The organism is Pseudomonas sp., assembly GCF_030690725.1.
In the GTDB taxonomy this organism is placed as follows: Bacteria; Pseudomonadota; Gammaproteobacteria; order Pseudomonadales; family Pseudomonadaceae; genus Aquipseudomonas.
This window is the reverse complement of record NZ_JAUYGD010000032.1, coordinates 1-114178: the sequence shown is the minus strand read 5'-3', so window position 1 is coordinate 114178 and position 114178 is coordinate 1. Positions and strand designations below refer to the sequence as shown.

100 protein-coding genes, 1 tRNA gene and 1 pseudogene are annotated in these 114178 nt (G+C 62.3%); 50 read left to right on the top strand and 52 right to left on the bottom strand.

Annotated features, from left to right (window positions below; genetic code table 11):
- The first annotated feature begins 84 nt into the window (after nt 1-84).
- From miaA to Q8O69_RS06220, 9 genes are all read left to right on the top strand, one after another.
- Nucleotides 85-1062: a tRNA (adenosine(37)-N6)-dimethylallyltransferase MiaA gene (gene miaA / locus Q8O69_RS06260; RefSeq protein WP_305590482.1), complete on the top strand. Its 978-nt coding sequence runs from the start codon at nt 85-87 to the stop codon at nt 1060-1062.
- A gap of 101 nt (nt 1063-1163) precedes the next feature.
- Nucleotides 1164-1424, top strand: a complete 261-nt coding sequence (gene hfq / locus Q8O69_RS06255) for an RNA chaperone Hfq (RefSeq protein WP_090249679.1) — start codon at nt 1164-1166, stop codon at nt 1422-1424.
- 14 nt (nt 1425-1438) lie between these two features.
- On the top strand, nt 1439-2740 hold the full coding sequence (gene hflX / locus Q8O69_RS06250; RefSeq protein WP_305590479.1) for a ribosome rescue GTPase HflX: 1302 nt from the start codon (nt 1439-1441) through the stop codon (nt 2738-2740).
- A gap of 96 nt (nt 2741-2836) precedes the next feature.
- On the top strand, nt 2837-3994 hold the full coding sequence (gene hflK, locus Q8O69_RS06245) for an FtsH protease activity modulator HflK (protein ID WP_305590477.1): 1158 nt from the start codon (nt 2837-2839) through the stop codon (nt 3992-3994).
- The gene (hflC, locus tag Q8O69_RS06240) at nt 3994-4863 is read left to right on the top strand and encodes a protease modulator HflC (protein ID WP_275960555.1); all 870 of its coding nucleotides are present in this window, start codon (nt 3994-3996) and stop codon (nt 4861-4863) included. Before hflK ends, hflC begins: the two co-directional genes overlap by 1 nt.
- Before the next feature lie 100 nt (nt 4864-4963).
- Nucleotides 4964-5149, top strand: coding sequence for a DUF2065 domain-containing protein (locus tag Q8O69_RS06235; RefSeq protein WP_160016276.1), 186 nt, complete (start codon nt 4964-4966; stop codon nt 5147-5149).
- Between the two features lie 37 nt (nt 5150-5186).
- Nucleotides 5187-6374, top strand: coding sequence for an ATP phosphoribosyltransferase regulatory subunit (locus Q8O69_RS06230; protein ID WP_305590474.1), 1188 nt, complete (start codon nt 5187-5189; stop codon nt 6372-6374).
- Nucleotides 6375-6438: 64 nt separating this feature from the next.
- On the top strand, nt 6439-7734 hold the full coding sequence (locus tag Q8O69_RS06225) for an adenylosuccinate synthase (RefSeq protein WP_090249662.1): 1296 nt from the start codon (nt 6439-6441) through the stop codon (nt 7732-7734).
- Between the two features lie 137 nt (nt 7735-7871).
- Nucleotides 7872-9806, top strand: a complete 1935-nt coding sequence (locus tag Q8O69_RS06220) for a methyl-accepting chemotaxis protein (protein WP_305590471.1) — start codon at nt 7872-7874, stop codon at nt 9804-9806.
- Between the two features lie 105 nt (nt 9807-9911).
- On the opposite strand, the gene Q8O69_RS06215 is transcribed toward Q8O69_RS06220, so the two are convergent.
- Nucleotides 9912-9998 (bottom strand) — tRNA-Leu (locus tag Q8O69_RS06215).
- A 215-nt stretch (nt 9999-10213) separates the two neighbouring features.
- Between Q8O69_RS06215 and rnr the strand changes: the two genes are divergently transcribed.
- From rnr to dnaB, 7 genes are all read left to right on the top strand, one after another.
- A complete protein-coding gene (gene rnr / locus Q8O69_RS06210; protein WP_305590469.1) occupies nt 10214-12760 on the top strand; it encodes a ribonuclease R in 2547 nt (848 codons plus the stop codon).
- Nucleotides 12757-13512: a 23S rRNA (guanosine(2251)-2'-O)-methyltransferase RlmB gene (gene rlmB / locus Q8O69_RS06205; protein WP_305590467.1), complete on the top strand. Its 756-nt coding sequence runs from the start codon at nt 12757-12759 to the stop codon at nt 13510-13512. Before rnr ends, rlmB begins: the two co-directional genes overlap by 4 nt.
- A 229-nt stretch (nt 13513-13741) precedes the next feature.
- A complete protein-coding gene (gene rpsF, locus Q8O69_RS06200; protein WP_090249650.1) occupies nt 13742-14164 on the top strand; it encodes a 30S ribosomal protein S6 in 423 nt (140 codons plus the stop codon).
- A 28-nt stretch (nt 14165-14192) separates the two neighbouring features.
- Nucleotides 14193-14423 (top strand): 30S ribosomal protein S18, encoded by a 231-nt coding sequence (gene rpsR, locus Q8O69_RS06195; protein WP_069519637.1) that lies wholly within the window; start codon nt 14193-14195, stop codon nt 14421-14423.
- A 36-nt stretch (nt 14424-14459) separates the two neighbouring features.
- Nucleotides 14460-15353, top strand: a complete 894-nt coding sequence (locus Q8O69_RS06190; RefSeq protein WP_305590464.1) for a hypothetical protein — start codon at nt 14460-14462, stop codon at nt 15351-15353.
- 21 nt (nt 15354-15374) lie between these two features.
- Nucleotides 15375-15821: a 50S ribosomal protein L9 gene (gene rplI / locus Q8O69_RS06185; protein ID WP_305590463.1), complete on the top strand. Its 447-nt coding sequence runs from the start codon at nt 15375-15377 to the stop codon at nt 15819-15821.
- 119 nt (nt 15822-15940) lie between these two features.
- Nucleotides 15941-17335, top strand: coding sequence for a replicative DNA helicase (gene dnaB / locus Q8O69_RS06180; RefSeq protein ID WP_090249643.1), 1395 nt, complete (start codon nt 15941-15943; stop codon nt 17333-17335).
- 32 nt (nt 17336-17367) lie between these two features.
- Here the strand turns inward: dnaB and Q8O69_RS06175 are convergent, their stop codons facing one another.
- Nucleotides 17368-18069, bottom strand: a complete 702-nt coding sequence (locus Q8O69_RS06175) for a YafY family protein (protein ID WP_305590460.1) — start codon at nt 18067-18069, stop codon at nt 17368-17370.
- 63 nt (nt 18070-18132) lie between these two features.
- Nucleotides 18133-18498, bottom strand: coding sequence for a VOC family protein (locus tag Q8O69_RS06170; protein ID WP_305590459.1), 366 nt, complete (start codon nt 18496-18498; stop codon nt 18133-18135).
- Nucleotides 18499-18748: 250 nt separating this feature from the next.
- Between Q8O69_RS06170 and alr the strand changes: the two genes are divergently transcribed.
- The gene (alr, locus tag Q8O69_RS06165) at nt 18749-19828 is read left to right on the top strand and encodes an alanine racemase (RefSeq protein ID WP_305590457.1); all 1080 of its coding nucleotides are present in this window, start codon (nt 18749-18751) and stop codon (nt 19826-19828) included.
- Nucleotide 19829: 1 nt separating this feature from the next.
- Here alr and Q8O69_RS06160 read toward each other — a convergent pair whose 3' ends face one another.
- The gene (locus Q8O69_RS06160) at nt 19830-21734 is read right to left on the bottom strand and encodes a diguanylate cyclase (protein ID WP_305590455.1); all 1905 of its coding nucleotides are present in this window, start codon (nt 21732-21734) and stop codon (nt 19830-19832) included.
- 132 nt (nt 21735-21866) lie between these two features.
- Nucleotides 21867-23777 carry a diguanylate cyclase gene (locus Q8O69_RS06155; RefSeq protein ID WP_305590453.1) on the bottom strand — a complete coding sequence of 637 codons (1911 nt, stop codon included), beginning with the start codon at nt 23775-23777 and terminating at the stop codon, nt 21867-21869.
- A 202-nt stretch (nt 23778-23979) separates the two neighbouring features.
- Between Q8O69_RS06155 and Q8O69_RS06150 the strand changes: the two genes are divergently transcribed.
- Nucleotides 23980-26295: a YgiQ family radical SAM protein gene (locus Q8O69_RS06150; RefSeq protein ID WP_305590531.1), complete on the top strand. Its 2316-nt coding sequence runs from the start codon at nt 23980-23982 to the stop codon at nt 26293-26295.
- 217 nt (nt 26296-26512) lie between these two features.
- Here the strand turns inward: Q8O69_RS06150 and Q8O69_RS06145 are convergent, their stop codons facing one another.
- The 4 genes from Q8O69_RS06145 to Q8O69_RS06130 form a co-directional block, all read right to left on the bottom strand.
- Nucleotides 26513-27778, bottom strand: coding sequence for an Hsp70 family protein (locus Q8O69_RS06145; RefSeq protein ID WP_305590451.1), 1266 nt, complete (start codon nt 27776-27778; stop codon nt 26513-26515).
- A 158-nt stretch (nt 27779-27936) separates the two neighbouring features.
- A complete protein-coding gene (locus Q8O69_RS06140) occupies nt 27937-28890 on the bottom strand; it encodes a YbhN family protein (protein WP_371136054.1) in 954 nt (317 codons plus the stop codon).
- A 146-nt stretch (nt 28891-29036) separates the two neighbouring features.
- Entirely contained in the window at nt 29037-29474 is a 438-nt protein-coding gene (locus Q8O69_RS06135; protein ID WP_305590447.1) for a YqaA family protein, read from the bottom strand.
- A gap of 24 nt (nt 29475-29498) precedes the next feature.
- Complete coding sequence (locus Q8O69_RS06130) at nt 29499-30227, bottom strand: VC0807 family protein (protein ID WP_305590445.1); 729 nt, start codon at nt 30225-30227, stop codon at nt 29499-29501.
- 289 nt (nt 30228-30516) lie between these two features.
- Between Q8O69_RS06130 and Q8O69_RS06125 the strand changes: the two genes are divergently transcribed.
- The 7 genes from Q8O69_RS06125 to Q8O69_RS06095 all read left to right on the top strand — a co-directional run bounded on the left by Q8O69_RS06125 (nt 30517) and on the right by Q8O69_RS06095 (nt 36149).
- A complete protein-coding gene (locus Q8O69_RS06125; RefSeq protein WP_305590443.1) occupies nt 30517-31431 on the top strand; it encodes a substrate-binding domain-containing protein in 915 nt (304 codons plus the stop codon).
- A 106-nt stretch (nt 31432-31537) separates the two neighbouring features.
- A complete protein-coding gene (locus tag Q8O69_RS06120; RefSeq protein WP_305590441.1) occupies nt 31538-32299 on the top strand; it encodes an ABC transporter substrate-binding protein in 762 nt (253 codons plus the stop codon).
- Nucleotides 32300-32352: 53 nt separating this feature from the next.
- Nucleotides 32353-33108: a substrate-binding periplasmic protein gene (locus Q8O69_RS06115; RefSeq protein WP_371136053.1), complete on the top strand. Its 756-nt coding sequence runs from the start codon at nt 32353-32355 to the stop codon at nt 33106-33108.
- Between the two features lie 72 nt (nt 33109-33180).
- Nucleotides 33181-34179, top strand: coding sequence for a type II secretion system F family protein (locus tag Q8O69_RS06110; protein ID WP_305590439.1), 999 nt, complete (start codon nt 33181-33183; stop codon nt 34177-34179).
- Between the two features lie 136 nt (nt 34180-34315).
- Nucleotides 34316-35179 (top strand): oxaloacetate decarboxylase, encoded by an 864-nt coding sequence (locus tag Q8O69_RS06105; RefSeq protein WP_275960577.1) that lies wholly within the window; start codon nt 34316-34318, stop codon nt 35177-35179.
- 74 nt (nt 35180-35253) lie between these two features.
- Nucleotides 35254-35520: a DksA/TraR family C4-type zinc finger protein gene (locus tag Q8O69_RS06100; RefSeq protein WP_305590438.1), complete on the top strand. Its 267-nt coding sequence runs from the start codon at nt 35254-35256 to the stop codon at nt 35518-35520.
- An 86-nt stretch (nt 35521-35606) separates the two neighbouring features.
- Entirely contained in the window at nt 35607-36149 is a 543-nt protein-coding gene (locus Q8O69_RS06095) for a transposase (RefSeq protein WP_305590436.1), read from the top strand.
- Nucleotides 36150-36248: 99 nt separating this feature from the next.
- Here the strand turns inward: Q8O69_RS06095 and ureC are convergent, their stop codons facing one another.
- From ureC to Q8O69_RS05950, 29 genes and pseudogenes are all read right to left on the bottom strand, one after another.
- The gene (gene ureC, locus Q8O69_RS06090) at nt 36249-37949 is read right to left on the bottom strand and encodes an urease subunit alpha (protein WP_305590434.1); all 1701 of its coding nucleotides are present in this window, start codon (nt 37947-37949) and stop codon (nt 36249-36251) included.
- 110 nt (nt 37950-38059) lie between these two features.
- Entirely contained in the window at nt 38060-38368 is a 309-nt protein-coding gene (locus Q8O69_RS06085; protein WP_305590432.1) for an urease subunit beta, read from the bottom strand.
- Entirely contained in the window at nt 38365-38895 is a 531-nt protein-coding gene (locus Q8O69_RS06080; protein ID WP_305590430.1) for a GNAT family N-acetyltransferase, read from the bottom strand. The genes Q8O69_RS06085 and Q8O69_RS06080 overlap by 4 nt, the downstream gene beginning before the upstream one ends.
- The gene (locus Q8O69_RS06075) at nt 38895-39413 is read right to left on the bottom strand and encodes a GNAT family N-acetyltransferase (protein ID WP_305590428.1); all 519 of its coding nucleotides are present in this window, start codon (nt 39411-39413) and stop codon (nt 38895-38897) included. The genes Q8O69_RS06080 and Q8O69_RS06075 overlap by 1 nt, the downstream gene beginning before the upstream one ends.
- A 4-nt stretch (nt 39414-39417) precedes the next feature.
- Nucleotides 39418-39720 carry an urease subunit gamma gene (gene ureA / locus Q8O69_RS06070; RefSeq protein ID WP_269379893.1) on the bottom strand — a complete coding sequence of 101 codons (303 nt, stop codon included), beginning with the start codon at nt 39718-39720 and terminating at the stop codon, nt 39418-39420.
- Nucleotides 39720-40553: an urease accessory protein UreD gene (locus Q8O69_RS06065; protein ID WP_305590423.1), complete on the bottom strand. Its 834-nt coding sequence runs from the start codon at nt 40551-40553 to the stop codon at nt 39720-39722. The genes ureA and Q8O69_RS06065 overlap by 1 nt, the downstream gene beginning before the upstream one ends.
- Nucleotides 40550-40966 (bottom strand): hypothetical protein, encoded by a 417-nt coding sequence (locus tag Q8O69_RS06060; protein WP_305590421.1) that lies wholly within the window; start codon nt 40964-40966, stop codon nt 40550-40552. The genes Q8O69_RS06065 and Q8O69_RS06060 overlap by 4 nt, the downstream gene beginning before the upstream one ends.
- A gap of 63 nt (nt 40967-41029) precedes the next feature.
- Nucleotides 41030-41728 (bottom strand): urea ABC transporter ATP-binding subunit UrtE, encoded by a 699-nt coding sequence (urtE, locus tag Q8O69_RS06055; RefSeq protein WP_305590419.1) that lies wholly within the window; start codon nt 41726-41728, stop codon nt 41030-41032.
- A 142-nt stretch (nt 41729-41870) separates the two neighbouring features.
- Nucleotides 41871-42722 (bottom strand): urea ABC transporter ATP-binding protein UrtD, encoded by an 852-nt coding sequence (gene urtD, locus Q8O69_RS06050; protein ID WP_305590418.1) that lies wholly within the window; start codon nt 42720-42722, stop codon nt 41871-41873.
- Complete coding sequence (urtC, locus tag Q8O69_RS06045; RefSeq protein WP_305590416.1) at nt 42722-43813, bottom strand: urea ABC transporter permease subunit UrtC; 1092 nt, start codon at nt 43811-43813, stop codon at nt 42722-42724. The genes urtD and urtC overlap by 1 nt, the downstream gene beginning before the upstream one ends.
- Nucleotides 43813-45384, bottom strand: coding sequence for an urea ABC transporter permease subunit UrtB (urtB, locus tag Q8O69_RS06040; protein WP_305590414.1), 1572 nt, complete (start codon nt 45382-45384; stop codon nt 43813-43815). Before urtB ends, urtC begins: the two co-directional genes overlap by 1 nt.
- A gap of 206 nt (nt 45385-45590) precedes the next feature.
- Entirely contained in the window at nt 45591-46856 is a 1266-nt protein-coding gene (gene urtA, locus Q8O69_RS06035) for an urea ABC transporter substrate-binding protein (RefSeq protein WP_305590412.1), read from the bottom strand.
- A gap of 95 nt (nt 46857-46951) precedes the next feature.
- The gene (locus tag Q8O69_RS06030; RefSeq protein ID WP_305590410.1) at nt 46952-47683 is read right to left on the bottom strand and encodes a GntR family transcriptional regulator; all 732 of its coding nucleotides are present in this window, start codon (nt 47681-47683) and stop codon (nt 46952-46954) included.
- A gap of 1 nt (nt 47684) precedes the next feature.
- Nucleotides 47685-51314, bottom strand: coding sequence for an urea carboxylase (gene uca, locus Q8O69_RS06025; protein ID WP_305590408.1), 3630 nt, complete (start codon nt 51312-51314; stop codon nt 47685-47687).
- A gap of 146 nt (nt 51315-51460) precedes the next feature.
- The gene (gene atzF / locus Q8O69_RS06020) at nt 51461-53260 is read right to left on the bottom strand and encodes an allophanate hydrolase (protein WP_305590406.1); all 1800 of its coding nucleotides are present in this window, start codon (nt 53258-53260) and stop codon (nt 51461-51463) included.
- 289 nt (nt 53261-53549) lie between these two features.
- The gene (locus Q8O69_RS06015; protein WP_090249576.1) at nt 53550-54146 is read right to left on the bottom strand and encodes a MarC family protein; all 597 of its coding nucleotides are present in this window, start codon (nt 54144-54146) and stop codon (nt 53550-53552) included.
- Nucleotides 54147-54221: 75 nt separating this feature from the next.
- The gene (locus Q8O69_RS06010; protein WP_305590403.1) at nt 54222-57002 is read right to left on the bottom strand and encodes a hybrid sensor histidine kinase/response regulator; all 2781 of its coding nucleotides are present in this window, start codon (nt 57000-57002) and stop codon (nt 54222-54224) included.
- 102 nt (nt 57003-57104) lie between these two features.
- Nucleotides 57105-58394 carry a phosphoribosylamine--glycine ligase gene (purD, locus tag Q8O69_RS06005; protein WP_305590401.1) on the bottom strand — a complete coding sequence of 430 codons (1290 nt, stop codon included), beginning with the start codon at nt 58392-58394 and terminating at the stop codon, nt 57105-57107.
- Between the two features lie 115 nt (nt 58395-58509).
- The gene (gene purH, locus Q8O69_RS06000; protein ID WP_305590399.1) at nt 58510-60117 is read right to left on the bottom strand and encodes a bifunctional phosphoribosylaminoimidazolecarboxamide formyltransferase/IMP cyclohydrolase; all 1608 of its coding nucleotides are present in this window, start codon (nt 60115-60117) and stop codon (nt 58510-58512) included.
- Between the two features lie 89 nt (nt 60118-60206).
- The gene (fis, locus tag Q8O69_RS05995; RefSeq protein ID WP_160013071.1) at nt 60207-60527 is read right to left on the bottom strand and encodes a DNA-binding transcriptional regulator Fis; all 321 of its coding nucleotides are present in this window, start codon (nt 60525-60527) and stop codon (nt 60207-60209) included.
- The gene (gene dusB, locus Q8O69_RS05990) at nt 60524-61522 is read right to left on the bottom strand and encodes a tRNA dihydrouridine synthase DusB (protein WP_305590396.1); all 999 of its coding nucleotides are present in this window, start codon (nt 61520-61522) and stop codon (nt 60524-60526) included. The genes fis and dusB overlap by 4 nt, the downstream gene beginning before the upstream one ends.
- A 179-nt stretch (nt 61523-61701) precedes the next feature.
- Nucleotides 61702-63045, bottom strand: coding sequence for a DUF3426 domain-containing protein (locus Q8O69_RS05985; protein ID WP_305590394.1), 1344 nt, complete (start codon nt 63043-63045; stop codon nt 61702-61704).
- Nucleotides 63046-63121: 76 nt separating this feature from the next.
- Nucleotides 63122-64000 (bottom strand): 50S ribosomal protein L11 methyltransferase, encoded by an 879-nt coding sequence (gene prmA / locus Q8O69_RS05980; protein WP_305590392.1) that lies wholly within the window; start codon nt 63998-64000, stop codon nt 63122-63124.
- Nucleotides 64001-64143: 143 nt separating this feature from the next.
- Entirely contained in the window at nt 64144-65493 is a 1350-nt protein-coding gene (gene accC / locus Q8O69_RS05975) for an acetyl-CoA carboxylase biotin carboxylase subunit (protein ID WP_305590390.1), read from the bottom strand.
- A gap of 17 nt (nt 65494-65510) precedes the next feature.
- Nucleotides 65511-65972, bottom strand: coding sequence for an acetyl-CoA carboxylase biotin carboxyl carrier protein (accB, locus tag Q8O69_RS05970; RefSeq protein ID WP_304869465.1), 462 nt, complete (start codon nt 65970-65972; stop codon nt 65511-65513).
- A 22-nt stretch (nt 65973-65994) separates the two neighbouring features.
- Nucleotides 65995-66444, bottom strand: a complete 450-nt coding sequence (gene aroQ, locus Q8O69_RS05965) for a type II 3-dehydroquinate dehydratase (RefSeq protein WP_305590388.1) — start codon at nt 66442-66444, stop codon at nt 65995-65997.
- A 121-nt stretch (nt 66445-66565) separates the two neighbouring features.
- Nucleotides 66566-68332, bottom strand: a complete 1767-nt coding sequence (locus Q8O69_RS05960; RefSeq protein ID WP_305590386.1) for a protein-disulfide reductase DsbD — start codon at nt 68330-68332, stop codon at nt 66566-66568.
- 137 nt (nt 68333-68469) lie between these two features.
- Nucleotides 68470-68985 (bottom strand): annotated as a pseudogene (locus Q8O69_RS22120) (methyl-accepting chemotaxis protein); the annotation flags it as partial.
- A gap of 1617 nt (nt 68986-70602) precedes the next feature.
- The gene (locus tag Q8O69_RS05950; protein ID WP_305590382.1) at nt 70603-72222 is read right to left on the bottom strand and encodes a PleD family two-component system response regulator; all 1620 of its coding nucleotides are present in this window, start codon (nt 72220-72222) and stop codon (nt 70603-70605) included.
- A gap of 308 nt (nt 72223-72530) precedes the next feature.
- Here Q8O69_RS05950 and Q8O69_RS05945 point away from each other — a divergent pair, with 308 nt between their 5' ends.
- The 4 genes from Q8O69_RS05945 to speA all read left to right on the top strand — a co-directional run bounded on the left by Q8O69_RS05945 (nt 72531) and on the right by speA (nt 76826).
- Nucleotides 72531-73604, top strand: coding sequence for a DUF2333 family protein (locus tag Q8O69_RS05945; protein ID WP_305590380.1), 1074 nt, complete (start codon nt 72531-72533; stop codon nt 73602-73604).
- Between the two features lie 3 nt (nt 73605-73607).
- Nucleotides 73608-74144, top strand: coding sequence for an NUDIX hydrolase (locus Q8O69_RS05940; RefSeq protein WP_305590378.1), 537 nt, complete (start codon nt 73608-73610; stop codon nt 74142-74144).
- Nucleotides 74145-74416: 272 nt separating this feature from the next.
- The gene (locus Q8O69_RS05935; protein WP_305590527.1) at nt 74417-74788 is read left to right on the top strand and encodes a translation initiation factor Sui1; all 372 of its coding nucleotides are present in this window, start codon (nt 74417-74419) and stop codon (nt 74786-74788) included.
- Nucleotides 74789-74912: 124 nt separating this feature from the next.
- The gene (gene speA, locus Q8O69_RS05930; protein WP_170049405.1) at nt 74913-76826 is read left to right on the top strand and encodes an arginine decarboxylase; all 1914 of its coding nucleotides are present in this window, start codon (nt 74913-74915) and stop codon (nt 76824-76826) included.
- Between the two features lie 142 nt (nt 76827-76968).
- Here the strand turns inward: speA and Q8O69_RS05925 are convergent, their stop codons facing one another.
- Nucleotides 76969-78324: a 3-oxoacyl-ACP reductase gene (locus Q8O69_RS05925; protein ID WP_305590375.1), complete on the bottom strand. Its 1356-nt coding sequence runs from the start codon at nt 78322-78324 to the stop codon at nt 76969-76971.
- A gap of 301 nt (nt 78325-78625) precedes the next feature.
- Here Q8O69_RS05925 and Q8O69_RS05920 point away from each other — a divergent pair, with 301 nt between their 5' ends.
- Nucleotides 78626-79903 carry an acetyl-CoA C-acetyltransferase gene (locus Q8O69_RS05920; protein ID WP_305590373.1) on the top strand — a complete coding sequence of 426 codons (1278 nt, stop codon included), beginning with the start codon at nt 78626-78628 and terminating at the stop codon, nt 79901-79903.
- 104 nt (nt 79904-80007) lie between these two features.
- Here the strand turns inward: Q8O69_RS05920 and ada are convergent, their stop codons facing one another.
- Entirely contained in the window at nt 80008-81048 is a 1041-nt protein-coding gene (gene ada / locus Q8O69_RS05915) for a bifunctional DNA-binding transcriptional regulator/O6-methylguanine-DNA methyltransferase Ada (protein WP_305590525.1), read from the bottom strand.
- Nucleotides 81049-81208: 160 nt separating this feature from the next.
- Between ada and Q8O69_RS05910 the strand changes: the two genes are divergently transcribed.
- The 3 genes from Q8O69_RS05910 (at nt 81209) to Q8O69_RS05900 (ending at nt 87214) form a co-directional block, all read left to right on the top strand.
- Complete coding sequence (locus Q8O69_RS05910; protein WP_305590371.1) at nt 81209-82435, top strand: hypothetical protein; 1227 nt, start codon at nt 81209-81211, stop codon at nt 82433-82435.
- A gap of 68 nt (nt 82436-82503) precedes the next feature.
- Nucleotides 82504-86010, top strand: a complete 3507-nt coding sequence (locus tag Q8O69_RS05905) for a response regulator (protein WP_305590369.1) — start codon at nt 82504-82506, stop codon at nt 86008-86010.
- Between the two features lie 13 nt (nt 86011-86023).
- Nucleotides 86024-87214 (top strand): HD domain-containing phosphohydrolase, encoded by a 1191-nt coding sequence (locus Q8O69_RS05900; protein ID WP_305590367.1) that lies wholly within the window; start codon nt 86024-86026, stop codon nt 87212-87214.
- Here Q8O69_RS05900 and Q8O69_RS05895 read toward each other — a convergent pair whose 3' ends face one another.
- Nucleotides 87215-87496, bottom strand: coding sequence for a DUF2218 domain-containing protein (locus Q8O69_RS05895; RefSeq protein ID WP_305590365.1), 282 nt, complete (start codon nt 87494-87496; stop codon nt 87215-87217).
- 25 nt (nt 87497-87521) lie between these two features.
- Complete coding sequence (locus tag Q8O69_RS05890; protein ID WP_305590364.1) at nt 87522-88163, bottom strand: NAD(P)-dependent oxidoreductase; 642 nt, start codon at nt 88161-88163, stop codon at nt 87522-87524.
- 100 nt (nt 88164-88263) lie between these two features.
- Here Q8O69_RS05890 and Q8O69_RS05885 point away from each other — a divergent pair, with 100 nt between their 5' ends.
- Nucleotides 88264-89154 (top strand): LysR family transcriptional regulator, encoded by an 891-nt coding sequence (locus Q8O69_RS05885; protein ID WP_275960616.1) that lies wholly within the window; start codon nt 88264-88266, stop codon nt 89152-89154.
- 3 nt (nt 89155-89157) lie between these two features.
- On the opposite strand, the gene Q8O69_RS05880 is transcribed toward Q8O69_RS05885, so the two are convergent.
- Nucleotides 89158-89562 (bottom strand): DUF2218 domain-containing protein, encoded by a 405-nt coding sequence (locus Q8O69_RS05880; RefSeq protein WP_346015620.1) that lies wholly within the window; start codon nt 89560-89562, stop codon nt 89158-89160.
- 347 nt (nt 89563-89909) lie between these two features.
- On the opposite strand from Q8O69_RS05880, the gene Q8O69_RS05875 reads away from it, so the two are divergent.
- Nucleotides 89910-90797, top strand: coding sequence for a PA4780 family RIO1-like protein kinase (locus Q8O69_RS05875; RefSeq protein WP_275960617.1), 888 nt, complete (start codon nt 89910-89912; stop codon nt 90795-90797).
- Nucleotides 90798-90992: 195 nt separating this feature from the next.
- On the opposite strand, the gene Q8O69_RS05870 is transcribed toward Q8O69_RS05875, so the two are convergent.
- Nucleotides 90993-91862 (bottom strand): neutral zinc metallopeptidase, encoded by an 870-nt coding sequence (locus Q8O69_RS05870; protein ID WP_305590362.1) that lies wholly within the window; start codon nt 91860-91862, stop codon nt 90993-90995.
- Nucleotides 91863-91938: 76 nt separating this feature from the next.
- Complete coding sequence (locus Q8O69_RS05865; RefSeq protein WP_305590360.1) at nt 91939-92376, bottom strand: DUF411 domain-containing protein; 438 nt, start codon at nt 92374-92376, stop codon at nt 91939-91941.
- A 143-nt stretch (nt 92377-92519) separates the two neighbouring features.
- On the opposite strand from Q8O69_RS05865, the gene Q8O69_RS05860 reads away from it, so the two are divergent.
- Nucleotides 92520-92906: a DUF4345 domain-containing protein gene (locus tag Q8O69_RS05860; RefSeq protein WP_275960620.1), complete on the top strand. Its 387-nt coding sequence runs from the start codon at nt 92520-92522 to the stop codon at nt 92904-92906.
- Nucleotides 92907-92908: 2 nt separating this feature from the next.
- On the opposite strand, the gene trmA is transcribed toward Q8O69_RS05860, so the two are convergent.
- The gene (trmA, locus tag Q8O69_RS05855; protein ID WP_305590358.1) at nt 92909-93997 is read right to left on the bottom strand and encodes a tRNA (uridine(54)-C5)-methyltransferase TrmA; all 1089 of its coding nucleotides are present in this window, start codon (nt 93995-93997) and stop codon (nt 92909-92911) included.
- 54 nt (nt 93998-94051) lie between these two features.
- Nucleotides 94052-95344, bottom strand: a complete 1293-nt coding sequence (locus tag Q8O69_RS05850) for an NCS2 family permease (RefSeq protein WP_305590356.1) — start codon at nt 95342-95344, stop codon at nt 94052-94054.
- 185 nt (nt 95345-95529) lie between these two features.
- On the opposite strand from Q8O69_RS05850, the gene Q8O69_RS05845 reads away from it, so the two are divergent.
- On the top strand, nt 95530-96084 hold the full coding sequence (locus Q8O69_RS05845; RefSeq protein WP_257776980.1) for a DJ-1 family glyoxalase III: 555 nt from the start codon (nt 95530-95532) through the stop codon (nt 96082-96084).
- On the opposite strand, the gene Q8O69_RS05840 is transcribed toward Q8O69_RS05845, so the two are convergent.
- Nucleotides 96081-97307: an MFS transporter gene (locus Q8O69_RS05840; protein ID WP_305590352.1), complete on the bottom strand. Its 1227-nt coding sequence runs from the start codon at nt 97305-97307 to the stop codon at nt 96081-96083. The genes Q8O69_RS05845 and Q8O69_RS05840 overlap by 4 nt on opposite strands.
- 272 nt (nt 97308-97579) lie before the next feature.
- On the opposite strand from Q8O69_RS05840, the gene Q8O69_RS05835 reads away from it, so the two are divergent.
- The 8 genes from Q8O69_RS05835 to Q8O69_RS05800 all read left to right on the top strand — a co-directional run bounded on the left by Q8O69_RS05835 (nt 97580) and on the right by Q8O69_RS05800 (nt 106689).
- Entirely contained in the window at nt 97580-100408 is a 2829-nt protein-coding gene (locus Q8O69_RS05835) for a xanthine dehydrogenase family protein molybdopterin-binding subunit (RefSeq protein ID WP_305590350.1), read from the top strand.
- Nucleotides 100401-100940 carry a (2Fe-2S)-binding protein gene (locus Q8O69_RS05830; protein WP_275960626.1) on the top strand — a complete coding sequence of 180 codons (540 nt, stop codon included), beginning with the start codon at nt 100401-100403 and terminating at the stop codon, nt 100938-100940. The genes Q8O69_RS05835 and Q8O69_RS05830 overlap by 8 nt, the downstream gene beginning before the upstream one ends.
- 2 nt (nt 100941-100942) lie before the next feature.
- On the top strand, nt 100943-102151 hold the full coding sequence (locus Q8O69_RS05825) for a cytochrome c (protein WP_305590348.1): 1209 nt from the start codon (nt 100943-100945) through the stop codon (nt 102149-102151).
- 16 nt (nt 102152-102167) lie between these two features.
- Nucleotides 102168-103139 carry an XdhC family protein gene (locus tag Q8O69_RS05820; protein ID WP_305590346.1) on the top strand — a complete coding sequence of 324 codons (972 nt, stop codon included), beginning with the start codon at nt 102168-102170 and terminating at the stop codon, nt 103137-103139.
- Between the two features lies 1 nt (nt 103140).
- Nucleotides 103141-103707: a nucleotidyltransferase family protein gene (locus Q8O69_RS05815; RefSeq protein ID WP_305590343.1), complete on the top strand. Its 567-nt coding sequence runs from the start codon at nt 103141-103143 to the stop codon at nt 103705-103707.
- Between the two features lie 237 nt (nt 103708-103944).
- Nucleotides 103945-105384, top strand: a complete 1440-nt coding sequence (locus Q8O69_RS05810) for a cytochrome ubiquinol oxidase subunit I (protein WP_305590341.1) — start codon at nt 103945-103947, stop codon at nt 105382-105384.
- Between the two features lie 2 nt (nt 105385-105386).
- Nucleotides 105387-106394, top strand: a complete 1008-nt coding sequence (gene cydB / locus Q8O69_RS05805; RefSeq protein ID WP_305590339.1) for a cytochrome d ubiquinol oxidase subunit II — start codon at nt 105387-105389, stop codon at nt 106392-106394.
- A gap of 151 nt (nt 106395-106545) precedes the next feature.
- Nucleotides 106546-106689, top strand: coding sequence for a DUF2474 domain-containing protein (locus Q8O69_RS05800; RefSeq protein ID WP_108486883.1), 144 nt, complete (start codon nt 106546-106548; stop codon nt 106687-106689).
- Between the two features lie 9 nt (nt 106690-106698).
- On the opposite strand, the gene Q8O69_RS05795 is transcribed toward Q8O69_RS05800, so the two are convergent.
- The gene (locus Q8O69_RS05795) at nt 106699-107823 is read right to left on the bottom strand and encodes a class I SAM-dependent methyltransferase (protein ID WP_305590327.1); all 1125 of its coding nucleotides are present in this window, start codon (nt 107821-107823) and stop codon (nt 106699-106701) included.
- A 392-nt stretch (nt 107824-108215) separates the two neighbouring features.
- Between Q8O69_RS05795 and Q8O69_RS05790 the strand changes: the two genes are divergently transcribed.
- Both Q8O69_RS05790 and Q8O69_RS05785 read left to right on the top strand, forming a co-directional pair.
- Nucleotides 108216-109211: a TRAP transporter substrate-binding protein gene (locus tag Q8O69_RS05790; RefSeq protein ID WP_305590325.1), complete on the top strand. Its 996-nt coding sequence runs from the start codon at nt 108216-108218 to the stop codon at nt 109209-109211.
- Between the two features lie 109 nt (nt 109212-109320).
- The gene (locus Q8O69_RS05785) at nt 109321-110094 is read left to right on the top strand and encodes a ferredoxin--NADP reductase (RefSeq protein WP_305590323.1); all 774 of its coding nucleotides are present in this window, start codon (nt 109321-109323) and stop codon (nt 110092-110094) included.
- 59 nt (nt 110095-110153) lie between these two features.
- Here Q8O69_RS05785 and mscL read toward each other — a convergent pair whose 3' ends face one another.
- Together mscL and Q8O69_RS05775 are read right to left on the bottom strand one after the other, a co-directional pair.
- Nucleotides 110154-110567 (bottom strand): large-conductance mechanosensitive channel protein MscL, encoded by a 414-nt coding sequence (gene mscL, locus Q8O69_RS05780; protein WP_305590321.1) that lies wholly within the window; start codon nt 110565-110567, stop codon nt 110154-110156.
- 67 nt (nt 110568-110634) lie between these two features.
- Complete coding sequence (locus Q8O69_RS05775) at nt 110635-111318, bottom strand: EAL domain-containing protein (RefSeq protein ID WP_305590319.1); 684 nt, start codon at nt 111316-111318, stop codon at nt 110635-110637.
- A gap of 199 nt (nt 111319-111517) precedes the next feature.
- On the opposite strand from Q8O69_RS05775, the gene Q8O69_RS05770 reads away from it, so the two are divergent.
- From Q8O69_RS05770 to radA, 3 genes are all read left to right on the top strand, one after another.
- Nucleotides 111518-111760 (top strand): YdcH family protein, encoded by a 243-nt coding sequence (locus tag Q8O69_RS05770; protein ID WP_275960640.1) that lies wholly within the window; start codon nt 111518-111520, stop codon nt 111758-111760.
- A gap of 84 nt (nt 111761-111844) precedes the next feature.
- The gene (locus Q8O69_RS05765) at nt 111845-112123 is read left to right on the top strand and encodes a YdcH family protein (RefSeq protein ID WP_305590316.1); all 279 of its coding nucleotides are present in this window, start codon (nt 111845-111847) and stop codon (nt 112121-112123) included.
- A 68-nt stretch (nt 112124-112191) separates the two neighbouring features.
- Nucleotides 112192-113556 (top strand): DNA repair protein RadA, encoded by a 1365-nt coding sequence (gene radA / locus Q8O69_RS05760; protein WP_305590314.1) that lies wholly within the window; start codon nt 112192-112194, stop codon nt 113554-113556.
- Nucleotides 113557-113594: 38 nt separating this feature from the next.
- On the opposite strand, the gene Q8O69_RS05755 is transcribed toward radA, so the two are convergent.
- On the bottom strand, nt 113595-113966 hold the full coding sequence (locus tag Q8O69_RS05755; protein WP_090376549.1) for a PilZ domain-containing protein: 372 nt from the start codon (nt 113964-113966) through the stop codon (nt 113595-113597).
- Nucleotides 113967-114178: the final 212 nt, after the last annotated feature.

Sequence of the window (114178 nt, the reverse complement as noted above, 5' to 3'; positions counted from 1 at the left end):
CGCCTGTTTTTGCCTTGCCTCGGCCGCCTCGCCTACATTTTCAACGGCCTGCTAAGCCGCCGCGCCATTTAGAGAGTTATAAGCATGTCCGAGCGCCTGCCTCCGGCGATTTTTCTCATGGGGCCGACTGCGGCCGGCAAGACCGATCTGGCCATCGAGCTGGCGCGAGTGCTGCCGTGCGAGTTGATCAGCGTCGATTCCGCGCTGATTTACCGTGATATGGACATCGGCACGGCCAAGCCGGATAAGGCCACGCTGGCCGAGTTCCCGCATCGGCTAGTCGATATTCGCGACCCGGCCGAGAGCTATTCGGCGGCCGAGTTCCGTGCTGATGCCCTGGCGGCTATGGCGGAGATCACTGCGCGCGGACGTATTCCGCTGCTGGTGGGCGGCACCATGTTGTATTTCAAAGCATTGCTCGAAGGTCTGGCCGAAATGCCCAGTGCCGATGCAGCGTTGCGCGCCGAGTTGGAGGCGCGCGCCCAGGCCGAAGGTTGGGAGGTGCTGCATGCCGAGCTGCGCGCGGTCGATCCAGAGTCGGCGGCACGTATCCACCCCAATGACCCGCAGCGCTTGATTCGTGCCCTTGAGGTCTATCACTTGAGCGGGCACAGCATGACCGTTCATCGCCAGCGCCAGGCGACAGAAAATACTGCCGGTGGCGCATCGGCAGCGCGGCAATTCCCCTATACTGTGGCGCAATTGGCCATTGCCCCGGCACAAAGGCAGCTGTTGCATGAGCGAATTGCCCTGCGATTTCGCTTGATGTTGGAACAGGGGCTGGTTGCCGAGGTCGAACGCCTGCGTCAGCGAAGTGACTTGCACGTTGGGCTACCGTCTATACGGGCGGTGGGTTATCGCCAAGTCTGGGATTATCTGGACGGCAACCTCGACGCTGAACAGATGCAGGGGCGCGGCGTTATCGCCACGCGCCAGCTGGCCAAGCGACAGTTCACCTGGTTACGTGGTTGGCAGCAGGATGTGCACTGGCTCGATAGCGTCGATTGCGACAATCTGCCGCGTGCCTTGAAATACCTGGCAGCGGTCTCCATATTGACCTGAGACCTTGCCGTTGGCCGTCTATCCTTGGGGGTATGACGGCTTTAAGCCGTTCGTTGGTTTACTAAAATTATTGAAAATTGATCCTTAAAGGAGTGCGGCACATGTCAAAAGGGCATTCGCTACAAGACCCTTACCTGAATACCTTGCGTAAGGAACGCGTCCCGGTTTCTATTTATTTGGTTAACGGCATCAAGCTGCAAGGCCAGATCGAATCTTTCGACCAGTTCGTGATTTTGCTGAAAAACACTGTCAGCCAGATGGTCTATAAACACGCCATTTCCACTGTAGTGCCTAGCCGTCCGGTGCGTCTGCCGAGCGCCAGCGAAACCGAGCAAGCTGAAGCTGAGCCTGGTAACGCCTGATTTAGGAGGCTGCATTGTTCTTCGAGCGCCATGAAGGTGGAGAGCGGGCCATTCTGGTACATCTGGACGGCCAAAATTCCGAGGCGCGCGAGGACCCGCAAGAGTTTCAGGAGCTGGCCATCTCGGCCGGTGCTGAAACTGTCGCGTTCCTCAGTGTTCCGAGCAATCGGCTGACGGCCAAGTACCTGATCGGCAGTGGCAAAGTTGAAGAGCTGCGTGATCAGGTCAAGGCCGCTGAGGCTGATCTGGTCATCTTCAATCACGTCCTCACGCCCAGTCAGGAACGTAACCTTGAGCGTGCTTTCGAGTGTCGGGTATTGGACCGTACCGGTCTGATCCTCGACATTTTTGCTCAGCGCGCGCGTACCCATGAAGGCAAACTGCAGGTTGAGCTGGCCCAGCTCGACCACATGAGTACGCGTCTGGTGCGCGGCTGGACCCACCTTGAGCGGCAGAAGGGTGGTATCGGTCTGCGCGGCCCGGGTGAAACCCAGTTGGAAACCGACCGCCGCCTGCTGCGCGTGCGGATTCGTCAGATCAAGCAGAAGCTGGAAAAGGTGCGCAGCCAGCGTGAGCAGGCTAGGCGCGGCCGTCAGCGTGCGGACATTCCTTCGGTATCGCTGGTGGGCTACACCAACGCCGGCAAGTCGACCCTGTTCAATACCCTGACCACCTCGGACGTATACGCAGCCGATCAGCTGTTCGCCACCCTCGACCCCACTCTGCGTCGTCTTGAGTTGGATGATCTGGGGCCGATCGTGCTGGCTGATACTGTGGGCTTTATCCGGCATTTGCCGCACAAGCTGGTTGAGGCGTTCCGTGCGACCCTTGAGGAGTCGAGCAACTCCGATCTGTTGTTGCACGTAATTGATTCCCACGAGCCCGAGCGCGATCAGCAGATTGAGCAAGTGTTGGCGGTGCTGAGTGAGATCGGTGCCCATGAGCTGCCGATGCTTGAGGTGTATAACAAGCTCGACCTGCTTGAGGGCGTGGAGCCGCAGATTCAACGCGATGCCGATGGCAAGCCGCAGCGGGTCTGGTTGTCTGCGCGGGACGGGCGTGGTTTGCCGTTGCTGCGTCAGGCCATTGCCGAGTTGTTGGGCGATGATCTGTTTATCGCGACATTGCAGTTGCCGCAGCGCCTTGGGCGTTTGCGTGCGCAGTTCTTCGCCTTGGGCGCAGTACAGAGCGAATCGCATGCCGAGGACGGTAGCAGTCTTCTGGCCGTGCGTTTGCCGCGCATTGAGCTGAATCGGCTGGTCAGCCGTGAAGGGCTGAAGCCGCAGGAATTTATCGAGCAACACACTTTGCAATAAAGCCTGCATCAGCGACTTTGCCGCTGGTTGCATGCATTCTGTAGCATTGGCGGGCGCGCCGTGGGCGCGTCTTTGCTTTATCAGATGGAGAGCGCTATGGCTTGGAATGAGCCGGGTGGCAACTCGAATAATCAGGACCCATGGGGTGGCCGTAAGAACGGTGATCGCAAGGGGCCGCCGGATATCGATGAGGCCTTCCGCAAGCTGCAGGAGAGCCTGAATGGGCTGTTCGGTGGCGGCAAGAAACGAGGCAGCGAGACGGGCTCGGGCAATAGCGGCGGCTTCGGTCTGCTGTTCGTGGGTCTGGGGTTGTTGGCTGCGGTCTGGCTGTACAGCGCGATCTATGTCGTTGATGAGCAGGAGCAGGCCGTGGTGCTGCGCTTCGGCAAATACTACGAGACGGTCGGCCCGGGCCTGAATATCTATTTCCCGCCGATTGATCGCAAGTTCCAGGAAAACGTCACCCGCGAGCGTGCTTATAGCAAGCAGGGGCAGATGTTGACCGAGGATGAGAACATCATCGAAGTGCCGCTGACCGTGCAGTACAAAATCAGCAACTTGCAGGATTTCGTGCTCAACGTCGATCAGCCGGAAGTCAGCTTGCAGCATGCAACTGACAGTGCCGTGCGTCACGTGGTGGGTTCCACCGAGATGGACCAGGTGCTGACCGAAGGTCGCGAACTGATGGCCAGTGAGGTCAAGGACCGCTTGCAGCGCTTCCTTGATAACTACCGCACCGGTATCGCCGTGACCCAGGTCAACCTGCAGAGCGCAGCTGCACCGCGCGAAGTGCAGGAAGCCTTCGATGACGTGATCCGTGCCCGTGAAGACGAGCAGCGTGAGAAGAATCAGGCGGAAACCTACGCCAATGGCGTGGTGCCGGAAGCTCGTGGTCAGGCGCAGCGCCTGATTGAGGATGCCAACGGTTACCGTGATGAAGTGGTTTCCCGCGCACAGGGTGAGGCGGATCGCTTTACTGCATTGGTGACCGAATACCGCAAGGCGCCTGAGGTGACTCGCGAGCGTCTGTATCTGGACACCATGCAAGAGCTGATGACCAATACCAGCAAGGTGCTGGTGACCGGCGATAAGGGGCAGAACAACCTGCTTTACCTGCCGCTGGACAAAATGATCGATGGTCGTAGTTCGTCTGCGCCTAGCTCGATATCCGGTGCTGCGAGTAGCGCGGATACTGGTTCGCGGCTAACTATTGATCCGCGTCAGGTTGAGCTGCGTACAAGGGAGAGCCGTTGATGAGCAATAAATCGCTGATCGCCCTTATTGTTGGCGTGGTGCTGGCGCTGGTCGCCTGGAACAGCTTCTACATCGTGGCGCAGACTGAGCGTGCGGTGCTGTTGCAGTTCGGTCGTATCGTCCAGCCGGACGTACAGCCGGGCCTGCATGTGAAGATTCCGTACGTCAATCAGGTGCGCAAGTTTGATGCTCGCCTGCTGACGCTGGACTCAACCAGCTCGCGTTTCCTCACTCTGGAAAAGAAAGCGTTGATGGTTGACGCCTTCGCCAAATGGCGGGTGCTGGATGCCGAGCGTTACTACACCGCAACTTCCGGTATGAAGCAGATTGCTGACGAGCGCCTGGCGCGTCGTCTGGAAGCGTCGCTGCGTGACCAGTTCGGTAAGCGCACCCTGCATGAGTCGGTGTCCGGTGAGCGTGATGCGCTGATGGCTGATGTAACCGCATCGCTTAACCGTGCCGCACAGCGTGAGCTGGGTATCGAAGTGGTAGACGTGCGCGTCAAGGCCATCGACCTGCCGAAGGAAGTTAACCGCAGCGTGTTTGATCGCATGAGCTCCGAGCGTGAGCGTGAGGCTCGTGAGCACCGTGCCAAGGGTAAGGAGCTGGCCGAAGGTATTCGTGCCGACGCCGACCGTCAGCGTCGTGTGTTGCTGGCCGATGCCTACCGTCAGGCTGAAGAGCTGCGCGGTGAGGGTGATGCCCAGGCTGCGGCGATCTATTCCAAGGCCTACGGCATGGATCAGGAGTTCTATTCGTTCTATCGCAGCCTGAGGGCTTATCGCGAGAGCTTCGCCGATAAGCGTGACGTGCTGGTGCTGGATCCGAAGAGCGACTTCTTCCGCTATCTGGAGAAGTCCAAGCCTTAAGTCATCACCCCGGCGGGCAGCCGCCGGGGTGATCCTTGTGGAAAACGTGGTATCATGCGGCAGCCGGGAAAATCCCGGCTTTTTTGCGTCTGTGGGAAGCATGTGGCAGGAATTAGGCATCGCGTTGTGTCTCGTGCTGGTGCTGGAAGGCATCCTGCCCTTCCTATGTCCGCGCCATTGGCGTGACACGCTTTTACAACTGACGCAGTTGTCTGACAGGCAGCTGCGTCTGCTGGGGTTGGCCAGCATGTTGCTGGGAACAACCGTCCTTTATTGGCTTCACTGAAGGCTTGTGCCGCCCGGTTCAAGAGGGGAATGGCGAAATGGCAACGGTAGACCGCTGGCTGCTGCCAGATGGCATCGAAGAAGTACTGCCACCGTACGCAGGGCGTATTGAAGTGGCGCGCCGCCAGGTGCTGGATCTGTTCCAGCGCTGGGGCTATGAATTTGTGGTCACCCCGCATATCGAGTACCTGGAATCGCTGCTGACTGGCGCTGGCCAGGACCTGGATCTGCGCACCTTCAAAGTGACCGACCCGCTGTCCGGCCGGCAGATGGGCTTTCGTGCTGACATCACGCCGCAGGTGGCGCGCATCGATGCGCATACCCTGCGCCGCGAGGGGCCGAGCCGTCTGTGCTACGCCGGCAGCGTGGTGCATGCCCAGCCGCGTGCGCTGACCACTTCGCGCAGCCCGATTCAATTGGGTGCCGAGCTGTATGGCGACGCCAGCCCGGCCAGCGATGTGGAAGTGATCAGCCTGCTGGTCAACACCCTTGAGCTGGCGGCGGTGCCGGATGTCCACATGGACCTTGGTCATGTCGGCATCTATCGCGGCCTGGCGCGCGCCGCCGAGCTGTCTGGCGAGGTCGAGCAGCAGCTGTTTGACGCGCTGCAGCGCAAGGCGATGGATGAGGTGGTCGAGCTGACCGAAAGCCTGCCGGATGACCTGCGCAAGATGTTGCGCGCGCTCAGCGAGCTATGTGGTGGTCGTGAAGTATTGGACCTGGCTCAGGCTTGCCTGGTCGATGCGCCGGACGATGTGCATGCCGCGCTGGATGACCTGATGGCGATTGCCGATGCGCTGAGCTTGCGCTACCCGGAATTGCCGCTGTACTTCGATCTGGGCGAGCTGCGCGGCTATCACTACCACACCGGTGTGGTGTTCGCGGCCTTCGTTCCGGGTGTGGGGTATGCCATCGCCCAGGGCGGTCGTTATGACGACATCGGCGCCGACTTCGGTCGCGCCCGTCCGGCGACAGGTTTTTCCACCGACCTGAAAACCCTGGTAAGCCTGGGGCAGATGCAGTTGGGTGAAGAGCCTGCCGGTATCTGGGCGCCGGATAACCATGATGTGTTTTTGTGGCAGGCGATTGTGCGCTTGCGCCAGGACGGTCAGCGCGTGGTTCAGGCATTGCCTGGCCAGGTCGCGGCTGACGCCGAGGCTGCAGGCTGTGATCGTCAGCTGCTGTTGCGTGATGGCCGCTGGCAGTTGGCTGCACTGACAGCCTAAGCGGTCGTGCGAAAAGTTTCCGTCGGCTATGGCCGGCATCAAGTTTGCGAAGAGGGTTAGTGTTATGGGTAAGAATGTCGTAGTCCTGGGCACCCAGTGGGGCGATGAAGGCAAGGGCAAGATCGTCGACCTGCTGACCGAACAGGCTGCAGCTGTTGTGCGTTACCAGGGCGGTCACAATGCTGGCCATACCTTGGTGATCGACGGCGAAAAAACCGTTCTGCACCTGATCCCCTCCGGCATCCTGCGCGAAAACGTGCAGTGCCTGATCGGCAACGGCGTGGTGGTTGCCCCTGACGCGTTGATGCGTGAAATCATCAAGCTGGAAGAGAAGGGTGTGCCGGTGCGTGAGCGTCTGCGTATCAGTCCGTCCTGCCCGCTGATCCTGCCGTACCACGTGGCCCTTGATCAGGCCCGTGAGAAAGCTCGTGGTGATGCCAAAATTGGCACCACCGGTCGTGGTATTGGTCCGGCTTACGAAGATAAGGTGGCGCGCCGCGGTCTGCGCATTGGTGATCTGTTCCACCGTGAGCGTTTCGCTGCCAAGCTCGGTGAGCTGCTGGATTATCACAACTTCGTACTGGTCAATTACTACAAAGAGCCGGCCATCGACTTCCAGAAGACGCTCGACGAGTGCATGGAATACGCCGAGCTGCTCAAGCCGATGATGACCGACGTGACCGCTGTGCTGCACGACATGCGTCGTGAGGGCAAGGACATCATGTTCGAAGGCGCCCAGGGTTCGCTGCTGGATATCGACCACGGCACCTACCCCTACGTCACCAGCTCCAACACCACCGCGGGCGGCATCGCCACCGGTTCCGGTTTTGGTCCGATGTACCTGGATTACATCCTCGGTATCACCAAGGCCTATACCACCCGTGTTGGCTCCGGTCCGTTCCCGACTGAGCTGTTCGACGAAACCGGCGCGTTCCTCGCCAAGCGTGGTCACGAATTCGGCTCTACCACAGGTCGTGCGCGTCGTTGCGGTTGGTTTGATGCCGTGATCCTGCGTCGCGCCATCGAGATCAACAGCATCTCCGGTCTGTGCCTGACCAAGCTGGACGTGCTCGACGGTCTGGAAACCATCCGCATCTGTGTTGGCTACAAAGACCAGAATGGCGACGTGCTGGTTGATGCGCCGACTGATGCCGACAGCTACCTGGGTCTGCAGCCGGTTTACGAGGAGTTGCCAGGCTGGAGCGAATCGACCCTGGGTGCCAAGACTCTGGAAGAGCTGCCAGCGGCTGCGCGTACTTACATCAAGCGTGTGGAAGAGTTGGTTGGTGCGCCGATTGATATCGTCTCCACCGGCCCGGACCGCAACGAGACTATTGTGTTGCGTCATCCGTTTGCCTGATAGTCACAGGCAGTGCACAAAGGGTCGCCAATTGGCGGCCCTTTGTCGTTTCTGGTCCGCGTAAAAATATCCGAGCTAGCCTTTATAAATCAGCTTCCCCGCCGTTATAGGCATTACCGCTGTTAGGAGTGTCTGCCGTGTTTGCCATTATTTCTGTGCTGCGCAGTCGTTTGTTGTTGCCGGTGTTTCTGGCGCTGGGTGTGGCCTTGCTGGTTCAGGTTGTCGTGGCGGTGGCGTTGACCCGTACCACGGTGGCAACGCTTGAGGCCGATCTGGCCAAGGGCATGCAGGCTGATACGGCGCGTCTGGTGGATGAGCTGGCCAAGGCCGGCGATGAAGTGCGCGGCGGGCTGGACAGTCTGTCTGCCAGCACTCAGGCGCAGTTGGCCAAAGGCCTTTCCGCGCGGCTGGCTGAGGAGCAGGCGCAGATTCGCGGCGTGCTGGACAGCAACCTTAAGCGTTCCGCTGATGAGTTGGCGCAGCTGTTATCGGCTGTTGCGCCCAAGGCAATCTGGGATGCCGATGTACCGGCGCTGACTGAGTTGGCGCGTGGCGCGCATCGCAATCCTGCGGTGTTGTTTGCGGTGTACCTCGATGCACAAGGCGCGCGGCTGACGCGGCACCTCAATCGGCAGGACTCTCGCGTGCGTGCGCTGATGGCCAAAGGCGAGGGCGATGGCGCGCTGGATAAGGTGTTGCAGGCCGCTGCCAGTGATCCGGGTGTGTATATCGCCGAGGCGACGATCAGCCCGATGGGTTCGGATATCGGCAAGGTTCTTTTGGGGGTTTCCACGGCGTCAGTGGATGAGGAATTGGCGAAGCTGGATCAGCGTTTCGTCAGCCTGATCGACAGCAGTGGGCAGTTGGTTTCCGACAGTTTGAGTGGTGCCGCCACCAGCAGTGCGGACGCCCTGGCGGCGCGGTTGAGCGTGGCGCGTGAGGCAGCCGGCGGCATGGAGCAGAGCAGTCGCGAGGTGGTGCAGCAAGCTGCAGCCGGTTTGCGCTGGAATATCAGCATGGGCCTGGTGGTGGTTGCGGTGGTGATTCTGCTGGTGTTGGCGCTGGTGCTGGGGCGGCGAGTGGTCAGCAAGCTGCATACATTGATTGCGGTACTGAATGACTGGGCTGCGGGCGAGGGGGATTTGACTCGCCGGGTCGAGCTCAATAGTCGTGATGAAATTGGCGATATGGCGGCGGCGGTCAATCGCTTCGTCGCCAAGTTGCAGCCGATTGTGCGCGAGGCGGGTGAGGTGGCATCGCTCACCGGGCAGGAAATCGGCAATCTGGCCTCGCGCAGTGCGGCGGCCGAGTCGGCTGCCGAGCGTCAGCGCGATGAGGTGGCGGGCAGTCTGCAGGCGCTGGCGGAAATGGCGGGTGAGGCGCAGGCGGAAAGTCACGCCATGCGCGAGGCGTTACAGCGCGTCGGGGCGATTCGTCAGGCCGCGGATGACAATGCCGCGATTGCGCTGCGTGTGGGTGGCTCGATTGAGGAGTTGGTGCGGCGTGTGGAAACCGGCTCGGCAGTCATCGAGCGGCTGGCCAAGCAGAGTGAGCAGATTGAGGTAGTGCTGACGGTGATTCGCTCTATCGCCGAACAGACCAACCTGCTCGCTCTGAATGCGGCGATTGAAGCGGCGCGAGCGGGTGAAAGCGGTCGCGGTTTTGCTGTGGTGGCGGATGAGGTGCGCGCGCTGGCGAGCAAGACGCAGCAGTCCACCGGCGATATCCAGACCCATATCGGCGCGCTGCAGCAGGGCGCGCGCGAAGCGGTTGAGGCTATTGGTCAGGCGGGCAAGCAGGCGGATCAGGGCTTGGCGGCATTGCGCGAAAGTGCGCGGGTGCAGCAGTCGGTGCGTGAGGCGGTGGAAGAGGTGCATGGTGCAATCAACGCCGCGACCGAGGCGGCCGCGCACCAGGCGGAGGGCGCGGATGCTGTGCGTGGGCGTGTCGAGGTGATTCATCGCGAGGCGCAGCGGGCGGCGGAGGCTGTGGCGGCGACGGCGAATAGCGGTCGGGTGCTGGATGGTTTGGCGAAGAAACTCAAGGCCAGTCTGGGGCAGTTTCGCGTTTAAGCTGGATCAGGGTGGGCATGCGTAAGTGCCCGCCGAATTGATTGCGCTGTGATGGGTTAAATCGCAGGCAATAAAAAACCGAGCCAGTGGCTCGGTTTTTTGAATTGGTGCCCAGGAGAAGACTCGAACTTCCACGACCGTAAGGTCACCAGCACCTGAAGCTGGCGTGTCTACCAATTTCACCACCTGGGCATTGATTGCAAAACTTGCTTATTTGCTATCAACTACAACTCGGTTAACTTCGTTTCCCGTCGTTGTGGCGCGCATAATACGGACCGAGTTTTTACTTGTAAACCCCTGTTGTTAAAAAATTTTATTCTGTGTGCCGGGCTGACCTGGACAGTGGTTTCGCGCTTCAATAGGCACATGGCAAACCGAATTTGTGTAGATAAGGTGAATTACCTCTAATGGCCGATTGGCAATCCCTCGATCCCGAGGCCGCTCGTGAAGCGGAAAAATACGAAAACCCCATTCCAAGTCGCGAGCTGATCCTGCAGCACTTGTCTGACCGTGGCTCCCCGGCGAGCCGTGAAGAGCTGGCTGATGAATTTGGCATGGCCACTGAAGAGCAGCTCGAAGCGCTGCGTCGTCGTTTACGCGCTATGGAGCGCGATGGTCAACTGATCTATACCCGTCGCGGCACCTATGCCCCGGTCGACAAGCTTGACCTGATTCTGGGTCGTGTCAGCGGTCATCGCGATGGCTTTGGCTTTCTGGTGCCGGATGACGGCAGCGATGACCTGTTCCTGAGCCCTGCGCAAATGCGCCTGGTGTTCGATGGTGACCGTGCGTTGGCGCGGGTTTCCGGCCTTGACCGTCGTGGTCGTCGTGAAGGTGCCGTGGTTGAGGTCATCTCCCGCGCCCACGAAAGCATCGTTGGTCGTTATTACGAAGAAAGCGGTGTCGGCTTTGTAGTCGCCGACAACCCGAAGATTCAGCAGGAGGTTCTGGTTACGCCAGGGCGTAATGCCGGCGCCAAGCAGGGTCAGTTCGTTGAGGTGAAAATCACCCACTGGCCGACGACGCGCTTCCAGCCCCAGGGTGATGTGGTTGAAGTGGTTGGCAACTATATGGCGCCGGGCATGGAAATCGACGTTGCCCTGCGCAGCTACGACATTCCCCACGTCTGGCCCGAAGCTGTAGTGAAAGAAGCGCGCAAGCTCAAGCCGGAAGTCGAAGAGAAGGACAAAGAGAAGCGCATCGATCTGCGCCATCTGCCGTTCGTCACCATCGACGGTGAAGATGCCCGCGACTTTGATGACGCTGTGTACTGCGAAAAGAACGGCAGCAACTGGCGGTTGTTCTCCGGCGGCTGGAAGCTCTATGTCGCCATCGCCGACGTTTCCCATTATGTGAAGATCGATTCGGCGCTGGATGCCGAGGCTCAGGTGCGTGGCAACTCGGTGTACTTCCCCGAGCGGGTTATCCCGATGCTGCCGGAAGAGCTGTCCAACGGCCTGTGCTCGCTGAACCCGCATGTCGATCGCCTGGCCATGGTCTGCGAGATCAGTATCTCGAAGACCGGCAAGATGACCGATTACCAGTTTTACGAAGCGGTCATCCATTCCCACGCGCGCCTGACCTACAACAAAGTTAGTGCCATGCTTGAGCAGCCCAAGGGTAGCGAAGGCAAAGCTCTGCGTGGTGAATACAAAGAAGTGCTGCCGCACCTCAAGCAGTTGTATTCGCTGTATCAGGTGCTGTTGGCTGCGCGCCATGAGCGCGGCGCCATCGATTTTGAAACCCAGGAAACTCGGATCATCTTCGGTGCTGGTCGCAAGATCGCCGAGATTCGCCCAACCCAGCGCAATGATGCGCACAAGTTGATCGAAGAATGCATGCTGGCCGCCAACGTAGCCACCGCCGCCTTTATGCAGAAGCATGAAATTCCGGCCCTGTATCGCGTGCATGATTGCCCGCCGCCGGAGCGCGTAGAGAAACTCAAAGCGTTCCTCACCGAGCTGGGCCTGTCGCTGCACCGTGGCAAGTCCAAGGACGGTCCGTCGCCCAAGGACTACCAGCTGCTGCTGGAAAGCATTCGTGAACGTCCGGATTACCACCTGATCCAGACCGTGATGCTGCGCTCGCTCAGCCAGGCGGTGTACAGCGCTGACAACCAGGGTCACTTCGGTCTGAATTACGAGGCCTATGCGCACTTCACCTCGCCAATTCGTCGCTACCCGGATCTGTTGATCCATAGGGCGATTCGCAGCGTGGTCCGTTCCAAGCTCGATACCCCGCACGTCAAGCGTGCCGGTGCGGCGATCATGCCGCGTGCGCGGATCTACCCATACGACGATGCGATTCTCGAGCAGCTCGGCGAGCAGTGCTCGATGTCCGAGCGCCGCGCCGATGAGGCGACTCGCGATGTAGTGAACTGGCTCAAGTGCGAGTTTATGAAGGATCGCGTCGGTGAAACCTTCCCGGGTGTGATCACGGCTGTGACGGGCTTTGGTCTGTTCGTCGAGCTGAAGGACATCTACGTCGAGGGCCTGGTGCACGTCACCGCCTTGCCGGGCGATTACTACCACTTTGACCCCGTGCATCACCGTTTGGCGGGCGAGCGCAGTGGCCGCAGTTTCCGCCTGGGCGATAGCGTCGAGGTCAAGGTCATGCGCGTTGATCTGGACGAGCGCAAGATCGATTTCGAGCTGGCTGAAGGCAAAACGGCAGTGCCGGCCGGTCAGCGCCGTGGTGGTTTTGAATCGGCTGCGGGTAAAACCGGGCGTCGCGGTGAGCGTACCGCGCCAGGTAATACCGACGTAGAAAAGAGCCGTGCGCTGAAAAAATCGCTGCTCAGTGATTCGAAGAGCAAGGCCGGTAAAGGCGCGGCCAAGGGTGAGTCGGCCAAGCCGGCCAGCAAAGCGGGCAAGCCGGGCGCGCATCGCAAGGGTGCGCCTGCAGGTGGTGCGCCGGCTTCTGGTGGTGCACGCAAGCGTAAGGCGAAGTCATGAGTCAGCTGGAAAAAATCTATGGCGTGCATGCTGTAGAGGCGTTGCTGCGTCATCATCCGAAACGGGTCAAGCAGATCTGGCTGGCCGAAGGGCGTAATGATCCGCGGGTTCAGGTGCTTCTGGCGCTAGCTGCGGATGCGCGGGTCGCGGTTGGCCAGTGCGAGCGCCGCGAGATGGATGCCTGGGTCGAGGGTGGTGTGCATCAGGGCGTAGTCGCCGATGTCAGCCCCAGCCAGGTCTGGGGCGAGGCGATGCTCGACGAGCTGCTTGACCGTACCGAGGGCGCCCCTTTGTTGCTGGTGCTCGACGGCGTGACCGACCCACACAACCTCGGTGCCTGTCTGCGTACCGCCGATGCGGCCGGTGCGCTGGCCGTAATTGTGCCGAAGGACAAATCCGCAACGCTTAACGCTACCGTGCGTAAAGTCGCCTGCGGTGCGGCTGAAGTGATTCCGCAGGTGGCGGTGACCAACCTGGCGCGCAGCTTGGAGAAACTCCAGCAGCGCGGCCTGTGGGTTGTTGGTACTGCTGGCGAGGCTGAGATGGAGTTGTACGAGCATGATCTGACCGGGCCAACCGTGCTGATCATGGGCGCTGAAGGCAAAGGCATGCGCCGGCTGACTCGCGAGCACTGTGATTACCTGGTCAAACTACCGATGGCGGGCAGCGTCAGCAGCCTCAACGTATCGGTGGCCACTGGGGTGTGCCTGTTTGAGGCGTTGCGTCAGCGCAAGGCTGGCAGCAAGAAGTAACCCGCAGCTATTGAGTCGTAAGTAGCGTCTTCCTGCTCGTGCAATCGCATTGAGTTGTTCAAATAATCACCAGTTCACCTTGCGTGTGGCGGGGGGCTTCACTAGAATGTCGCCCCTTGCCGCGACGGCAGGCGCTTTTGCGCCTTTCTGTTTCAGCAAGACAAACAAGTGAAATTCACTCCTTGCCTGACCGCATTTGGCGGCAGGCTACAACCCGTAAGGAGCATTTATGCGTCATTACGAAATCATCTTTCTGGTTCACCCGGACCAGAGCGAGCAAGTCGGCGGCATGGTTGAGCGTTACACCAAGCTGATCGAAGAAGACGGCGGCAAGATTCACCGCCTGGAAGATTGGGGCCGTCGTCAGCTGGCTTACGCCATCAACAACGTCCACAAAGCTCACTACGTGATGCTTAACGTTGAGTGCACCGGTAAAGCCCTGGCTGAGCTGGAAGACAACTTCCGTTACAACGATGCCGTGATCCGTAACCTGGTCATCCGTCGCGACGAGGCCGTTACTGACCAGTCCGAGATGCTCAAGGCCGAAGAAAACCGCAGTGAGCGCCGTGAGCGTCGTGACCGTCCTGATAACGCCGATTCTGTTGATGGCGATGACAGCGACAACAACGACAGCGACAACGCTGACGAGTAATCCACGGATCTATTGAGGAGCCACTCTCATGGCACGTTTCTTCCGTCGTCGTAAATTCTGCCGTTTTACTGCAGAAGAAGTGAAAGAGATCGATTTCAAAGATCTCAACACGCTGAAAGCTTACATCTCGGAAACCGGCAAGATCGTTCCTAGCCGTATCACCGGTACTAAGGCTCGTTATCAGCGTCAGCTGGCTACCGCTATCAAGCGCGCCCGCTTCCTGGCCCTGCTGCCTTACACCGACAGCCACGGCCGCTGAGACCGGATGTTCGACAAGAAGTAAGGGATAGATCGCATGCGCGCCATAGCTGAATTCATTATGCGCGGCCGTATGCAGGCCACTCTCGTAGTGGTGGTTTCTGCGGCGTTGCCGCTGTTGTTCTGGTTAAGTGCTGCCGCTGGAAGCCTGGTGCTTCTGCGGCGCGGTTGGAGTGATGCCTTTGGCATCCTCGCCTGGGCCCTGCTACCGGCCATTGGCTGGTGGTATTTCGGTGAGCCGCGCACCCTGTTGGTGTTGCTCGGTGCGCTGGGATTGGCGTTGTTGTTACGCGCCAACCTGTCCTGGAATCGTGTGCTGCTGTGCAGCGTGGCATTGGGCCTGGTGTATGGGCTGGTCTTGGGTGCGGTGTTCCGCGAACCCATCGAGGCAATGGCGCTTGAGCTGCAAAAGCTTATGCCGCAAATGCTTGATGGGGTTCACCAACAGATGTCGGTGGATGAGCGAGCGCGTCTGGATAGCCTGGTTGCACCGGTACTGACCGGATTGATCGCGGCGTTGTTGCAGATAGTCAGCCTGTTGAGCCTGATGCTTGGGCGCTTCTGGCAGGCGCAGTTGTATAACCCGGGTGGTTTTGGCCGCGAGTTTCGCGCGCTACGCCTTCCGACCCCGCTGGCGATGTTGCTGCTGGTAGGCATGCTGTTGGGGCCCAATCTGGGTCCGCAAATGGCCATGCTGACTCCGTTGTGCAGTGTGCCGTTAGCGTTTGCGGGCATCGCCCTGTTGCATGGGATGGTGGCGCAAGGTCGGCTAGGTAAGTTCTGGCTGGTCGGGTTGTACATCACGCTGTTGCTGTTTATGCAGCTGACTTATCCGTTACTGGTGGTTTTGGCCATTGTCGACAGTCTGCTTGATTTTCGTGGTCGCTTTGAGCGCAAACAAGGCTCGGGCCCCGCGAACGGTGAAGGTTAAAAGTTAAGAGGTTATTACCAAATGGAACTGATCCTGCTGGAAAAAATCGCCAACCTGGGCAACCTGGGCGATAAAGTGAATGTTAAGTCCGGTTACGGTCGTAACTTCCTGCTGCCGCAAGGCAAAGCCACCGCCGCTACTCCTGCAAACGTTGCTGCGTTTGAAGCGCGTCGCGCCGAGCTGGAAAAACTGGCTGCCGAGAAGAAAGCGTACGCTGAATCCCGCGCTGCTCAGTTGGCTGAACTGGAAGTCACCATCACCGCTACCGCGGGCGATGAAGGCAAACTGTTCGGCTCCATCGGTACTCACGACATCGCTGAAGCCCTGACCGCCTCCGGCGTTGAAGTGGCTAAAGCTGAAGTGCGTCTGCCGAACGGCACCATTCGTCAACTCGGCGAATACGACGTAGCCGTGCACCTGCACAGCGACGTTGAAGCAACCGTTAAGGTTGTCGTAGTAGCAGCCTAATAGGCTCGCGACTAAGTGGACTTGCACTCAGGTGCCGGGCCGCTAACAATCAGGCACGACATTGCGCAAGCGGTGTCGTGCCTTTTGTTTTGTGAACACCGAATTTTGCCTAGAGCCTTATGAACGACATCAGCCTGCCCGAACAGTACGACCTGCAAACCTCCGCCCTGAAGGTGCCGCCGCACTCGATCGAGGCGGAGCAGGCCGTACTTGGCGGCCTGATGCTCGACAACAATGCCTGGGAGCGGGTGCTCGATGCGGTGTCCGATGGCGACTTTTATCGGCATGACCATCGCCTGATCTTCCGCGCGATCTTCAAGCTGGCCGAGCGTAACCACCCCTTCGACGTGGTGACCGTATCCGAGCAGCTGGACCAGGAAGGGCAGCTGTCGCAAGTCGGCGGCCTGGCCTATCTCGGTGAGCTGGCAAAGAACACGCCCTCGGTGGCCAACATCAAGGCCTATGCGCAGATCATTCGTGAGCGTGCCACGCTGCGCCAGTTGATCGGCATCAGCGGAGAAATCGCCGACAGCGCCTATATGCCGCAAGGTCGTACCGGCGCCGAGATTCTCGACGAGGCCGAGCGCCTGATCTTTCAGATCGCCGAAGCGCGGCCGAAGACCGGTGGCCCTGTGGGGATCAACGATATTCTGGTCAAGGCCATCGACCGCATCGACACCCTGTTCAATGCCGGCGACGCGATCACCGGCCTGTCCACTGGCTTTACCGATCTGGACAACCTGACCAGCGGCTTGCAGCCGGCTGACCTGATCATCGTCGCCGGTCGACCGTCGATGGGTAAGACCACCTTCGCCATGAACCTGGTAGAAAACGCGCTGATGCGCAGCGACAAGGTGGTGATGGTCTACTCCCTGGAGATGCCGTCCGACTCCATCGTCATGCGTATGCTGGCGTCCCTTGGGCGCATCGACCAGACCAAGGTGCGTGCCGGTCGCCTGGACGACGATGATTGGCCGCGCCTGACCTCGGCGGTCAACCTGCTCAACGACCGCAAGCTGTTTATCGACGACACCGCCGGTATCTCTCCCTCGGAGATGCGCGCACGTACTCGCCGTCTGGCTCGTGAGCACGGCGAGATCGGCCTGATCATGGTCGACTACCTGCAGCTGATGCAGATTCCCGGCTCCAGCGGCGACAGCCGAGTCAACGAGATTTCCGAAATCTCCCGCTCGCTGAAGGCTCTGGCCAAGGAATTCAACTGCCCAGTGATCGCCCTGTCGCAGCTTAACCGTGGCCTTGAACAGCGCCCGAACAAACGCCCGATCAACTCCGACTTGCGTGAATCCGGGGCGATCGAGCAGGACGCCGACATCATCATGTTCGTTTACCGCGACGAGGTGTATCACCCTGAAACCGAGTACAAGGGCGTGGCCGAAATCATTATCGGCAAGCAGCGTAATGGTCCATTGGGTACGGCGCGGCTGGCGTTTCTCGGCAAGTTCTCGCGTTTCGAAAACCTCGCGCCGGGTAGCTATCAGTTCGACGACGAGTAATCCGGCTTGCTCTAAGCCGCGCTCATCAGGCGTTAGCTTTTGTACAGCGGTGCGGTGGCGTGCTCGCCTAGATAGGGTTTGAGGTAGTCCTCCAGGCGTTGGCCCTCCACCGCTGCAAAGGTCTCCGCGCGGTCCTGCAGCTGTTCGACGCGGTCGATGCGGAAGTTGCGAAAGTCGTTGCGCAGCTCACACCAGCTGCACAGGGTCCAGGTTTGCCCCCAGAAGAACAGCCCTAGCGGCCAGACGCAGCGTTGACTGGTGTCTCCGCGCTCATCGCGGTAGCTGATCAGCAGTTTGTGGCGCTGGCGTATGGCCTGGCGCAGCTGGCCGAGCCAGTGCACGGGGTACGGATTGGTTTCAGGGGCAAACAGCTGGTTGCGATTGAGCTCATCGCGCAGCTCGTTGGGCAGCACGCTGTGGATCTTCGCCAGTGCCGATTCGGCGGCCCGTTGCAGTTGTGGGTCCGCCCAGGCCTTGACCATGCGCGCGCCCACCAGCAACGCCTCAATCTCCTCGCGCTCGAACATTAAGGGCGGCAAATCCATCGGTTGGCGCAGCACGTAGCCGACGCCGGCTTCACCTTCCAGGGGCACTCCGGAAAGGGAGAGGTCCTGGATATCGCGATAAATAGTGCGCACCGAGACTTGCAGGCGCTCGGCCAGCCACTGGGCGGTGGTCAGGCGACGACTGCGCAGGAACTGCACGATTTGAAATAGACGGTCGGCGCGTCTCATGTTGTCTCAGCTGTTCTCGCTCTGGATTACCGGGCGCGCTGATACACGCCCGGAATGCTGGGTTTAGGACATGCTGTGCAGGCCCACTTCATTACCTTCGCTGTCTTTTATCACAGCGATAAAGCCATGCGGCGCGATGGACATCTTGCTGTGGATAATCACACCGCCTGCCGAGGGCACCCGGTTTACCACGGCATCCAGTTGGCCCTCGACATTGAGGTAGACGCGGGTGCCGCCAATGCCACTCTGTTGCTCGGCAGACTCGCTCAGGCAGCCGCCGACACCGCTTTCCAGTGCGTGGGGGAACATTGCCATACGTCCGCCCATGCCCTCCATGACCTCCAGCGGTGTGGCCAGGGCGCGTTCATAGAAGCCACGGGCACGCTCGAAGTTGCTGACAAATAGCTCGAACCAGTTGATCGCATTCATGTTCTCTCTCCTTGAAGGTTGGGGTGCGACAGGCAACGGCAGTATCTGACGGCGCGCTTTAGCCTGTGGAACCCACTCTAGGTGAGTGCTACTGACAGCTTAATGTCAGTAGCTTTTGCCTCGCTGCGATTAAATTTGCGTCGCTCGCAGCGCCATCGCAGGTGTATGGCTTGTGCTGGGCTACCTGGCGCTTGCAGCCCAAGAGCTGAGGGTTAAGATGCTCGGCTTTAGCCTGCCGTGGAGCCCTGTCATGCGTCCTCTTGTTGCCACCATCGATCTGTCAGCCATTGCCCATAACTACGCGGTGGCCAAGCGCTGTGCGCCTGGGCGGCAGGCGTTTGCGGTGGTCAAGGCGAATGCCTATGGGCATGGCGTGCGTGAGGTGGTGACGGCGTTGCACGATGTGGCCGACGGCTTTGCCGTGGCCAGCCTGGAGGAGGCCGCCGAGGTGCGCGCGCTGCATGGTGAGGCGCGGATTCTATTGCTCGAGGGCTGCTTCGAGGCGGACGAGTACTCGTTTGCCGCGCAGCTGGGTCTGGATGTGGTGCTGCACAGCGAGCAGCAGGCGCAGCAGTTGCTCGCCGCCAGCCTGGCGCGGCCGGTGAATGTCTGGCTGAAGCTGGACAGCGGCATGCATCGCCTTGGGTTTAGCGCCGCAGCAGTGCGTGAATGGCACGGCCGTTTGCAAGGTGCGGCGCAGGTAGCCGAGCTAAATCTGCTGAGCCATTTTGCCTGCGCCGATGAGCGCGGCAGCGAGACCACCGAGCTGCAGCTGGAGCAGTTTCTCGATCTGCTGGATCTGGATTTCGCCCAGCGCTCGCTGGCCAACTCGGCGGCGATTCTGACCATTCCGGCGGCGCATATGGATTGGCTGCGTCCCGGCATCATGCTCTACGGCGCCACGCCTATTGCTGATCTGGGCGTCGCTGAGCTGGGCCTGCGCCCAGCCATGAGCCTGACCGCGCAGCTGATTGCCTGTCGCGAGGTGGCGGTGGGGGAAACGGTTGGCTATGGTGGCACCTGGCGCGCCGAGCGGCCGTCGCGTATCGGCACGGTGAGTTGTGGTTATGCCGATGGTTACCCGCGCCATGCGCCGGCAGGCACGCCGGTTATCGTCCGTGGTCAGCGAGTGGTGCTGGTTGGGCGGGTGTCGATGGATATGTTGACTGTCGACCTGACGGATCTGCCCGATGCCGCCGTGGGTGATGCAGTCGAACTGTGGGGCGCACAATTACCGGTGGATGAAGTGGCTCAGGCCGCCGGCACCATTGGTTACGAGCTGCTTAGCAAGGTTACTGCACGGGTGCCACGGCGCTATCGCAACAGCTGAGTCAGAGCAGGCCGCTGGGCACGCTGAGCACATCCAGGTGCAGGCGCGCGCTGTTGCTCAGCTCGCCGTCTTCGCCGCATACCGCCGAGCCTGAGCGGCCGCGAGTCTTGACCCGATAGAGCATCTCGTCGGCTGCCTTGTACAGCGCGGTAAAGGTGCCGGCGTGTTGCGGATACAGCGCCACGCCAATGCTGATGGTCACGGTCAGCCGTTCGGCGCCGTACATCACCGGTTTGGCCAGCTCGGCGAGCAGGCGATTGGCGATTTCCCTGGCGTGTTCTTCGGCATCGGCACCGCACACCAGTACGGCAAACTCGTCGCCGCCCAGGCGCGCCACGGTATCTCCGGCGCGCACATGTTCACGCAGGCGTAGAGCGATCTGCTGCAGCATCAGGTCGCCGGCATCGTGGCCGTGTTTGTCGTTGATTGGTTTGAAGTGGTCGAGGTCGATCAGCAGCAGGGCAATCGCTTCGCTATGCCGACGGGCGTTGGCCAGCGCGGTTTCGCAGCGCTCGACCAGATAACGGCGGTTCGGCAGCTCGGTCAGCGGGTCGTGAAATGCGGCGTGTTGCAGCGCCTGTTCACGTTGGCGCAGGCGCTCATTGGTGGCGGCCAGTTCAGCGGTGCGCAGCTCAACCGAGCGCTGCAGGTCAGCGGCATTGGCCTGAGCCAGAGCCAGGCGCGCAGTTTTTTCGCGGTCGGCCTGGAGGATCGCATCGGCCTTCTCCTGCTTGAGAATCTGGATGCGGTAGGCCAGGGCGAAGGAAAACAGGATCGCTTCAGCCGCGACGGCCAGTGGGAACAGGTAAGCGGTGGACTCGCCCGGCTGCACCACGCCAGCGGCGCGCAGCACCAGAATCACAAAGCTCAACAGTACGCTGCCGTAGCCCAGCAGATAGAACAGCGCCGGGGTAAAGCCCTGTTTCCAGCGGATGGCGGCACTGAGCAGCAAGGTCGGCACGGTAATAACCGGGATCAGCCCGATCAGCAGGCCCGTTTCACTGCGATAACCGGCCAGGTTGACCGCCAGGGCCAGCAGGTAGACCGCGACACAACCATTGAGGAGGTGGTGGGCAATGCGCAGGGTGGTGCGGGTGGACAGCAGTTCCTGGGCAAAGCGCAGGATGCCGAGGCTGACCAGGATGGGCAGGGTGATGCGATCCAGCCAGCTGGGCACCGGGCCATCAGGCCAGAGGTACTGGAAGCCGTGGCCGCTCATGCTGGCGATAAATACCAGCGAGGCCGCCATGGTCAGCACATACCAGAGGTAAGCCCGATCGCGCAGGGCCAGCAGGATAAACAGGTTGTACAGCAGCAGGGCGAGGATCACCCCGTAGATCAGCCCGAGCACCAGGTGCTCGCGCTTGGCCAGTTGTTCGAGGTCATGCAGCTGCCAGATGCGCAGCGGGAAGGAGTTGCCGGCCGGATCAAAGGTGCGCAGGTAAAAGGTTTGCGGTTGCTCGCTCAGCGGCGGCAGGCTGAATACCGCGCGGCGGTAATCGTGGTCGCGGCCTTCGGCAAAACCGACGCGCTCACCGGCCTGGCGCAGCTGCCATTGGCCCGTGGCGCTGGGCAGGAAGATCTGCAGGTCGAGCAGGGTGACTGCGCCGACTTCCAGCCACCACTGGCTGGGCGCGTTACTGGCGCGTTGCAGGCTCAGTTTGATCCACCAGGGGTTGCTGCTCTGGCCTACGCTGGTACGCCCGGCGGCCGGCTGAAAGCGGCTTTGCACGGCAGGGTCGGCCATGTCGGCGATGCTCAGTTGGCCGCCGACATCTTCCAATAGTTCGATTTGTCCGTTGAGCACGCTGCCGCTGCTTGGCGCGCTCAGCACTACCGGGCTGGCAACACTCAGGCCGCTAAACAGGCTCAGCAAGAGGAGGGTGGCTAAGGTTAGGCGCTGCACTGCAGACTTCCCGATGTCGAGTGGCGTTTGCGCGAGTATAGGCACAGCTGCCTGATCGTTCACAGAAGTTGCCAGCACGACGTTGGTTTGGTGATAACTGGACGGTGAGCGGTGCTCGCGGCTTGCGCCTAATCAGCTCAAACCACTGGGTACATTCAGCACATCCAGTTGCAGGCGGGCGCTGCTGCTCAACTCTCCATCTTCCCCGCAAACGGCCGAACCCGAGCGGCCACGGCTCTTGACCTTGTAGAGCATTTCATCGGCAGCCTTGTACAGCGTGGTGAAGTTGCTGGCGTGGCGCGGGTACAGCGCCACACCGATGCTGATGGTTACGGTAAGGCGGTCAGCGCCGTAGGCCACTGGCTTGGCTAGCTCGTCCAGCAGGCGGCGGGCAATATCGCGGGCATGCTGCTCGGCATCTTCACCGCAGATCAGCACGGCAAACTCATCACCGCCCAGGCGCGCCACCGCATCCCCCGAGCGCACATGCTCGCGCAGGCGCTGGGCGATGCTTTGCAGCATCAGGTCGCCGGCGTCGTGGCCGTATTTGTCGTTGATTGGTTTGAAATGATCGAGGTCGATCAGCAACAGGGCGGTGGCTTCACTGTGCCGGCGGGCGTTAGCCAGCGCCGCTTCACAGCGTTCGACCAGAAAACGCCGGTTAGGCAGTTCAGTGAGTGGGTCGTGGAAGGCGGCGTGTTGTAGCTCGCTTTCGCGCTGCAGTAAGCGTTCATTGGTGGCTGCAAGCTCGGCTGTGCGTTGTTCGACCGAGTGCTTAAGTTCTGCTGCATTGGCTTGCGCTTGGGCCAGGCGTGCTGTTTTCTCGCGGTCGGCCTGCTGCAGAGCTTCGGCTTTTTCCAGCTTGAGCATCTGAATGCGATAAGCCAGTGCGAAGGAGAACAGGATGGTTTCGGCAGCGACCGAAATCGGGAATAGATAGGCGGTGAAATTGCTGGGCTCAATCAGGCCAGCGGCGCGCATTACCAGCACCACGGTGCTGGCGAGTACCGCGCCGTAGCCGAGTAGATAAAAGCGCGCGGGGATAAAGCCCTGGTAGCAACGCACGCCAGCGCTGAACAGGGCTGTGGGTACGGTGACGATGGGGGTTAGGGCGATCATCAGCGCGCCCTCTGCTCGGTAGCCGAAGGCGTTGATCACGATGGCGATCACATAGAGTGCGCAGCCCGCGTTGAGTAAGCGATGCGGCCAGATAAGCCCGCGCTTGGTGTAGAGCAGCTCCTGGGTGAAGCGCATAACAAAAATGCCCCACAGCGAAGGCAACGTGATGCGATCCAGCCAGAAGGGCACTGGGTTGTCCGGCCAAAGGTATTGGGCGCCATGACCGGTCATGCTGAGGATAAAGATCAGTACGCAAGCGGTCGCCATCACGTACCAGAAATAGGCGCGGTCACGCAGGGCGACCAGAATAAATAGGTTGTAAAGAAGCAGGGCGAGGATCACCCCGTAGATCAGGCCAAAACCAATGTTCTCGTTGCCGGCTAACTCTGCCAGATCAGGCAGTTGCCAGATTTTCAGTGGGAAGGAGTTTCCGGCAGGGTCAAGGCTGCGGAAGTAGAGCGTCAGTGGTTGCTCGCCGATCTCCGGTAATTGGAACACCATGCGTCGGTAGGCATAGTCTCGGCCGTCCAGATAAGGCACCGCTTCGCCGGTTTCGCGAACCGTCCAGCCACCTTTGCCATCTGGCAGATAAAGCTGCAGATTGAAAATGGTGATGCCGGCATTTTCCAGCCACCACTGAGACGGGGCGCCGGGCGCTCGTCGTAAAGTAACCTTGATCCACCAGGGATTACGGCTTTGGCCTACGGTGGCGCGTCCAGCTGCAGGTTGGAAACGGCTTTGTACGGCCGGATCGGCCATATCGGCAATGCTCAGTTGCCCGCCGATATCTTCGAGAAGTTCGATCTGCTCATTCAGCGAGGCGCCGCTGCTGGCTGTTGTCAGCTCGATAGTTGCGTGCGCCAAGCCGCTAGCAAGTGCCAGGCTCAGCGTGAAGAAGATCGAGAAGGCTAAGCGTTGCACCACGGTTACCCCTTGCCCCGGCTGTCAGCGACCGATGTTGTGGGCTGGAGTATAGCCGTAAGCCACTACCGCAACGCTACAACTGCAAAGGGCTATTTCGGCGGTTAAACCTAGCGTCTAAGTCGGGTTTGGTTAAAATTTGTGCTATATTCCGCGCCCGCGATTTTCCATCCCTGTTCGCCTACGCCGGTCACTTTCCATGTCCATGCAAGCCGCCAAGCCGTTATTCGATTATCCAAAATACTGGGCCGAGTGTTTCGGGCCGGCGCCTTTTCTGCCGATGAGCCGGGAAGAGATGGATCAGCTTGGCTGGGACAGCTGCGACATCATCATCGTGACCGGTGATGCCTATGTGGATCACCCCTCGTTTGGCATGGCGATTATCGGTCGCCTGCTGGAGTCGCAGGGCTTTCGCGTGGGCATCATCGCCCAGCCGAACTGGCAGTCGAAAGACGACTTTATGAAGCTCGGCGAGCCGAACCTGTTCTTCGGCGTCGCGGCCGGCAACATGGATTCGATGATCAACCGCTACACCGCCGACAAGAAAATCCGCTCCGACGACGCCTACACCCCAGGTGGCATGGCCGGCAAACGCCCGGACCGCGCCAGCCTGGTGTACAGCCAGCGCTGCAAAGAAGCCTATAAGAATGTGCCGATCGTCCTCGGCGGTATCGAAGCCTCGCTGCGCCGCATCGCCCACTACGACTACTGGCAGGACCGCGTGCGCAACTCGATCCTGATCGACGCCAGCGCCGACATTCTGCTGTACGGCAACGCCGAGCGCGCCATCGTCGAAGTGGCGCAGCGCCTGTCCTACGGTCACAAGATCGAAGACATCACCGACGTGCGCGGCACCGCTTTTATCCGCCGTGACACGCCGCAGGGCTGGTATGAGGTGGATTCCACGCGTATCGACCGGCCGGGCAAGATCGACAAGATCATCAACCCGTACGTGAACACCCAGGACACCCAGGCCTGCGCTATCGAGCAGGAAAAGGGGTCGCAGGAGGACCCGAACGAGCCGAAGGTGGTGCAGATTCTCGCCAGCCCACGGATGACTCGTGACAAGACGGTGATCCGCTTGCCGTCCATGGAAAAAGTGCGTAACGACCCGGTGCTGTACGCCCACGCCAACCGCGTGCTGCACCTGGAAACCAACCCGGGCAACGCCCGCGCGCTGGTGCAGAAGCATGGGGAAGTAGACGTGTGGTTCAACCCGCCACCCATCCCGATGACTACCGAGGAAATGGACTACGTGTTCGGCATGCCCTATGCGCGTATCCCGCACCCGGCGTACGGCAAGGAAAAAATCCCGGCCTACGACATGATTCGTTTCTCGGTAAACATCATGCGTGGCTGCTTCGGCGGCTGCACCTTCTGCTCGATCACTGAGCACGAGGGACGGATCATCCAGAACCGTTCGGAAGAGTCGATCATTCGCGAGATTGAAGAGATCCGTGACAAGGTGCCAGGCTTTACTGGGGTGATTTCCGACCTCGGCGGGCCGACCGCCAACATGTACCGCATCGCCTGCAAGAGCCCGGAAATCGAATCCGCGTGCCGCAAGCCATCCTGCGTGTTCCCCGGCATCTGCCCGAACCTGAACACCGATCACTCGGCCTTGATTCAGCTGTACCGCAGCGCCCGTGCGCTGCCGGGGGTGAAGAAGATTCTGATTGCCTCGGGGCTGCGTTACGACCTGGCTGTAGAGTCGCCGGAGTATGTGAAGGAGCTGGTCACCCACCACGTCGGTGGCTACCTGAAGATCGCCCCGGAGCACACCGAGGAAGGCCCGCTGAATCAGATGATGAAGCCGGGCATTGGCAGCTACGACAAGTTCAAGCGCATGTTCGAGAAGTACTCGAAAGAGGCGGGTAAAGAGCAGTATCTGATCCCGTACTTTATCGCGGCGCACCCGGGCACCACCGACGAGGACATGATGAACCTCGCGCTGTGGCTCAAGGGCAATGGCTTCCGCGCCGACCAGGTGCAGGCCTTCTACCCCTCGCCAATGGCGACCGCCACGGCCATGTACCACTCAGGCAAGAACCCGCTGCGCAAGGTCAGCTACAAGAGCGACGGCGTGACCATCGTCAAGAGCGAAGAGCAGCGCCGCCTGCACAAAGCCTTCCTGCGTTATCACGACCCGAAAGGCTGGCCGATGCTGCGCGAAGCGTTGACCCGCATGGGCCGCGCCGACCTGATCGGGCCGGGTAAGAATCAGCTGATCCCGCTGCACCAGCCGGCGACCGACAGCTACCAGAGCGCACGTCGCAAGAACTCGACGCCGGCCGGCAGCCACAAGGTCGCCAAGGACACCAGCAAGAGCAAGCCGATGCTGACCCAGCACACCGGCTTGCCGCCGCGTGACACCGGTGCTGCAGGTGGTAACCCCTGGGACAAGCGTGAGCAGGCCAAGGCGGCTGCGCAGGTGCGTAACCAGCAGGCGGCCAAGGAGCGCGCCGACGCGGCCAAGGGCAAAGGCAAGAAACCGGTGAAGAAGCCGGCCGTGCCGCGCTGATTCTGCAGCCATAAAAAACGCCAGCTTCGAGCTGGCGTTTTTTATGGTGGAGGCAGGGGGCTAATTAGCTGCGTAGGGTGGATGACGCCTTTCTTATCCACCACCGCTGTAGGATGGGTATCGCTTTGCTCAACCCATCCTACGGCTGTGCCGTTGTAGCCCGGATGCAATCCGGGAGCGATTAGACCTTATCCCCGGATTTCATCCGGGCTACAGATCAGCCGTAACGCTTCTGTGCTTCGATGGCCAGGCCGCTGCCGATGCTGCCGAAGGTATTGCCTTCCACATGCTGGGCGTTGGGCAGCATCGCCGCGACGCTCTGGCGCAACGCCGGAATGCCGCTGGAACCGCCGGTAAAGAACACTGTGTCGACCTGCTCAACAGTAACGCCGGCATCGCTGAGCAGCTGGGTGACGCTGGCGCGCACGCGCTCCAGCAGCGGCTCGATGGCATCCTCGAACAGTGTGCGGGTCAGCTCGGCGACCAGGCCGTCTTCCAGGCGGCTGAGGTCGATGGGCCGTGCATCCTGTTCGGTCAGGGCGATTTTGCTTTCCTCCACCTGCATGGCCAGCCAGTGGCCGTCACGGCGCTCGATCAGCTGGAACAGGCGGTCAATGCCGGTCGGGTCGACGATGTCGTAGCGCATGCTCTGCAGCTGGCGCTGCGACTGCGCCGAGTACACCGCGTTGATGGTGTGCCAGGTGGCTAGGTTGAGGTGGGTGCTGGTGGGCATCGGCGCGTCGCTCTTCATCCGGCTGCCGTAGCCAAACAGTGGCATCACCCCAGCCAGAGAAAGCTGCTTGTCGAAGTCCGTACCGCCGATGTGCACGCCGCCAGTGGCGAGGATGTCGCTATGCCGGTCGGCCACTGCGCGGCGTTCGGGCGCCAGGCGCACCAGGGAAAAGTCCGAGGTGCCGCCACCAATATCGACGATCAGCACCAGCTCTTCGCGGCTGATGCCCGACTCGTAGTCAAAGGCCGCGGCAATTGGTTCGTACTGGAACGACACGTCCTTGAAGCCGAGCTTGTGCGCCACGGCCACCAGGGTGTTCTCCGCTTCCAGGTCGGCCACCGGGTCATCGTCGACGAAGAACACCGGGCGGCCCAACACCACTTCCTCAAAGGGCCGGCCGGCGGTGGCCTCGGCGCGGTTTTTCAGCTCGCCGATAAAGAAGCCGAGCAGGTCTTTGAACGGCAGAGCACTGCCCAGCACGGTGGTTTCGCTTTTCAGCAGCTTGCTGCCCAGCAGGCTTTTCAGCGAGCGCATCAGGCGGCCTTCGTAGCCTTCCAGGTATTCCTGCAGCGCCAGGCGGCCATAGACCGGGCGGCGCTCTTCAAGGTTGAAGAACACCACCGAGGGCAGGGTGATCTTGCCGTCTTCCAGGGGAATCAGGGTTTCGGCGTCGGGGCGCAGCCAGCCGACGGTGGAGTTGGAGGTGCCGAAGTCGATGCCGCAGGCGCGGGCGGGTGTAGAGAAAGTCATGCGGCGCGCTGTTCCTGAATAAGTACCGGGAGGTTTCTGGGCATCCTGTCACGACAGCCGGCGAGTGGCGGTCATGACGGTGGGCCGCAAAAACGGCCGCGCATTCTATGCGAGTGTGCGGCGCAATGCTGCCCCCGGTTATCCGGTGTTGGTTCGGCTCAGGGGAGTGGTGGATTATCTGGGGTGGTGCGGCGGCTCTGCCACTGTGTCCATTCGAACCCCAGCACTACTAGCAGCGACAGGGCGAACGGCAACAGCAGGTAGAAACAGCGGAACACAATCAGTGCAGCGAGTACGTCAGCGGCCGGTAACTCCGGCATCGCCGCGAGGAAGGTCACCTCCAGTACGCCCAGGCCGCCAGGGGCGTGAGACAGCAACGCCAGCGAGAACGAGGCGAGGAACACGCCGAACACCACCAGATAGCCTGGGTTGTGCTCCGCCGGCAGGGCGAAGTAGATGATCGCTGCCGCGCAAGCCAGCTCCAGCGGGCCGGCCAGCAGCTGGCGGCCGACAATCCCCAGACGCGGGTATTCGATATGCAGCTTGCCCCAGTGCCAGGGTTTGAAATGGCGCCAGGAGCCGAGCACATAGAGCGCAACCAATAGCAGCAGGAGCCCGCCGATAATCTCGGAGACCAGCGGCGTGACCTTGGCCACGCGGTGGATCAGGTCCGGCTCCAGCAGCAGTACACAGCCGCTGGCCAGGAGGGTGCCGAGGATGAAGGTGAAGGAGCAGAAGACGATCAGGATGCCGATTTCCTGCGGCGTCATACCTTTGCTGCGGTAAGCGCGATAACGCACCAGGGCGCCTGAGAACACGGAGGCGCCGATGTTGTGGGCCAGCGCATAGGTGGTGAAGGAACACAGGCTGATAAAGCGCCAGGAAATCTTTTTGCCCAGATGCGCCAGGGCGATGCGGTCGTACCAGGCCAGGGCGCTATAGGCGCCAAGGGTGGCCGCTGCGGCCAGCAGCCAATCCAGGCGCGGAATGGCGCACAGGCTGTCAGCGATTTCATTCAGGGAAATAGTGCGAACTTGGTGATAGAGCAAGTAACACGACAACAGCACGGCACCGAGCCCCACGAGGGTCCAGACCAGATCGCTCCTTTTCATCACGGATGCAGCTCCACTGAGATCACTCCTTCGTACTGCGACTGTCCCCGCGCACGCCTGTGCGAAGGCTGCGCAGTATCACGGAGGCATGGCCGCTGCTCAACCGCAGACTTGCTGTTGGCGTTACGGCGTGTGTCGCATGCGACTCAACTCCAGCCAAGGGTCAGGGCTGCCAATACAGCATAGCGGGCGGTTTTCGCCAGGCTGACGATCAGCAGGAACACCCACAGGCGTTCGCGCATTACCCCGGCCACCAGGGTCAGTGGGTCGCCGATGATCGGCATCCAGCTCAGCAGCAGTGACCAGCGGCCATAACGGGCATAACCGCGTTGCGCCTGCTGCAGGCGCGCGTCGCTGACCGGGAACCAGGACTTGTGGCGAAAGTGTTCGAGGTAGCGGCCGAGCAGCCAGTTGAGCAGCGCGCCGAGGATATTGCCGACACTGGCCACCGCCAGCAGGGCCCAGGGCGAATAGGCGCCGCTGAGCAGCAGCGCCACCAGCACGCTTTCCGATTGCAGCGGCAGCAGGGTGGCGGCGCCCAGGGCCGAAATAAACAGGCCCAGGTAGGCGGAGAGCGTCAGCATTCGTGGCGCGCCGGGCCGAGTGGCTTAGGGCTGCTTGTCCTGCTCGGCATTGGCCATCACGTCTTCCAGCTTGAGGCCGGTAAGACCGTGGATGGTGCGCCACAGGTAATAGAAGATGGCCATCAGCATGATCATCGAGGGAATCGCGATCATCGGGTAGCTGAGCAGGTTCATCCGCCCCAGCTCGGCGTTGAAGGCTTCGCTGCCGGCCGGGCTGATCACGATCCACTTGGCCAGCACGTAGTTCATCGCCGAGGAGAAGAAGAAGGTGCCGCTTAGCCAGTAAGTGGCGCGAAGCAGGCGCGCTTCGAACAGCTCGGTGTTGCCGGCCTGCTCCAGGCGCTCATGGATTTTGTCGACGTTGAGTACGGTCTTGTTAAACAGCATGGTGCGGATCAACGGGAAGCGGGTGCGGGTCGAGACCAGCACAGCGATGCCGATGATGCCGGGGATCGCCGCTTCCTTGATCGCCAGCCACTGGTTATCCAGTTTGAGCAGGCCAATGCCGCCGGTAAGCAGCACGCTGACCAGGCCGAGCAGGGCGATAAAGTTGAATTTGCGGTACTTGAGCAGCTCGAAACTGCCCCAGCCCAGCGGGAAGGCCAGCGCCAGCATCAGCGCACCGTCGGCACCCAGGCGGCTCTCGCCACTGAGTTTCATCAGAATCAGGGAGGGAATCAGGATACTGACCAGCAAATCGATCAGTGGGCGGGGTTTGTGCGTGGCCTGAGTGCTTTGCGTGGTATCGGTCATGTCATTCAAGGTGCAGGAAAGAGACGCGATCATCGCCTGCCTGAGCGGCGGCTACCAGCCCAGCCGTCGCTTGGAGTGTGAAAAAGTGTGAGGCGCAAGTGTATGGCACGGTTTTCTGGCGGATGACCGGTAACCCCGCGCCCGGCGAGGCTAATCGCCTGATGCTAAAGTGATAGCAGTAACTCTACGGTGACGCCTGAGCGCTGTTAGGTGTTGTGCATGCTGCTGTGCATGGCGTCGCCAGGTTTTGGGAGTGATGCAGATGTACAGCCGATGCCAGTCGAGATATGTGCTGCTATTCGTTGTGTTGACCAGTTGGGCCACTCAGGCGTTGGCAAAGGACTGTATCGGTGTGGTGGCGGCGGGGGCTACGCCCTTTTGGGGGCAAGTAGAGGTCGGCGCGCGGCAGGCTGCCAAAGAGTACGGCCTGGATATGCATTTTCGCGGGCCCAGCCACGAAGGGCGCGTGGAAACCCAGCTACAGATGATCAATTGGGTGCTGGAGCGTGGTTGCAGGGCGCTGGTTATCGCCCCCAGCGGCCCGGAGATCGCCTCGCGTGTGCAGCAATTGGCGGGCAGCGGCATCAATACTGTGTATTTCGACCGTGACCTGCCCGGTAGTGCAGTGCGCGGTGTGGTCGCCACCGATAACTTCCGCGCTGGTATGCAGGCCGGCCAGGCCTTGGCTGCGGCGCTTGGTGGCCAGGGCCAGGTGGCGCTGTTGCGTTTGAAAGCCGGTGTGCCCTCGACCAGCGAGCGCGAGCGTGGTTTTCGTCAGGGCGCAGAGCAGGGCGGCCTGAGTATCCTGGTGGATACCTACATCGGTGACGACAGCCAGGCGGCTGTGAATGCCTTGCGTGAGCGCTTGCCGCAGCTGGCGGGCGTGTTTACGCCCAACAGCACCAGTTCACGCGCCGCACTGGCAGCGCTGCGGCGGCTCGGCAAGGTCGGAGAGTTACTGCATGTCGGCTTCGATGCCGACCCTCTGCTGATTGAGGCACTGAGCAAGGGCGAGGTGCACAGCCTGATGATCCAGCAAGCCCATGCCATTGGTTTTCAGGCCGTGCAATTGGCCGCGCGAAGTATGCGCGGCGAACTATCGCCGCAACCGGTGAATATCGCGTTGCAGGTGCAGCAGGTAAGTCGCGAGAACCTGGCGCAGTGGCAGCGGGCACGGGAGGTGGAACTGACGGCCAATCCATAGCCCCTCGCGCTGATTTGCCGCAGAACTCTGCTGGTTGCTGAGCCAATGGCTGTTTATCATTCGGCGTTTCGGCCCATTGTTCGTATGTTTTTGCAGGTATTGCCCAATGCGGTTGAAGTCCTGGCTGGTTGTGTTGTTGCTTGGCTGCTGTGCATCGGCGCTGGCGGCCGAGCTGCGCCTGTATACCGAGGAATACCGGCCGCTGAGCTATATCGAAGATGGCAAGCTGACCGGCATGGCCGTGGAAGTGGCCGAGCTGCTGATCCAGCGTACCGGGCAGGACACCCGCATCGAGCTGGTGCCCTGGACCCGCGGTTACCATCAGGTGCAGCACGAGGCCAACAGCGGCTTGTTCTCCACGGTGCGTACCGCCCGGCGCGAGGCGCTGTTCCAGTGGGTCGGGCCGATTGCCCTGGGGCATACCAGCTTCTATGCGCGGCGCGGTGCCGGGCTGAATGTGCGTACGCTGCAGGATGTTGAACGCTTCAACACCCTGGCCGTGCCCAAGCAGTGGTACTCCTATGAATACCTCAGCGACCGTGGCCTGAAAAATCTCTACGGTGTACCAACGCCCCAGCACATGATGAAGATGTTCAAGCACGGCCGTATCGAGCTGCTGGTGGCCAACAACCTGGCGCTGGATGACATGCTCGCGCAGCAAGGCATGCGTCGTGATGAGGTGGAGTTACAGTTCACCTTTATGGGTAACAACTCTTATATCGCCTTTTCGAACAACACTGATCCTGCGCTGGTCCGGCAATGGCAGCTGGCCCTTGATGAGTTACTGCGCGACGGCAGTCTGGAGCGGATTCATAAGCGCTGGTTTACCCAGCCGTTCAGCATGCCCGCCGCACCTTCCTTGCCATAACGCGACTTGCCCGGCTCTGAGCTAGTCTGAAGCCAGTGCCGGGAGAACCCACTTTGCTCAAACCACGCTGCGCGCTGATGATCTGGCTGCTGCTTTGTCTGGCCGGGCCTGCGTGTGCTGAATTGCAGTTGTTCACTGAGGAAGCGCCACCGACCAGCTTTAGCCGTGACGGTGAGCTGCACGGTCTGGCCGTAGAGGTGGTGCGCGCGCTGATTGAGCGCACCGGCGACCCCGGCAAGATCGAGCTGCTGCCCTGGACGCGCGGCTATCACCTGGCTCAGCACGAGCCGAATACGGCGATCTTCTCCACCGTGCGCACGCCGGAGCGTGAGGCCAAGTTTCAGTGGGTTGGCCCGCTGCTGATCGGCACTACCAGCTTCTACTCGCTGAAATCGCGCAACCTGCGTTTCGACAATCTGCAGCAGGCCGCCGAGAGTGGGCCGCTGGCTGTGCCGAAGCAGTGGTACACCTTTGAAACCCTGACTGCGCGCGGCTTCAAGAACCTCTACGGGGTCCCTAGCGCGAAGAATATGGTGACCATGCTCAAGCATGGGCGGGTGCAGTTGATTGCCACTGAAGACCTGACCCTCAAGGACGAACTAGCCAGCGGCGGTTTGCGCCCGGAGCAGGTGCAAGCGCACCTGCCCTTTATGCGTTCGGCCTACTACATTGCCTTCTCCCCGCAAACCGATACGGCGCTGGTCGAACGCTGGCGGCGCGCCCTGGATGCAATGCATCAGGACGGCAGCTTTGCGCTGATCTTTCGCCGCTGGCTGCCGCATGCCGAGTTGCCGACGGCCACTGAATAGCCCACTGTTCTGCGCTACGCGGCCTGCTAACCTGGCGCCTGTTGTGTCGTTCCCACCTCGCTGAGCCTGCCTATGCCCACGCCACGTCCTGCCCTGCTTGATCTTGCTGCGCGCGCCCAGTTGTTCGGCCATCTGGCGGCGATGGAGAAAGCCGGCGTGCCGGTCGAGCGGGCGCTGCTCAGCCTGCAAGTGCCGGCGCGCGCCAAGGCTGCGCTGGCCAGCCTGCAAACGCAGATTGCTGGTGGTAGCGATATGGCCAGTGCCGGGCTGCGCAGTGGCGTGTTCACCCAGCTGGACAGCTCCCTGTTGCGCGCCGCCCAGGCCAGTGGCTGTCTGGCGGCGGTTTACCAGCGCCTGGCCGAGCGTTACAACCACCGGGCGCAACAGGCCGCTGCAGTCAAATCACGCTTGCTGATGCCGGCGGCGGTGCTGGTGCTGGCGCTGTTTATCCAGCCGCTGCCGGCGTTGGTCGGCGGCCAGCTGAGCATCGTCGGTTATCTATGGGACGTACTCTGGCCGTTGCTGCTGCTGGGCGCTCTGTATGGCCTGGGCCGTGGGCTTTATCTGCAGCGTGAGCACGCGCCTGCTGGTGCGGCTTCGCCGCTCGATGGCCTGTGGGCGAGTGTGCCGCTCCTCGGCCCGGCGTTGCTGCGGCGTAATCTGCGCGACTTTTTCGACAGCCTGGGGCTGATGCTGGAGGCTGGCATGCCCATGCTGGATGCTTTACCCAAGGCCTGCGCGGTGATCCGCCATGCGCCGCTGCGCAAACGTTTCAGCGCTGTGCAACTGGCTGTGCAGCGTGGCCAAAGCCTGGCGCAGGCGCTGGCGTCTGTCGACTTTCCCGGCCACGGGCTGGCCCTTGGCCTGATTCGTACAGGGGAGGCTAGCGGCACCTTGCCGGCCAGCCTGCTCAACTACGCCGGGGTGGAAACCCAGAAACTGGATAGCCTGACCGAACAGCTGGCCACCTGGCTGCCACGCTTGCTGTATGCCGGGGTGATGCTGTGGATGGCCTATGGACTGCTGACTGGCGCCGGCTTTGGCCCACGTTTACCGGCGGACTTGGGTTAGTGCGCTGGATGGCTGGGTAGACTGAAAGGCGGGTGCAAGGTTGTTGGTCGACTATGTAGTTTTACTACATGACGGGTTTTGTAGTTTTGCTACATAATCCCTCGCTCAGAATCGACTATGAACGATGGTGCACCCCATGCAAAGAGCCTCGCATCACGACCTTCGCGCACAATTTCGTGCGCTTCTTGCTTCGAATAGCTGCTATCACACGGCTTCCGTGTTCGATCCCATGGCCGCGCGGATTGCCGCTGACCTGGGTTTTGAAGTCGGCATTCTGGGTGGTTCTGTAGCTTCACTACAAGTTCTGGCCGCGCCGGATTTCGCCCTGATCACCCTTAGCGAATTTGTCGAGCAGGCCACGCGGATCGGCCGCGTCAGCCGCCTGCCGGTAATCGCCGATGCTGACCACGGCTATGGCAATGCGCTCAATGTGATGCGTACCGTAGTGGAGCTGGAGCGCGCAGGGATTGCTGCGCTGACCATCGAAGACACCCTGCTGCCCGCGCAGTTCGGCCGCAAGTCCACCGACCTGATCAGCATCGACGAAGGTGTCGGTAAGATTCGTGCGGCCTTGGAAGCACGGGTTGACCCTGACCTGGCGATCATCGCCCGCACCCATGCCGGTGTGCTGGATGTCAGCGAGGTGATTCGTCGTACCCAGGCTTATCAGGCGGCCGGTGCCGATGCCATCTGCCTGGTCGGTGTCGAGGATTTTGCTCACCTGGAACAGATCGCCGCCGCCCTGAATATCCCGCTGATGCTGGTCACCTACGGCAACCCCAAGCTGCGCGACAACGCGCGCCTGGCCAGCCTCGGCGTGCGCATCGTGGTCAACGGTCACGCTGCCTATTTCGCCGCGATCAAGGCCACCTACGACTGCCTGCGCGAACAGCGCGGCGTCGATGCCTGCGACCTTAGCGCCACCGAACTGACCCACACCTACACCCAGCCCGAGGACTATATCGTCTGGGCGCGTGAGTTTATGGAGGTCAAGGAGTAGGGCGACCGCGTGCGCTTGAGATTCGCCCGCAGACGGCGCATATCTAGAGGCATACACAGCGGAGGACAATTGCGATGGCCGGTGGTTGGGCGAATGACGGCGCGGTACAGGAGCAGATCGACAGCAGCATCGAGGACGCTATTCAGCGCGCCCGCAGCCAGCTGCCGCGCGGCGAAAGCCTGAGGCACTGTGAAGAGTGCGACGCGGCAATCCCCGAAGCCCGGCGCAAAGCCATCCCCGGCGTGCACCTGTGCGTGGCCTGCCAGACCGAGCACGACAAGGAGCAGGCCAAATTCAGCGGTTACAACCGCCGGGCTAGCAAGGACAGTCAGCTGCGCTAGTCTTGATGGCGGGCCGCACCGGCCGGCGAATGATCGTAGGGCGGGTGCAACCCGCCAAGATGCGATATCGCAACAAGGATGTTGTCATGCCCGATTACCGACGCGCCGCCGTTCCTGGTGGCACCTATTTCTTTACGCTCGTCACTGAGCGGCGCCGGCCGATTCTTACCCGTCCCGATATCCGCCAGGCTTTACGCGAGTCGATCGAGACGGTTCGCCTGACCCAGCCCTTTGCCATCGATGCCTGGGTATTGTTGCCCGATCACTTGCATGCCATCTGGCGCCTGCCGCCTGGAGATGCGGATTTTTCCAATCGCTGGCGGCTGATCAAGCGACACGTCACTCATGCCTGTCGCGACTACAACCGCATCGACCTGATGAGCGAGCGACGCCAGGCAAAAGGCCATGGCACGCTCTGGCAGCAACGATTCTGGGAACACCTGATTCGTGACGAGCAAGACTATGCCCGGCACTTCGATTACTTGCATGGCAATCCACTGAAACATGGGTTGGTTTCACGTGTACAGGATTGGCCCTTGTCATCGTTTCATCGCTGGGTGAGGCAGGGCGTCTATCCCAACGATTGGGGCGGGGACACAAGCGTCAATGATCTGGGGGCCGGAGAATGAATTGGCGGGTTGCACCCGCCCTACAGGTTTGTGCAGGCGGGGCAATCACCTATCCCGTAGGGCGGGTGAAACCCGCCATTGTCGTCTCAGTCGGGGATGTCAGAACAGGAAATAACGCTGCGCCATCGGCAGCACATCCGCCGGCTCGCACCAGAGCAACTGGCCATCGGCCTTGACCTGATAGTTCTGCGCGTCCACTTCGATATTCGGTAGGTAGTCGTTGTGGATCAGGTCGGTTTTCTGCACCTCGCGGCAGCCTTTGACTACGCCGATCTTCTTCTTCAGCCCCAGTTGTTCGGGTACGCCGGCCTCGAACGCCGCTTGGCTGATAAAGGTGATGCTGGTGGCGTGGCGGCTGCCGTCGTAGCTGGCGAACATCGGCCGGTAGTGCACCGGCTGTGGCGTCGGGATCGAGGCATTGGCGTCGCCCATTAGGCTGGCGGCAATCGCCCCGCCTTTGAGAATCAGCGTCGGTTTAACGCCGAAAAACGCCGGCCGCCAGAGCACCAGGTCGGCCCATTTGCCCACTTCGATCGAGCCCACCTCATGGCTGATGCCGTGGGTGATCGCCGGGTTGATGGTGTATTTGGCGATATAACGTTTGACCCGGAAGTTGCTGTTGCCGGGGCCGTCGCCTTCCAGCGGGCCGCGCTGTTTGTGCATCTTGTCGGCGGTCTGCCAGGTGCGGGTGATCACTTCGCCAACGCGGCCCATAGCCTGGCTGTCGGAGCTGATCATGCTGAAGGCGCCGAGGTCATGCAGGATATCTTCGGCGGCAATGGTCTCGCGGCGAATACGGCTTTCGGCGAAGGCCACGTCTTCGGCGATGCTTGGGTCGAGGTGGTGGCAGACCATAAGCATGTCCAGGTGTTCGTCGATGGTATTGCGGGTAAACGGGCGAGTCGGGTTGGTCGAACTCGGCAGCACATTGGGGAAGCCACAGGCCTTGATGATATCCGGCGCATGGCCACCGCCGGCACCCTCGGTGTGGTAGGTGTGAATGGTGCGGCCCTTGAACGCGGCCAGGGTGGTTTCGACAAAGCCGGACTCGTTGAGGGTGTCGGTATGGATCGCCACCTGCACATCAAACTGGTCGGCCACGCTCAGGCAGTTGTCGATGGCCGCCGGGGTGGTGCCCCAGTCTTCATGCAGCTTGAGACCGATGGCGCCGGCCTTGACCTGTTCGATCAACGGCTCCGGCAAGGAGGCGTTGCCCTTGCCGGTAAAGCCCAGGTTCATCGGGAAGGCGTCGGCGGCTTGGAGCATGCGCGCCATGTGCCAGGGCCCGGAGGTGCAGGTGGTGGCGTTGGTGCCGGTGGCCGGCCCGGTGCCGCCGCCGATCATGGTGGTGACGCCACTCATCAACGCCTCTTCGATCTGCTGCGGGCAGATAAAGTGGATATGCGTGTCGATGCCACCGGCGGTGAGGATCATGCCCTCGCCGGCGATCACCTCGGTACCCGCGCCGATGGCGATGGTTACGTCGGGCTGGATGTCCGGGTTGCCGGCCTTGCCGATGGCTGCAATACGCCCGTCCTTCAAGCCGACGTCGGCCTTGACGATGCCCCAGTGATCGATGATCAGCGCATTGGTGATCAGCGTATCGACCACGTCCGCCGCACACAGCTGGCCCTGGCCCATGCCGTCGCGGATCACCTTGCCGCCGCCGAATTTCACTTCTTCGCCGTAGGTGGTGAAATCCTGCTCCACTTCGATCCACAGCTCGGTATCGGCCAGGCGCACCTTGTCGCCGACGGTGGGGCCGAACATATCGGCATAGGCTTGGCGGGAGATTTTCATCAATCAAAGTCCTGAACAGTACGTTCGGTTTAGTGCTGTGGGTGGGGATTTAGCCGCGATACCGCAGGTGTCGCGGCTAAAGCCCCTCCCACAGGCCCTGATAAGTGCCCTTAATCCAGCTCGCCCATCACCCGCCCGGCAAAGCCGAATACGCGGCGATGGCCGGCCAGGTCGACCAGTTCGACTTCGCGGCTCTGCCCTGGCTCGAAGCGCACCGCAGTACCGGCCGGGATATTCAGGCGCATACCGCGCGCGGCAGCGCGGTCGAAGGTCAAGGCGTCATTGGTTTCAAAGAAGTGGTAGTGCGAGCCGACCTGTATCGGCCGGTCGCCGCTATTGGCCACGGTTACGCGCAGGGTACGGCGGCCGGCGTTGAGTTCGATCTCGCCGTCCTGGATCTGGTATTCGCCGGGAATCATGGCTGTGGCCTCGACAAGGTTTTGTAGTAGATGGCGTTTGCTCGGTACTGCCCGTCAGGGCCGCAGGCGTAGTCAGGCAGGCCACCGATGCAGGCGTAGCCAAGTGCCTGGTAAAAGGCTTCGGCGTCGCTGCCGGCTTCGGTGTCCAGGTACAGCAAGCCGCGTTGCAGCTCGGCCGCTTCGCCTTCCAGGCGCTGCATCAGGCTGTTGGCGATGCCACGGCGGCGGGCGTTGCTGTGTACCAGGAGTTTCTGCACTTCGGCGCGGTTGAGGCCGTTAGGCTTCTGGCAGAGCACCAGTTGCACGCTGCCCAGCACCTGGCCCTGCTCACTGGCCAGCCAGAGCAGGTGAGTGCCCTCGCGTATGCCGGCCAGGACCTGCTCGAAATAGAGGTTGGCCGTGTCAGCATCGAGATCGGCGAGAAATCCCACCGAGGCGCCATGTGCCACGGAGTCGAGCAGCAGGGACAGCAAGCCTTGGCGATAAGACTCAAAGTTTGCCGCGTCGAGGCGCTCGATGCTCAGCATCAGGGCGCCCTCCTTTCGGGGCTAAGTATCAGTTGCATAAAGGTGAGGTCCAGCCAGCGGCCGAACTTGCGGCCGACTTGGGGCATTTGCCCGGTGATGCTGAAACCGAAACGCTGGTGCAGGCCGATCGAGGCGAGGTTGCCGCTCTCGATGGCGGCGACCATCACGTGTTTGCCGCCGGCCTTGCCGCGTTCGATCAGTGCGCCGAGCAGCAGCACGCCGAGGCCACGGCCGCGCTGGTCGGCGCGCACGTACAGGGAGTTTTCCACGGTGTTGCAGAAGCCGTCGAAGGGCCGCCAATCGCCGTAGGCGGCGTAGCCGAGCACGCTATCCTCGGCGTCTACCGCGACCAATACTGGGTAGCCTTGCTGGCGGCGTGCGGCCAACCAGGCCTGGCGGTTGGCCAGGTCAACGACGTCGTCCATCCAGATCGCCGTGGTGTTGAGCACGGCGTCATTGAAGATGGCGCGGATGGCTTCCAGGTCGTCGTCGCGGGCGTCGCGAATTGAAATGCTCATGGCGTCAGGCGATCGGCTGATGGACGGTGACCAGCTTGGTGCCATCCGGGAAGGTGGCCTCGACCTGGATTTCCGGGATCATTTCCGGGATGCCTTCCATCACCTGATCGCGGCTCAGCAGGGTGGTGCCGAAGTGCATCAGCTCGGCCACGGTCTGGCCGTCACGGGCGCCTTCCAGCAGGGCGGCGGAGATGTAGGCCATGGCTTCCGGGTAGTTGAGTTTTACCCCACGGGCCAGGCGCCGCTCGGCGACCAGGCCGGCGGTGAAGATCAGCAGTTTGTCTTTTTCTCTCGGGGTCAGGTCCATCAGGTGCTCCAGATACGTGGGGGCACGGCGGTGCGGCCGAGCAGGGCCGGGCGCAGCAGGTGCCAGAGTTCGATCAGCCAGGCGCGGGCGTGCAGGGTCTCGCTGGCCAGGCAGCGGGCCACCAGCAGGCCGGGTAATTGGGTCAGGTCACCGCGAACCGGTGTGCTCAGGTTGCGGCAGTGCTCCAGCAGGTCGCTGTCGATTTCACCGCTGATCAGCAGGGTGGCGAACACCGGTTTGCCAGCCAGGCCGATGGGCGAGTCGAGCAGGCCATCGCCACCCACGACGCGCTGACGTTCGTGCCAGAGCAGCTGGCCGTCGCGGCGGATATTCAGCTGCGCTTGAAAGTGACCGGCGTCGAAGCGTTCACCACTGGCCGGGCGGCCGAGGGCGACGATGTCCCAGTAGAGCAGCTTGGCATCGCCGAGCAGCTCGATATCGGTGGTCAGTTCAGCCTGGGCGGCGGCGTAGACGATGGTTTCCTGCGGCAGCCATTCCAGGGTGGCACCGGCTTCCACGCGCAGTTTCAGGCTCTGGTAAGCCGGGCCGGCAGCGCGGTACCACTTGGCCGCGCCGGGACTGGTCAACTGTGCCCACGCACCGCTGCCAACGCTGGCCGAGATATCCAGGCGATCACCGCCGGCGATGCCTCCTGGAGGGTGCACGATGATGTGCTGACACACCTCGGGCCCTTCGGCATACAGGTGCTTCTGCACCCGCAGCGGGCCTTTATGCCGGCGCAGTGTCGGCCGCGTGCAATCGCCATCGCGTCCATAACCCAGCTCCAGCTCGGCGTGCCAACTGGGGGTAAATACCGCGGCCGGTGCGTTCACGCCGCTACCCCGGCACGGCGTTGCCGCCAGGCCTGAGCTGCGGAGTAAACGCTCAGTAGGATCAGCCCCAGGCTGACCGCCAGCCACCATTGCAGGTGCATGCCGTAGTAGGGCGGTGCATGCAGCGCACCTTGCAGCCAGAACAGCGCCAGGCCGATGGCCAGCAGGCAGGCACACAGCGCGCGGCCCCAGGAACGGCAATAGGAACGCGGACGCAGCACCGCCAGCAGCACGCTGCATTCGGCCAGGACGATGGCGCAGAAAATCAGCACCGGCTTGAGCGGATAGACCGCTTCGCTGCCAACCGGCATTGCGCGCAGCATCCAGTAATCCGGCAGGCTGCCGGCCCAGATCAGCAGTGCCATACCGACCAGTGCGGTAAGCGGGAGAAGAAGCGTGCGCAGGGGTGGCATCGAGGCCTCGAGTCCATGAGCGAAAGCCTGATTATGCGCAAAGTGCAGTGCCAGCGTCGCCATTCAGATTGCGACCAGTCCGCGCACGCCATCCGCTTCCATGGTCTCGCCACGGCCCTGTTGGACGATTTCTCCACGGCTCATTACCAGGTACTGATCGGCCAGTTCGGCGGCAAAGTCATAAAACTGCTCGACCAGCAGGATGGCCATATCGCCACGTTCGGCGAGCTTCTTGATCACCACGCCGATTTCCTTGATCACCGAGGGCTGGATGCCTTCGGTGGGTTCATCGAGGATCAGCAGGCGCGGCTTGCTGGCCAGCGCGCGGCCGATGGCCAGCTGTTGCTGCTGGCCGCCGGAGAGGTCGCCGCCGCGGCGTTGCTTCATCTCGCGCAGCACCGGGAATAGCTCGTAGATAAACTCCGGCACCACCTTGGCTTCGCTGCCAGGGAAGCGTGACAGGCCCATCAGCAGGTTTTCTTCCACCGTCAGGCGGCCGAAAATTTCCCGGCCCTGGGGCACATAGGCGATGCCTGCATGCACGCGTTGGTGCGGCTTGAATGCGGTGATCGGCTGGCCTTCCCAGTTGACTGCGCCTTGCTTGGCCGGGATCAGGCCCATCAGGCATTTCAGCAGGGTGGTTTTGCCCACGCCGTTGCGGCCGAGCAGGCAGGTGACCTCGCCGACCTTCACGTCGAACGACAGGCCTCGGAGGATATGGCTGCCGCCGTAGTACTGATGCAGTTGCTCAACTTGCAGCATGTCTTGCTCCCTTGATCGTTCCCACGCTCTGCGTGGGGATGCAGTTGGCGACGCTCTGCGTCGCAGGGACGCGGAGCGTCCCGGGAGGGGTTCCCACGCAGACGGTGCGACGCCTCGACGTGGGAACCATAATCCGCGGTATTTACCGGCCCAGATAAACCTCAATTACCCGCTCATCGTTCTGCACCTGCTCCAGCGAGCCTTCGGCCAGCACGCTGCCCTGGTGCAGCACGGTGACGTGGTCGGCGATGGAGCCGACAAAGCCCATGTCGTGCTCGACCACCATCAGCGAGTGCTTGCGCGCGAGCGACTTGAACAGCTCGGCGGTGAACTCGGTTTCGGCGTCGGTCATGCCCGCCACCGGTTCATCCAGCAGCAACAGTTGTGGGTCCTGCACCAGCAGCATGCCGATCTCGAGGAACTGCTTCTGCCCGTGGGACAACAGCCCGGCCGGGCGATTGCGCGAGGTGTCGAGTTTGATGGTGTGCAGCACTTCATCGATGCGGTCTTTCTGCTCGCCGCTGAGTTTGGCGCGCAGGCTGGCCCATACCGACTTGTTGGTTTTCTGCGCCAGTTCGAGGTTCTCGAACACGCTCAGCGCCTCGAATACTGTCGGTTTCTGGAACTTGCGACCGATACCGGATTGGGCGATTTCCACTTCGCTCATCTGCGTCAGGTCGAGGGTTTCGCCGAAGTAGGCGACGCCGTTGTCCGGGCGGGTCTTGCCTGTGATCACGTCCATCATGGTGGTCTTGCCGGCGCCGTTGGGGCCGATGATGCAGCGCAGTTCGCCGACGCCGATATACAGGGTCAGGTTGGTCAGCGCCTTGAAGCCATCGAAGCTGACGTTGATGTCTTCCAACGTCAGGATGGTGCCATGACGAACGTTCAGGCCCTTGCTCGCCAGGGTGCTGGCACCAATCGCATCGCGACTGCTGCCGGCAGGGTCAAAGGCGGGTTCGAGCATAAATTCGGGAACTGGAGTGGCACGCATCATTGCTCTCCTTTCTTGCGTAACAAGCCGATCACGCCTTTCGGTAAGAACAGGGTTACGACAATGAAAAGGAAGCCCAGGGCGAACAGCCAATACTCGGGGAAGGCCACGGTAAACCAGCTCTTCATGCCGTTGACCAAACCGGCGCCAAGCAGTGGACCGATCAGCGTGCCACGCCCGCCTAAGGCGACCCAGACGGCGGCTTCGATGGAGTTGGTGGGCGACATTTCGCTTGGGTTGATGATGCCTACTTGCGGCACATACAAAGCACCAGCCAGGCCGCACAGCACGGCGCTGAGCACCCAGATAAACAGCTTGTAGCCACGCGGGTCGTAGCCGCAGAACATCAGGCGGTTTTCCGCGTCACGTAGTGCGGTGAGTACTCGGCCGAACTTACTGCGTGCCAGCGTCCAGCCCAGGTACAGGCTGGCAACCAGCAGCGCCACGGTGGCGAGGAACAGCACCGCGCGGGTGTGCGCCGAGGTGATGTCGAAGCCGAGAATGGTCTTGAAGTTGGTAAAGCCGTTGTTGCCGCCAAAGCCGGTCTCGTTTCGAAAGAACAGCAGCATGCCGGCAAAGGTCAGCGCCTGGGTCATGATCGAGAAATACACGCCCTTGATCCGCGAGCGAAAGGCGAAAAAGCCGAACACCAGGGCCAGCAAACCCGGGGCCAGCACCACCAGGCACAGCGCCCAGAGGAAGTTGCTGGTGCCGTACCAGTACCAGGGCAGCTCGGTCCAGGCCAGGAAGCTCATAAATGCCGGCAGGCCGTCGCCGGCCGCTTCGCGCATCAGGTACATACCCATGGCGTAACCGCCGAGAGCGAAGAACAGGCCGTGGCCGAGCGACAGCAGGCCGGCGTAACCCCAGACCAGATCGAGCGCCAGGGCGACGATGCAGTAGCAGAGGATTTTGCCAACCAGGGTCAGGGTATAGGCCGAGACGTGCAGGGCGTTGTCCGCAGGCAGCAAGTGCAGCAGCGGCATGGCGATCAGCAGGGCCAGCACCAGCAGGCCGATGGCAATGGAGACTTGCGGGCCGAGCTTGGCGCTGGCACGCGCCAGCAGCGTTTGGTTGAGTGGCATAGTCATCAGTCGATCACCCGTCCTTTCAAAGCAAACAGACCTTGCGGGCGTTTCTGAATAAACAGAATGATCAGCGCGAGGATAAGGATCTTGCCGAGCACGGCACCGATCTGCGGTTCGAGAATCTTGTTGGCGATGCCCAGACCAAAGGCTGCCATCACGCTACCGGCCAGTTGACCGACGCCGCCGAGTACCACCACCAGGAAGGAGTCGATGATGTAGCTCTGCCCCAGGTCCGGGCCGACGTTGCCGATCTGGCTAAGCGCTACGCCGCCGAGGCCAGCGATCCCTGAGCCCAAACCGAACGCCATCATGTCCACCCGGCCGGTTGGCACACCGCAGCAGGCCGCCATGTTGCGGTTCTGCGTGACGGCACGAACGTTAAGGCCCAGGCGGGTCTTGTTCAGCAGCAGCCAGGTCAGCACCACCACAAACAGGGCGAAGCCGATGATCACGATGCGGTTGTATGGCAGCACCAGATTTGGCAGCACTTGAATGCCGCCAGACAGCCAGTAAGGGTTGGCCACTTCAACGTTCTGCGCGCCGAAGATCACCCGCACCAGTTGGATCAGAATCAGGCTGATGCCCCAGGTGGCCAGCAGGGTTTCCAGCGGACGACCGTAGAGGTGGCGAATCACCGTGCGTTCCAGCGCCATGCCGATAGCGGCGGTGACGAAGAACGCCACCGGCAGCGCCACCAGCGGATAAAGCGCCAGGGCTTCCGGGGCGAAACGCTGGAACATCACCTGCACCATATAGGTGGAGTAGGCGCCGAGCATCAGCATCTCGCCGTGGGCCATATTGATCACCCCGAGCAGGCCGAAGGTGATGGCCAGGCCCAGCGCCGCCAGCAGCAGAATCGAGCCGAGTGAAAGGCCACTAAACGCTTGGCCGAGCAGCTCGCCAATCAGCAGTTTACGTTTGACCTGGGCCAGGCTGGTTTCGGCAGCAGTGCGAACTGTCGGGTCACTTTCCACGGCTGGGTCGAGCAGGGTTTCCAGGCGGGTGCGGGCCAGCGGGTCGCCGGTTTCACCGAGCAGGCGCACGGCAGCCAGGCGCACGGAGATGTCATTGTCGACCAGTTGAAGGTTGGCCAGGGCCAACGTCAGTGCATCGCGCACGCCATCATCGGTTTCGCTGGCCACCTGGGCGTTAAGCAATTCTAACTGCGCCGGTTTGGCGCTCTTCTGCAGTTGTTGGGCGGCGGCCAGGCGCAGTGCCGGGTCTTCAGCCAATAACTGGTGGCTTGCCATGGCGGTGCTGATCAGCCCGCGTAGGCGATTGTTCAGGCGCAGTTTGCGCGGTGTTTCAGTGGGCACTGCATCGCCTTCGGCGGCCTGGTAGTTACCAGCTGTTTCGATAAAGGCGGTCTTTGTGCTGTCGGCGGCCACGCGGCCTTGTTGCAGGGCTTCGAGCAGCGGCAGGCGCGCGGCATCCGGCGCGGCGGCCCAGCGTTCCAGCAGGCTGGCCTGCTTGGCCGGGTTGGCGGCGACAAAGTCCTGTGCGTCACCTGCGTGCGCGGCCATAGGCAGCAGCAACAGCAGGCTCAGCAGAATTCGGGTAAGGGCAATGGGCATGGGGCTTCCTTGGCGTAGCCCGGATGTAATCCGGGAGCGGTCTTCCCGGATTACATCCGGGCTACAGCGACCCTCTCCCCAATCCTCTGCCCCCTCTTCATGAAAGAAAAAGGGCGAGGGGCTGACCGCGTCATGCTGCAGATGCGTGGTCGTCAGCTCCCCTCTCCCGCGTGCGGGAGAGGGGTTGGGGGAGAGGGGCTTTTGCCTTAGTTCGACTTGACCGCGTAATCCGGCTTCTTGTCGTTGCCTTCGATGTACGGGCTCCACGGCTGGGCGCGGACTGGGCTGCTGGTTTCCCAGACCACGGAGAACTGACCGTCTTCCTGGATTTCACCGATCATCACCGGCTTGTGCAGGTGGTGGTTGGTCTTGTCCATGGTCAAGGTGTAGCCACTCGGCGCGGCGAAGGTTTGGCCGTAGAGCGCGGTGCGCACTTTGTCGACGTCGGTGGTGCCGGCTTTTTCCACAGCCTGGGCCCACATATGGATGCCGACGTAGGTGGCTTCCATCGGGTCGTTGGTTACGGCCTTGTCGGCGCCTGGCAGGTTCTTGGCTTTGGCGTAAGCCTTCCACTTGGCGACGAACTCGGTGTTGACCGGATTCTCCACGGACTGGAAGTAGTTCCATGCGGCCAGGTGGCCGACCAATGGCTTGGTGTCGATGCCGCGCAGTTCTTCTTCACCCACGGAGAAGGCCACCACCGGTACGTCGGTGGCTTCCAGGCCCTGGTTGGCCAGCTCTTTATAGAACGGCACGTTGGAGTCGCCGTTAACGGTGGAGATCACAGCAGTCTTGCCGCCAGCGGAGAACTTCTTGATGTTGGCAACGATGGTTTGATAGTCGCTATGGCCGAACGGGGTGTAGACCTCTTCGATGTCTTTTTCGGCCACACCTTTGCTGATCAGGAACGCGCGCAGGATCTTGTTGGTGGTGCGCGGGTAAACATAGTCAGTGCCAAGCAGGAAGTAGCGCTTGGCGGCGCCGCCGTCTTCGCTCATCAGGTACTCGACCGCTGGAATGGCCTGCTGGTTTGGCGCGGCGCCGGTGTAGAAGACGTTCGGCGACATTTCTTCGCCTTCGTACTGCACCGGGTAGAACAGCAGGCCGTTGAGTTCTTCATAGACCGGCAGTACGGATTTGCGCGACACCGAAGTCCAGCAGCCGAAAGTGACGTCGACCTTGTCCTGGGTCAGCAGCTGGCGACCGCGTTCGGCGAACAGCGGCCAGTTCGAGGCTGGGTCGACCACGACCGGTTCGAGTTGCTTGCCGAGTACGCCGCCCTTGGCGTTGATTTCGTCGATGGTCATCAACGCCATGTCTTTCAGCGAGGTTTCCGAGATGGCCATGGTGCCGGACAGCGAGTGGAGGATGCCGACCTTGATGGTCTCGGCGGCTTGCACGGTCCAGGTCATGCCCATGGCGGCGATGGACGCGGATAGGGTAAAGGCCTTGATCAGATTGCGACGTTGCATGGTGCGATCTCCATTCACGAACTTAAGTGTTTGAGCTGCTGGTTTTTAGTTGTTTGTCTGGCAGTTGAAACAGGGCCTGGCCCCGGGTCTTCACTTCAGGTCTTCACCTCTGGTGCCGGCATGGTGCGCTGACGCGCGCTATGCAGCATGTGCAGGGTGATCTTGCGCACTTCCGCCTTGCTGACCTCTATATGGGTCTTGAGCAATAGCTGTGCCTCTTCGCATCGGCGCGACAGAATCGCCGCGAGAATTTGTCCGTGTTCGTCGTAAGTGGCCGTCACGCGCGGGCCCTGGGTGAAGTCCAAGCGCCTGATAATGCGGATTTTCTCGCTCACCTCGGCGTGCAGGCGGGCCATCTCGCGGTTGCCGGTGGCTTCCACCAACAGGCAATGAAAACGCTCATCCAGGTGCGAAACCTCGCGACCGTCCTGCAAACGCTGCTCGGGTTGCACCAACCAGGTGCGCTTGAGTTGCTCCAGTGCGGCGGATTGCTCGTCTTGGGGGCGTTCACACAAACGCCGCACAGCTTCCATTTCGAGGACGATGCGCACCTCGTACAGCTCCTCGAAATGCGCAAAGTCGAACGGCTTGACCTGCCAGCCGCTGCGGAAATACACCTGCAGGTAATCCTCGCGCTGTAGCCGATACAGCGCCTGGCGCACCGGCGTACGGCTGACCGCCATGCGCTCGGCGATCTCACCCTCGGAGAAGCGATCACCGGGCAGCAGGCGGAACTCGAAGATGTCGTCCTTGAGCTGCTGGTAGATGCGCTCGGCGAGATTCTCCGGGCGCTCCTTGCCAGGTGCGGACGCGCTGACCAGTTGCATCTCAGGCCGCCTCGGTGGGGGCGAGCAACAGCAGCGCATCGCCAGGGGTAACCGCCTTGCCGGGGGTGCAGCGCACCGACTTGACCATGCCGGCGAACGGCGCGGTGACCGCCAGCTCCATCTTCATCGCCTCAACCACCAGCAGCGGCGTACCGGCTTCCACCTGCTGGCCGGGCTCGACCAGCACCTTCCACACGCTGCCGCTCATCTCGGCGTTGACCATATGGCCGTCGTTGTCGCCATCCTCATCCGGGCTGCTGATCAGTGCGGCGACCTCGCTGGGGTCATCGTCGCGCCACAGTTGTACTTCGGCGTCGAAGGCAGCCTTCTGCTGGTTCTGGAAGGCTTGAATGCTGCCTGCGTTGGCGGCGAGGAAGCGCTGGTACTCGGCAAAGTCGAACTCGCTGTGCTCGATGCGCACCTGCGCACGGCCTTCGCGGAAGGCTTCGCGGAACTCATCCAGCTCGGCCTCGCTGACCGGGTAGAACTTCACCTGATCGAAGAACTGCAGCAGCCACGGCTGACCATTCTCGAACTGCGGGTTCTTCACGTACTTGTTCCAGATCGGCAGGGTGCGGCCGACCAGTTGATAGCCGCCGGGCGAGTCCATGCCGTAGATGCACATGTACATGCCGCCGATGCCCACGGTGCCTTCGGCGGTGTAGGTGCGCGCCGGGTTGTACTTGGAGCTGAGCAGGCGGTGGCGCGGGTCCAGCGGCACGGCGCAGGGCGCGTCGAGGTAGACGTCGCCGAGGCCGAGGATCAGGTAGCTGGCATCAAACAGGATGTCTTTGACCTCATCGCGGCTGGCCAGGCCATTGGCGCGCTGGATAAAGTCGACGTTGTTCGGCAGCCAGGGCGCCTCGCTGCGCACGGTTTCCCGGTAGCGCTGCACGGCGGCGAGGGTGGCGCTGTCTTCGAAGGCCATGGGCAGGTGGACGATGCGCGTCGGCACCTTGAGGGTGGCCACGTCGCCAAGCTGTGCTTCCAGGCGCAGCAGGTGTTCAAGCAGCGCGCGCTGGTGCAGCACTCGGCTGTCGTAGCGCAGCTGCAGTGAGCGCACGCCGGGGGCGAGTTCTTCCAGGCCAGCCAACGGCTCGGCCTTGAGTGCCTCCATCAGCAGGTGCACGCGCAGACGCAGGGCCAGGTCGAGCACGTTGTCGCCGTACTCCAGCAGGATGTAGGCATCCCCTGCCTGGCGGTAGACCACATGCGGACGCTTGGCCGTGGCTGGCAGTTCGGCCAATACCGTGGCGGAAACAGTGTTCGATGGCAGCAAGGATGGCGCCGGCAGGCTGACCGCGCTGATCGCCGCCAGTGCGGCGATGCTGCCCAGCTGCGCTTGCTCCAGGCTCTGCGCCTGTTGAAAGCTGATGGGGTGAAAACGCAGTGTATCGCCGGGTTTGACCTGGCCGATCTTCCACAGCTCGGCCTTGGCGATGGTCACCGGGCAGACGAAACCACCGAGGCTGGGGCCGTCCTTGGTCAGGATTACCGGGAAGTCACCGGTGAAGTTGATCGCGCCAATGGCGTATTCGCAGTCGTGCACGTTGGACGGGTGCAGGCCGGCTTCGCCACCGTCGGCGCGCGCCCAGCTTGGCTTCGGGCCACTGAGACGCACGCCGAGGCGGTTGGAGTTGTAGTGCACCTGCCATTCGGCGGCGAAGAACTCTTCGATGGACTGCGCGGTGAAGAAATCCGGTGCGCCGTGCGGGCCATAGAGCACGCCGATATTCCAGATGCTGCCGTAGTTGGGAATCAGGCTGGCATCCAGCGCCTGCGGCGCGCTGATCGGCGCTGGGGTGGTGCAGGCGGCAAGCTCGGGTTGCGAGATGGCCAGCATATCCGCCGGGCGCAGGGTGCGGCCGGCATGCCCACCAAACTGGCCAAGGGCAAAGGTCGAGCGGCTGCCCAGGTACAGCGGTACGTCCAGGCCATTGCGTACGGCCAGGTAAGTGCGGCAACCGCTGCTGGCGCGGCCGAGCTTGAGCGTTTGCCCGGCGCTGACGCGGATCGGCGCCCAGTAGGCAACCGCTTCGCCGTCCAGCTCGGCTGGGCAGTCTGCGCCGGTCAGGGCGATCAATGCGTCACTGTGAAAGCGCAGGGTTGGGCCTTGCAGGGTGAATTCCAGGGCGGCGGCATCGTTATGGTTGCCGACAATCCGGTTGGCCAGGCGGAAGGCCAGGTCATCCATCGGCCCGGAGGGCGGCACGCCGACATCCCAGTAGCCGAGGCGGCCGGGGTAGTCCTGCACGCTGGAGTAGGTGCCGGGCTCCAGCACCTCAATCACGCTGGCCTTGAATTGGAAGCTGTCGAGCAGACGCGTCCACACCGCGCCGGCATGAAAGCGCGGCTCGGCCACCACCTGGCGCAGGTAGTCGAGGTTGCTGGCGATGCCATGCAGGCGGGTTTCGCCCAGGGCCTTCTGCAGCTTGGCGATGGCCTCCGCGCGGGTGTCGGCATGCACGATCAGCTTGGCGATCATTGGGTCGTAAAAGGCCGAGACCTCGCTGCCGGTGCTGACCCAGCCATCCAGGCGCACATCCGCCGGGAAGTGCACATCGGTAAGCACGCCGGGGCTGGGCTGGAAGTTCTTCAGTGGGTCTTCGGCGTAGATCCGTACCTCGATGGCGGCGCCTTGCGGGGCGCGATTCAGCGCGGTCCAGTCCAGGCTATCGGCGGCAGCCACGCGCAGCATGCATTCGATCAGATCAAGGCCGGTGACCAGCTCGGTAACCGGGTGCTCGACCTGCAGGCGGGTATTCACCTCAAGGAAGTAAAAGGCATCGCGGGCGCCGTCGTAGATAAATTCCACGGTGCCGGCGCTGCGGTAGTTGACCGACTCGCCCAGCTGCACGGCGGCGGCATGCAGCCTTTCGCGGGTGGCTTGCGGCAGGTTGGGCGCCGGGGTTTCCTCGACCACTTTCTGGTTGCGCCGCTGCAGCGAGCAGTCGCGCTCTCCGAGGGCGGCGACGCGGCCTGCGCCGTCGCCGAAAATCTGCACTTCGATATGCCGCGCCTGGTCAACAAAGCATTCGAGAAACACCCCGGCATCGCTGAAGAACTGCTCGCCCATGCGCTTGACGCTGTCGTAGGCGGCGCTCAGGGCCGCTGCATCGTCGCAACGGGTCAGGCCGATGCCGCCACCGCCTGCGGTGGTCTTGAGCATCACCGGGTAGCCGATGCGTGCGGCAGATTCCAGCGCCTGTTCCAGGCTGTCGAGCAGACCGGTGCCGGGGGCCATGGGCACGCCGGCTGCACCTGCCAGCTCACGGGCGCGGTGCTTGAGGCCGAACTCGCGGATCTGCTCGCCGGTCGGGCCGACAAAGGCGATGCCCACGGCCTCGCAGGCATCGGCGAACTCAGCGCTTTCCGAGAGAAAGCCGTAACCGGGGTAGATCGCCTGGGCGCCGGTTTCCTTGGCAGCGGCAAGAATCTTGTCGATCCGCAGGTAGCTGTCGGCCGGCTTGTCACCGCCCAGGGCGATGGCGATATCGGCATCGCGCACATGCTGGGCATTGCGGTCGGCGTCGGAGTAGACGGCGACGCTCTTCACCCCAAGACGCTTGAGGGTGCGCATGGCGCGGACGGCGATCTCGCCACGGTTTGCAATCAGTACGGTATGAAACATTGCCTGCCTCCTGGCTGGCCTGCACAAATGATGTGGCAGGCACTGATCGGGTTCCCTCTCCCCTCGGGGAGAGGGCTAGGGAGAGGGGGTTATGTGCACCACCCTCTCCCCCAGCCCCTCTCCCGCAAGCGGGTGAGGGGAGTTATTCACTTGCGGGTTTCAGCGATAAAGGCCCGCCAGCCGCCAAAGCTGGTGATATCGCGGGCGCCATCCAGGGCGTAGGGCTCGCAGATAAAGCCTTTGACCCAGCGACCATCGGCCAGCTGCAGGTTGCCGATACCCAGTGGCGTGGGGATTTCTGCGACAAACTCACCAAAGCGCGCCTGGGGGATATCCCACAGCTCGACGATGATTGCCGCGCCGTCCTCGCTCACCCGCGCCAGCCCGGGTTTGGGCGGCACGGTGCCGGGCAGGGCATACAGGCGATAGGTGGCGGCGCTGGTGGTTTGCTCCACCAGCACGGCGTCGCGGCTGGTCAGCTGGAAGTTCAGCGGCATGCCCGTCAGGTGTGCGCCGACCACGGCGACGCGCACGCTGCCGGGTGCTGGCGTGCTGCTCGGCGCCTGCTCGGGCAATGCTTTACCCGTGGCGCCCAGCGGTAGCTTGAGCGCTTGCTGCCAGCGCTGACCGAAGGCGGCCAGCGCCTGGTCATGCCAGGCTGGGGCGATCAGGGTGATGCCGGCCGGCAAACCGTCGCCACGCAAACCCGCCGGTACGGCCAGCGCGGCGAGGTCGGCGAGGTTGGTGAAGTTGGTGTAGGTGCCGAACTGGCTGTTGAACAGCACGGGTTCTGCGTCCATCTCAGCGAGGCTGCGAAGGGTCGGCGAGGTCGGTACGACTAGAGCATCGAAGCCGGCCAGGATGTCGTTGATCTTCCGGCTCAGCTCGGCGCGGATATATTCAGCCTTGTAGGCATCGCAGGCGCTGTACTTGTGACCGTTGTCGACGATGCCGCGCACCACTGGGTTGATATGGTCGGGATTAACGCCTTCCACTGCCACCGTGCGCTCGGCAACCCAGCTGCCGTAATAGAGCTGCGCGGCCAGTTGCTGGAAGGGCGCAAAGTCGATTTCCACCAGCTGCACATCCAGCTCGCGCAGTTTACCCAGGGCCTGCTCAAACACCGCCTGGTTTTGCGTATCGCCAAAGAACTCGGGGTTGCTCGGCACCGCCAGACGCGGCTTGGCCGGCATACCGACCTTAGCGCTATTAGGGTTCTTGCGGCTGTAGGGATCGGCTGCGTCATAGCCGCCGGCGATCTGCGCCACGCTCAGGGCATCGCTTACGGTCAGGGCAAATACCGAAATGCAATCGAGGGTCTTACAGGCTGGCACCAGGCCGCTGTTGGACAGCCAGCCCTTGCTCGGCTTGAGCCCGACAATATTGTTGAAGCCAGCCGGCACGCGGCCGGAGCCGGCGGTGTCGGTGCCCAGCGCGAAGGGCACCAGGCCGCGCGCGACCACACTGGCCGAGCCGGAGCTGGAACCGCCGCTGACGTAATCCGGGTTAAAGCTGTTGCACACCGCACCGTGGGGTGAGCGGGTGCCGACCAGGCCGGTGGCGAACTGGTCGAGGTTGGTCTTGCCGATCAGGATGGCGCCAGCCGCACGCAGCTTGGCCACCACCGTGGCGTCGGCTGCCGCGCTGTAGGCGAATTCGGGGCAGGCGGCTGTGGTGAGCCAGCCGGCGGCGTCGATATTGTCCTTGATGGCAAAGGGCACGCCGTACAGCGGCAGCTTGCTTAGCTCGCCGTTGGCCGCGTCGAGCAGTGCTGACAAAGCATCGAGTTGGCTGTTGAGCTGGGCTTCGCTGGCCAGAGCAATCCAGGCGTTATCTGCGCTGCTCAGTGCCAGGCGCAGGCTATGCAGCAGCTCGGCGGGCGATTGGCCGTCGCGGTAGGTCTGTTGCCAGTCGGCGAGGGTGAAGGCGATAGGGGTGTTGGACATGCTCTGAAATTCCATCTTGTATCCAAGTGATGGGATGCCTACAGCAATGTCGGTGCCAGTTCTATTAAGTGCTTTATTTTCAAATGGTTAGATGAATTTTGCGGGCGCTTCGAGGATTTTTGCACGCCATCGTGCACCGCAGCAGGGCTGCGCTGCATGCGGATGGTGCAAGGTTATGGGTATTACACGGGAGGGGCGTAGCCCGGATGGAATCCGGGAGCAGTCGTGCAAGCCGGAGCGGCCCCCGGATTTCATCCGGGCTACGCAGTTGCATCTAGCGAACTACGGGTCAGAGGGCGAGGTAGTTCTTTACCCCTGTAAAGATGATCTGCGCGGCCAGAGCGCAGACAAACAGGCCCATCAGACGGCTGACGATCTGCAGGCCTTGATCGCCAAGCAGGCGCTCGAACTGGTTGGACATATACAGCACCACGCCCACCGTCAGGCTGGCCAGGGCGATGCCCAGCACGGCCACGGCCTTGTCGCCCCAGTCCGGCTGGCTGGCGCCCATCAGCAGCAGCGCACCGATGGTGCCGGGGCCGACGGTGAGCGGAATGGTCAGCGGCACGATGGTCACGTCCTGCTGCACGTTGTCGCTCTGCACCGCCGACTTGCCCTGGGCCATGCCGAGGGCCGAGATAAACAGCACGCTGCCCGCACCGATGCGGAAGGCGTCGATGGTGATGCCGAACAGGGTGAAGATGTGTTTGCCGAACAGGTAAAGCAGCACGCTGGCGATCAGCACGCCGAGGGCGACTTTCCAGGCCAGGCGCTTGCGCTCCTTGACGGTGTAGCCACGGCTCAGGCCGATAAAGCACGACAGCACGAAGAACGGGCTATAAAGCACCAGCAGTTTCAAATACAGGCTGAACAGCGCGGACGCCATGGAAAGGACTCGTCTCGATAAAGAAGGGTGGCAGGGTAAGAGTGTAGCGGTTGCCGGGCAATCCCGGCCGTCTCCTCAGGAAGGCAGGGCGTCGCGTTGGCGGCGGATTTCCCGTTCGGCGACCCAGTGTTCGATCAGCTCACGCAGTTGCGACATTTCCACTGGCTTGGACATATGCCCGTCCATGCCAACCTGGCGCGCACGCTCTTTGTGTTCATTGAGGATATGTGCGGTGAGCGCCACCACCGGGGTGCGTGCGCGCTGTTCGGCGGCTTCCCAGGCGCGCAGCTGCTCGGTGGCGGAGAAACCGTCGAGCACGGGCATTTCGCAGTCCATCAGCACCAGATCGTACTGCTGGGCTTTCATCGCACTGAGGGCCTCTTCTCCATTGCTGGCAGTGTCGGGCTGCAGGTTGAGCTTGCCGAGCATGCCGCGGATCACCTTGGTGGAGATGGTGTTGTCCTCGGCCACCAGAATGCGGAAGTCGCCGGGCACGTTCAGCGGCGTGCTCTGCGGCGCCGGGCTGAACATAGGCGAGTCGCCTTTGCCGCGCTGCGCCAGCTCATCGGCCAGGGTAGTTTTCAGGGTGTAACCGGCTACCGGCTTGGCCAGGATGCGTTTGATCCCGGCGTTGCGCGCAATGATCTTGCTCGGCGCATTGCTGATGCCGGTGAGCATGATCACCAGAATGTCGTGATTAAGGTTGGCGTCTTCCTTGATCCGCGCGGCCAGCTGCATGCCGGTCATGCCGGGCATGTCCTGATCCAGCAGTACCGCGTCGAAATACTCGTGCAGATGCGCCTTGGTGCGCAGCAGGGCCATGGCTTCCTTGCCCGACGGCACGGCGCTGACGTGCATGCCCCAGGCGCTGCATTGCTGCACCAGGACCTTGCGGCAGGTGTCGTTATCGTCCACCACCAGCAGGCGTGCACCTTGTAACGAGGCGTCGAGGTCGGCGGTGGGCTGTTCCAGGCGCGTGGCGTCCAGCGGCAGGGTCAGCCACAGGGTGGAACCCTGGCTGCCACCGCTCTGGATGCCGAATTCGCCTTCCATCAGGCGTACCAGCTGGCGGGCGATGATCAGGCCGAGGCGGCCGCCGAGTTTGGTGGCGGCGAGGAAGTCTTTACTGTGCAATTCAGCATTTAGCAGCGCATCGCGTTCGCTGGCGTCCAGCGGTTTGCCGCTATCCTGCACGGCAATGCGCAGGCGCGGTTGCTCGGTGTTGGTGTCGAGTGCGACTACCAGGAGGATTTCGCCTTCGTCGGTCTGTTTGAAGGCGTTGTCCAGCAGGCTCAGCAAGGTCTGGCGCAGGCGTGTGGGGTCACCGCTGATCACCCGAGGCACTTGCGGCTGCATAAAGCTGATCAGCTCGACCTTCTGTTGCTCGGCTTTGGCGCGGAAGATATCCAGGCAGTCTTCGATCAGCGCATTGAGGTCGAATTGCACGTCATCCAGCTCGATCTGCCCGGATTCGAGCTTGGAGATATCGAGGATTTCGTTGATCAGGGTAAGCAGCTCATTGCCCGAGCTGTGGATGGTCTGCACGTAGTCGCGCTGTTTGGCGGACAGCGGGGTGCCGAGCAGCAGTTCGGTCATGCCCAGCACGCCGTTCATCGGGGTGCGGATTTCATGGCTGATCTTGGCGAGAAATTCCGCCTTGGCCTTGAGTTCGGCGGAGCTGGCGGCGAGGGCGCGGCTGGTGCTGAAGTGGTCCTGCATGATGCGTCGCTGTCGCTCGCTCAGCGCCATGCTGAGGATAAAACCGCTGACCGCAGTGACGGCGAGCAGGCCGTAGGCCATCCACTCGCTCTGCACCGCCCAGTAGCCGAAGAGGATCGGCAGGGCACAGATAAAGGCTGCGCAGAACAGCAGCACGGCCAGGCTGAACAGCCGCGCCGGTTGGTAGCCATGCCGCCAATGGCTCAGCGCCACCAGCAGAATGCTCAGGCCGGCGACGGCGTTAAGCAAATAGACCAACTGATTGAACTGCAGATTGGTCGCCACCAGCAGGGCCACGCAGACCAGGCTGATCACCACCACTTCACCGGTGAGCAGATGGTTCAGTGGTGTGCTCGGGCAGACCTTGTGGAAGAAGCTGGCGGTAAAACACAGGGCGCAGAGCGCGGCCAGCAGCATCGCCAGGTTGGCGATCTGCGGCTGCAGGCTTTGCCATTCGCTAAGCCAGGGCGTGCTGATCCCCAGCAGGCTGACCACCGCGATCAGCTGGCAGACCTGGGTGGCCGCCAGCCACAGGCCACTGACGGCGCGGGTGTAGGCAAAGCGCACGAGGTTATAGGCCACCAGCATGCCAAGGCAGCCGAGCAGCAGGCCGAACAGCAGCGGGCGGTCGTCATCGGCGACCATCGCCTGCGCGCTTTGCAGGGTAATGCTGGGGCGCAGCGAATGTTCCGAGGCCAGGCGCAGGTAGATATCCAGCGGCTGTTCAGCTTTGGGCAGCGGCAGCAGGAAATCACGGCTGGCCAGCGGCCGGCTGGAAAACGGCAGGTTGCTGCCGGTATGCGCCTGCTCGATCAGCGTGTCGCCTTGCAGCACATACAGATCGAGATAGGCCAGGTAGGGGGCAAACACCCGCAGCATCTGCGCATCGGTGTTGGCTGGCATGCGGTGATGCAGCCATAGCGCGCTGTTGCCGCCGGGGGTGTAGAGCTGGGTGAGATCGGTGGAACGGAACTGCGCCTGGCGTTCGGGGCTGCTTACATCATTGAATTGCAGCGCGGCGCTTGGGTCGGTGAGACTGGACCAGGATGCCTGCGCCCCTGCCTGAGCCGACGCTGCAGTGAGCGCCATCAGCAGCGTGCTGAGTAGCAGGTAGGTGGCAATCCTCAGCCGGCGCACAGTGAAGTCCCTTCAGAAATAAGTGGTCGGATTATAGCCAAGCTGTTCGCGAGGGAAATATGACAAAGGTGGCCAATTGGCCACCTTTGTCGTTAATTACCTTCACTTTTCCCCGCGTTCGCGGGCAATGGCGCGGTAACCGATATCGTTGCGGTAAAAACTACCGTTCCAGCGGATCTTCTCGGCCAGGCGATAAGCCTGCTGCTGGGCTTCCTCAACGGTGCGACCGATAGCAGTAGCGCAGAGTACGCGGCCGCCAGCGGTGACGATCTGACCGTCCTTCAGCGCAGTGCCGGCATGGAATACTTTACCTTCCAGCTGTGCGGCAGCATCCAGACCCTCGATCACATCGCCCTTGGCGTAATCGGCAGGGTAACCACCAGCGGCGATCACCACGCCGACCGTCGGGCGCGGGTCCCAGGTGGCTTCGACCTTGTCCAGCGCCTTGGCCAGTGCGGCTTCGACCAGCAGCACCAGGGAAGATTCCAGGCGGCACATGATCGGCTGGGTTTCCGGGTCGCCGAAGCGGCAATTGAACTCGATGACCTTGGGCTTGCCGGCCTTGTCGATCATCAGCCCGGCGTAAAGGAAGCCGGTGTAGACGTTGCCTTCGCTGGCCATGCCGCGCACGGTCGGGTAGATCACTTCGTCCATCACCCGCTGATGCACCTCGGCGGTGACCACCGGAGCTGGCGAGTAAGCGCCCATGCCGCCGGTGTTGGGGCCGGTATCGGCGTCGCCAACGCGCTTATGGTCCTGACTGGTGGCCATCGGCAGCACGTTCTCACCGTCGACCATGACGATGAACGAAGCCTCTTCGCCATCCAGAAACTCTTCAATGACCACACGCGAACCGGCGTCACCGAACGCGTTGCCAGCGAGCATATCGCGCACGGCGTCTTCGGCTTCCTGCAGGGTCATGGCGACGATCACACCTTTACCGGCGGCCAGGCCATCGGCCTTGATCACGATCGGTGCACCGACTTTTTGCAGGTAGGCCAGGGCTGGCTCGACTTCGGTGAAGTTCTGGTAATCGGCCGTTGGGATGTTCTGGCGTGCCAGGAAATCCTTGGTAAAAGCCTTGGAGCCTTCCAGCTGCGCGGCGGCAGCGGTGGGGCCGAAGATATCCAGCTTGCGCGAGCGGAATAGGTCAACCACGCCTTTTACCAGCGGCGCTTCCGGGCCGACGATGGTCAGCTGCACGTTCTTCTCGGCAAAATCAGCCAGCTGCTCGATGGCCAGCACGTCGATGGCGACGTTCTCGCACTTGGGCTCGACGGCGGTGCCGGCGTTACCGGGGGCGACGAAGACTTTGTTGACGCGCTTATCTTGCGCGACTTTCCAGGCCAGGGCGTGTTCGCGACCGCCGCTGCCAATGATCAATACGTTCATATTTGTCTCCTTGTGGAGGCGGGCCGGAGGCCCGGTTGGTGGATAAGCAAAGCGTTATCCACCCTACGAAATCGGTGCGAGGTAGGGTGGATGGCCGCAGCCATCCACCACGCCATCAATGACGGAAATGGCGCATACCGGTAAACACCATGGCGATGCCCGCTTCGTCTGCCGCCGCGATAACTTCCGCATCGCGCATCGAACCACCCGGCTGAATCACGGCGGTGATGCCGTTGGCAGCCGCGTTGTCCAGGCCGTCGCGGAACGGGAAGAAGGCGTCGCTGGCCATTACCGAACCGGCGACCTGCAGGCCGGCGTGTTCGGCCTTGATCGCGGCAATACGCGCGGAGTTCACACGGCTCATCTGGCCGGCGCCGACGCCGATGGTCTGGCGGCCCTTGGCATAGACGATGGCGTTGGATTTAACGAACTTGGCCACTTTCCAGGCGAAGATCAGGTCGTGGATTTCCTGCTCGCTCGGGGCGCGCTGGGTGACGATCTTCAGGTCTTCTGCCTTGATCATGCCGATATCGCGGCTCTGCACCAGCAGGCCACCGTTGACGCGCTTGAAGTCCCAGCCAGCGCTACGCTCGGCCGGCCATTCGCCGCACTCGAGCAGGCGCACGTTGGCCTTGGCGGCGACTACGGCGCGGGCTTCGGCGCTGATTTTCGGGGCGATAATTACTTCGACGAACTGACGCTCGACGATGGCCTGGGCGGTGGCGCCATCCAGCTCACGGTTGAAGGCGATGATGCCGCCGAAGGCCGACTCGGTGTCAGTAGCGTAGGCCAGCTCATAGGCCTGGCGGATGCCGCCTTCGCTGTCCAGGGCCACGGCCACGCCGCACGGGTTGGCATGCTTGACGATGACGCAGGCCGGTTTGACGAAACTCTTCACGCATTCCAGCGCGGCGTCGGTGTCGGCCACGTTGTTGAACGACAGCTCTTTGCCTTGCAGCTGGATGGCGCTGGCGACGCTGGCCTCGCCTTTCTGCGCTTCTACGTAGAACGCCGCGCTCTGGTGCGGGTTCTCGCCGTAGCGCATTTCCTGGGCCTTGATGAACTGGCTGTTGAAGGTGCGCGGGAAGGCGCCGCGTTCTTCAGTGGAGAGAGTGTCGCGGCTCTGGTCGATGGTGCCCAGGTAGTTGGCGATCATGCCGTCGTAGGCAGCGGTGTGCTCGAACGCTTTCAGGGCCAGGTCGAAGCGCTGGGCGTAGCTCAGGCCACCGGCTTTCAGCGATTCAAGGATGCCCGCGTAGTCGCCAGCGTTGACCACGATGGCCACGTCTTTGTGGTTCTTCGCCGCAGAACGGACCATGGTCGGGCCGCCGATGTCGATGTTCTCGATGGCGTCGGCCAGGTCACAACCTGGCTTGGCTACGGTGGCGGCGAAGGGGTAGAGGTTGACTGCGACCAGGTCGATTGGCTTGATGCCGTGCTCGTCCATTACCGCGCCGTCGATGGCGCGACGGCCGAGGATGCCACCGTGGATCTTCGGGTGCAGGGTCTTGACGCGACCGTCCATCATTTCAGGGAAGCCGGTGTAGTCGGCCACTTCCACAGCAGCGATGCCGTTGTCCTTGAGCAGCTTGTAAGTGCCGCCGGTGGAGAGGATTTCCACATTCAGGGCGACGAGCTCGCGGGCAAACTCAAGGATGCCGGTCTTGTCGGAAACACTGATCAAGGCGCGGCGAACGGGGAGGCGGGTGGTCTGGTCGGTCATTTCAGAATCCATCAGAGCAGAAGTATTGGCAAAGGCGTTATCAGCAAAAAAGGCGGCTCATGTGGGCCGCCCTTTTCGGGAGTTCGGGGTTACAGCAGGTCGTATTGCTTGAGCTTCTTGCGCAGGGTGCCGCGATTCAGGCCGAGCAGCTCGGAGGCCTTGGTCTGGTTGCCCTTGACGTAGTTCATCACGGTTTCCAGCAGTGGCGCTTCCACTTCGGTGAGCACCAGGTTGTACACGTCACTGACGTCGGCGCCCTCAAGATGGGCAAAATAATTGTGCAGGGCCTTCTCAACGCTGCCGCGCAGGGTTTGCCCCTCTTCGCTTGGCGTATTGAGATGCTGCTTCAAACTGCTGTTGTCACTCACGGGAGCCATTCCACTCTCTAAGGTCTCAGTCAACATCGTCATGCGGCCACCCCTTCTCCATTGTTATGACGTTCGCTGAAAAACTCGCGAACGTTGGTGTACTGCGCGTCCGTACTGTCCAGACGATTGAATTGGGCGCGGAACTCCCTGGCGCCCGGCAAGGTTGCGAGATACCAACTGACATGCTTGCGGGCAATGCGAACGCCCATTACATCGCCGTAGAAGGCGTGCAGTGCAGCCAGATGTTCAAGCAGAATGCGTTCCACTTCGAGCAGACCGGGTGCCGGGAGCTGTTCACCGGTACGCAGGTAATGCTCGATCTCACGGAATATCCACGGCCGGCCCTGAGCCGCGCGACCGATAAGCAGGCCATCAGCGCCAGTGGCGGCCAGTACGGTTTTGGCCTTCTGCGGCGAATCGATATCGCCATTGGCGAATACCGGAATCGACACCGCCTGCTTGATTGCGGCGATGGTGTCGTACTCGGCTTCGCCCATATACAGGTCGGCGCGGGTGCGGCCATGCACGGCCAGCGCGACAATGCCGGCGTCTTCGGCGATCTTCGCCACGGCAATGCCGTTCTTGTTCTCACGGTCCCAGCCGGTGCGGATCTTCAGGGTCACCGGCACATCCACGGCAGCGACCACAGCCTGAAGAATCTCGCGGACCAGCGTTTCGTCTTTCAACAGGGCGGAGCCGGCGGCCTTGTTACAGACCTTCTTGGCCGGGCAGCCCATGTTGATGTCGATAATCTGTGCGCCCATTTCCACGTTGCGCCGGGCGGCTTCAGCGAGCATCTCGGGATCACCACCGGCGATCTGCACCGAGCGTGGCTCGGGATCACCGCTGTGCATCATGCGCAGGCTCGACTTGCGGGTGTTCCACAGGCGCACATCGCTGGTGACCATTTCCGACACCACCAGACCCGCACCCATACGCTTGCACAGCTGTCGAAACGGCTGGTCAGTGACCCCCGCCATGGGGGCGAGAATCAGCGAATTTGGCAATGTGTAGGGGCCGATGCGTAGCGCCGACATAGGGCTTCCCTGCTCAAGAGACCTGCTGTTGAACAAATAGGAGAGTGCGAAAAAGGGTGGGCATGATACCCGCTCTGGATGACCGGAGAAAGGCTGTTTTGAACAAATTCTGAACAGCTCTGGGCTTATCGCGAAGGGTTTGGTTGCGGTGGATTCTCAAGCAATCCGCTGCGTGCAGCCTATTCCGGCGAGTGGAAGCTCAGGCTGTAGTTCACCGCCTGGGTGCCTGGGTCGAGGATGTCCAGGGAGATGTGAATAGGCGTCTGCGGCGGCATTTCCGCGTTGCCGGCCAGCTCGCCAGCGAGGTATTCGCTGGGCTTGAAACGGCGGCTGGCGAGCAGTTGGCCGTTGATGTCGGCAAAGCGCATTTCCAGCAGCGGGAAGGGTTGCGAAAACGCCGCGCGGTTGTAGAGGATGGCATCGACCACCAGCGCGCCGCTGAATTCCGGGTGGCTGCGCACCACCAGGTTGCTGCTCTTGACCTGGGTAATATCGACCTTGGATGGCAGCTGGCAGCCGACTGCCGGGCAGAGTTGCTCGAACCAGGGACGGTACTGATCCTGGCGCGCCAGTTCATTGAAGTGGTACATCACGTACTGCCCGGCCAGCGCGGCAGCGCCGAGAAAATTCAGCAGGCCCCAGCCAATCCAGCGGCCCCAGGGCTTCTTCGGCTGTTGCCAGTCCAGTTGCAACGGCTCGTCATCCAGCTCGAACAGGTGCTCGTCACGCAGCTCGGGCTCGCTGCGCGCGGCCTTCTTTGGCGCCACTGCGGTGGGTTCGTCATCAGTCGGGCTGTCTGCCAGCGCGCCAAAGGGCTCGCGCTCGGCATGCAGTTCAATGTGCTCGATTTCCGGCTCGGGGTGGCGCCGGTCAAGGGCGTTGAGGTCGAGCGGTGGCTCGTCATCGGGCTCGTTGACTGGCTCTGGCGCTATGGGGGCAGGTGGAAACTGCGGAGTAGGCCGCACAGGTGGCGTCAGCGGCTGAGGTTTGACGCTCAGGCTGGCCCCCGGTTTGCTCAGCTCGTCCTGCAGCAGGGCTTCGGCCCAGCGTTCGTCGTGCGGGTCGTGCTCAATTGGTTCGGGCGCCAGAAAGTTTTCGGCGTATTTGGGCGCGCTATCAATCGCCAGGAACTGCTTGGACAGCTGCTGTTCCTGGGCTTCGAGCTTGGCCAGCTCTTCATCCAAATCGAGGCTGTCGAGGTCCAGGTCGTCATGAATCCACAGCGTATCGCCGGCTTTGCTGCTGGCAGGCTTTGCCGGTATTGCGGGCGCGGCGCTGGGCATAGCTGGGCGTGGCGCGGGCGGTACGGGCGGTTTGCTGGGTTGTGGCGCCGGCGTGGGTGCCGCTATTGGCGCCGCAGGACCAGGCAATTGCTGGCCCTGCTCACGCAGCTGTTGCGCGGCATTGAACACATGCAGGCAGGCTCCGCAGCGCACGGCACCATGGGCGGCACCCAGCTGCGTGAGGTTCACGCGAAAGCTGGTGCGGCAATGGGGGCACTGGGTGACGAAGCTCTGGGTCATGCGGCGATCCGGCTAAACAAGGCGGCTAGTCTAACGCAAGTGCTTGGCAATGCAGCAGCTGTGCGCGCTGGGGCAGTTAGCGGCGTACGCCGCTGATACGCACCCAGCCGTCTTTATCAGCGGTCGGGTCGAGGATAAAGGCGTCGTTGTAGGCGGCGCGTACCTCTTCGGCCTGCTCGGCAAGGATGCCGGACAGCGCGAGGCGCCCGCCGGGCTTGACCAGGCGGGTGATTTGCGGCGCCAGCGCTACCAGCGGGCCGGCGAGAATATTGGCCACCACCACGTCAGCTGGCTGTTGCGGCATGTCGTCTGGCAGGTAGAGCGGGAAGCGCGCCGGGTCGATACCGTTGCGCCCAGCGTTATCGCGCGAGGCCTCGATGGCCTGAATATCGATATCAGTGCCCACCGCCTGCGGCGCGCCGAGCAGCAGGGCGGCAATCGCCAGGATGCCCGAGCCGCAACCGAAGTCGATCACGCTGCAATCCTGCAGGTTCTGGCCGTCCAGCCACTCCAGGCACAGTGCTGTGGTCGGGTGGGTGCCGGTGCCGAAGGCCAGGCCCGGATCGAGCAGCAGATTGACTGCGTCCGGCTCCGGTGCGGTGTGCCAGCTCGGCACGATCCACAGGCGCTGACCGAAGCGCATCGGCTGGAAACCGTCCATCCAGCTGCGTTCCCAGTCCTGATCGGCGATTACTTCGGCCTGGTGCTCCGGCAAGTCGGCACCGGTCAGCAGTTGCAGGTGGGCAAATACCGCGTTGGCATCGGTATCGGCTTCGAACAGGGCGAGCAGGTGGGTGTGCGACCACAGCGGTGTGGTGCCCAGGTCCGGCTCGAAAATTGGCTGGTCTTCGGCGTCCATAAAGGTCACCGAGACGGCGCCGACCTCCAGCAACGCATCTTCGTAGGTTTCCGCCTGCTCTGGGGTGATGGCGAGACGGACTTGTAACCAGGGCATGGCAAACCTCGTGAGCGTTGTGGCGGGATGGCGCAAATTGGCGCGCAGCTTACTTGAAGCGGTGGGGCGGCTGCCACCGCCGGTGGGCCGGAAGCGACAAGGGCCGCCCAATGGCAGCCCTTGTCTGTGCGCTACGCCGAAGCTTAGTGCTTATCCATACCCAGTTTTTTCTCCAGGTAATGGATATTCACGCCGCCTTTGCAGAAGCCTTTGTCGCGGACCAGCATGCGGTGCAGCGGTACGTTGGTCTTGATGCCGTCGACCACGATCTCGTCCAGGGCGTTGCGCATGCGGGCCAGGGCCTCGTCGCGGGTGGCGCCGTAGGTGATCAACTTGCCGATCAGCGAGTCGTAGTGCGGCGGCACGGTGTAGCCGCTGTACAGGTGCGAATCGACCCGTACGCCGTTACCGCCCGGGGCGTGGAAGTGTTTGACCTTGCCGGGGCAGGGCATGAAGTTGTCCGGGTCTTCGGCGTTGATTCGGCATTCCAGCGAATGGCCGCGAATCACAACGTCACTCTGCTTGAACGACAGCTTGTTGCCAGCGGCGATGCTGAGCATCTCCTTGACGATGTCGATGCCGGTGACCATTTCCGAAACCGGATGCTCAACCTGTACGCGGGTGTTCATCTCGATAAAGTAGAAATGCCCATCTTCGTAGAGGAACTCGAAGGTGCCAGCGCCGCGATAACCGATCTCGATGCAGGCATCGACGCAGCGTTGCAGTACTTCGGCGCGGGCTTTTTCATCAATGCCCGGCGCCGGGGCTTCTTCCAGTACCTTCTGGTGGCGGCGCTGCAGCGAGCAATCGCGATCACCCAGGTGGATGGCGTTGCCCTGGCCGTCGGAGATCACCTGGACTTCCACGTGACGTGGATTGCCGAGGAATTTCTCCAGATAGACCATCGGGTTGCCGAACACCGAACCGGCTTCGCTGCGGGTCAGCTTGGCCGATTTGATCAGGTCTTCTTCCTTGTACACCACGCGCATGCCGCGACCACCACCGCCGCCAGCGGCCTTGATGATCACCGGGTAACCGACTTCGCGAGCAATCTGCAGGGCAGTTTCCTCGTCTTCCGGCAGCGGGCCGTCAGAGCCAGGAACGACCGGTACACCGGCGCGCTTCATGGCGTCCTTAGCCGAGACTTTGTCGCCCATCAGGCGAATGGTCTCGGCTTTCGGGCCGATAAAGGCGAAGCCGGAGTTTTCCACCTGTTCGGCGAAATCGGCGTTTTCCGCAAGGAAGCCGTAGCCAGGGTGGATGGCGGTGGCGCCGGTGACTTCAGCTGCGCTGATGATCGCCGGAATATTCAGGTAGGACAGTGCGCCAGAGGCTGGGCCGATGCACACCGACTCGTCGGCCAGGCCCAGGTGCATCAGTTCGCGGTCAGCGGTGGAGTGCACCGCGACGGTCTTGATGCCCAGCTCTTTACAGGCGCGCAAGACGCGCAGGGCGATCTCGCCGCGGTTGGCGATCAGAACTTTTTCCAACATCGCTGGCTCTCCGTGGATCAAACGATGGTGAACAGAGGCTGGTCGTATTCCACCGGCTGGCCGTTCTCGCCCAGGATGGATTCGATCACGCCGCTGGTTTCGGCCTCGATGTGGTTCATCATCTTCATCGCTTCCACGATGCAGAGAATGTCGCCTTTCTTCACGCTCTGGCCGACTTCAACGAAGTTGCCCGACGTCGGGCCGGAAGCGCGGTAGAAGGTGCCGACCATCGGAGAGCGCACCACGGTGCCATTCAGCTTGGCGGCTGCAGGCGCAGCGGCTTCAGCGGCAACTGGTGCGGCAGCAACCGGGGCAGCTGCAGGCGCAGGTGCTTGGGCGTACATCGGCTGTTGCATAAAGGCCGGCTGCTTGCTGTGACGGCTGATCCGCACGGATTCTTCGCCTTCGCGAATCTCCAGCTCGTCGATACCGGATTCTTCCAGCAGCTCGATCAGTTTTTTGACTTTACGAATATCCATAGTTTTTCAACTCCCGGTGAGGTCAGGGGCGCTTAAGTTCAAGTTGTTCGAGTGCAGCCTCCAGGGCCAGTCGATAACCGCTGGCGCCAAGGCCGCAGATCACTCCCACCGCAACATCTGAAAAGTAGGAGTGATGGCGGAAAGCTTCGCGTTTGTGCACGTTGGACAAATGCACTTCGATGAATGGGATGCTCACTGCCAGCAATGCGTCACGTAATGCGACGCTGGTATGAGTAAAAGCGGCAGGATTGATCAGGATAAAGTCGACACCTTCGCCTTGTGCGGCGTGAATACGATCAATCAACTCGTACTCGGCATTGCTCTGCAGGGACAGCAGATGGTGGCCGGCCTCGCGGGCGCGGCGCTCCAGATCAAGGTTGATCTGCTCCAGGGTAACTGCGCCGTAGACCCCTGGTTCGCGGGTGCCGAGCAGGTTGAGGTTGGGTCCGTGCAATACCAATAAGGTCGCCATGAGCCTTAATCCTTGTTTTTCTACTGCGCAGGACTATGCCGCAGGCAGGGCAAGACTGTCCAGTTCTCAGCAGTAGCCGACACGATGACCGCAGATTGCGGCAAATATATGACTCGGGGCGTTAAAAACGTTCCCGCGCCGTGCTCAGGCGGGCAGCGAAGGTCGCCGCATCCACCTCACCTACGACACGCAAATCGAGCCATTCGTCACCCTTGGCGTCGAACAACAGAATGGCCGGCGGGCCGAACAGCTGGTAGCGGTCGAGCAGCGCGCGCTGGGCGGGGCTGCTCTCGGTGATGTCGAAACGCACCAGTTGATAGTCGCTCAGTTGGCGAGCAACTTCCGGGGCGTTGAGCACTTCACGTTCGATCACCTTGCAGCTGATGCACCAGTCGGCGTACCAGTCGAGCAGCAGTGGCTTGCCGTTGTTCTTTGCGGCAAGCAGAGCGGCATCCAGCTCGGCGGGTGTGCTGATGGTTTGCCACTGGCCGGATTGCACCTGAGTTGCCTCGGCACTGCTGACCATGCGGCCGAGTGGGCGCAGCGGATCATCCTGGCCCTGCAGTGCGCCAACCCAGGCCACCAGGGCGTAGACCAGCAGGGGCAGGCCGAGCAGTTGGGCGAACTTCTGGTGATGGGTTTTCGGCGTCAGCTCCAGCGCGCCGAGCCAGAGGGCCACGCCTGCGGCCAGCAAGCCCCACAGCGCCAGGCTGACTGGGCCGGGTACGACGCGTTCCAGCAGCCAGATCGCTACGGCCAGCAGCAGGGCGCCGAACAGGTTGCGCACCGTAAGCATCCAGGGGCCTGATTTCGGCAGCAAGGCGCCGCCACCGACGGCAAACAGCACCAGCGGCGCACCCATGCCCAGGCCCAGGGCCAGCAACTTAAGGCCACCGCCGAGAGCGTCACCGCTGGCGCTGATATACAGCAGCGCACCGGCCAGTGGCGCGGAGACGCAGGGTGAAACCAGCACGCTGGACAGCACGCCGAGCGCCGCTGCACTGAAAATCGTACCGCCGTGCAGGCGTTGGCTCAGGCGCTGCAGCGGGCCGTCGATTGCCGCCGGCAGGCGCAGTTCGAGAAAGCCCAGGCTGGCCGCGCCGAACAGCGCGAAGAAGATCGCAAACGGTACCAGCACCCAGGGCGATTGCAGGCGTGCCTGCAGATTGAGTTCCGCGCCGAACAGGCCCATCAGCGCGCCGAGGATGGCAAAGCTCAAGGCCATCGGCAGCACGTAGGCCAGCGACAGCACCAGGCTGCGCATGCCGCCCGGCTGGCCGCGCAGCACCACGCCGGTGAGGATCGGCAGCATCGGCAGTACGCAAGGGGTGAAGGTCAGCGCCAGGCCACCGAGGAAGAACAGCGCTAGGTCGGTCCAGCTCCACGGTGCTGCTACATCAGGTGTGGTGCTGCTGGTCGCTGCACCTCCGCCAATCACCAGCACTTCGGTTTCCGGCGGGTAGCACAGGCCTTTGTCGGCGCAGCCCTGGTAGTTGACGCTGAGGTTGAAGGGGCGATTGTCCGGGTTGTCGACCGGCACCTCGACATCCAGTACCTCGTAGTACACCTCGACATCGCCGAAGTACTCGTCGTGCTTGGCCTTTCCTGGAGGAAGTAGCGGCTGTCCTAGGCTGACACCCTCGCTGCTGCTGGTGAAACCAAAGCGGTGCTTATAGAGGTAATAACCCTCAGCAGCGACAAAACGCAGCTTCACAGACTCGCTGGAGCTGCTGATCAGGCTCAGCTTGAACGCCTCGCGTACCGGCAGGAAGTCCGCGCTGTTGTTCAGCGGCGCGCCGAGTTGCGCAGGGGCGGGCGGCTTATCGAACAGGCCGGCGCTGGCCGGCAGTACGACCAGAAGCAGAAGCAGGCTGAGTAGACGGTGCATGGCAGGCTCATGATGCGGGAATCGCCGCATCATAGCGGAGGCCGGCGGCTCAGGGCACGGCTCAGGCTGTAAGCGGTCTTGTCTACAGGCCGGATGGTGCGCGACAGATTGCCGCGCCAGCGGCTGTTAACCGTCTGTTAAACCCTGAACGCCTGCACGGCGGTATGCAGTTGACCGCCGAGTTGCAGCAGCTGTTCGCCCTGGTTACGGCCTTCGCCGATGCGTTGCAGGTTGTCGCCGCCGAGTTGATGGATGCGCTCGCTATGCCCGCGAATCTCGCTGACCGCGCCGCTCTGCTGCGCGGTGGCGTCGGCGATGCGCTCGGCCATGCTGGCAATGGTGCAGATCGCCGCGACGATTTCATCCAGCGCGCCATCGGCGGCCTCGGCCTGGCTGGCGGTGGCTTCGGCGTGCTCGACCTGAGTGCGCATGGCCTGTACCGATTGCAGTGCGGCCTGCTGCAGGCGGCCGATCAGTTCCTGAATCTGTGCGGTGGCGCCGCTGGTGCGTTGCGACAGCGAGCGCACTTCATCGGCGACCACGGCAAAGCCGCGGCCCATCTCGCCGGCCCGCGCCGCTTCGATGGCGGCATTCAGGGCGAGCAGGTTGGTTTGCTCGGCGATGCCGCGAATCACCGTCAGCACATTGCCAATGGTCGCGGTTTCTTCAGCCAGGCGCTCGATGGCCTGGGCGTTGCCCTGCACTTCATCAACCAGCGAGTGCAGGCCGGTCAGGCTGTGGCCGATCACCTGCTGGCCCTGTTCCAGGGCGCGGTTGGCATCGCGGCTGGCGTCTGCGGCCTGGCTGGCGTCGCCGGCCACCTGCTGGATGGTGGCCTGCAGCTCGCCGAGGGCATCGCGAATCTGCGCGGTGTCGCCGGCCTGGCGTTCGGCGCCGCTGTGCAGGCCGCCGCTAAGGTCGGCCAGGGTGCGGCTGGAGCCAACCACCTGTTCGGCATGCCGGCGAATGGTGCCGACCAGATCGACCAGATAGGCGCGCAGGCGGTTTAGCGACTCTTCGATATCGCGCAGTTCGCGGGTGCGTGAGTTGAGGTGGATGTCACTGGCGAAGTCGCCGGCGGCCCATGCCGATAGGGCTGGTACCAGGCGTTCAAGCACACGGGTGAGGCGGCGCTGGATGGTGTCGATGATCAGCGCAATCAGCAGAATCAGGCCGATCATCAGGCCGAGGATCAGCTGCACTTCGCCCTGGATACGCCCGTGCTCGGCGCGCACCAAGGGTTCCAGCGCGGCCAGCGCCTGCTGCACCTGATCGATCTGCGTGCGCGTGCTGTTGGCCAGGGTGCTGCGTTGTTCGATCAGGCTGCGGGTGCGTTGCAGCTCGGCCGGGTAGCGGCTGATCAGGTTGGCCAGGTCGCGTTTGAGGGCAATGCCACGATCTTCGGCTTGGCTGCTCTCGCTGCTGGCATCCAGCCCCAGAAGGTCGGCAAACGAATCGCTGGACGACTGGCTGGCGTCGGCCACGCCGAGCAGCGGCAAATCGCCAAGCGCCTGCGCTTGTTTGCTCAGGGCTGCCAGTTCGCGCTCAACCTCGCTGGCCAGCTCACTACGGCCGCTGCGCACCAGCTTGTCGCGGGCATGGGCCAGGCGGGTGAGATGGCGTGCCGCGCTAAACAACGGTCTACGGTAATTGGCTGCGGCATTGGCTTCGCCGCTGTCGGCGTATTGCGCGAGCTGCTCCAGCGCTGCGTCCATTTCCCGCTCGGCTTGTAGCAGCAGGCCTTGCGGGTCGGCGGAGAGTTTGCCTGCGGCCAGCAGCTCGTTGGCACTAAAGGCTTTGAGTTCGGCGAGGCTGGGGCGCAGGTTGGCCGCCAGTTGCGTGGGCAGTTCGGCCATGGCCTGTTCGAGGCTGTCCAGCGATTGCAGGGCGGCGCTGTGGCGCAGGGCGTCGCCGCTTTCCAAATAGGCGCTGATGTTTTGCGCGGCTTCGCCCTGGAATTGCTGGGACAGGCTCAGGTAGCGCGCCATCAGCAGATAAGGGCGTTCCAGGGCGCGTTGCGACCACCAGAGGGTAACGGCCAGGGCCACGCAAACGGTGACCAGCAGCAGGGTATTGAGGTTGGTAAGGGATTTCAGGCGCATAGGGCTCGACCGACTACGAACGGTTCCGGCCGCCGACAGATGCGTCAGGGCGGCAGCTAAGCCTCAGAATTTATTGCTTTTTCGTGACCGTAATATGACGACGCGGACTGCGTCACAGTTTTCTGCCGGGTGGCTGGTGATGACGCAGGTGCTTCAGGGCGAGCGCGCTCAGTCGCCCTGGTAGATCGCCACCTGGTTGCGCCCGCCGTGCTTGGCCACATACAGGGCCTGGTCGGCCTGTTGCGAGAGCAGTTTGCCGTCCAGTTGCGGCGCCAGTTGGGCGATGCCGCAGCTGAAGGTGCAGGACAGGTCATGGGGCTGCGCCGAATATTGGATTTCGGCGAAACGCTGGCGGATTTCGTCGAGCACTCGGCGCGCCGATTCGGCGTCGGTGTCGGGCATCACCACGGCAAATTCTTCACCGCCGTAACGGCCGATATGGTCGCTTTTGCGCAGGCGCTGTTTGAGAAACAGCGCCAGGCTTTTGATCACCCGGTCGCCCATGGGGTGGCCGTAGGTGTCGTTGACCTTCTTGAAGAAGTCGATGTCGATCATCGCAAAGCTCAGCGGCTGGCCGTCGCGCTCGGCGCGAAAGCGTGCGTCTTCGAGCAATTGCAGGGTGTGGGTGTGGTTGTACAGCCCGGTCAGGCTGTCACGCACCATGCGCGCCTTGAGGCTGCGCGCGCGGGCAGCGCGGTTGCGCACGGTGGCGATCAGATGACGTGGCTTGATCGGTTTGGTTAGGAAGTCGTCACCGCCTTCGCTCATGGCGTCGAGCTGCTTGTCCAGGTCGTCTTCGGCGGACAGGTAGATGATCGGCACGCTGACATAGCGGTCATTGTGGCGGATCACCTGGGCCAGTTCCGGGCCGTTGCATTCGGGCATGTACATGTCGAGGATGATCAGGTCCGGCTGAAAATCGGCCAGATGGCTCATGGCCTGGATCGGCTCGATCAGGGTGCGGGTGACGATGCCGGCGCTGTTGAGCACGCGCTCGGTGTGCGTGGCCTGGGCCCGCGAGTCGTCAATGATCAGCACCTTGTAGGGTTCGTACTGCGACACGTTGGTCAGCACTTCGATGCGCTCGAACAGGTTCGAGGCGTCCAGGCTGCCGGTGAAGAACTCCTGGCCACCGGCGCGCACCGCAGACAGGCGGGTCATGGTGTCGGTGTCTTCAGGGCTGAAGAACAGCAGCGGGATCTGGTGTTCCAGACCTTCCTGCACACTTTTCGCCAGGAGCAGGCCGCAACCTGGGCCGGAGAAGTCGACTTCCATCAGAATCGCCGCCGGGTGGCGCTCGCGCATGGCGTTGCGAAACGCATTGGCGCTGTCCAGAGCGATGGCGTTCATGCCGAAGAATTCCAGGCGCTGCACCAGCTGTTCGGCGCGCTCCAGATGCTGCAGCGCCAAGTACACCGGTTTGCGCAGCGGCGGCAGCACGGTTTGCTCAAAACGGTCGCCGTGGCGCAGGCCGGTGCGTGACAGGCGCTGCAGCAGCTGGTTGAGCTGGCTGATCAGTTCGCTATTGAGGCGGCCACGGTTGTCGGCCACCAGTTGCAGGCAGTTGTCGATTTCCTGGGCCAGCTGGCTGTGCTCGGCCTGATCGAAGCGCTCGGCATAGCGCTGTAGCAATTCCGTTGCCTCGCGCAGTTCACCCATGCCGGCTTCGTTCCACTCACTGCGCTGCAGGCGCTGCCAGACTTCCAATACCTGACGCGCCTGATTGATCACGCGCTGGGCGAAGTGCTGCTTGAGTCGGTCGCGGCTGGGGTCTTCTTGCTCGATCATGGCCCGGTTTCGATTGGCGCAGCGCAGGGCTGCGGATGATGGCTTAGTGCTAGCAATGCTAACACTCGTTTGAAATATTGCGAGTGCCGTCGATCTATTGGCGTCGGCCTTCTGTCTATGGCATCACAGATACGTAATCGGCTTAACCGGCGCTAAGTTTGCCGTTCGCCGCTGCGCAGTCGGTCGCGCTTCCCTTATAGTGCAAGGCAGTTGCGCAACCCTGCTTGAGGGTTGTGGTCGAACCAACAGCCACCGGGTTGTGCAGTCCGGTCGCGAGCTTGCTACTTGGGTAACAAAAGGACATTGCCATGCTGGATTGGAAGAATCGAACTGCCGAAACGCGTGATAGCGCGGCAGGTGCCGCTACCGCCTCACAGAGTAAATCGACGGGAAACCTGGCTGTCCGTACGGCTGCTGGTCTACTCGGGCTTTACCTGGTTGTGGCGCTGGTGGTCGGTTGGTACTGGAGTCAGGAACCGGCGCAATTCTCCGTGCAGCAGCGCGCCGAGGCGGCTTCCCAGGCCCGCGGACACAAGCTGGTGAATGGTTACACCACTGCGGAAACCCTCAAGCAAGTGGCCAACACTTTGCTCGACAAACCGGGCGGTTACCTGTCCAACGACCTCGCGCCGCCGGGCCTGTGGCTCGACAATATGCCGAGCTGGGAGTTTGGCGTGCTGGTGCAGGTGCGTGATATGTCGCGCGCGCTGCGCAAGGACTTCACCCGCTCGCAGTCGCAATCCACTGAAGACCCTGACTTGGCTAAAGCTGAGCCGCGCTTTCACTTCGACAACAAGAGTTGGGCGCTGCCGGCCTCCGAGGCCGAATACGCCGAAGGCATCAAGTCCTTGGATCGCTACCTGGCTCGCCTTGCCGATCCGAGTCAGTCCAATGCGCAGTTCTATACCCGCGCCGACAACCTGAACAACTGGCTGGGCGATGCCGCCACGCGTCTGGGTTCGCTGTCGCAGCGTCTGTCGGCGAGTGTCGGTCAGGTGCGTCTGAATACTGCAGTGGTTGATCCAGCGCTGGCCGAGAGCGTGGCGCAAGCCGACTTTATCGAAGGCGTGAACTACGAGACGCCATGGCTGCAGATCGACAACGTGTTCTACGAAGCCCGCGGCCAGGCCTGGGCGCTGGCCCATTTGCTGCGCGCCATCGAGGTGGATTTTGCCGATGTGCTGGCGAAGAAGAACGCCACCGTCAGCGTGCGCCAGATCATTCGTGAGCTGGAGGCCGCGCAGGAGCCGCTGTGGAGCCCGATGATCCTCAACGGCAGCGGTTATGGCCTGCTGGCCAACCACTCGTTGGTGATGGCCAACTACATCTCGCGCGCCAATGCCGGGCTGATCGACCTGCGCCAACTGCTGTCGCAGGGTTAAGCGGTGGCCTGGTCCGAAGCCGAGGTGGCGCACCGCGCTGCCTCCGATGCTGAGCGCATCGCCTGGGTCGACGAGGAGGATCGTCCGCTGGGCGGTGTGTTGCGCAGCGAGCTGCGCGCGCGGCATCTGCTCGGGCGCGGCACCTATATTCTGCTGTTCAACAGTGCTGGCCTACTCTGCGTGCACCGCCGCACCCTGAGCAAGGCGCTGTATCCGGGTTATTGGGATGTGGCGGCCGGCGGCATGGTGCTGGAAGGCGAAAGCTATGCCGAATCCGCCGCGCGCGAACTGGCTGAAGAGCTGGGTATCGAAGATGCGCCGCTGGTCGAGCATGCGCATTTCCTCTACGACGCACCAGAAAGCCGCCTGTGGTGTATGGCCTACTCGGCGGTGTCCGATGCACCGCTGCGCTTGCAGCCCGAGGAAGTGTTGGAGGCGCGCTTTATCTCCATCGACGAGGCATTGGCCGAGACGCAGCACCTGCCGTATTGCCCCGACTCGTTGGCCGCCTTGCAGCGCTATTTGGCAGCCACTCGCTAAGCCCTTAATAACGGCCAAATCCCGCGTCAGCCCTGGCTTTGTGCAGGATATCTGGACGTTTTGTTCGGCATCCTGAACAACGTCGCCAATCCGCCGATTAATGGCGCATTTTTACACTTAGCAGCTGCGTTTTTTGCCGTTACACTGCGCGGCCTTCAAGCCCTGGCCGTGTATCGCCAGGGTGCGCTGCCCCTGCCAGAGTGGGGCTTCGCGGTCGACACGCCAAACAGGTGTCGACCAGTCGCTATCCTGACCCCTTCGAGGACAAACCGGTGGTCAAGAAAGCTTCCTCATTTGCCGCGCTCAGCGGCCTTGTGTATTCCACCGACAGCGGCCGGCATTGCCCGGACTGCAGCCAGCCGGTGGACGCCTGCATCTGCAAACAGACCCTGATCCCCGAAGGTGATGGCATCGCCCGCGTGCGCCGTGAGACCAAAGGTCGCGGCGGCAAGACGGTGACCACCATCAGTGGCGTGCCATTGGCCGAAGAGCCGCTCAAGGATCTGGTCAGCGCTTTGAAGAAACGCTGCGGCTGCGGCGGTTCGCTCAAGGATGGAGTGATCGAGATTCAGGGCGACCACGTCGAGCTGCTGATTGCAGAGCTGGTCAAGCACGGTTTTAAAGCCAAGAAGTCCGGCGGCTGATCCCGTCTTTTCTAAACTTACTCAGCGGGCTACAGGTCACAGCTGAGTAATCGTCATTTCCAGACTTTAATCTGTACGCGTCTTGGCTGTGCCAAGGCCACTATCGCCAGCAAGGGAGACATCGATGTCTGCACGACGCACACGTAAAGATGACGGCAGCCAGTGGACCGTAGCGGACAGCCGCAGCGTCTATGGCATTCGCCATTGGGGCGCGGGTTATTTCGCGATCAATGACAAGGGCCGTGTCGAGGTGCGCCCGAATGGTCCGCAAAGCACGCCGATTGACCTCTACGAGCAGATTGATGAGCTGCGTTCCAGCGGCCTGTCGCTGCCGCTGCTGGTGCGTTTTCCGGACATTCTGCAAGACCGCGTACGCCAGCTGACCGGCGCCTTCGACGCGAATATCGCGCGCCTGGAATACCAGAGCCCGTACACCGCGTTGTATCCGATCAAGGTCAACCAGCAGGAAGCGGTGGTGGAAAACATCATCGCCACGCAGAACGTTTCCATCGGCCTGGAAGCCGGCTCCAAGCCGGAGCTGATGGCCGTGCTGGCGCTGGCGCCGAAGGGCGGCACCATCGTCTGCAATGGTTATAAAGATCGCGAATTTATCAAGTTGGCGCTGATGGGGCAGAAGCTCGGCCACAACGTGTTTATCGTGATCGAGAAAGAATCCGAAGTGCAGCTGGTGATCGACGAGGCGGCCGAACTCAAGGTCGCGCCGCAGATCGGTCTGCGCGTGCGCCTGTCGTCGCTGGCATCGAGCAAGTGGGCTGACACCGGTGGTGAGAAGTCCAAATTCGGTCTGTCGGCGGCGCAGCTGCTGTCGGTGGTCGAGCGCTTCCGTGCGGCCAAGCTGGATCAGGGCATCCGCCTGCTGCACTTCCATATGGGTTCGCAGATCGCCAACCTGTCCGACTACCAGCACGGCTTCAAGGAAGCCATCCGCTATTACGGCGAGCTGCGTGGGCTGGGCCTGCCGGTTGACCATATCGATGTCGGCGGCGGCCTGGGTGTGGATTACGACGGCACCCACTCGCGTAACGCCAGCTCAATCAACTACGACATGGACGACTACGCCGGTGTCGTGGTCGGCATGCTCAAAGAGTTCTGCGATGCCCAGGAGCTGCCGCATCCCCACATCTTCTCGGAAAGCGGCCGCTCGCTGACTGCGCACCACGCCATGCTGGTGGTGCAGGTCACTGACGTGGAAAAGCACAACGACGAGATCCCCAAGATCGAAGACGTCACCAGCCTGCCGGAAACCGTGCGTTACCTGGTCGAGCTGCTTGGCCCGACCGATATCGAGATGGTCACCGAGACCTACTGGCGCGCCACCCACTATATGAGTGACGTGGCCACCCAGTACGCTGACGGCAAACTCAGCCTGACCGAAAAAGCCCTGGCCGAGCAGTGCTACTTCGCCGTCTGCCGTCGCCTGCACAACTCGCTCAAAGCCCGTCAGCGCTCGCACCGTCAGGTGCTCGATGAGCTCAACGACAAGCTGGCCGACAAGTACATCTGCAACTTCTCGGTATTCCAGAGCCTGCCGGACACCTGGGCCATCGGCCAGGTGCTGCCGATTCTGCCGCTCAATCGTCTCGACGAAGAGCCGCTGCGCCGCGCCGTGCTGCAGGACCTGACCTGCGACTCCGACGGCAAGATCCGTCAGTACGTCGACGAGCAGAGCATCGAGACCAGTCTGCCGGTGCACGAAGTGCGTGAGGGTGAGGACTACTTGCTGGGCATCTTCCTGGTTGGTGCCTACCAGGAAATTCTCGGCGATATGCACAACCTGTTCGGTGACACCGACTCGGTGAACATCTACCAGAACGCCGATGGCAGCGTGTACCACGCCGGTATCGAGACCCACGACACCATCGAGGACATGCTGCGCTACGTGCACCTGTCGCCGGAGGAATTGATGAACCACTACCGCGACAAGGTCGCCAGCGCCAAGATCAGCCCGCGCGAACGCACCCAGTTCCTCGACGCATTGCGTCTGGGGCTGACCCGTTCGTCCTACCTGTCGTCCTGATCGGTCAGGCGCTGTGCCCGTAGCCCGGATGTAATCCGGGAAAGGTTTTGACGGCAATACAGCGTCCCGGATTGCATCCGGGCTACCTTGGAATAGCAAAAGGCCCCGCACTGCGGGGCCTTTTGCTATCTGCTGACGGCGATTAGGCCCCAAGCAGGCTCTGCCCGCATACGCGCAGCACTTGCGCGGTAGCGGCGCCCGAGCCGGGTTGGGCGAACCAGGCCACGGCTTCGGCGACGTCCTGCGGCAGGCCGCCCTGGCCCATGGAGTTCATCCGCCGGCCGGCTTCGCGGATGGTCAATGGGATGGCGGCGGTCATCTGGGTTTCGATAAAGCCGGGCGCCACCGCGTTGATGCTGATGCCGCGCTTGGCCAGTGTCGGTGCCCAGGCTTGCGCCAGGCCGATTACCCCGGCCTTGCTCACCGCGTAGTTGGTCTGGCCCATATTGCCGGCGATGCCGCTGATCGAGGCGATCAGTACCACGCGACCGTTGTCGTGCAGCTTGCCAGCGTCCAGCAGCGCCTGGGTCAGCACCTGCGGGGCATTGAGGTTGACGTTGATCACCGAGTTCCAGAACGCATCGCTCATCTTCGCCAGGGTCTTGTCGCGGGTGATGCCGGCGTTGTGTACGACGATATCGATGCCGTCCGGCAGTGCCTCGACCAGCTGCGCGGCGGCGTCCTCGGCGCAGATGTCCAGGGCCAGGCCGCGCCCGCCCAAACGTGCGGCCAGGGCATCCAAGGCATCCTTGGCCGGCGGCACGTCCAGCAGCACCACCTCGGCACCGTCGCGGGCCAGGGTCTCGGCGATGGCCGCGCCGATGCCGCGCGAGGCACCAGTGACCAGGGCCTTTTTGCCGGCCAGTGGCCGAGTCCAGTCCTTGACCTGCTCGCCACAGGCATTCAGGCGCAGTACCTGGCCGGAGACATAGGCGCTTTTCGGCGAGAGGAAGAAGCGCAGCGCGCCTTCCAGTTGCGTCTCGCCGCCCTTGCCGACGTAGATCAGCTGCACATTACCGCCACGGCGGATTTCCTTGCCCAGTGAGCGGCTAAAGCCTTCCAGGGAGCGCTGCACGCTGGCGGCAATCGGGTCTTTCAACGATTCCGGGGCGCGGCCGAGGATTACCACACGCGGGCATTTATCCAGGCCCTTGAACGCCGGCTGGAAGAAATCGCGCAGCTCGATCAGCTGTTCGAAGCGGGTTAGCCCGCTGGCGTCGAACACCAGCGCCTTGAGCTTGGGGCCGTGCTCGGCAGTCCAGCGCGGTAGTTCGAGCTGGCCTTCGCGGGCGGCGAACAATGCGTCAGTCAGTTTGTTGGCAAAGGGCATTACGGCGCTGGTCAGGCTGCCTTCGCCGCCCAGAAGCAGGGCGCCGTCGACCGGTCGGCTGCGCCCGGCCATCCAGCGCTCCAGCAGCAACGGTGCCGGCAAGCCGAGTGCGCTCACCAGGCGGCGACCGGACGTGGAGTTGGCAAAGGCGAGATAACGGTCGGACATGGGGCAGCTCCTGCGCATGGATCAAAAGTGCGCCCACTCTACGCAGGCAGCAGAAATGCGCAATTGACCGCATCGCCTGCTGCACTGGCAAGGCGGCCAATGCCACACTGCTGCGACAGGTTAGCCTGTGCGCCATTCATTAAAAGTCTGCTGCGCGTCGGCCCTGCGGCGTTAAAAACAGGCTCGGAATGCTCATGTACAAAAGTACACTCCGCTTCCTCGCCTGTTTTTGCCTTGCAGGACTCTAGCTCGCGAGACTTTGAACAGATTCTCAGATCAATTCCTTGTTCAGGAGTCATCCATGACCCAGCCGCGCCGCGTCGCCATTGTCGGTGGCAACCGTATTCCGTTCGCCCGCTCCAATACCGTCTACGCCACCGCGAGCAACCAGGAGATGCTGATCAGCGCGCTGGATGGCCTGGTCGAGCGTTTCAACCTGCACGGCGAACGCCTCGGCGAGGTGGTGGCTGGCGCAGTGCTCAAGCATTCGCGCGACTTCAACCTGACCCGCGAGTGCGTGCTGGGCTCGCGTCTTGCTCCGGAAACCCCGGCCTATGATCTGCAACAGGCTTGCGGCACTGGCCTGGAAGCGGCGCTGCTGGTGGCCAACAAGATCGCCCTCGGGCAGATCGAGTGCGGCATCGCCGGTGGTGTTGACACCACCTCGGATGCGCCGATTGGGGTCAACGAGGGGCTGCGCAAGATTCTTCTGCAGGCCAATCGCGGCAAAAGCACTGGCGAGAAGATCAAGAGCTTGCTGCAGATTCGCCCGCGCCATCTGGCCCCGGCCATTCCGCGCAACGGCGAACCGCGTACCGGGCTGTCGATGGGTGAGCATTGCGAGTTGATGGCGCAGACCTGGGCCATCCCGCGTGACGAGCAGGACCAATTGGCCGTGGCCAGCCACCAGAAACTCGCTGCTGCCTATGCCGAAGGCTGGCACGATGATCTGCTCACGCCATTCCGTGGCCTGACCCGCGACCAGAACCTGCGCGCCGATATCAGCCTGGAAAAACTCGCCACCCTCAAACCCTGCTTCGAGCGCAGCCCGCGCGGCACCATGACCGCCGCCAACTCGACGCCACTGACCGATGGCGCGTCTCTGGTGCTGCTGGCCAGCGAAGACTGGGCCAAGGCCCGTGGTCTGCCGATTTTGGCTTACTGGAAGGACGGTGAAGCAGCGGCAGTGGATTTTGTCGGCGGCAAGGAGGGCTTGTTGATGGCCCCGGCCTATGCCGTGCCGCGGCTGCTGGCGCGCAACAAACTGAGCCTGCAGGACTTCGATTACTACGAAATCCACGAAGCCTTCGCCGCCCAGGTGCTCTGCACCCTCAAAGCCTGGGAAGACGCCGACTACTGCAAAACCCGCCTCGGCCTGGCTGCGCCGCTGGGTGCCATCGACCGCAGCAAGATGAACGTCAAGGGCAGCTCTCTGGCTGCTGGTCACCCGTTTGCTGCGACCGGCGGGCGCATCGTCGCCAACCTGGCCAAGCTGCTTTCGGTGGCGCAGGAAGGCCGTGGGTTGATCTCGATTTGCGCCGCCGGCGGTCAAGGTGTGACTGCAATCCTGGAAAAGTAATCAAACAGCGGTATTCGCACGTTGTGCGGGTACTGATGTATGCAACTCCGTGATTTGGAGCGGCACCACTCATAGTGGCGCCGCTCTTTTTTTATTCCGGTTTTTTATTGCTCGAGCGGGGGGCTGGCTTCCTGCTTAAGCAGCGCCGCCTTGCGTGCCAGGCCCCAGCGGTAGCCACTGAGGCTGCCGTTGCTGGCGATCACCCGATGGCAGGGCACCAGTAAGCCCAAAGGGTTGCTGGCGCAGGCGCGGGCGATGGCGCGTGGATGGCTGCCCAGTTGCGCGGCCAGTTCGGCGTAGTTGCGCGTCTGCCCCAGCGGAATCTGCTGCAGGGCGCGCCACACCTGTTGCTGAAACGCCGTGCCGCGAATATCCAGCGGCAGCTGGGCGGCGCGCTGCGGTTCGCTGATCTGCGCCAGCACCTGGCGCAAGCTATCGCCCAAGCCCGGGTTATCCACCTGCAGCTCGGCTGCAGCAAAGCGTTGCTGCAGTTCACTTTGCAGCGCAGCCGGGTCGTCGCCAAACAGCAGGGCGCAGATGCCCTTGGCGCTGCTGGCCAGCAGCAAGTGGCCGAGCGTGCAGGGCGCGATGCTGTAGCGCAGCCGTTCGCCGGCGGCCTGTTTGCGCCGTTGCGCCGGGCTCAGGGACGCCGGCTGCTGATACAGCGCGCGGGTACCGGAGTAGCCGGCGCTCAGTGCGGCATCCAGCACGCTATTTGCTGCCGGCAACTGTTGCTCCAGACGCGCGCGGCGTTGCGCCGCGCTCCAGGCTTTGGGTGTCAGCCCGGTACGCGCCTTGAAGGCGCGCGCCAGGTGCGAAGGAGACAGGCCAATGCGCGCGGCCAGCTGGGCGAGGGTCAGCGGTTGCTCACTGTTATCGAGCAGCTCACAGGCCGCCACCACCAGCGTATCCAGTTGTTCGGCCGGGCTCTGGCCCTGCGGCGAGCAGCGTTTGCATGGGCGAAAGCCCGCAACTGCAGCTGCCTCAGCATCGGCATGGAAACTGACGTTCTCGCGCCGGGGCCGCCGCGCCGGGCAACTGGGCCGGCAATAGATACCGGTGCTGCGCACGGCAAATACAAAGCGGCCATCCTGCGCGGCATCACGTTCGCATACGGCTTGCCAGCAGCGCTCGGCATCAAGCATGGCGCGATCCTCAATAGACATGGGCTGATTGTCGGCTGCGGTTGGCGGTCTGCCAATCCACATCTGACTTTCAAAGCGGTCGCAAGCTGGCGCACGGCGACTTAGCCAAGCTGGCCTAGACTCCTTGCATCCGCCACGGCGCACACGCAAGGAGAGGGCAATGATCAGACTGCGCCATATGGGGCTGCTGCTGGTGCTGGCCAGCGTCTGCGCCGCGGCGCAACCGCCGGTGCCGGTGCGCCTCGACACCAGTTTTGAAGAGCCCTACCAAGTGGTGGTCGATGGCCAGCTTGGCGGGCTGTCGGTCACGGTGCTCGAATGCATCTTTAACCGCATGCAGCAGCCCTATCAGATTCAGCTGACTTCACTGCAGCGCGCCCGGCTCAACGTCAGCCGACAGATCGCCGATGGCTTCTTCAGCTCGGCACCCAATAGCCTGGTAGACGGCTATGCGGTGCTCTCGGCGCCGCTGCTGATCGAGAAATGGTACTGGTATGCGCTGGACCCCAGCCTGCTCAACCTGCCTATCTGGGACAAGCAGCTGAAAATCGGCAATGTCCTGGGTAGCAACAGCATGATCTGGCTGGAATCCCGCGGTATCCCGGTGGAACAGAAGGTGCCGCGCCTGGAGCAGCTGGTGGAAATGCTCCGCCATGGCCGCATCAATATGCTGTTGGCCGACAGCAACGCCATGCACAGCACCCTGCAGCAGATTCAGGACAAGCAGAAGCTGCATCAGCGCTTTGTCCGCTATTCACCGCTGGGGGTGTATTTTTCCAAGACCTTTGTCGATGAGCATCCGGATTTTCTCAAGGCTTTCAACCGCCAGGTGGAAAACTGCGCGCCCGCCAGCACCGAACTCAGCCAGGCCGAGCAGGCCTATCTGCACCAACTGGCCACGCAGCATGTGGCGCGTTGGGGGCTGCATGCGGACCTGCTCACCGCGTTGCGTGAGGCGCAGCAGCGCGACAACAGCCATGAGCGTATTCAGGAGCTGGACCGGCAATGGCGGCGCGAGCGCATCCTTGAGGAAAAACCGCTGATCCGCCGCACGCTCAACCTGCGCCCGTCACAGTTGTTGGCCGGTATCGCCAAACAATACTCGCCGCTGTTCAACGAGATTTTTATCAGCGATGCCAGTGGCCAACTGGTCGCCATTAGCGAAGTTACCAGCGATTACTGGCAGGCCGATGAAGTGGACTTTCAGCGTGCCGCGCTGCTGCCCAGCGGTGAGGTCCATGTGGGCGCGATTGAATATGACGGCTCGACGCAGAGCTTTCAGAGCAAGGTTTCGGCACCGCTTTACGACCCCGATACGGGCACGCTGTTGGGGGTAATCAGCCTGGGCATCAATATCGAAACGGCCTTCGGTGACAACCTGCCCTAAGCGCGGCTCGCGAGTCCCCGCGTAGGTTCTAAGCTGAAGAACACCTGATCGCCCGCAAGGATGCCGCCATGTCGCGCCTCTGCTGCCTGTTGCTGTTTTGCCTGCTGCCCACCTCGGTGGTGGCGGCGCTGTCGCTGAACCAACAGCAGCGCGCCTGGATCGCCGAGCACGGGGTGATCCGGGTGGGCATCGAGCGCAGCGGCTGGCCACCCTTTGATGTGCTGGACAAACACGGCCAGCATCGCGGCATCAGTGGCGACTACCTGGCGCTGCTCGGTCAACGCCTGGGCCTGCGTTTTGAGCCGGTGCTGATGGACGACTGGGAGGGCGCGCTGCAAGCCCTGCGCAGTGGCCAGGTCGACCTGCTGCCCTCGGTGGCCAAAACCGCCGAGCGCGAAGCCTTTATGGCCTTCAGCGAGCCTTATCTGACCAGCAGCAGCCTGATCTTTACCCGCAGCGAGCTGACGGTGCAGCGCCTGCGAGACCTGGCCGGCAAGCGCGTGGCCATCGAGCGCGGTTATGCGTTGCAGCAGGCGCTGCGTGAGCAGGTCGAGGGCGTGCAATTGCTTGAAGTCGGCGACACCGAGGCGGCGCTGCGCGCGGTGTCGTCCGGGCGCGCCGATGCCTATGTGGGCGATATGATCGTGGCCAGCTATCTGATCCGCGAGTTGAACCTGACCAACCTGGAACTGCGCGGCGAAACCGGCTTGTCCGCCAGCGAGTTTCGTTTTGCCGTGCGCCAGGACTGGCCACAGCTGGTCGGCCTGCTCAACCTGGCCATGAGTGACCTGAGCGATACCGAGCAGGAAGCGATCAAGGAGCGCTGGCTGCCGCCGCTGACCGTGTTCAACTGGCGGCGCCTGCTGGCCGTGGGCTGGCCTTATCTGCTTGGCCTGCTGGTGCTGGTGATTTTCGTGCTGGTATGGAACCGCCGCCTGGCCGTGCAGATCGCCGAGCGCCAACGCGCCGAGGCTGAAGCCAGCCGCCAGCGCAGCACCTTGTTGGCGTTGATCAACGCGATTCCCGATCCGATCTGGTTCAAGGATGTCGACGGCCGTTATGTCGGCATCAATCAGGCCTGCGCCACGCTGTTCGGCCGGCCCAGCGAGGCGGTGCAGGGCCAGCGTGACGAAGCGCTGCTCGATCCGGCCTGGGCTGCCTCGCGCGCCGAGCATGACCGCATCGCCAGAAGCCAGACGCAGCCGTTTGAAAGCGAGGGCTACTCGCTCTACCCGGATGGCCGGCGAGTGATCTTCGATACGTTGCGCACCACCTTCTATGACGAGCAGGGCCAGTTGCTCGGCCTGGTGGGCATCAGCCGCGACATCACCGCGCGCAAGCAGGCGGAGCAGGCCATGGCCGAGGCCAAGGAACTGGCCGAAGAGGCGGCGCGGCTGAAGTCGGACTTTCTCGCCAATATGAGCCACGAAATCCGCACACCGATGAATGCGATTATCGGCATGTCGCACCTGGCGCTGAAAACCGAGCTGAACCCGCGCCAGCGTGATTACCTGGGCAAAATTCAGCAATCCGGGCAGCACCTGCTGGGGATCATCAACGACATCCTCGACTTCTCGAAGATCGAGGCCGGCAAGCTGATCATCGAACGCATCGATTTCGGTCTGCAACAGGTGCTGGAAAACCTCGCCAACCTGATCGGCGACAAGGTCGCGGCCAAGGGCCTGGAGCTGGTGTTCAACCTCGATCCGCAGCTGCCGCAACAACTGGTCGGCGACCCGCTGCGCCTCGGGCAGATCCTGATCAACTACGCCAACAATGCGGTGAAGTTCACCGAGCAGGGCGAGGTCGAAGTGATCCTACGCGTCGAGCAGCGCGACGCCGAGCAGGTGCTGCTCTACCTCGGTGTGCGCGACACCGGCATCGGCCTGACGCCGGAGCAGATGGGCCGGTTGTTCGAGTCCTTCCAGCAGGCCGATACCTCAACCACACGCAAATACGGCGGTACCGGCCTTGGGCTGGCCATCTGTAAAAGCCTGGCCGAGGCCATGGGCGGCAGTGTTGGGGTCGAAAGTCAGCCGGGGCAGGGCAGTCTGTTCTGGTGCCGGGTGCCGCTGGGCATTGCCCGCGAGCAAACCCAACGGCTGCTGCCACAGGCAGATCTGCATGGGCGCAAGGTGCTGGTGGTGGATGACAACGACAGCGCGCGCCAGGTGCTGCACGACATGCTGGCAAGCATGAGCTTTCGCGTCGACGCCGTGGCCTCGGGCCTGGCTGCCTTGCAGCAGGTGCAACAGGCCAGTCTGCAGCGTGAGCCGTTCGAGGTGCTGCTGGTTGACTGGCAGATGCCCGGCATGGATGGCATCGAAACCCTGCGTCGGGTGCGTGAACTCAACCTGCAACCGCCGCCGCACCTGCTGATGGTCACCGCCCATTGCCGTGAGGAAGTGCTGCTGGGGGCGGAGAAGGTCGGTGTCGAGGATGTGTTGCTCAAGCCGCTCAACCCTTCGTTGCTGTTCGATGCGCTGATCCGCTGCCTGGCTGGCGCGGGGCCGGAGCAGGGGTTTGCGCGCTTGCCGGCGGGTGAGCAGATTCCCAATTTCAGCTCATTGCGCGTGCTGCTGGTGGAAGACAACGAGCTGAACCGCGAAGTGGCCTGCGGCTTGCTGCAGGAAAGCGGTTTGCAGATCGATCAGGCCGAGCACGGCGGTATCGCTCTGGAGCTGCTGCGCAGTCATGCCGACGGCTATTACGCCCTGGTGCTGATGGATATGCAGATGCCGGTGCTGGACGGCATCGCGACTACCGAGGCGATCCGCCGCGAGCCGCGCTTTGCTGAGCTGCCAATCGTCGCCATGACCGCCAATGCCATGCCCGCAGACCGCGAGCGCTGCCTGGCGGCGGGGATGAATGATCACCTGGGCAAACCGATTGAGCCGAACGAGCTGTGGCACAGCCTGTCGCGCTGGATGCCGATCCAGGCCGAGTCGCTGGCTGAGTCGCCCCGCGTAGCCGAGGCGGCCGTGGACTGGCAGCTGCCGGGGGTGGATATCGACAGCGGCCTGCGCCGGGTGCTGGGTAAGCGCGAGCTGTACCAGCGCCTGCTCGGTAAGTTTGTCGCCAGTCAGGGGGATTTCCCCGCGCAGTTGCGCGCCGCGCTGGCGGCCAATCAGCAGGAAAGCGCCGAGCGTCTGGCCCACAGCCTCAAGGGCTTGGCCGGTAACCTCGGGGCGACAGATTTGGCGGCCCAGGCGGCGGCTCTGGAGAGCGCGATCAAGGATGCCCGCCACGATGAACTGGATGGCCTGCTGGCCGAGTTGCAGCAGAGCCTGGAAGCCCTGGTGGCGGCGATCAACGCACAATTTCCTGCCGCGCCGCCGCACGAATTGCAGGCGGTGGATACCGAGCAGTTGCTGCAACTGTGTCGGCAGCTGCAGCGGCTGTTCGCCGAGGACGACCCGCGCGCCGGAAAACTCTTCGATGAGCAGGCCGAACTGCTGCGCAGCGCCTTTACTAGTGAATACGCGGCGCTGGCTGCAGCGGTGCGTGGGTTTGACTTCGAACAGGCGCTGGCGCTGCTGCAGGCCGCAGCCGGGCAACGGCAACTGACACTATGAGTGGGGAGTGGTGATGGACAACATACTCGACCGGCCGGATCAGGCCTTGGTGCTGGTGGTGGACGACACCCCGGAAAACCTCGAACTGATGAGCGGGCTGCTGCTCGGCAGCTACCGGGTCAAGGTCGCCAGCAGTGGCGTCAAGGCGTTGCGCATCGCCGCCGGCAGCCAGCAGCCGGACCTGATCCTGCTCGACATCATGATGCCGGAGATGGACGGTTACGAAGTCTGCCGCCTGCTCAAGCTCAACCCGGCCACGGCGGATATTCCGGTGGTGTTTCTCACCGCCAAGACCGAGGTGGCTGACGAGCAGCACGGCTTTGACCTCGGCGCGGTGGACTACATCACCAAGCCGATCAGCCCGCCCTTGGTGCTCGCCCGCGTACACGCGCATTTGCAGCTCAAGGCCAGCGCGGATTTTCTGCGCGACAAGAGTGAGTACCTGGAGCTGGAAGTACGCCGTCGCACCCGCGATATGCAGCGCCTGCAGGAGGTCACCATCGAGGCCATGGCCAGCCTTGCAGCCATGCGCGATAACCCCTGCGGCAAGCACCTGGCGCGTATCGAGCCCTATATGACCACCCTGGCCACGGCGCTGGCCCATCAGCAGCCGGCGCTGGTTGATGAGTTGAACCGCGAACGCATCACTCAACTGGGCAAGTCGGCATTGCTGCATGGCATCGGCAAACTGGTGCTACCGGATCGCATACTGCTCAATCCGAACCAGCAGCTGCAGGGCGAGGATCTGCAACTGCTGCACCGCCACACCGAAGCCGGGCGTGATGCCTTGCTGGCCGCTGAAGCCAAGCTGAGCAACAACGTCACCGATTTTCTGCGCGATGCCCGCGATATCGTCTATAGCCAGCATGAATGCTGGGACGGCAGCGGCTATCCGCAGGGCTTGCTGGGCGAACAGATTCCGCTGACGGCCAGGCTGATGGCGGTGGTCGGTGCCTATGAAGAGCTGACCAGCCACCACCTGTACCGGCCGTCATGTAGCCACGCCGACGCGCTCAAGCAGATCAGCGCGGCCAGCGGTACGCGCTTCGATCCCTCGGTGGTGCTGGCCTTTATTGAAGCCGCCGATGACTTCGCCAACATCGCCCAGCGCCTGGCCGACGACGCCGCGGCGATTCACGCCGAGCTGCAGCGCCTGGATGAATCACTGGGGGAAAGCATCGAGCTGACTCTGCCAGCGGATTGATCACTGCCAGTCGAGGCTTAGCTCGGCCTGCCAGGCAACGCGTTCGAAGTGGCTGGTGACTACCTTCTTCAGGCTTTCCAGGCCTTCACTGCTGGCGCTTTGCACGCTCAGGCGCAAACCCTCTGCCTCGGCCTGCAGCAGGGCCAGGCCGCTGTCGAACTCGATACGCCCCTGCTGCTCATCGAAACTCACTGGGATCTTGTGGGCGAAGTGTTTGCACAGCCGGCTGATATAGCGGGCCGGTGTGTCTGTAGCGACATAGGCGCTGGCGTTCAGTTGCATGGGTTTCTCCTCATTAATGCGTGGCTTAGTAGCCGACGGTAAAGCGCTGGCGCAGGTGTTGCGGGCGCTCCAGCTCATCGATGATGGCCACGGCCAGGTCAGCCACAGAGATCTGCGCCGGGGCATCGCCATTCATCAGCAGCTGCTCGCCGCCAATGCGGAACTGACCGCTGCGCGCACCGGGTTGCAACAGCGCGGGCGGCGAGATAAAGCTCCAGGCCAGAGCGGTTTCAGTCTTCAGCAGGTTGAGGGTCTGCCGCGCGCCTTCGGCACCTTCCTTGTATTCAGCGGGAAAGTCCGGGGTGTCGATCAGCTGCAGGCCCGGCGCCACATACAGGCTGCCCGCGCCGCCGACCACCAGCAGGCGCTGCACGCCGGCTTGTTTGCTGGCGGCGATGATCGCCTGGCTGCCCTGGATAAAACGCTCGCGAATATCCGCCGTGCCCCAACCCGGGTTGAAGGCGTGGATCACTGCGTCATGGCCCTTGAGTTGCTCGGCCAATGCCTCGGCGTTGTAGGCATCGCCGGCCACTGCGGTCAGTGCTGCGTGCTGCGGCAGTTTCGCGGGATCACGGACGATGCCGCTGATCTGGTGGTCACGGTCCAGGGCTTCTTGCAGAACAGCTGCGCCAACAAAGCCGCTGGCACCGATCAGAGCGAGTTTCATGGGTGTCTCCAGGTGGGATTAAGTGCGAGAGATAATCGCAGCTGGGTAAAGCTCAGAAAAATAGGCTAAAAAGGCTTTAACTATTAAGCAGGGCTTATGAATGGAGCAGTTAAAGCGCATGGCGGTGTTCGCCACCGTGGTCGATCGTGGCTCCATGGTGGCGGCGGCCGAGGTGCTCGGCATGACCGCCTCGGCGGTCAGCCAGCAGATTCGCAAACTGGAAGACAGCACCCAGGTCAGCTTGCTGCACCGAACTACGCGCAAGCTGACCCTGACCGAGGCAGGCGCGACCTTCTACCAGAGCTGCGCCCAGGTGCTGGCGCTGGCGCAGCAGGCCGAGCAGCGCCTGGCCGAATTGCGCGATGCGCCGGTGGGCGAGCTGCGCATTGCCGCGCCCGTGGGGTTTTCTGGGCGACGGCTCAGCGCGGCGCTGGCGCCGCTGTTGCAGGCGCATAGTGGCCTGAGCCTCAAGCTGTTTTTCCATGATGAGCAGGTCGATCTGGTCGAGCAGCGCATCGATCTGGCCATCCGGGTCGGCCATCTGGAGGATTCCAGCCTGGTGGCTCGGCATATCGGTGATACGCGCATGCTGCTGTGCGCTGCGCCGGCCTACCTGCTGCGCAAGCCGCCAATCAATCAGCCGCAGGATCTGATCGGCCTGGACTGGCTGATTCTGCATGTCGAGAGCGCGTTCAATGTGCTGGAGCTGCACGGGCCGCATGCCCAGGTGGAGAAGCTGCGGGTGGAAAGCCGGGTGGGCTGCAACAACATCCTTGCCGTGCGCCATTTCACCTTGGCCGGCATGGGCGTGTCGCTGCAGCCGGAGCAGGAAGTGCGCGAGGAGTTGGCCAATGGCAGCCTGCGCGAGCTGCTGCCGCACTGGCGTATGCCGCCATTCGGTATCTACCTGGTGACGCCGCGCCGCGATGCGCAACCGGCCAAGGTGCGCTATGCCATCGAAGCGCTACGCCAGCACCTGTTGGCGCCCTGACTGCTATTGCCAGTCGAGGCTCAGCTCCGCCTGCCAGGCAAAACGCTCGAAATGTGCGGCGATCAGGTGCTTGAGCTTGTCCAGGTCTTGCGGGTTATGACTCAAGGCGGTGATATGCAGGCCGGTTCGGTCGGCATGCAGATGCGAAAGGCCGAAGGCGAATTCGATGCGGCCGTGGTGCTCATCGAAACTGACCGGCAGCTTGTGGGCGAACTGGGTACACAGGCGGCTGATATAACGCGCCGGCGTGGTGGTGGCGACATAGCTGGAGGCAATGCACGGCGCGCTGATGCCGTTGCAGCGCTCAGGGTGGGCATGGCGCTGGGCGGCTAGGCTGTCCAGTGCGTCGCGCGGGTAGAGGGCAGGGTTCTGGGTCATGCTGCTGGTGCCAGATTGGGCGCGTTTCATGGTTATCTCCCCCAATCACTGCTGGCTCAGGCAAAGCGCCTTCGCGGGGTAAAGTCAGGTCCAGTGCGTTAATGCATGTGCGACTGGCAATTATGTAGCCTATGGGACAGTGCTTAATCCCTTTTGGTTGCATCGGGCGCTTGCTTGTAACGCCTGGTTTGCTTGGTTTGCCTGTCCATAAAGTACCGCCAGCCGGCGTGCTTGAGCGGTTTTTGCCACGCCAGGCAGGCGCGCGTAATACCCCACAATAGGGGCCGTGCTGACAGGAGGGTGGGCGCTGCGTAAAGATTGCCGTATAACGGGCGGCAGATACGACTTGGGCAACACAGGACCCCTGATTAAAGCTGATGAAGACGCCAAAACGTATTGAGCCCCTGGTCGAAGCCGGGCTGGTCGATGAAGTGATACGCCCGCTGATGAGCGGTAAAGAAGCCGCGGTCTATGTGGTGCGCTGCGGCGAAGAACTGCGCGTCGCCAAGGTTTATAAAGAAGCCAACAAACGCAGCTTCCGTCAGGCCGCCGAGTACCAGGAAGGCCGCAAGGTGCGCAACAGCCGTGATGCCCGGGCCATGGCCAAAGGCTCGAAGTACGGCCGCAAGGGCCAGGAAGACGCCTGGCAGAATGCCGAAGTTGCCGCCTTGTTCCGCCTGGCCAACGCCGGGGTGCGGGTGCCCAAGCCGTATGACTTCCTTGAAGGCGTGCTGCTGATGGAGCTGGTCGATGATGGCGAGGGCGATGCTGCGCCGCGTCTCAATGATGTCGACCTGCACCCGGATGATGCCCGCGAATTCCACGCCTTTATGATTCATGAAGTGGTGAAAATGCTCTGCGCCGGCCTGGTGCATGGCGACCTGTCGGAATTCAACGTACTGCTTGATCCAGATGGCCCGGTGATCATCGACCTGCCGCAGGCGGTGGACGCAGCCGGCAACAACCATGCGTTCAAGATGCTGGAACGTGATGTCGGCAACATGTCCGCTTACTTCGGTCAGTTCGCCCCGGAATTGAAGTTCACCAAGTACGCCAAGGAAATGTGGGCGCTGTACGAGGCCGGTGAACTGACTCCGGAAAGCCCGCTGACCGGTGAATTCGATGACCCGGAAGAAGAAGCCGATATCGACGCGGTGATGCGCGAAATCAAGGCCGCCCTGGCCGACGAAGCGCGCCGCCAGGCGCTGCTGAATGCCGAAGATGAACCCAAGGGCGAAGAACCGCCACCGCCTTGGGCGCAATAGGCCAGAGCGCTGCTAAGAAAAATGCCGCTTACCTGATCAGGTAAGCGGCATTTTTTATTTCCGTTATCCAGGCCTGCCAAGGTTCAGCCTGTAGGGTGGATCGGGGCGCGTAGCCGACGCTTTTTTCATTCCACCATCTGGATGCGGCGTGGTGGATGGGTGAGGCGACATCCACCCTACGTGTCGTGCTTAGGGTTACAGCCGTGTGGCCTTAAAGGTGTCACAACGGCCGACATCGCCACCGTCGAAACCGGTCTTGAACCAGCGCACGCGTTGCTCCGAGGTGCCGTGGGTGAAGGAGTCCGGCACCACCTGGCCGCGGGCCTGCTTCTGCAAACGGTCATCGCCAATGGCGTTGGCGGCGTTTAGCGCTTCTTCGATATCGCCTGGCTCCAGCCAGTCATGCCGGCGTTGGCCGTGGAAGGCCCATACGCCTGCCAGACAGTCGGCTTGCAGCTCCTGGCGTACCAGCAGGCCGGTGGCACCTTCTACCCGCTCGCCGCGCTGGCGGGCGGCATTGACCTTGGCCGAGACGCCGAGCAGGGTCTGCACGTGGTGGCCGACTTCATGGGCAATCACATAGGCCTGGGCAAAGTCGCCGGCCGCGCCAAAGCGTTGCTCCAGCTCGCGGAAGAACGCCAGGTCGATATACACCCGCTGATCACCGGGGCAATAGAAGGGCCCGACTGCCGAGTTGGCAAAGCCGCAGGCGGAGTTCACCCCGCCGCGAAACAGCACCAGGGTCGGGTCTTTGTACTGCCGATTGGCGCCCTGGAATATTTCCCGCCAGGTGTCCTCGGTATCGCCGAGCACGGCGCGAACGAATTCCGACTGCTCGTCATTGGTCGCCTGCGTTGAGCTTTGCGGTGCACTGACCGAGCCGCCCTGCATGGCTTGCCCGGCCAGCTGGCCGAGGATCTGCATCGGGTCCTGGCCGCTGAGCAGGCCGACGATCACCACAATAGCCACACCACCAAGGGTCAACCCCTTGCCGCCGCCCATGCGTGAGCCGCTGCCGCGCGCATCCACCACGTTGTCACTGCGTCTTCCGCGTTTCCAGCGCATCGCTATCGTCCTGTGTGTATGCCGAGCTTGAGTGTCGTCCGCTGGCGTGAGCTGCGCCAGTGCAGTCGTGCGCTATTTAGTTGGCGGGGTACTGGCTAATCACCCGCTCTGCGCCCTGTTTATCCAGGCCGATGACTTGATAGGCGTCGCGCACATTGCCGTATTCCATGCCCGGTGAGCCGGCCGGCATACCGGGCACGGCCGCGCCGAGCAGGTCGGGTTGTTTGCGCATTTTGAGGATGTCGGCCGCCGGTACATGGCCTTCGACAAACTGGCCGTTGATCACCCCGGTGTGGCAGGACGACAGGCGCGGCGGCACGCCCAGGCGCTGTTTGACCGCACTCATGTCGGCCTCGACATGATCGACCACGTTAAAACCGTTGTCCTGCAGGTGGCTGATCCAGGCCTTGCAGCAGCCGCAGTTGGCATCGCGGTGTACGTCGATGGTCAAGGGCTCGGTGGCAAAACTCAGGCTGCTGACAAACAGCCCGGCGAGAACAAGCAGCTGGCGCATCGGGTAACTCCTGGCAGGTGAAAGGCTGAGCATAGCGCCGGGCGGCCTTGGCTAACCACCGGCGATTTCCGAAAGGCGCGGCTGGGGCTTATGCTGCGTGCTCGATTTCGGGGCTCTAAAATTCCAAGAAAAGGATGCTGTCCATGTTGTTTGCACGCGTAGTACTGGTGATTCAACTGTTGGCATTGGCGGGGCTGGGGCTGGCCTATTTTGTTCGTCCCCATGAAATGGCCAACCTCAGCGGCATGCTGCTGATGTCGCCGGCGGCGGCCACTGATATGCGGGCCTTCTACGGCGGTCTGCAACTGGGCCTGGCGGCGTTTATCGGCCTGTCGCTGAGTCGGCTGGATCTGACCCGCGCCGCGCTGACCCTGCTGGTGCTGCTCTACAGCGCCCTGGCGTTGGCGCGGATTGGCGGCCTGTGGCTGGATGGCGGCGCGCAGCAGACGTTCAACCTCTACGCGCTGCTGCTGGAAGTGGTCTCGGTGGGGCTGTGCTTCTGGGCGCTGCGTGGTGTGCAGCGCCTCTAACCTTAACGGCGCTCCAGCAATACACCCGATTCCATATGGTGGGTGTAGGGGAACTGGTCGAACAGCGCGCAGCGCGTCACTTTATGGGTGTCGCTGAGCTGGGCGATGTTGGCGGCCAGGGTCTCCGGGTTGCAGGAGATATACAGAATGCGCTCGAAGCGCCGGGTCAGCTCGCAGGTGTCCGGGTCCATGCCAGCGCGCGGCGGGTCGACGAATACGCAGCCGAAGTCGTAGCTTTTCAGGTCGATGCCAGCCAGGCGCCGGAACGGCCGCACCTCGTTCAGGGCTTCGGTCAGCTCCTCGGCGGACAGGCGCACCAGAGTCACGTTATCCACGCCGTTGTCCTCCAGGTTGGCCAGGGCGGCATTCACCGAGGACTTGCTGATCTCGGTGGCCAGCACCTTGCGCACGCGGGTGGCCAGCGGCAGGGTGAAGTTGCCGTTGCCGCAATACAGCTCCAGCAGATCATCCTGGCGTTCGCCCAGCACCTCATAGGCCCAGGCGAGCATCTTCTGATTCACCTCACCGTTGGGCTGAGTGAACGCGCCCTCCGGCTGGCGATAGCTGAAGGTGCGCCCGGCGACCTGCAGTTTCTCCTCGACATAGTCCTTGCCGATAACCATGCGCTTGCCTTTGGAGCGGCCAATGATGCTCACCTGCAGTTCACTGGCGAGCTTCTCGGCCTCGGCCTGCCAGGCGTCATCCAGTGGGCGGTGATAGCACAGGGTGATCAGCCCATCGCCGGCCAGGGTGGTGAGAAACTCGACCTGGAATAGCTTGAAGCTCAGGGCGCTGCTGGCCTGCCATGCGGCCTTCAGGCGTGGCATCAGCGCATTGATCTGCACGCTGGCGATAGGGAAATCTTCAAAGAAAATCGGGTTGAGGTTATCGCCGGCCTCGAACATCGCGTAGTGGCGATCCTCACCTTCACGCCACAGGCGGAATTCGGCGCGCAGGCGATAGTGCTCGCGCGGCGACTCGAATACATCGGGGGCGGGCGCATCGAAGGGTGCCAACAGCTCGATCAGGCGCTGCTGCTTGTCCGCAAGCTGGGCGGCGTAGGTGGCGGGATCGAACTGGGAACGGCTCATGTGGGACTCTTTTCAAATTGGAGGCGGGTGAGCGATGGCTCACCCGCTAGGTCATCAGGCGAAGTACGCCAGTTTGATCGCAAACAGCACCGAGAGCACCACCAGCGCCGGGTTGAGTTCGCGCCAGCGGCCGGCCAGCAGCTTGATCAGGGTCCAGGCGATAAAGCCGAAGGCGATGCCATTGGCAATCGAGAAGGTCAGCGGCATGGCCAGGGCGGCGACTACCACCGGGGCTGCGACGGTGAGGTCGTCCCAGTCGATTTGCGCCAGGCTGCTCATCATCAGCACGGCGACAAACAGCAGCGCCGGTGCGGTGGCGTAGGCCGGTACGGCGCCGGCCAGTGGGGCGAAGAACAGCGCCAGGAGGAACAGGATGGCCACCACGCAGGCGGTCAGGCCGGTGCGCCCGCCGGCGCTGATGCCAGCGGCGGATTCGATATAGCTGGTGGTGGTCGAGGTGCCCAGCGCCGCGCCAGCCATGGTCGCGGTGCTGTCTGCCAGCAGGGCGCGGCCGAGCTTGGGCATCTTGCCGTCCTTGTCCAGCAGGTTGGCTTTCTGCGCCACACCGACCAGGGTGCCGGAGGTGTCGAACAGGTCAACGAAGAGGAAGGCGAAAATCACGCTGACCAGGCCGATATCCAGCGCGCCCATGATGTCCAGTTGCATCAGGGTTGGCATCACCGAAGGCGGCATGGATACCACGCCATCCAGCTTGGACAGGCCGAACAGAATGGACAGGGCGGTGATCAGCAGGATGCCGATCATCACCGCGCCGGTCACCCGGCGCTGCGCCAGCGCGGCGATCACGAAGAAGCCCAGGCAGGCCAGCAGGGCGCCGCCTTGGGTCATGTCGCCGAGAGTCACCAGGGTGGCGGGATGGTCGACCACGATGCCGGCGTTTTTCAGCGCGATAATCGCCAGGAACAGGCCGATACCTGCAGCGATGCCGGCGCGCAGGGCCAGGGGGATGCTGTTAATGATCCACTCGCGGATCTTGAAGATCGACAGCAGAAAGAAGATCACCCCGGAGAGGAACACCGCACCCAGCGCCACTTGCCAGGTGTGGCCCATGGTCATCACCACGGTGTAGGTGAAGAAGGCGTTGAGGCCCATGCCTGGCGCCAGGGCAATCGGGTAGTTGGCCCACAGGCCCATGATCAGCGAGCCGATGGCGGCGGCCAGGCAGGTGGCGACGAAGACCGCGCCATGGTCCATGCCGGTCTTGGCCAGCATCTCCGGGTTGACGAAGAGGATATAGGCCATGGTCAGAAAGGTGGTCAGCCCGGCGAGCATTTCGGTGCGCACCGTGGTGTTATGGGCTTTGAGTTGGAACAGTCTTTCCAGCATGCGGAACTCCCCGTAACGGCTTTTTTGCCGTGTTTATGCAAACCGAAAGCAAAGCACATCCACGCGTGGGTGCATGTTTTTACTGGCGATCTGGAAAAAGGCGCGCATCATATCAGCTCGTCCGGAACGGGTGAATTTATGACCGCTTGGACAGTTTATGCACGACCAGAACAAGGAGCGAAACGATGACTGCACGGGCCCTTATCAGCGTTGCCGATGGTGTTGAAGACCTCGAATGCGTGACCCTGATTGATGTACTGCGGCGTGCCGAGGTTGAGGTGGTGGTGGCCAGTATCGAAAGCCGGCGGATGATCACCTGCGCCCGTGGCACGCGCCTGACGGCCGACACCATGCTGGTAGACGTGCTGGCCCAGCCCTTTGACCTGATCGTGCTGCCCGGCGGCATGCCCGGTGCCCAGCACCTGGCCGAGCACGAGCCGCTGGCCGAACGGGTGCGCGAGCAGGCCAAGGCCGGCAAGCTGTTTGCCGCCATTTGCGCAGCGCCCGCGCTGGCCCTGCAGCAATACGGCGTGCTCAAGCAGCGGCGCATGACCTGCTACCCGGCCTTCAGTGATCGTCTGAGCGGTTGCGTGTTTGTCGATCAGCCGGTGGTGGTCGATGGCAACTGCATCACCAGCCAGGGCCCTGGCACCGCCCTGGCGTTTGCCCTGACCCTGGTCGAGCAGCTGTGTGGCAAAGCCGTGCGCAAGCAGGTCGCCGAGGCCATGTTGGTCAGCTAGTTGTTGCTTCGCTCAGGGCCTTGCGGGTGCATATGGTCACGCTTGGCCAGTTCGGGGAACAGGCGTATCCAGAGCCCGGTGACCAGAATCGCCCCCACGCCGCCGATCAGTACTGCCGGCACCGTACCGAACCAGGCGGCGCTGACCCCTGCGCGGAAATCCCCCAGCTGATTGGATGCGCCGATAAACAGACCGTTGACCGCGCCGACGCGGCCGCGCATCTCGTCCGGGGTTTGCAGCTGCACGAAGGCACCGCGAATCACCATGCTGATCATGTCCGCCGCGCCCAGCAGCACCAGCGCCGCCAGGCTGAACCACAGCGAGGTGGACAGGCCGAAGCCGATGGTCGCCACGCCGAAGATCGCCACCGAGCTAAACATCACCGGGCCGACCCGGCGCTCAATGGGAAAGCGCGCCAGCCACAACGACATCAACAGCGCGCCCACCGCCGGTGCTGAGCGCAGCAGGCCGAGGCCCCAGGGGCCGGTGAGCAGAATGTCCTTGGCAAACACCGGCAGCAGCGCGGTGGCGCCGCTGAGCAACACCGCCAGCATGTCCATCGACACCGCGCCGAACACGGCAGGGCGGCTGCGGATAAAGCGAAAGCCGGCCAGCAGCGAGTCCAGCGAGACCTTCTGCTTCAGCGGCAACTGGCGCGCCGGCAGGCTGAGCATCAGGCTCAGGGCGCAGCCATACAGCAGCACGGCCGGGCCATAGACCCACTGCGTGCCGAACGCATAGAGCACGCCGCCCAGCGCCGGTGCGACGATGGTAGCGGCTTGCATGGCCGAGGCTGACGCGGCTACGGCAGCGGGAAACAGTCCTGGCGGCACGATATTCGGTAGCAGCGCCTGGGTGGTGGGCATCTCGAAGGCGCGGGCGGTGCCGAGCAGAAAGGCAATCAGGAAGATCATCTCGCGGCTGATACCGCCAGCGCTGCTACCCAGCAGCAGGCATAGAGCAATCAGCCCCTGCGCGCCCTGGCAGAGCGCGGCCACTTTGCGCCGGTCAAAGCGGTCGGCGACATGTCCGGTGAGCAGGATAAACAGGATCTTCGGCAGAAACTCGATCAGCCCGACCAGGCCAAGGTCGAGCACGTTGCCGGTCAGCGCATACATCTGCCAGCCAATCGCCACGGTAATCATCTGGAAGCCGCTGGCGGTAAATACCCGGGCGAACCAGAAGGCCAGAAATGGACGCTGGTGACGTAAAAGCTGAGACATGGCCGAACAACTCGCACGGCTGGCGGGAGGCGCAGCCTAGCATGCGGCCGGGTGAGTGGCATGCTGAAGCCCGCTTTAGAGGCGCGGCGGCAAACTTATCTGACTTTAAAGGCAGGTTTTTATTCTGTTGTGGCAATGACTTGGGTAGAATTTGACTTTCAGGTCAATAAATCTGTCGTCTACGCTGATTCTGCTCCGTGCTTGTAAGCGGTGCGCCTGTCTCTCTTTTGTTCACGCAAATGGCCAGGCTGCTCTGGCCCCGAGGAACGGACATGTCCACTCCTGAGTTATCCCGCCGCGCCTTTCTGCAAGGCAGCGTCATCGCCGGTATCGGCATCAGCTTCGCCCCGTTGGGCAGCAAGGCGTTTGCCGCATTGTTCGAAGAGCGCGTCACGCGCATGCCGCAGCCCTGGTATGACGCCAGCGGCAAGGCGGTGGCGCGTATTGATGGGGTGTCCAAGGCCTGCGGGGCCAAGGTGTTTGCCCGCGACATTCGCGCCAAGGACATGCCCGGCTGGCCGCAGCAGCAAGGCCATGCGCTGTTGCTCAAGGCCACGCGCACCGAGCAGCTGTACCAGGGCTTCGATCTGTCGGTGCTGCCGACCGAGTTGCAGCCGCAACGTGTAGTGACCGCCAGTGATCTGGTCAAGGACGGCATCAGCTTCCCGGACGGCCACAACCTTGATCCGCTGCTGCCCGAAGGCCAGGTGCCGATGTTTATCGGCCACCCGGTGGCGCTGCTGATCTGGCATGACTTCGAGCGCTATCGTCAGGCCAAGAACATCCTCAAGTTCAACGACAAGGTGATCCGCTACGGCGAGCAAGCGCCGGCGTTCCAGAGCGACCCTTACGGCAGTTTCCGTTTCGTGCGCGTCGGCGGTAGCACGCCGTTCGAGCCCGACACCTTCTCCAGCCTCAAGGACAGCATGCTGTTCCCGCTGATCCACAACCGTAAACCGGCCTGGGGCGAAGGCAAGGTCAGTGGCGACCTGACTCAGCAGGGCCTGCATCACGCCGAACAGATGCTCAACCAGCTGCAGACCCCGCCGAGCGACTGGCTGGTGTTCGATGAGCGTTTCACCACCCAGTCCATCGAGCCGGCCGCGCTGGAAGCCGACAACGGCAACGGCTGGTTCGACGTGGCCAGCGGCACCCTGCATTTTGTGGTCGCCACCCAGTGCCCGTTTGAGGTGGCCGAGCAGACCGCGCATATGCTCGCGCCGTCGCGCTTTGGCGTGAAGAAACTCAGCATGCACCCCGGCTACACCGTCGGTTATGGCTCCAAGGACAACAACATCCACGTCTTCTACGCTGCCCTGGCCGCGATCTACGGCGACGGGGTGCCGGTGCGTCTGGCCAATGACCGCTACGAGCAGTTCCAGAGCGGCATTAAGCGTCACCCCTTCGACATGCACTACCAGTTGGCGGTGAACAAGCAGGACCACAGCTTCCAGATATTCCGTGCACACATGGATGTCGACGGCGGTGGTCGCGCCAATTACAGCTCCTCGGTGGCCGCAGTCGGCGCCACCGCAGCGCAATCGATCTATTACCTGCCGCGCAGCGATCTGGCCGCTACCGCCTACTATTCGCGCGGTGTGGAAGCCGGTTCGATGCGCGGTTACGGCACCCTGCAGACCATGGCCGCCACCGAGATGATGGTGGACGAAGTGGCCGGGCGGCTGAACCTCGATGCCATCGAGTTGCGCAAGAAAAACGTGTTTCAGTCCGGCATGAAGAACACCCAGGGCGCGATCCCGGCAGGTGCGCTGCGCCTCGACGAAATTCTCGACAAGGCGGCGCAGCACGACATCTGGAAGAACCGCGTTGCGCGTAAGCAGCGCTTTGATGCCGAAGACCCGGACAACCTCTATGGCGTCGGTTTCGCCATCTGCCAGAAGGACTTCGGCACCGGCTCCGAAGCGCCGATGGCCAGCCTGGAGTTCAGCGCCGACGGCCGCGTCAGCCTGCGCCAGATCGCCATCGACATGGGTACCGGCATGGCCACTTCGCAGGCCCTGCTGGTCGCCGACTACCTCGGTCAGCCCGCCGATGAAATCAAGACCGGCGAAACCGAGTGGAGCGAACTGGCCCTGACCACCAGTGGCAACCCCTACATCATCAGCCAGACCGAGCAGGACGCCGCGCTGCGCAACCCGCGCTGGGTCGGCAAGTTGGCCTCGCCTTCCTCGGCAACCAACTCGTCCTACTACACTGGGCACTCCACCCGCGAGGCGGCGCGGCTGCTGTTTATTCACGGCCTGTGGCCGGCGGCTCTGGCCATATGGGGCCGTGGCGAACACGGCGGGCTGGCCAACCCTTATGTGGTACGCCGCGAGAATGCGCATTGGGTCGAGGGCAAACTGACCGCTGACGGCATGCCGCCGATTCCGTTCAAGCTGCTGGCGCACAAGGCCCACGAACTAGGTTTGGTCACCGGCATCAGCGTGCACGGCTTCAACCGCTGGAGCTGGGCTGAGGGCGAGTTCGAGATCAACGGCCAGCGCGAGCGCGTGCCGCTGGATGCCCTGGCGGTGAAATACGGTGACGGTGCAACCGCCGCGCAGAAAGCGCAGATGACTCGCAACGGCTTCCACCTGCTTGACCGCGTCAGCATCAAGTACCCGGTGACCCAGCTGAACAACGCCATGGTCACCTACTACAGCCCGGTGGCCACGCTGGTCGAGGTCAAGGTCAACAAGGGCAACGGCGAGGCGCGGGTGATCAACCATCACTCCTGGCTCGAGTGCGGCCGGGTGATCGTCGAAGAACTTGTGCTAGGTCAGCTTGAAGGCGGCATCGCCATGGGCATTGGCCACGCGCTGCTGGAAGAAATGCCGCTGTACGAAGGCGGCCCCGGCGACGGCACGTGGAACTTCAACCGCTACCAGCTACCGCGCGCCAAGGACTGCGCGGTGTGGTCGCAAAGCGCGGAGATTCTGCCGCCGCTGTCGCCCAGTGACCCGGCCAAGGGCATCGCCGAAGTGGTGATGATTCCGGTGGTCGGCGCCATCGTCAACGCGGTGGCTCACGCCACCGGCAAGCGCCTGCGCGACCTTCCCCTGACTCCGGCCCGCATCAAGGAGGCCCTCCATGGCTAAGCGCCTGCTCAGCATGATTATCAACAGCCAGGCAGTCGGCCCGATGGAAGTGGCCGACGACCTGATGATGATCGACTTTCTCCATGAATACCTGAACCTCACCGGCTCGCGCCTGGGCTGCGGTCAGGGTGTGTGCCACGCCTGTGTGGCGATCCTCGACAAGCCCGACGGCACCAGCGAAGAAATCCGCACCTGCATCACCGGCGCACATTTCTTCGACGGCAAGCGCATCCGCACCATCGAGGGCCACGCCAAACGTGATGCCCAGGGCGAGGTCAGCCAGCTCAACCCGATCCAGCAGAAGTTCGTCGATCAGTTTGCCTTCCAGTGCAGCTACTGCACCCCTGGCTATGTCAACGCCGCGACCGTGCTGGTGGAAAAACTCCAGCGTCAGCCGGTCAAGCGCAGCGAACTGGAAGGCGAGATCGAAGACGCCCTGGGCAAGCATATCTGTCGCTGCACCGGCTACGTGCGCTACTACAACGCCGCGCGCGATGTGGTGGAGTCCCTCGGCCTGGTCAAGGAAGGTTAAGCATGAAGAACATTCTGATTGCTGCCGCCCTGTTGCTGCCGTTGGCTGCCCAGGCCGCCGATAAGCAACTGCTTGAGCGCGGCAAGTACCTGGCCCGCGCCGCCGACTGCGTGGCCTGCCACAGCGTCGAAGGTGGTGCCGAGTACGCCGGCGGCCTGCCGCTGGAGTCGCCGTTCGGCACCATCTATGGCACCAACATCACCCCGGATAAGCAGTACGGCATCGGCGAGTACAGCGCCGATGACTTCTACCGCGCGGTGGCCGAAGGTGAGCGGCGTGACGGCAGCAAGCTCTATCCGGCGATGCCCTACACCTCCTATCACCTGCTCAAACGCGAAGACTCCGACGCCATCTACGCCTACCTGATGAGCCTGGAGCCGATTGCCAAACCCAGCCCGCAAACCAGCCTGAGCTTCCCGTTCAATGTGCGTTTCGGCCTGAGCTTCTGGAACATGCTCTACAAGAACCGCGTGCAACTGCTGCCGGCCGAAGGCAAAAGCGAGACCTGGCAGCGCGGCCAGTACTTGGTCGAGGCGCTGGGCCACTGCGGCGAGTGCCACACGCCGCGCAATGCCCTCGGCGCGTTGCAGCAGGATCAGCGTCTGCAGGGCGGTGTACTGCTCGGTTACGAGGCCCCCAGCCTGCTCGCCGAGGACCTGGCCGAGCGCGGCTGGAGCACCGACGACCTGGCGACCTTCCTCAAACACGGCATCAGCGCCCAGGGCTCGATGTTCAACGAGATGTACCCGGTGCTGCACCACAGCACCCAGTACCTGCCGCTGGATGACCACAAGGCCATGGCCACCTATCTGCTTGGCGATCAGCCGCCGGCGCCGCGCAAGGTCAGCGCGGTGGCCTTCGAGCAGCTCGATGACAGCGCCCAGCAGGGCCGCCAGCACTACCTCAACCTCTGTGCCGGTTGCCATGGCGTGGCGGGCGAGGGTGTGCCGCATGTGGCCGTAGCCATGGATGGCAACACCACCCTGCGCCTGAACGAGGCGCGCAACCTGTTGCGGGTGATCGATGACGGCATCAAGGAGCAGCAGTTCACCGGTTTCGAGCGCATGCAGCCAATGCCGGGCTTCAGTGACAAGCTGGATGACGGGCAGATGCGCGACCTGCTGCATTACCTGCGGCAGACCTGGGGCGGCCAGAACGCTGAGCTGAGCCCGCAGCAGGTCAGCCAGTTGCGCAGCGAGAAGGGCCATTGAGGCCGGGTGAAGCCTGATGCAGCACCTTGATCTGCTGGTAGTGCGCCAGGCGCTGCAATGGTCGGCGGCGGGGCAGCGCGTGTGGCTGTGTACGGTGCTGAGCACCTACGGCTCGGCGCCGCGCGCGCCGGGTTCGCTGCTGGCCGCCACTACAAGCGGCGAGTGGATCGGCTCGTTGTCCGGTGGTTGCGTTGAGGATGAGTTTCTTGAACGCCTGGCCGCCGGCGCCTTTCCTGAACCTGTGCAACTGGTGCGCTACGGCGATGGCAGCGACCCGCGTTCGCAGATCAGCCTGCCCTGCGGTGGCGTGCTGGAAGTGCTGGTGGAAAACCTGCCAGCCGACTGCGCGGTGCAGGCGCATCTGCGTGAGTTGGAAAGCGCCTTGGCGGGCCAGCGCCGGCTGATCCGCGAAGTGGCATTACCTAGCGGCGAGCGCCGCTTGCTGGCCGATAACACGCAGGGGCCAAGAGTTGAACGTCAGCCGAATCTGCTGCGTTTGCGCGTCGGTGCGGCCCAGCGCTTGTTGCTGGCGGGCTACTCCTCGGTGGCGCAGGTGTGTGCGCAGTTCGCTCAGGGGTTGGGCTTCGAGGTAGTGCTCTGTGATCCGCGTGATGAAGTGCTGCAGGGCGTCGACTTGCCAGGAGTGGAAATCCGCCGCGAGCTGCCGTCCGAGGTGATCCGTCTCGGCGGCTGCCATGCCGACACCGCCGTGGTGGCGCTGACCCATGACCCGCGTATCGACGATCTGGCAATGATCGAAGCGGTGCGCACTCCAGCGTTCTATATCGGCGTGATGGGCTCCATGGTCACCAGCAGCAAACGCTTCGAACGCCTGCGCCGGGTAGGCGGCCTGGATGATGCCCAGCTGGCGCGGATTATCGCGCCGATTGGCCTGAACCTGGGCAGCAAGACCCCGGCGGAAATCGCTCTAGCGGTACTCGCCGACATCCTGCGGGTGCGCAACGGCCTGGCGCGGGATGCGCTCTAGTATGCCCAGGGTGCTCGCCTTGATGCTCGCTGCCGGTCGCGGCAAGCGTTTTGGCAGCGACAAGCGTCTGGCCCGTTTGTCGGACGGGCGCAGTCTGTTGGCCGCCAGTGTCGAGCAAGCGTTGCAGGTGTTCGCGCAGGTGCATGTGGTGCTGCGCGTGGACGATGATACGCAGGCACTGGGCTTGGCGGACGCCTGCCGGATTATCCGCTGCAGCGATGCCGACCAGGGCATGGGCCACAGCCTGACTGCCGGCATGCGCGCCCTGGCCGGGCAGGATGCCGAGGCTATCGCCGTGTTGCTCGGCGATATGCCCTGGGTCGCCGCAGGCAGCCTGCGCCAGCTCGCCAGCCAGGCGGCTGCCGAGCGCATCGTCTACCCGCTGCACGACGGCCAACGCGGCCACCCGGTACTGTTCGGCCGTGAATTCTGGCCGCAATTGCAGGACCTGCTCGGTGATGAAGGTGCGCGCGCGCTGTTGCAAACCAACCCAGCCGCTTGCCACGGCATCGTTGTAGATGATCCTGGCGTGCTGCGCGATGTTGATCGACCAGAAGCGCTGTTATAAGGCGCAAGCCCTTGTGACAGCCGGTCGCGCGACAATCGACCACAGCTGAACTTGCCCCGGCAAACGCTACTCTCTGTACATGCATTGACCCGCGTCAACACCTTCGGCGTGCGGTTGTGAGGGCTTTTGCCCTGCTCGCTAGTTGCCTCACCCAGAACAATAATCCCCCGACTGAATACCCGTGACTGGCATGCGCGCCCGTGGCCGTGCCCCGTATCACCTGACTGAGGAAACGCCATGTTTGGATTGGAGGCTCTCGACCTCGCTCGAATCCAGTTCGCTTTCACCATCTCCTTTCACATCATTTTTCCGGCCATCACCATCGGCCTGGCCAGTTACCTGGCGGTGCTCGAAGGGCTGTGGCTGAAGACCGGGGAGGAGGTTTACCGCGACCTGTACCACTTCTGGGCGAAGATATTTGCGGTCAACTTCGGCATGGGCGTGGTTTCCGGTCTGGTCATGGCTTACCAGTTCGGCACCAACTGGAGCGCCTTCTCCGACTTTGCCGGTGCGGTCACCGGGCCGCTGCTGACCTATGAAGTACTGACTGCGTTCTTTCTCGAAGCGGGCTTTCTTGGCGTCATGCTGTTTGGCTGGAACCGCGTCGGCCCGGGCCTGCACTTCTTCTCCACGGTGATGGTTGCGGTCGGCACGCTGATTTCGACTTTCTGGATTCTTGCTTCCAACAGCTGGATGCACACCCCGCAGGGCTTCGAGATCATCGACGGCCGGGTGATCCCGGTGGACTGGTTCGCCGTGGTGTTCAACCCGTCGTTCCCTTACCGCCTGGCGCATATGGCCACGGCGGCGTTCCTCGCCACCGCCTTCTTCGTCGGTGCGTCGGCGGCCTGGCACCTGCTGCGCGGCCGCGATAACCCGGCAATCCGCAAGATGCTGTCGATGGCCATGTGGATGGCGTTGCTCGTGGCGCCGATCCAGGCGGTAATTGGCGACTTCCATGGTCTGAATACCCTCAAGTATCAGCCAGCGAAGATCGCCGCCATCGAGGGCCACTGGGAAAACCACGGCGATGAGCCGACCCCGCTGATCCTGTTCGGCTGGCCGGATATGGAGCGCGAGGAAACCCGCTTCAAGATCGAAATTCCCGCCCTCGGCAGCCTGATCCTGACCCACAGCCTGGACAAGCAGGTGCCGGCGCTCAAAGAGTTCGCCAAGGAAGACCGGCCCAACTCAACCATCGTGTTCTGGACCTTCCGGATCATGGTCGGCCTGGGCATGCTGATGATCCTCACTGGTCTATGGGGCCTGTGGCTACGCAGCCGCGGCAAGCTGTTTCAAAGTCGGCCGTTCCTCCATCTGGCCGTGTGGATGGGCCCGTCGGGGATCATCGCCATCCTCGCCGGCTGGTACACCACGGAAATCGGTCGTCAGCCCTGGATTATCCACGGCCTGATGCGCACCGCCGATGCCTCCTCCGGGCACAGTTTTGCGCAGATGAGCCTGACCCTGATCCTGTTCGTGGTGGTGTATTTCGCTCTGTTCGGCGCGGGGATCAGCTACATGATGCGCCTGGTGCGCAAAGGCCCGATCACCGATGAAGGCAAGGAACCCGCCGAGGGCGGCCCTGGCCAGAAACGCACGCCGTCCCGTCCGCTGTCCGCGCCCGAAGAGGGCCTGGAAGAGGGCGAAACTGACTCGCTGGCTGAGAGGAATTGAATATGGGCGTTGATCTTTCGCTGATCTGGGCCGTGATCATCGCCTTCGGGGTGATGATGTACGTGGTCATGGATGGCTTCGACCTGGGCATCGGCATCCTCTTTCCCTTCGTCAAAAGCGAAGGCGAGCGCGATGTGATGATGAATACCGTGGCACCGGTCTGGGACGGTAACGAAACCTGGCTGGTACTCGGTGGCGCGGCGCTGTTCGGCGCCTTTCCGTTGGCCTACGCAGTGGTGCTCAGCGCGCTGTACCTGCCGCTGATCTTTATGCTGCTGGGGTTGATTTTTCGCGGCGTGGCCTTCGAGTTCCGCTTTAAGGCCAAGGCCGCCAAACGGCATATCTGGGACAAGGCGTTTATCGGTGGCTCGCTGACCGCGACCTTCTTCCAGGGCGTGGCGCTGGGCGCTTATATCGATGGCTTCGAGGTGGTCGACCGGGTGTATGTCGGCGGCGCGCTGGACTGGCTGACGCCGTTCTCGCTGTTCTGCGGCCTGGCGCTGATTGCCGCTTACGCCTTGCTCGGCTGCACTTGGCTGATCATGAAGACCGAAGGCCGCCTGCAGTTGCAGATGCACGATATGGCGCGGCCGCTGGTGTTCGTCCTGCTCGGCGTCACCGGTATCGTCAGCCTGTGGACGCCATTGGCTCATACGGAAATTGCCGAACGCTGGTTCAGCATGCCGAATATCTTCTGGTTTATGCCGGTGCCGCTGCTGGTACTGCTATGCACCTGGGCGCTGCTGCGCGCGGTGGCGCGCAACGCCAACTACTCACCGTTCCTGCTGACCCTGACGCTGATCTTCCTCGGCTACAGCGGCCTCGGCATCAGCCTGTGGCCAAATATTATCCCGCCGTCGATCAGCATCTGGGAGGCTGCGGCACCGCCGCAGAGCCAGGGCTTTATCCTGGTCGGCGCGCTGTTCATCATCCCATTCATCCTGATGTACACCGCCTGGAGCTATTACGTGTTCCGCGGCAAGGTTACGGAAGAAGATGGCTATCACTGAGGCTCGGATTCCGGTCTGCTGCGCGTCGGCCCTGCGGCGTTAAAAACAGGCTCGGAATGCTCATGTACAAAAGTACACTCCGCTTCCTCGCCTGTTTTTGCCTTGCAGGACTCTAGCTCGCGAGACCTCAGGTCCGTTTTGAGGGCGCAAGATGAATGATGTAGATGAGAAAAAGCCGCTGTGGCAACGCCTCGGCTGGCTGGTGCTGATCTGGGCTGGCAGCGTGCTGGCCCTGGGGGCGGTGTCCTATCTGCTGCGGCTGTTTATGCAGGCGGCGGGGATGGGCACGCCGTAACGGCGGTGCTTATTTGATCGCTTTAAGCACCACAAACTTCGGCGTCGCCGCCACCTGCTCGACGCCACGGAACAGCCTTTTCAGCTTGGCGTGGTAGCCCAGGTGGCGGTTGCCGACTATCCACAGTTCGCCGCCGGTCACCAGCGCCGCGCGGGCCTGTTGGAACATGCGCCAGGCGAGAAAATCGCCGACCACCTGCTGCTGGTGAAAGGGCGGGTTGCACAGCACCAGATCCAACGAATCCTCCGCCTGTTCGGCCAGGCCATCGCCTGCGCGGATTTCGACCGGGCGTTCGCTCAGCGCCGCACGCCAGTTTTCCTCGGCGGATTGCACCGCCATATAGGACTCATCCACCAGCGTCAGCTCGGCCTGCGGGCTGTCCAGAGCATAAGCAATGCCGAGTACACCGTTACCGCAACCGAGGTCCGCTACACGCACGCGGCTAAGGTGTTTGGGCAGGTGCGGGAGGAAGGCGCGGGTGCCGATATCCAGGTCTTCACGGCAGAACACATTGGCATGGTTAAGCAGCGCGATAGCCGGTTTTTCCAGGTTGTAGCGCGTCGGGTAGGGCGATACAGGCGCGGTTTTGGTCTCGGGTGTGGCAAACAGCAAGCGGGCTTTTTTTACCGCCAGCGAGGCTTGCACCGGGCCGATATATTGCTCGAGCAGATCACCGGCGGCGCGCGGCAGGTGCTTGATCATCGCTGCGGCAATCACCTGCGCGCCAGGGGCGAGCTGGCCGTGCAGGCGGATCAGTTGCTCTTCCAGCAGTGCCAGGGTTTTCGGTACGCGGATCAGCACCACGTCGAATGGTCCTTGGGCGGCCGCGCTGGCCGGGACAAATTTCACGGCATCCGCCGGCAACTGATTGCGCAGCAGGTTGACCTGCAAACCCAGGTGGCCGAGGTGCGAGTCGCCGCTGCTGGTGACCTGCGCCAGGCCCGCCAGGCTGATGGCCAGGGCGCCGAAGCTGTCATTCAGCACCAGTACCCGCGCGTCGTTCGTCAGCCCTTGCTCGTGCAGGTGGTTGAGCAGGTATTCGTCGGCGGCATCGAAAGCCTGCAGCGGCTCGTTGGGCTGGTCGGGTTGGCGAAGCAGGTCAAGCTGGGCAAACGGGGTGCTGAGCAGGGGCATGGATTACTCGGGTAGCAGGCCGCAAGGGCGCGATAAAAAGTGCAGTTGGTCGCTATTGTCGGTGCAAGTGGCGGAAAAGTCTCTGAACTGAGAGCTGGTTCAGCAAATCACGGTTGTGTCGCGCGCGGCTTTGCCGAAGAATGCCGCCCCCTTGCAGATCTGCTCAGTCGTGTCCGATACCCGTCAGTCAGCAGGCATGAGTCAGCAAGGTCAGCATTCAAATAATAACCAGGCCCCGAGCGTCACGCCCGGCTGCGATCTGGTAGCGCCTGATGATCAGGACTGCGCCGCTGCTCTGCCGCGTCCGCCGAATCATCCATAGCCCACACCCCTACTCAATGAGGCCTGCTTATGCAGGCTTCACGGCGTTCTATTTGCAAAAAGGTATGTTCATGTTCAAGTCCCTGTTGTCTTTAACCTTCACTGCGTTGCTGGTCGCGGCAAGCCCGGCCCAGGCAGAAGGCAAGGCGCCCATCGTTATCAAGTTCTCCCACGTCGTGGCCGAGGACACCCCCAAGGGCAAGGGTGCACTGCTGTTCAAAAAGCTGGTGGAAGAGCGCCTGGCCGGCCAGATTACGGTTGAGGTCTACCCGAACTCGACGCTGTTCGGTGATGGTGAGGAGATCAACGCGCTGCGCGAGGGCAAGGTGCAGATGCTGGCGCCTTCGCTGTCCAAGTTCGAGGCCTACACCAAGCAATTGCAGGTGTTTGACCTGCCGTTCCTGTTCGACGACCTGGAGGCGGTCAAGCGTTTCCAGAAGCGCGACAAGAGCCGCGAGCTGCTGCACTCGATGTCCAGCCACGGCATCTACGGCCTGGCCTACTGGAATAACGGCATGAAGCAGCTGACGTCCAACCGTGAGCTGCGCAAGCCCGAGGATGCCAAGGAACTGGCCTTCCGCATTCAGCCTTCGTCGGTGCTGGAAGCGCAGTTTGCTCAACTTGGCGCCAAGACCGTGAAGATGCCGTTCGCCGAGGCATTCAAGGCGCTGCAGGCTGGCACCATTCAGGGCACCGAAGGGCCGTGGTCGAACATTGCCAGCCAGAAAGTCGACACCGTGCAGCCGTTTATCAGCGAGCTCAATCACGGTTCGCTGAGCTATATGCTGATCAGCAGCAAGGAGTTCTGGACCAGCATCCCTTACAAGACCCGCACCGAACTGGAAGCGATCATCGAAGAGGTTTCCTTCTCGGTGAACAAGGACGCCGAGGCGCTGAACAACAATGATCGCGAGCGCATCATTGCCGCCGGCAATGCCAAAGTGGTCACCTTGACTGACGACGAGCGTGCCGCCTGGCGCACTGCACTGAGCCCGATGTGGAAGACCTTCGAGGCTGAAATCGGCGCCGATGTGTTACGTGCCGCGCAGGCAGTCAATCGCCGCTAAGAACCGCTTCTAAGGGTAAAGGCCAAGAGCCCCCAGGTTTTGCCGGTGTTTGTCAGCCCGGCGTTGCGCCACACTGGGTTTATGCAATCCGCATAAGCCCGGTGTTCGCATGACCAGCGACGACAAGTTCACCCAGCAAACCCTGACCGATATCCAGGTCTGGTCGCCCAGCCTGTTCAGCCTGCGCTGTACGCGTGATGCCGGTTTTCGTTTTCGTGCCGGGCAGTTCGCCCGTCTCGGCGTAGCCAAGGCCGACGGTTCGGTGGTCTGGCGCGCCTATTCGATGGCCTCGGCACCCCATGATGAGTTTCTCGAATTCTTCTCCATCGTCGTACCAGACGGCGAGTTCACCTCCGAACTGAGCCGGCTGCAGGTCGGCGACAGCCTGTTGGTAGAGAAACAGGCGTTGGGTTTTCTTACCCTGGATCGTTTCGCCGATGGCCGCGACCTCTGGCTGCTGGCCAGTGGCACGGGGCTCGCGCCGTTTCTGTCGATTCTGCAGGGCCTGGAGGTGTGGCAGCGCTTTGCCCGCGTGGTGCTGGTGTACAGCGCGCGCACGGCCAGCGAGTTGGCCTATCAACCGCTGATTCACGGCCTGATGCAGCAGGAGCATCTGCAGGAATACGCCGCGCGTTTCGTCTATCTGCCCCTGGTCACCCGCGAGCAGGTGCCCGGTTGCCTGCATGGGCGCATTACCAGCTTGCTGGGCAGTGGTGAACTGGAGCAGGTGGCGGGGTTGAGCCTGGAACCCGCGCATTCGCGGTTGATGATCTGCGGCAACCCGCAGATGATCGACGACACCCGCGCGCTGCTGAAACAGCGCGACCTGCAGCTCAGCCTGACCCGGCGGCCGGGGCAGGTGGCGGTGGAGAACTATTGGTAGGGTTTAGCGCCGGCAAACAAAAGGCACCCGAGGGTGCCTTTGTGCGTTAGTGCCGGGCGCTACTCCTTGGCTTGTTGCGCCTTGAGCAGGTCGCGGATTTCGCTGAGCAGTTCCTGATCCTTGGTCGGCGCGGCTGGCGCCTCGGGGGCAGCGGCTTCTTCGCGCTTGAGCCTGTTGAGCACCTTGATGCCCATAAAGATGGCGAAGGCGACGATCAGGAAGTCCAGTACGGTCTGGATAAATTTGCCGTAGGCCAGGGTGACCGCAGCGGCATCGCCTTCAGCAGCTTTCAGCACAATCGCCAGGTCGGAGAAATCCACGCCGCCAATCAGCACGCCCAGCGGTGGCATCACCACGTCACCGACAAAGGACGAGACGATCTTGCCGAACGCCGCGCCGATGATGATGCCCACGGCCATATCGACCACATTGCCTTTGACGGCAAAGGCTTTGAATTCACTGAGTATGCTCATGCTGCGTTCCCTGGTAGGTGAGGTTGCGCTGAGTGTAATCCAGCGCGCGCCGCTTGCCAGCTACTTCTCAGGCCGGGTAGTGGACCTCGGGCAGCGACTCGAAACCTGGTTTGGCCAGCAGGTAACCCTGAAACAGCTCCACGCCCATATCGCGTAATGCATGCAGTTCACCGAGGCTTTCGATGCCTTCGGCGATCACCCGGATATTCAGTTTGCGACACATCTGCAGGGCGGCTTCGACCAGAATCTGCCGCACGCTGTCCTGCTCGATATTGCGGATCAGCTGCATGTCCAGCTTGATCAGGTCGGGCTGAAAGTCGGCCAGCAGATTGAGCCCGGCATAGCCGGCGCCGAAGTCATCAATCGCCGTCATAAAACCCTGTTTGCGGTATGCGCGCAGGATGCCGGTGAGGTGGTCGACATCCAGCACCTGCTCCTGTTCGGTGACCTCGAAGATGATCCGCTGCAGCGGGAAATTGAAGCGCTTGGCTGCCTCCAGCGTGGCGCGGATGCAGGTCTCGGGTTTGTACACCGCGTTGGGCATAAAGTTGATCGAGACCATGGCTGGCACTTGCAGCTTGGCCGCCCATTCCAGCGCGGTAATCCGGCAGGCCTGGTCGAACGGGTAGAGATTGTCCGCGTTGAGCTGGCTCAGCAGGCTGCCGGCGGATTCACCGGCTATACCGCGCACCAGGGCCTCGTGGGCGAATATGCTGCCTGTAGTCAGGTTGATAATGGGCTGAAAGGCCATGCTGATGGGAAATCCCAGCCCTTGGCCGTCACGGCAAGCCGAACATCCTGATGTTGTACTCATAACCAGTTCTCGCTAATGGCTTTTGAAGCTTGGGCAAAGATAGCAGACCTCGCCTGAGGCCCGTGTTGCAAGGCGTTTCGGCAGAGCCGGCGCGACTGGGCTAGGCTCAAGGAAGGCCCGCCATGAGGATGCCGTTATGCCACTGGAACATCATCCGCTGCACCGCGAGTTTCCCGAGTTCAAGACGCAGCTGCACGCCTTGTTGTCCAGTGATGGGCATTTCGCCCGCTTGGCCGAGGAATATGAAGAGCTTGATAAGCGTATCTATGAGGCGGAAAGCGGCCGAGTGGCCATGGATGAGATGTTGCTGCTGGGCTTGAAGATGCAACGCGTCAGCCTCAAGGACGAGCTGGCCGGTTTTCTCAGTGGTGCGTCATAGCGTCAAGGGTTTGATCCGGGTCAAGTGCCGGCCCCGGCTCAGGAGATAGTCTGCAGGCAATGACTATCCCAGAGGAATGCCCGCATGCATGTTGAACACCATCCGCTGATCAAGGACTTCCCCGAACTGCGCGGCGCGCTGCATGAGCTGCGCCAGGGCGACGCCGACTTCGCCCGCCTGGCCGATACCTACGAAACCCTGGATAAGCGCATCTGCCGGATCGAAGCGGGCAGCGAGCTGCTGGCTGATGATGCGCTGTATGCGCTTAAGCAGGAACGCGTCGGCCTCAAGGATGATCTCGCGCGCCGGCTGAAACGCGCTGCCGGGCAATGTTGTGGCTGTGGTAACGGTTGCAAGGGATAGCTGCGCGGGACTGTAAATATATCCAGCTATTTCGTATGATCCGGGCTCAGCGTCTATAGGAGTCCGGCATGGCCAAGGCCAAGCGCATGTATGGCTGCACCGAGTGCGGCGCCACCTTCCCGAAATGGGCCGGCCAGTGCGGTGAGTGCGGGGCCTGGAATACCCTGGTCGAAACCCTGCTCGAAGCCAATGCGGCCACCCCCAGCGGGCGTTCCGGTTGGGCGGGTGATCAGGTGCAGATCAAGACCCTGGCCGAGGTCAGCGTCGAGGAAGTGCCGCGTTTCTCCACCGCCTCCGGCGAGCTGGATCGCGTACTCGGCGGCGGCCTGGTGGATGGTTCGGTGGTGCTGATCGGCGGCGACCCCGGTATCGGCAAGTCGACCATCCTGCTGCAGACCCTGTGCAATATCGCCACGCGCTTTCCCGCGTTGTATGTCACCGGTGAGGAATCCCAGCAGCAGGTGGCCATGCGCGCCCGCCGCCTGGGCTTGCCGGAAGACAAGCTCAAGGTGATGACCGAAACCTGCATCGAAAGCATCATCGCCACCGCGCGGGTAGAAAAGCCCAAGGTGATGGTGATCGACTCGATCCAGACCATCTTTACCGAACAACTTTCCTCGGCGCCCGGTGGCGTGTCTCAGGTGCGCGAGAGTGCGGCGCTGCTGGTGCGCTTTGCCAAGCAGAGCGGCACAGCGATCTTTCTGGTTGGTCACGTGACCAAGGAGGGCTCGCTGGCCGGGCCGCGTGTGCTTGAACACATGGTCGACACCGTGCTGTATTTCGAGGGTGAATCCGACGGCCGTCTGCGTTTGCTGCGCGCGGTGAAGAACCGCTTCGGCGCGATCAACGAACTGGGCGTATTCGGTATGACCGACAAGGGCCTGAAAGAGGTCACCAATCCTTCGGCGATCTTCCTCACCCGTGCTCAGGAAGAAGTCCCTGGCAGTGTGGTGATGGCCACCTGGGAAGGCACCCGGCCGATGCTGGTGGAGGTGCAGGCACTGGTCGACACCAGCCATATGGCCAACCCGCGCCGCGTCACCCTGGGCCTGGATCAGAACCGTCTGGCCATGCTCCTGGCCGTGCTGCATCGGCATGGCGGCATCCCGACCTATGATCAGGACGTATTTCTCAATGTGGTCGGCGGGGTCAAGGTGTTGGAGACCGCATCGGACCTGGCGCTGATGGCTGCAGTGATTTCCAGCTTGCGCAACAAGCCGTTGCCGCATGATCTGCTGGTGTTTGGTGAGGTGGGGCTGTCCGGCGAAATCCGCCCGGTGCCGAGCGGTCAGGAACGTCTGAAAGAGGCGGCCAAGCATGGCTTCAAACGCGCCATCGTGCCCAAGGGCAATGCGCCGAAAGATCCGCCGCCAGGGTTGCAGGTGATTGCCGTGACGCGGCTGGAGCAAGCGCTGGATGCGCTGTTCGAGTAGCTGAACAGTGGGCATGAAAAAGGAGGCCTCCTTTTTCTTTACTCGTCTTCGCCGAGAGCGGCGAGTTCGCGTTCCAGCAGGCTGTCATCGCCGAGGTTGAGTTCCACCAGGCGACGCAGGTGGCTGATCGAGTCGAGGTCGATATGCCGGCAGACAAAACCGAGCAGATCGGACTGGGTGCGGGTCAGCACCACTTCCATCAGTACGCGGGTGTCGTCGGCCAGTTGGATATTGGCTTCGAATGGCTGATTAGGGTCGCCATTCCAGCCATTGGGGCGCTTGATCAGCAGGCCTTTCAGCGATACGTCATGCAATTCGACCGCCCAGCGCCGTTCCCCTTGCACGATCTCGGTGGGGGCGTCGAAAGCGATGCGGTGAAAGCGCCGACGCTCATTGGCTGTTTCGCTCATGCAAAGAAACTCCTGCGAGGTTTTATCCACTATAGCCAAGGCTGCTGACGATGGCTTGGTTTTATCTGTGCTGAGGGCGGCGCGGCAGATATAAAAAAGCCCGCCAAGAGGCGCAATGCTGTTCAGTTAAGTGGGGCCGCTGTACGCCCTATAGAGCGGCGGGCTTTGAAATCTTCCTCGCTCTAAGTCTTTGGCAGTGGTTCAGGCCGTAG

Coding starts and splice junctions, on each gene's coding strand:
- Q8O69_RS06150 (WP_305590531.1), top strand. CDS start 23,980: ATGCAAGCCGCCAAGCCGTTATTCGATTATCCAAAATACTGGGCCGAG.
- Q8O69_RS06100 (WP_305590438.1), top strand. CDS start 35,254: ATGGCCGGTGGTTGGGCGAATGACGGCGCGGTACAGGAGCAGATCGAC.
- Q8O69_RS05825 (WP_305590348.1), top strand. CDS start 100,943: ATGAAGAACATTCTGATTGCTGCCGCCCTGTTGCTGCCGTTGGCTGCC.
- Q8O69_RS05865 (WP_305590360.1), bottom strand. CDS start 92,376: ATGCGCCAGCTGCTTGTTCTCGCCGGGCTGTTTGTCAGCAGCCTGAGT.
- Q8O69_RS06135 (WP_305590447.1), bottom strand. CDS start 29,474: ATGCTGACGCTCTCCGCCTACCTGGGCCTGTTTATTTCGGCCCTGGGC.
- accB (WP_304869465.1), bottom strand. CDS start 65,972: ATGGATATTCGTAAAGTCAAAAAACTGATCGAGCTGCTGGAAGAATCC.
- Q8O69_RS05895 (WP_305590365.1), bottom strand. CDS start 87,496: ATGCAACTGAACGCCAGCGCCTATGTCGCTACAGACACACCGGCCCGC.
- Q8O69_RS06175 (WP_305590460.1), bottom strand. CDS start 18,069: ATGAGACGCGCCGACCGTCTATTTCAAATCGTGCAGTTCCTGCGCAGT.
- dusB (WP_305590396.1), bottom strand. CDS start 61,522: ATGTCGGCGCTACGCATCGGCCCCTACACATTGCCAAATTCGCTGATT.
- Q8O69_RS06080 (WP_305590430.1), bottom strand. CDS start 38,895: ATGCTGAGCATCGAGCGCCTCGACGCGGCAAACTTTGAGTCTTATCGC.
- atzF (WP_305590406.1), bottom strand. CDS start 53,260: ATGTCCAACACCCCTATCGCCTTCACCCTCGCCGACTGGCAACAGACC.
- Q8O69_RS05870 (WP_305590362.1), bottom strand. CDS start 91,862: ATGCGCTGGAAACGCGGAAGACGCAGTGACAACGTGGTGGATGCGCGC.
- Q8O69_RS05925 (WP_305590375.1), bottom strand. CDS start 78,324: ATGTCCGACCGTTATCTCGCCTTTGCCAACTCCACGTCCGGTCGCCGC.
- Q8O69_RS06085 (WP_305590432.1), bottom strand. CDS start 38,368: ATGATTCCCGGCGAATACCAGATCCAGGACGGCGAGATCGAACTCAAC.
- Q8O69_RS06105 (WP_275960577.1), top strand. CDS start 34,316: ATGCAAAGAGCCTCGCATCACGACCTTCGCGCACAATTTCGTGCGCTT.
- Q8O69_RS05830 (WP_275960626.1), top strand. CDS start 100,401: ATGGCTAAGCGCCTGCTCAGCATGATTATCAACAGCCAGGCAGTCGGC.
- Q8O69_RS05820 (WP_305590346.1), top strand. CDS start 102,168: ATGCAGCACCTTGATCTGCTGGTAGTGCGCCAGGCGCTGCAATGGTCG.
- Q8O69_RS05860 (WP_275960620.1), top strand. CDS start 92,520: ATGTTGTTTGCACGCGTAGTACTGGTGATTCAACTGTTGGCATTGGCG.
- dnaB (WP_090249643.1), top strand. CDS start 15,941: ATGAACGACATCAGCCTGCCCGAACAGTACGACCTGCAAACCTCCGCC.
- rpsF (WP_090249650.1), top strand. CDS start 13,742: ATGCGTCATTACGAAATCATCTTTCTGGTTCACCCGGACCAGAGCGAG.
- cydB (WP_305590339.1), top strand. CDS start 105,387: ATGGGCGTTGATCTTTCGCTGATCTGGGCCGTGATCATCGCCTTCGGG.
- Q8O69_RS05755 (WP_090376549.1), bottom strand. CDS start 113,966: ATGAGCGAAACAGCCAATGAGCGTCGGCGCTTTCACCGCATCGCTTTC.
- rlmB (WP_305590467.1), top strand. CDS start 12,757: ATGAGTCAGCTGGAAAAAATCTATGGCGTGCATGCTGTAGAGGCGTTG.
- mscL (WP_305590321.1), bottom strand. CDS start 110,567: ATGAGCATACTCAGTGAATTCAAAGCCTTTGCCGTCAAAGGCAATGTG.
- Q8O69_RS06230 (WP_305590474.1), top strand. CDS start 5,187: ATGGCAACGGTAGACCGCTGGCTGCTGCCAGATGGCATCGAAGAAGTA.
- Q8O69_RS06235 (WP_160016276.1), top strand. CDS start 4,964: ATGTGGCAGGAATTAGGCATCGCGTTGTGTCTCGTGCTGGTGCTGGAA.
- Q8O69_RS06060 (WP_305590421.1), bottom strand. CDS start 40,966: ATGCCACCCCTGCGCACGCTTCTTCTCCCGCTTACCGCACTGGTCGGT.
- Q8O69_RS05835 (WP_305590350.1), top strand. CDS start 97,580: ATGTCCACTCCTGAGTTATCCCGCCGCGCCTTTCTGCAAGGCAGCGTC.
- Q8O69_RS05850 (WP_305590356.1), bottom strand. CDS start 95,344: ATGCTGGAAAGACTGTTCCAACTCAAAGCCCATAACACCACGGTGCGC.
- rnr (WP_305590469.1), top strand. CDS start 10,214: ATGGCCGATTGGCAATCCCTCGATCCCGAGGCCGCTCGTGAAGCGGAA.
- Q8O69_RS06225 (WP_090249662.1), top strand. CDS start 6,439: ATGGGTAAGAATGTCGTAGTCCTGGGCACCCAGTGGGGCGATGAAGGC.
- ureA (WP_269379893.1), bottom strand. CDS start 39,720: ATGGACCTGACCCCGAGAGAAAAAGACAAACTGCTGATCTTCACCGCC.
- Q8O69_RS05875 (WP_275960617.1), top strand. CDS start 89,910: ATGAAGACGCCAAAACGTATTGAGCCCCTGGTCGAAGCCGGGCTGGTC.
- urtC (WP_305590416.1), bottom strand. CDS start 43,813: ATGACTATGCCACTCAACCAAACGCTGCTGGCGCGTGCCAGCGCCAAG.
- Q8O69_RS05810 (WP_305590341.1), top strand. CDS start 103,945: ATGTTTGGATTGGAGGCTCTCGACCTCGCTCGAATCCAGTTCGCTTTC.
- Q8O69_RS05790 (WP_305590325.1), top strand. CDS start 108,216: ATGTTCAAGTCCCTGTTGTCTTTAACCTTCACTGCGTTGCTGGTCGCG.
- Q8O69_RS05815 (WP_305590343.1), top strand. CDS start 103,141: ATGCCCAGGGTGCTCGCCTTGATGCTCGCTGCCGGTCGCGGCAAGCGT.
- Q8O69_RS05840 (WP_305590352.1), bottom strand. CDS start 97,307: ATGTCTCAGCTTTTACGTCACCAGCGTCCATTTCTGGCCTTCTGGTTC.
- speA (WP_170049405.1), top strand. CDS start 74,913: ATGTCTGCACGACGCACACGTAAAGATGACGGCAGCCAGTGGACCGTA.
- rplI (WP_305590463.1), top strand. CDS start 15,375: ATGGAACTGATCCTGCTGGAAAAAATCGCCAACCTGGGCAACCTGGGC.
- Q8O69_RS05795 (WP_305590327.1), bottom strand. CDS start 107,823: ATGCCCCTGCTCAGCACCCCGTTTGCCCAGCTTGACCTGCTTCGCCAA.
- purH (WP_305590399.1), bottom strand. CDS start 60,117: ATGACCGACCAGACCACCCGCCTCCCCGTTCGCCGCGCCTTGATCAGT.
- rpsR (WP_069519637.1), top strand. CDS start 14,193: ATGGCACGTTTCTTCCGTCGTCGTAAATTCTGCCGTTTTACTGCAGAA.
- Q8O69_RS05945 (WP_305590380.1), top strand. CDS start 72,531: ATGCTGGATTGGAAGAATCGAACTGCCGAAACGCGTGATAGCGCGGCA.
- Q8O69_RS05770 (WP_275960640.1), top strand. CDS start 111,518: ATGCCACTGGAACATCATCCGCTGCACCGCGAGTTTCCCGAGTTCAAG.
- urtA (WP_305590412.1), bottom strand. CDS start 46,856: ATGCAACGTCGCAATCTGATCAAGGCCTTTACCCTATCCGCGTCCATC.
- radA (WP_305590314.1), top strand. CDS start 112,192: ATGGCCAAGGCCAAGCGCATGTATGGCTGCACCGAGTGCGGCGCCACC.
- Q8O69_RS05885 (WP_275960616.1), top strand. CDS start 88,264: ATGGAGCAGTTAAAGCGCATGGCGGTGTTCGCCACCGTGGTCGATCGT.
- Q8O69_RS05900 (WP_305590367.1), top strand. CDS start 86,024: ATGGACAACATACTCGACCGGCCGGATCAGGCCTTGGTGCTGGTGGTG.
- urtB (WP_305590414.1), bottom strand. CDS start 45,384: ATGCCCATTGCCCTTACCCGAATTCTGCTGAGCCTGCTGTTGCTGCTG.
- Q8O69_RS05950 (WP_305590382.1), bottom strand. CDS start 72,222: ATGATCGAGCAAGAAGACCCCAGCCGCGACCGACTCAAGCAGCACTTC.
- Q8O69_RS06170 (WP_305590459.1), bottom strand. CDS start 18,498: ATGAATGCGATCAACTGGTTCGAGCTATTTGTCAGCAACTTCGAGCGT.
- Q8O69_RS05960 (WP_305590386.1), bottom strand. CDS start 68,332: ATGCACCGTCTACTCAGCCTGCTTCTGCTTCTGGTCGTACTGCCGGCC.
- trmA (WP_305590358.1), bottom strand. CDS start 93,997: ATGAGCCGTTCCCAGTTCGATCCCGCCACCTACGCCGCCCAGCTTGCG.
- hflC (WP_275960555.1), top strand. CDS start 3,994: ATGAGCAATAAATCGCTGATCGCCCTTATTGTTGGCGTGGTGCTGGCG.
- hfq (WP_090249679.1), top strand. CDS start 1,164: ATGTCAAAAGGGCATTCGCTACAAGACCCTTACCTGAATACCTTGCGT.
- alr (WP_305590457.1), top strand. CDS start 18,749: ATGCGTCCTCTTGTTGCCACCATCGATCTGTCAGCCATTGCCCATAAC.
- Q8O69_RS05765 (WP_305590316.1), top strand. CDS start 111,845: ATGCATGTTGAACACCATCCGCTGATCAAGGACTTCCCCGAACTGCGC.
- Q8O69_RS05910 (WP_305590371.1), top strand. CDS start 81,209: ATGATCAGACTGCGCCATATGGGGCTGCTGCTGGTGCTGGCCAGCGTC.
- Q8O69_RS05880 (WP_346015620.1), bottom strand. CDS start 89,562: ATGAAACGCGCCCAATCTGGCACCAGCAGCATGACCCAGAACCCTGCC.
- hflK (WP_305590477.1), top strand. CDS start 2,837: ATGGCTTGGAATGAGCCGGGTGGCAACTCGAATAATCAGGACCCATGG.
- Q8O69_RS05800 (WP_108486883.1), top strand. CDS start 106,546: ATGAATGATGTAGATGAGAAAAAGCCGCTGTGGCAACGCCTCGGCTGG.
- Q8O69_RS05775 (WP_305590319.1), bottom strand. CDS start 111,318: ATGGCCTTTCAGCCCATTATCAACCTGACTACAGGCAGCATATTCGCC.
- purD (WP_305590401.1), bottom strand. CDS start 58,394: ATGAACGTATTGATCATTGGCAGCGGCGGTCGCGAACACGCCCTGGCC.
- Q8O69_RS05920 (WP_305590373.1), top strand. CDS start 78,626: ATGACCCAGCCGCGCCGCGTCGCCATTGTCGGTGGCAACCGTATTCCG.
- Q8O69_RS06075 (WP_305590428.1), bottom strand. CDS start 39,413: ATGAGCATTTCAATTCGCGACGCCCGCGACGACGACCTGGAAGCCATC.
- urtD (WP_305590418.1), bottom strand. CDS start 42,722: ATGCGTGCCACTCCAGTTCCCGAATTTATGCTCGAACCCGCCTTTGAC.
- Q8O69_RS06145 (WP_305590451.1), bottom strand. CDS start 27,778: ATGACTTTCTCTACACCCGCCCGCGCCTGCGGCATCGACTTCGGCACC.
- Q8O69_RS06095 (WP_305590436.1), top strand. CDS start 35,607: ATGCCCGATTACCGACGCGCCGCCGTTCCTGGTGGCACCTATTTCTTT.
- prmA (WP_305590392.1), bottom strand. CDS start 64,000: ATGCCCTGGTTACAAGTCCGTCTCGCCATCACCCCAGAGCAGGCGGAA.
- Q8O69_RS05845 (WP_257776980.1), top strand. CDS start 95,530: ATGACTGCACGGGCCCTTATCAGCGTTGCCGATGGTGTTGAAGACCTC.
- ureC (WP_305590434.1), bottom strand. CDS start 37,949: ATGAAAATCTCCCGCCAAGCCTATGCCGATATGTTCGGCCCCACCGTC.
- Q8O69_RS06015 (WP_090249576.1), bottom strand. CDS start 54,146: ATGGCGTCCGCGCTGTTCAGCCTGTATTTGAAACTGCTGGTGCTTTAT.
- Q8O69_RS06130 (WP_305590445.1), bottom strand. CDS start 30,227: ATGACCGATACCACGCAAAGCACTCAGGCCACGCACAAACCCCGCCCA.
- ada (WP_305590525.1), bottom strand. CDS start 81,048: ATGCTTGATGCCGAGCGCTGCTGGCAAGCCGTATGCGAACGTGATGCC.
- Q8O69_RS06030 (WP_305590410.1), bottom strand. CDS start 47,683: ATGCAACTGGTCAGCGCGTCCGCACCTGGCAAGGAGCGCCCGGAGAAT.
- Q8O69_RS05890 (WP_305590364.1), bottom strand. CDS start 88,163: ATGAAACTCGCTCTGATCGGTGCCAGCGGCTTTGTTGGCGCAGCTGTT.
- Q8O69_RS06120 (WP_305590441.1), top strand. CDS start 31,538: ATGCGGTTGAAGTCCTGGCTGGTTGTGTTGTTGCTTGGCTGCTGTGCA.
- fis (WP_160013071.1), bottom strand. CDS start 60,527: ATGACGATGTTGACTGAGACCTTAGAGAGTGGAATGGCTCCCGTGAGT.
- Q8O69_RS06110 (WP_305590439.1), top strand. CDS start 33,181: ATGCCCACGCCACGTCCTGCCCTGCTTGATCTTGCTGCGCGCGCCCAG.
- Q8O69_RS06140 (WP_371136054.1), bottom strand. CDS start 28,890: ATGAAAAGGAGCGATCTGGTCTGGACCCTCGTGGGGCTCGGTGCCGTG.
- aroQ (WP_305590388.1), bottom strand. CDS start 66,444: ATGGCGACCTTATTGGTATTGCACGGACCCAACCTCAACCTGCTCGGC.
- Q8O69_RS05785 (WP_305590323.1), top strand. CDS start 109,321: ATGACCAGCGACGACAAGTTCACCCAGCAAACCCTGACCGATATCCAG.
- Q8O69_RS05905 (WP_305590369.1), top strand. CDS start 82,504: ATGTCGCGCCTCTGCTGCCTGTTGCTGTTTTGCCTGCTGCCCACCTCG.
- accC (WP_305590390.1), bottom strand. CDS start 65,493: ATGTTGGAAAAAGTTCTGATCGCCAACCGCGGCGAGATCGCCCTGCGC.
- urtE (WP_305590419.1), bottom strand. CDS start 41,728: ATGCTGCAAGTTGAGCAACTGCATCAGTACTACGGCGGCAGCCATATC.
- miaA (WP_305590482.1), top strand. CDS start 85: ATGTCCGAGCGCCTGCCTCCGGCGATTTTTCTCATGGGGCCGACTGCG.
- uca (WP_305590408.1), bottom strand. CDS start 51,314: ATGTTTCATACCGTACTGATTGCAAACCGTGGCGAGATCGCCGTCCGC.
- Q8O69_RS06190 (WP_305590464.1), top strand. CDS start 14,460: ATGCGCGCCATAGCTGAATTCATTATGCGCGGCCGTATGCAGGCCACT.
- Q8O69_RS05985 (WP_305590394.1), bottom strand. CDS start 63,045: ATGACCCAGAGCTTCGTCACCCAGTGCCCCCATTGCCGCACCAGCTTT.